Below are 115,343 nucleotides of genomic sequence, written 5' to 3'. Positions count from 1 at the left end.
CCGCAGCTAGTTTCATGGCCGGTCCATCCTGGACCGGCGTGTCACACGAAGGCTGTAGCGTGATGTGGCACAGCCACCCTTGAATCACCCTCTGAATCACCCTCTGAGACACACGACACACCGCAGGACCACGCGCATCGCGCGCGGGGGGCTCCGAGCGGACAGAAACGACGGCGAGGACTGATGGCACCCGAACCCGAAGCAGGCGGCGGCGTGCCGGATGCCGCGGACTCCTGGGGCGACGGCGGGCTCGTCGGCGGGCTGGTCGGTGACGGCCGCTACCGGATGACCCATCGCCTGGGCCGCGGCGGCATGGCCGAGGTATTCGCGGCGGAGGACGTACGGCTCGGCCGCACCGTGGCCGTCAAGCTCCTGCGGGCCGACCTCGCCGAAGACCCGGTCTCCAAGGCGCGGTTCACGCGTGAGGCGCAGTCGGTCGCGGGCCTCAACCACCACGCGGTGGTGGCCGTGTACGACTCGGGCGAGGACACGGTGGGCGGGCAGACCGTCCCGTACATCGTCATGGAGCTGGTCGAGGGCCGGACGATCCGGGACCTGCTCGTCAACGCCGAAGCCCCGCCGCCGGAGCAGGCGTTGATCATCGTCTCGGGGGTGCTGGAGGCGCTCGCGTACTCGCACCAGCACGGGATCGTGCACCGGGACATCAAGCCCGCGAACGTGATCATCACCGACGCCGGCGCGGTGAAGGTGATGGACTTCGGCATCGCCCGTGCCCTGCACGGCGCGCAGTCGACGATGACCCAGACCGGCATGGTCATGGGCACGCCGCAGTACCTCTCGCCGGAGCAGGCGCTGGGCAAGGCCGTCGACCACCGCAGCGACCTGTACGCCACGGGCTGTCTGCTCTACGAACTCCTGGCGCTGAGACCCCCGTTCACCGGTGAGACCCCGCTCTCGGTCGTCTACCAGCACGTCCAGGACATCCCGGTCCCGCCCTCCGAGGTCTCGGACGTGGCGCCGCCGGAGCTGGACGGCCTGGTGATGCGCTCGCTCGCGAAGGAGCCCGACGACCGGTTCCAGAGCGCGGAGGAGATGCGCGGGCTGGTCCAGTACGGCCTCCAGATGCTCCAGCAGCAGGGCGGCCATACGGGCACCTGGAACACCGGCGCCGTCGAGCCGCACATGGGCGGCGCCGCCCCGATGGGCATGGCCGCGACGACGGCGATGCCGGCCCATCCGGCGCCGGGTGCGCACGGCGCGCACGGCGAGACGCCCCAGGGCTCGATCCTGCCCCCGATGAACCCCGACGACGGCGGCTACGACGGGAGTTACCGGCGCGGCGGGGGAGGCGGCCGGAACAGGATGCTGCTCTTCGTCGCCCTCGCGGTGATCGCGGTCGTCGCCGGTGTGGCGTACGCGCTGAGCGGTACGGGCGACAAGCAGCAGAACGACAAGGACACGACTCCGAGGCCCAGCCCGAGCGCGTCGGAGACGACCGAGGAGAGCCCGTCGCCCTCGGCGTCGCAGTCCGAGGAGTCGCAGGAGCAGGACACCTCGTCGTCCGGCGGCAACCAGCAGCCCGACTACCCCGATTACCCGCCCGCGCCGGAGAACAACCAGCCGTCCGGACCGTCGCAGAACGAGCCGGAGACGCCGCCGTCCTCGCCCAGCGACACGGGCACGGGCAGCAACGCGGGTGTGACGGAAGGGACGTCGGAGGGCACCGACCCGGGCGCGACCGAGGGCACCGACGCGGGGACGAGCGAGGGTGCCGACGCGGGCGGCACGAACACCGGGACCACGACGGGGACGACCCAGGGCGGCGGCGGCGACTCCGGAACCACCACGGAGGGTGCCGGCGACCCGGCGGGCACCGTCGGCTGACGAGCTCCCGCCGAGCGCCGGGTGGAGGAGCGCGACGGGCGAAGGAGCGCGTCGGCGGACGGCGGCGCCGGCGCGGCCCTCATCCTGTGAAGGCCGCGCCGACCGCCTCGTACTCCCGCGTCCACCACACCGCCAGGGCCGACACCGCCGCGAACAGCGGGTCGGCCCGCCGGTCGCCGTGCTGGTAGCGCCAGCGCAGGATCCAGAAGTCGTTCAGCCGCTCCCACCACACCCGGTGCGCCGCCGCCGCCAGTTCGGCGGGGGCGGCGCCGGTCGCGCGGCGGTAGGCGCGCGCGTACGCCCGTACCTTCCCCAGCTCCAGCTCGCCCGTCGGCCGTACGAAGAAGATCGCCGCCGCCCGGACCGCCTCCTCCGCCCGGGGCTGGACGCCCAGCCGGTCCCAGTCGATGATCGCGGCGGGCTCCGCGCCCCGGTAGAGCAGGTTCAGCGGGTGGAAGTCACCGTGCACCCAGCCCGTGGCCGGTTCCGCGCCCGCCGGCGGCCGGCGGTGGGCGTGCCGTTCCAGCAGCACCCTGCGCTCCCGCAGCCGGTGCTCGGCCAGCGTGTCGAAGGTGTCCCGGGGGGCCCGGTCGCGGGCCAGTGCCAGCAGTTCGTCGATGAGGGCCATGGTGTCGCCGGGGTCCGGGCTGTCGTGCGCGAGCGCCGCCGGGTCCGGTTCCATCACCCGCTCCAGGCAGGTGTGGACGCGCCCGAGCAGCGCGCCGAGGCGCCGGGACGCGGCCGTGGTGAGCTGGGCGCCGTCGCGGTGGCGGCCCTCGATCCAGGGGTGCAGGGCGTAGCAGCGGTCGCCGATGACCGCGACCGTGTCGCCCGCGGTGTTCTCGACGGGCGGGGCGACGGGCACACCGAGCGCCTGGAGCCGCTGCGTGGCGCGATGTTGGCGGGAAATGGACTCGTGGTCGCCGTCCAGGTGGTGCTTCAGGAAGTACGAGCCGCGGGTCGTCGAGAGCCGGTAGCCGCGGTTGAGCAGCCCCTCGGTGACCGGTTCGCAGGACAGGGGCTCGCCCGCGTTCCGGTAGCGGCGGAGCAGCGTACGGACGGGCGGGGCGGCCGTCGTGCGGAGGGGCGGAGCGGTCACCGCGACGGGCGCGGCGAAGTCATATGAGCGCGGCACTCGCCAGATGTTAGATCACGCCACGTATTGCCCTCGTCGCTCCGAGAAGTATTCGACTGTGTGTACGGCTGCAAGCTGGGGCATAAAGTGCATATAGATCGGATCGAACGGTTGTCCGTCTATCGCGAGCGGCCTGGAATCGAACAGTTCGACCTCGGCGTCCGTCGGCTCGACGATCTCGATGGTCCCCGTGAACTGAACGGACCACTGCTCGGCCGCCGCGCTGCTGAAGTTGTCCGCGCCGTACGCGACGACACCGCCGCCGCACGCCCGGTGGTAGCCGAGGCCCGCGTGCATCCGGAGCAGGATCGTGCCCTCCGTCACCACGTGGCACGCCGGCGCCACGAACGGCATCGCGCGCATACTCGTCGCCACCCGCCCGTACGGCACACGGGTGAGCAACTGCACGGCGTGGAGTTCTTCGGAGAGCATGACGTCCACTCTCCGCTGCTCGGACGGGGTACGGCCAGAGGAGGCGGCCCCTCGATCCGGGGACGTTGGTCCCGATTGGAACGGCCTCCGACGAGGTAGGGCGGGGTCGAACGCGTGCCCCGGAAGGCCCTTGCCCCGTGCCGTCCGTGCCCTCAGCGCCGTCCGTGGCCTCAGTGCCGTCCGTGCCCTCGGTGCCGTCCGTGGCCGCTCGACCCGCCGCCGGTGAGCCCCCCTCGTCCCGGCGCCTTTAGCCCGGCGCCCGCCGTCAGCGCTTCTCCGCCTGGATCCGGGCCACGTAGGCCGCCGCCTGCGACCGTCGCTCCATCCCCAGCTTCGCCAGCAGGCTGGACACGTAGTTCTTGATCGTCTTCTCGGCGAGGTGCAGCCGCTCGCCTATCGCCCGGTTCGTCATGCCCTCGCCGATCAGGTCCAGGATCTTGCGCTCCTGTTCCGTGAGCGCCGCCAGCCTGTCGTCCTTGGCCCCGGCGCCGCCGCGCAGCCGCTCCAGCACCCGGGCGGTCGTCACCGGGTCCAGCAGCGACCGCCCGGCCGCCACGTCCCGCACGGCGGAGAGCAGTTCGTTGCCCCGGATCGCCTTGAGCACGTACCCCGAGGCCCCGGCCATGATCGCGTCGAAGAGCGCCTCGTCGTCGGCGAACGACGTGAGCATCAGGCACTTGATGTTCTCGTCCAGCGAACGGACCTCGCGGCAGACCTCGACCCCGCTGCCGTCCGGAAGGCGTACGTCCAGCACGGCCACGTCGGGGCGGGTCGCCGGAATCCTGGCGGTGGCGTCGGCGGCGGTCCCCGCCTCCCCGACGACCTCGATGTCGTCCTCACCCGAGAGGAGTTCATGGACCCCGCGCCGGACCACTTCGTGGTCGTCAACCAGGAAAACGGTGATTTTTCGTTCTTCCTGCACAGAATTCAGTCTCACACACTCACCCCTTCCCTGCCGGAGATCCAGCGGGATAACGTGCCGTTGTTCCGGCGGCCTGCGAGGCTGTGACCAGTGGTTGTTCCCGACTTTGCCGGTTTACTTGGAAATCCAATCAAAATTGCAGGTCAGGCAGGGTTTCGCGGGAAAGCGTTCCACTGGGTAACGTGCCTGTGACAGGGCGCTCGCCGGGGCACCTGTCACGCCTGTCCCGACCGGGGCGCACTCACCCCGTGCGCGCGGCCGGTACGGGCGAGCCGCACTGGTTCCCGGCGGACCCCGGGGGCCGGACAGACGGAGGAGCACGCACGTGACCGTGGAGAGCACTGCCGCTCGCAGGCCGCGCCGTAACAGCAGCATCAACAGCAGCACCAGTGGTAGCAGCAGTAGCAGCGATGGCAGCGACGGCAGCAGCACGAGCAACAACAGCGGCGGCAGCGGCGGCGGTACCAAGCGCACAGCCGCGAAGAAGACGTCCAAAGCGCAGACCGCCGCGAAGGGCTCCGGCCGCAAGAGCGTGAGCCGGCCCGGCACGGGTCGGCAGGGCGCCGGCCGGCAGGGTGCCGCTCAGGGGAAAACCGGTCAGCACGGCACCGAGACCGAGCCCCCGCTCGTCCAGCTGCTCAGCCCCGAGGGGGAACGCCTCGAGCACCCTGACTACGCCGTCGACCTGTCGGCCGAGGAACTGCGCGGGCTGTACCGGGACATGGTCCTCACCCGCCGCTTCGACGCCGAGGCCACCGCGCTCCAGCGCCAGGGCGAACTGGGACTGTGGGCCTCACTGCTGGGCCAGGAGGCGGCCCAGATCGGTTCCGGCCGCGCGCTGCACGACGACGACTACGTCTTCCCGACCTACCGCGAGCACGGCGTCGCCTGGTGCCGCGGGGTCGACCCCGTCAACCTGCTGGGCATGTTCCGCGGCGTGAACAACGGCGGCTGGGACCCCAACAGCAACAACTTCCACCTCTACACCATCGTCATCGGCTCGCAGACCCTGCACGCCACCGGCTACGCGATGGGCATCGCCAAGGACGGCGCGGACTCGGCCGTGATCGCCTACTTCGGGGACGGCGCCTCCAGCCAGGGCGACGTCGCCGAGGCGTTCACCTTCTCGGCGGTCTACAACGCGCCGGTGGTCTTCTTCTGCCAGAACAACCAGTGGGCGATCTCCGAGCCGACCGAGCGCCAGACCCGGGTGCCGCTCTACCAGCGCGCCCAGGGGTACGGCTTCCCCGGTGTCCGGGTCGACGGCAACGACGTCCTCGCCTGCCTGGCCGTGACCCGCGCCGCGCTGGAACGCGTGCGCCGGGGCGAGGGGCCGATGCTGGTGGAGGCGTTCACGTACCGGATGGGCGCGCACACCACCTCCGACGACCCGACCAAGTACCGGGCCGACGAGGAGCGGGCGGCCTGGGAGGCCAAGGACCCGATCCTGCGGCTGCGCCGGTACCTGGAGAAGGCGGGCCAGGCCGACGAGGCGTTCTTCGCGGCCCTGGAGGAGGAGAGCGAGGCACTCGGCAAGCGGGTGCGCGAGACGGTACGGGCCATGCCGGACCCGGACGGGCTGGCGATCTTCGACCACGTCTACGCGGACGGGCACGCCCTCGTGGACGAGGAGCGCGCGCAGTTCGCCGCGTATCAGGCGTCGTTCGCGGACTCCGACGACGCGGACGTCACGGCCGGTGCCGGCACGCCGGCCGGGAACACGGGGGGCAACCAGTCATGACCGTACAGAAGCTTCCGCTCGCCAAGGCGATCAACGAGTCACTGCGCACGGCGCTGGAGACCGACCCCAAGGTCCTGATCATGGGTGAGGACGTGGGCAAGCTCGGCGGCGTCTTCCGGGTGACCGATGGGCTCCAGAAGGACTTCGGCGAGGACCGGGTCATCGACACCCCGCTCGCCGAGTCGGGCATCATCGGCACGGCCATCGGCCTCGCGCTGCGCGGCTACCGGCCGGTGGCAGAGATCCAGTTCGACGGGTTCGTCTTCCCCGCGTACGACCAGATCGTCACGCAGCTCGCCAAGATGCACGCCCGCTCGCTGGGCAAGATCAAGCTGCCCGTCGTGGTCCGCATCCCCTACGGCGGCGGCATCGGCGCCGTCGAGCACCACAGCGAGTCGCCCGAGGCGCTCTTCGCGCACGTGGCGGGCCTGAAGATCGTCTCGCCGTCCACGGCGTCCGACGCGTACTGGATGATGCAGCAGGCCATCCAGAGCGACGACCCGGTGATCTTCTTCGAGCCCAAGCGGCGCTACTGGGACAAGGCCGAGGTCAATACGGAGGCCATTCCGGGCCCGCTGCACGCCGCGCGGGTGGCGCGGGAGGGCACCGACCTCACGCTCGTCGCCTACGGGCCGATGGTGAAGGTCTGTCTGGCGGCGGCCGCGGCGGCGGCCGAGGAGGGCAGGTCGCTGGAGGTCGTGGACCTGCGCTCGGTCTCCCCGATCGACTTCGACACGGTGCAGGCCTCGGTGGAGAAGACGCGCCGGCTGGTCGTGGTGCACGAGGCGCCGGTCTTCCACGGCTCGGGCGCGGAGATCGCCGCCCGGATCACGGAGCGGAGCTTCTACCACCTGGAGGCTCCGGTACTGCGGGTGGGCGGCTATCACGCGCCGTACCCGCCGGCCCGGCTGGAGGACGAGTATCTCCCGGGCCTGGACCGGGTACTCGACGCCGTCGACCGCTCGCTCGCGTACTGAGGAGTGCCGTGACCATGACTGCTGACACCTCCGCGGCCGCCGGCTCCGCCGCCCGCTTCCGTGAGTTCACGATGCCCGACGTGGGCGAGGGGCTCACCGAGGCCGAGATCCTGAAGTGGTACGTACAGCCCGGGGACCCCGTCACGGACGGCCAGGTGGTGTGCGAGGTCGAGACCGCGAAAGCGGCGGTCGAACTTCCCATCCCGTACGACGGTGTCGTGCACGAGCTGCGTTTCCCGGAAGGCACGACGGTCGACGTCGGGGTGCCGATCATCACGGTGGACGTGGCGCCGGGCAGCGGAGAGGCTTCCGTGGCCCCCGAGGCTTCCATGGCCCCCGTGGCACCTGTGGCAGGGGAAGAACCGGCTTCGGCCGAGGTGGCAGAGGCGGCCGGGACCGCCGAGTCACCGGCACGGCAGCCCGTCCTGGTGGGGTACGGAGTCGCCGCGTCGTCCACGAAGCGCCGCCCGCGCCGGGGCGTGCCGGTGCCGGGCCAGTCGGCACCGGGCGCGCCCGGCGGATCCGCCGGGTCCGAGACCTCCGGTACGGCCGCGGACACGACCGCGGGCGCGGGTGCGGTGCAGGCGGAGCTGAACGGGCACGGCGGCGCGGACCGTACGGCCCGTGCCGGCGTCGCCGCCGACACCGCCCGGGCCCGCCCGCTGGCCAAGCCCCCGGTGCGCAAGCTCGCCAAGGACCTCGGGGTCGATCTGGCCATGATCACCCCGACCGGCCCGGGCGGCATCATCACCCGCGAGGACGTCCACGCGGCCACGGCGCCCCCCGCCCCGGCCCCCGCGACTCCGGCTCCGGCGGCTGCTCCGGCTTCCGCCGCTCCGGCAGCCCCCGGGCAGCCGACGGTCGCGGAGGGCCTGGCGGGCGTGGCGGGCGCGGCCGGCCGGGAGACCCGTATCCCCGTGAAGGGGGTACGGAAGGCCACCGCCGCCGCCATGGTGACCAGCGCCTACACCGCACCGCACGTCACCGAGTTCGTCACCGTGGACGTGACGCGCACGATGAAGCTGGTCGAGCGGCTGAAGTCCGACCCGGACATGGCGGGACTGCGGGTCAACCCGCTGCTGTTCGTGGCCAAGGCGCTCCTCGTGGCGGTCAAGCGCCACCCCGAGGTCAACGCCAGCTGGGACGAGGCCAGCCAGGAGATCGTGGTCAAGCACTACGTCAACCTGGGCATCGCGGCGGCCACTCCGCGCGGCCTGATCGTCCCGAACATCAAGGACGCGCACGACAAGACGCTCCCCCAACTGGCCGAGGCGCTCGGCGAGCTGGTGTCCACGGCTCGCGAGGGCCGCACGACACCCGCCGCCATGCAGGGCGGCACGGTCACGATCACGAACGTCGGCGTCTTCGGCGTGGACACCGGTACGCCGATCCTGAACCCGGGCGAGTCCGCGATCCTGGCCGTCGGAGCGATCAAGCCGCAGCCCTGGGTCCACAAGGGCACGGTCAAGCCGCGCCAGGTCACCACGCTCGCCCTTTCCTTCGATCACCGCCTGGTCGACGGCGAGCTGGGTTCCAAGGTCCTGGCGGATGTGGCGGCGGTTCTGGAGCAGCCCCGCCGCCTGATGACCTGGGCCTGACGACCTGGGCCGGATGACCTGGGCCTGAAGGTTCCGAACGGGCCTGAGCCCCGAACGAACCCTGGGAAAGGGCGCAGAGGACGGCTCACGGAACGACTCCGGGCCCCGTCACACGGACGTGTCCGTGTGACGGGGCCCGGGATCCGCCGGCCCGGCCGGCTCAGTCGCGCTGTGCGTCCGCCGGGAGCGAGCGCAGCTTCATCGTCTTGGCCGTCGTCGAGCCGAAGCCGTGGTCGAGCAGCTTCGCCGCGTCCTTGTAGCGGTCGGAACCGTTCAGCACGACACCGACGAGCGTCTTGCTGCCGCGCGTGGCGGCGAAGACCAGGCACGGTCCGGCGGCGGTGCCGGTGCCCGTCTTGATGCCGATGGCGCCCTTGTAGGAGCCGAGCAGCTTGTTGGTGTTGTACCAGGTGTACGTGCGCGTCTTGTTGTTCGGGGCCTGCGCCGTGGTCTTGTACGAGGTGGCCTTCACGACCGCGCGGAAGTTGGCGTTCTTCATGGCGTACTGGGCGATCTTCGCCAGGTCGCGCGGGGTCGTGTAGTTGTTGCCCTTGCCGGAGATCCCGTCGAAGGAGTCGAACTTCGTGTTCTTCAGCTTCAGTTCGGAAGCCTTCGCGTTCATCTTGCCGATGAACGACTTCGTGCGGTCGGCGGTCGTCTTGCCGGTGCCGAAGGTGTCGGCGAGGGCGTAGGCCGCGTCGCAGCCGGAGGGCAGCAGCGTCCCGTACAGCAGCTGGCGCACGGTCACCTTGTCACCGGTGCGCAGATCGGCCGTGCTGGCGCCCTCCTTGGTGACGTAGTCGCGGTACGCCTGCTTGACGGTGACCTTGCGGTTGAGGTCGACGCCCTTGGTGTTGACCACCACGGCGATTGTCATGATCTTGGTCGTGCTGGCCATCTGCCGACGGGTGTCGGCCGCCTTGCCGTAGACCGTGGCGCCGGACGCGTTGTTGAGCAGGAACGCGCCCTTGCCGGTGACGCTCGGGGCGGCGGCGGCCGCCTGCGCGGGCGCGGCCAGCGCGGAGGCGGTCAGCAGCGCGCCGGCGGTGGTGAGAGCGACCGCGGCGGCTCTCCGCACGCCCTGATGAGTGAGGATCAAGGAAACACTCCGTGTTCGCGAATGCCTGGAATGCGGGGAACGAATGCGCGGGCCCGGAATCGGGCCGGTGTGAAAAATGAGTCCCGCGTACGGGACTCACGAAGGGCGCGAATGGTTGCGCGCGAGCCGTGTGGTGACGGACACAGGAGGCGTGGCCGTGAGGCGCGCGGCCGAGGCGACGGTCGCGCGGGCCTCGTGCTCGGCCAGGCCGGTCCGTACGGCCGCGTCGACCAGCGGCTCCACCAGCTCCTGGCCGAAGCCGTTCTCGTACGCGCGGCAGGCGGCCCAGAACAGCCGGGTGTTGCGCTGCCCCTCGTGCGCCGCGCGCACGAACCGCACCAGACCCTCCCCCCGGCCGTGCCCGTGCGAAGGGGCGGGCGAAGGGGCGGATGACGGAGCCTGCGAGCGTGACGGCTCCTGCGGCCGGGGCGGCGGCGGTACGAGCAGGTGCACCAGGGCGCGCGGGCAGGGCGCGGGCGGCAGCCCGGCTGTCCCCGGCGCGAGCCGGTACGCGCCCCGGGCCGTGACCGAGCCCGGCCCCACCAGATAACCGCCCGCGCCCCGGACGTCGATCCCCGGGGCGAGCCTGCTCGCCGAGTTCGGCACGACGACGTCCGGCGGTCCGGCCAGCCAGATGTGCCGGCCGCCGCTGGGAGTCAGCACGATCACCGTGTCCGGCAGCGTGAACAGGTGCTGGAGCGCCAGATGCCGCAGAGCGCCCACGGAGTCGGGCGTCGCGCGGTGGCGGCCCGGCGTCGCGGAGCCCGGTGCCGCGGTGCCCCGTGCTGCGGTGTTCGGTGCCGCGGAGCCCTGTGCCGCGCCGCCCGACACCCTGGGGTCCCGTGCCGCAAAGTCGGGCTCTCCCGCCGCTGGGACGTCCAGGTCGATGCCGATGAGCCGGTGCGGCGGGCGTCCGCACGCGATTCCGTACGCGGTCGCCCAGGGCGCGGCCGCGAACAGGGCGCGTACGCCGGTGAGGTCGGTGGTCGCGTCGTGGACGCCGTGGCCGGGCCGGCCGCACTCCCCCCGGCAGCGGACCGGCCGCCGCTCGCGCCGGTGGGGTGACGGGAGCGCCGGGAGCTTGGTGGGGGACAGCGGGAAGACGGGGAGCCCGCGTTCGGCAGCGGACAGCGCATGGGCGAGGGCCGGGGTGGCGGTGTGCCGGGCGGTGGTGGCCATGAAGCCATGTTCGTACAGGCGTTCGAAGAAGGGAAGAGGGGAAGCGCGCGAGCCGGGTCGGTTCGCCGCGCGCCCCGCCGCATCACCCCTTGCGGTGACCGGGTTCTGGCGAGCCCACGCCAAGAAATGGGGTTTTGGGGGCGCATCGCGGGTTTATCGACTTGTCATCACGCTTGCGAGGGAATAGCTCCTTGCGGGGTGGTTTCCGGCGGATTCGGTGGGCAACTCTGGTCTCGCGACGTCGTCACCACGACCGAGGCGGTTGGCCAACTGCCTGGGACAGAGCCGTAGTTCCGTACTTCTGCCGCACATGGAGGAAATGACATGGCAAGCATCCGCACCGCCACCGCTTTCGCCGCCGTCGCCGCGCTGCCCCTCGCCGCAGCGCTCTTCACGGGCGTCGCCCAGGCCGACAACGGCGCGCTGTCCGACGACGGGTCGAACGCGGCGGTGGCCACGATCAGTGGCAGCGGGGTGGGCGACCACAACTTCGGCAATTCGACGACCACGCAGCAGGTCGCGACGGGCGCCGGCGCCTCGAACCAGAACAACACCGCGAACGTGGTCGGCTCGGGCCTCACGTCGATCGACCAGTCCAACGAGAACATCGCGGTGAACTTCCACAACGTCTGGTGGTAGAGCGCCCCGCCAGGTCCGTGAGGTCGGCCGGGCCGGTGGGCTCGCAGCAGCCGACGGGGTCGACACGCCGGTGGGGGCGTCGAGACCGGTGGGGCTGAGCCGGTAGGAGTGGGCCGCAGGGCTGACGAAGCCGGTGGGGGGGAACCAAGCCGGTAAGGCCCGCAAATGAATACCCAGGCTGGTCCGGGACGCCGGACCGGCCCAGGACAGGGGCCCGTACGTGCCGCGTACGGGCCCTTCGCCATGCCGCGGTGCATCTCGTGCGGCGCCCCCTCGTGCGGCGCCACTCGTGCAGTGCGCGCCTCGTACGGTGCCCCTCACGCAATGGGGGGCCTACAACCGCGTGACGTCCAGCTCTCCGGCCGCGTACTGTCCGCGGATCACCTTCTTGTCGAACTTCCCGACGCTCGTCTTCGGCACCGCCGCCACCGCCGCCCACCGCTCCGGCAGCTGCCACCTCGGGACCGATCCGGCCAGGAACTCCCGCAGCGCCGCGTAGTCGGCCGTCGCGCCCTCGTGGAGGACGACCGTCGCGAGCGGCCGCTCGCCCCACTTGTCGTCCGGTACCGCCACGACCGCCGCCTCCGCCACCTCCGGGTGCGCCATCAGGGCGTTCTCCAGCGCGACACTGGAGATCCACTCACCCCCGGACTTGATGACGTCCTTCGCCCGGTCCGTGAGCGTGAGGTAGCCGTCCGGGCTGATGACCCCGACATCTCCCGTCCGCAGCCAGCCGTCCGGGCTGAACCTGTCCTCGGGCCTGAGCGGTTCGCCGCCGACGCCGCCGTAGTACGCCGCGGCGATCCAGGGGCCCCGTACCTCCAGCTCCCCGGCCGACTCGCCGTCCCAGGGCAGGAAGTCACCGTCCGGCCCGGCCAGCCGGGCCTCGACCCCGGCCGGGAAACGGCCCTGGGTGAGGCGGTACGGCCACTCCTCCTCGGCGCCGAGCCCCGCCGGCGGATGGGCCATCGTGCCGAGCGGGGAGGTCTCGGTCATGCCCCAGGCGTGGCAGAGCCGTACGCCGAGCTTGTCGTACGCCGCCATCAGCGCCGGCGGACAGGCCGAGCCGCCGATCGAGACATTGGTCAGGGAGGTCAGGTCGCGCGGGCGGGCCGTCACCTCGGCGAGCAGGCCCTGCCAGATGGCGGGCACGGCGGCGGCGTGCGTGGGCCGCTCTCGTTCGATCATCTCGGCGAGCGGGGCGGGCTGGAGGAAGCGGTCGGGCATCAGCATGTTCACGCCGCTCATGAACGCGGCGTGCGGCAGCCCCCAGGCGTTCACATGGAACTGCGGTACGACCGCGAGGGTCGTGTCCCGGTCGGTGAGGCCCATCGAAGAGGCCATGTTGACCTGCATCGAGTGCAGGTAGACGGACCGGTGGGAGAAGAGGACGCCCTTGGGGTCGCCGGTCGTGCCGGAGGTGTAGCACATGGCCGCCGCGGACCGTTCGTCGAGTTCGGGCCAGGCGTACGTGGTGGGGCGGCCGGCGATCAGCTCCTCGTACTCGTGCACGCGCGCGGTCGCTCCGGCCAGCGGACCGCGGTCACCGGGGCCGGCGACGACGATGTGCTCGACCTTCGGCAGACGAGGGAGGAGCGGCGCCAGCAGCGGGATCAGGGTGCCGTTCACGACGATGACGCGGTCGTCGGCGTGGTTGACGATCCACGCCAACTGCTCGGCGGGCAGCCGGAGGTTGAGGGTGTGCAGGACGGCACCCATGGCGGGCACGGCGAAGTACACCTCGACGTGCTCCGCGTTGTTCCACATCAGCGTTCCCAGAACGCTCTCCTCGGTCACCCCGAGGTCGCCCAGGGCGTTGGCGAGCCGCGCGGCACGATCGCCGATCTCGGCGAAGTCGCGACGCCGCGGTTCGGCGTCACCGGTCCACGTGGTCACGGTCGACCGGCCGTGGATCGTACGGCCGTGCTCCAGGATCCGTGAGATCAGAAGCGGTACATCCTGCATGGTGCTCAGCACGGCGTCCTCCCGGAGGGCACTGGCGCGTGCGGCAGCCGCGCGGGGCGGCCGCGTGACGCGGAGCGCGGAACGGATTCGCGCCGATTGTGCGCACGTACCGAGCGGTATGTCACTACCCGGGACCGAACGACACCCTCAACGGAGGGAAGACGGCGGCCGGTGGACGGCGGACAGCGGATGGCGGACAGCGGACAGCGGACAGCGGACAGCGGACAGCCGACAGTTGACGGCAGACAGCGGCGGCAGCGGGCGTCGGCCGTCGGGTGACCGGGGTTCAGTGGACTGGGACGAGTTCCGGGTCCTCGCGGAGCTTGCCGAGCGCGCGCGAGACCGCGCTCTTGACCGTGCCGACCGAGACTCCGAGCACCTCGGCGGTCTGGGACTCGCTGAGGTCCTCGTAGTACCGCAGGACGACCATCGCCCGCTGCCGGTCGGGCAGCCGCATCACCGCGCGCCACATCGCGTCGTGCAGCGCCTGCCGCTCGGCGGGGTCGGGCTCGGGCAGACCCGCGGGTTCCGGCAGCTCCTCGCACGCGAACTCGTCGATCTTGCGCTTGCGCCACTGCGACGTACGGGTGTTGAGCAGGGCCCGGCGGACGTAGCCGTCCAGCGCCCGGTGGTCCTCGATCCGGTCCCAGGCGACGTACGTCTTGGTGAGGGCCGTCTGCAGCAGGTCCTCGGCGTCGGAGGGGTTGGAGGTGAGCGAACGCGCCGTCCGCAGCAGTACGGGTCCCCGGGCCCGTACGTACGAGGCGAAGGACGTGTACGACTGGTGCGCGCGCGGCTGGTGCGCGCGCGACGCGTACGCGGCCGGCGCGGCGGCGGTGGAGGCGTTCGTGCAGACAGGCGTGGTCATGGGCTCAACGCTAGGAGCGGGGCCCGTTCCGGGGATCGGTCCCAGGTCCCGAAGCGGTGTCCCCCTGTGGGTGTACGGGTGGCGTCGGCCGCACCTCCTGAAGGTGGAGAGGGCGAACACGTCCGTAGGGGGCGGGCGCCCGGAGCGCACGGCCGCGAGCCGGGCGGGGGCACCGGCCGGGAGCCGGGCGGGGCGGGGCCGGCGGGCGGTTCCACCGGCCCCGGCGGTCCGCTCCCGGAGCCGGGCCCGACCGTCGGCGCGCCTCCGTCGCAGGTGGGACAGCGGGAAAGGGGGCGCGGACGCGTGGGGCGCCACCGGGCCGGTACGGCGGGACCCGCCGTGACCCGTGCGGTTCGGCGGTCGCGGCGTATGCGGACCGGGTGGCCGTACGGACCGCGTGTCCGACCGGCCCGGGTGGCCGACCGATCCGGGTGTCCGACCGGCCCGGGTGTCCGACCGGCCCGGGTGATCGGTCGCGTCCGGCGGCCGGTTCGCGTGCCGGCCGCTCGGACGGTCAGTTGGTGCCGATCTTCGCGAGCAGATCGACGATCCTTGCCTGCACCTCGGCGGTCGTGGAGCGCTCCGCGAGGAACAGCACCGTCTCGCCGGACGCGAGCCGTGGCAGTTCCTCCTCGTTGATGCCGGTGGACGTGTAGATGACGAGCGGAGTGCGGTTCAACTGCCCGTTCGCCCGCAGCCAGTCGACGATCCCGGCGCGTCGGCGGCGCACCTGCATCAGGTCCATGACGACCAGGTTCGGCCGCATCTGGGCGGCCAGGCCGGCCGCCTGGTTGTCGGTGGCCGCGAGGGCGACCTGCATGCCGCGCCGCTCCAGCGTCGCCGTCAGCGCCAGCGCGATCTCCTCGTTCTCCTCGATCAGCAGGACGCGGGAGGGGTGCTGCTCGCTGTCGCGCGGGGCCAGGGCCTTCAGCAGTACCGCGGGGTCCGCGCCGTACGCCGCTTCGCGGGTCGCCTGGCCCAGACCCGCCGTCACCAGGACGGGGACCTCGGCGGCGACGGCCGCCTGGCGCAGGGAGGTGAGGGCGGTACGGGTGATGGGGCCGGTCAGCGGGTCCACGAACAGGGCCGCGGGGAACGCGGCGATCTGCGCGTCGACCTCCTCGCGGGAGTTCACGACCACCGGCCGGTAGCCGCGCTCGCTCAGCGCGTGCTGCGTGGAGACGTCAGGCGCGGGCCAGACCAGCAGGCGGCGGGGGTTGTCGAGCGGCTCGGGCGGGAGCTCGTCGTCCACGGGCTGCGGCTGGGGGCGGTTGGCGACCTCGACCGCGCCCCCGGGACCGTCCAGCGGCTCGGGGCCCTCGGCGCCCTCGTCGGGCGCCCCGATCGCGTACGAGCGTCCCTCGGAGTGCGCGGCGGGCAGCCGCGAACCGCCGTGGGAGCCGGCGCCGCCGGCCTGGCCGCCGACGTGGCCACCGGCCTGCGGCGGGACGGGCTGTCCCGGCATCCCGGGGACGCCGGTCATGCCGGGCATGCTCTGCCGGGGCTGCGGTTGTGCCTGTGGCTGCGGTTGTGCCTGTGGTTGCGGCAGCGGCCGCGGACGGGACTGAGGCTGCGGGTGGGCCGGCGGGGGCGGCGTCTGTGCGTGCGGCTGGGGCTGCGCGGGTCCCGGAGGCCCGGGGTGCGGCCTGGCGGCGGACTCGGCGCGCTCGTCCGTGTCGGGCGGGGTACCCAGCTTGCGGCGGCGGCCGGAGCCGAGGGAACCGGGGGAGGCCGACTGCCCGGAGGGACGGTTCTGCGGCGTGTTGCCGGCCTGTCCCTGCCCCGGGATCTGGCCCTGGCCCGGGATCTGGCCCTGGCCCGGGATCTGGCCCTGGCTCTGGCTCTGCTGGGGCACCGGCACCTGGCCGCCCTGGCTTCCCTGACTCCCTTGCCCGCCTTGGCTGTTCCGGCCCTGGGGCTGCCGTGGCGCCTGTTGTGCCTGTTGCCCAGAGGGCTGGACGAAGGGCACGCCCTGGCCGAGCGTCCGCACGCTGAAGGCCCTGCCCTGGGTGGAGTCCGGAGGAACGGGAGCGGCCGGGACGGCCGGTGCGGCCGGTGTCTCCGCCGGGAGCGGCTGCGCGGGAGGCAGCGGCTGGTGCGCGCCCAGCCGGGGATCCGGCAGGGCGGAGGCGGGTGCGGCAGGAGCGGGGGCGGGGGCGGCCGCCGGGGCGTCCGGAGCGTCGTACGCGGGCTCCGGGTCGTCGGGCCAGCCGGGCGGTTCGGGCATCACGCCGAAGCCGGAAGTGGTCGGGAAGCCGTGGCCGTCGTCGGCGCCGCTCTCGCCCGGAGCGACGCCCGCCGCACCAGCCACACCGGCGGCTCCAGCCACATCGGGTGCGCCTGCCGCGCCTGCCGCGCCTGCCGCGCCGGTTGCTCCGGCCGTTCCGGCCGTTCCGGCCGCGCCGCCGGTGCCCGCTGCGGGGCTCGCGTTCCGGCCGGTACCCGCGGCTCGGCCGGGGGCGGCCTGGACGGGGCCCGCCCAGCCGTTCGGATCGACGGCCATGGTGCCGGTGTCGAACCCCTCGGGCTCGGACCGGTCGCCGAAGTCCTCCGCCTCCTCGGCACCCCAGACGAGCCCCTGGCCGGGTGCGCCGCTGTCGGGCCATTCCTGCGGGGCCGGGACGTCCGGCCGTGCCCTGCGGCGCCCGGCGGCCGGCAGGGGGTGCGCCTGCGGCGGGGTGTAGTCGGTGTCGGCTTCCGGCCCTACGGTGTCGTGCCTGCCCGGGACGGTGCCACCGGGCGCGGTCGGCCGCACGGGCCCGGCGGTCGGCCCCGCCGACGGGGCGGGGGCGGGCGTACGGTCCGCGGCCGCGGGCGGCAGCGCGAACGCGCTGCGCGGGCCCTCGGCCGGAGCCCGGTCGTCGCCCGCCTGGGCGGACCGTTCGACACGCCGCTCAAGCTCCTGCGCCGGCGCCAGGGCGCGCCGCGCCCGGCGCCCGCCGGGCTGTGACTGAACGGCGGCGGCGGACGCGGGAACGGGCTGTGGCGGCGCGGGGACCGGCGCATGGCCGTGCGGCTGAGCCTGCCCTTGTCCCTGTCCCTGTCCCTGCCCTTGTCCCTGCCCCTGAGCCTGCGGCTGCGCCCCACTTTGGACGGGCGCCGGCAGCGGGATCGGGCTCGGGCTCGGGGCCTGTGCCTGGACCCGCCGCGGGTCCAGACGCTGCCGCGGGTCGAAGCGCTGGGGGTCCTGGGACTGCCGGGGGTCGAGGGGCTGCCGTGGTGCCTGGGGTTGTCCGGCTGCCGGGGCGATCCGTACCGCACCCCCCGCACCTCCCGCTCCACCGGCCGGCAGCAGCTGGGGAGCGCCGGGCGCGGGCGCGTCGGGGCCCCCGGCGGCCCCGGGTACCCCGCTCATACGGACCGGTTCGGCCGGCCCCGCCGCGCCCTCCGGGGCCACGGCCCCCACCGGCGGTGCCTCGGCGAAGGGTGCCACCGGCCCGGCGGGCAGCGCGGGCAGCGCGTTCTGCCCCATGCGCCGGGCCCGGCGTCCCGTCCCGCCGGATGCCGCCTCCGGGGGAACGCCCTGCGGAGGTACGGCTCGGCCGAGCGCCGGCCGCCCGGCCGCCGCCGCGCCTTCGGCGGCGGTGACGACCGCTCCCTCGGACGCCGACGAGGACGGGGCGGGGGGCAGTGCGAAGGGGGAGACGGCGTTGGTGCCGGGCGGCACGGACTCCTCGGCCGGGCTGGGCCGGCCGCGCCGGCGACCGGTGCCGCCCCCGGCGCCCGGTCCCGCGCCGAGGGTGGAGTCCGTACCGCCGACAGGGCCCGTAGCCGTGCCTGTACCACCCGTATCCACGCCCGGTCCGACACCCTGCGCGGGAATCAGCCCCTGGGAGCCACCTTCGGAAGACGCGCCGACGCCGGCGACGGGCTCGCCGTCCGGGGCGGCGGCCCTGGCCCGGCGCCGGCCCGTCGGCTGCTGATCGGCGGTGTCCTCTCCCGGTCCTCCCGGTCCTCCCGGCCCGACCTGTCCTCCCGGTCCTTCCAGGAACGCGTCCGTGGACGCCCGCCGCGCGCGCCGCCGCCCGCCGCCCGTCCGGGGGCCGTGCTGCCCCGCGGGTCCGCCGGGTGCCTGGCCGGGCGATGCCGGGACCTCGGCCGCACCCGGGTCCGCGGGTGCCGCGGCGGGCGCCGGGACCGTACCGGCCCCCTCGCCCAGCGGCAGTTCCAGTACGTACGCGCTGCCGCCCGTGCCCGGCACCTCGTGCGTCTGGAGCACCCCGCCGTGCGCCCGTACGATCCCGCGCACGATCGGCTCGTGCACCGGATCGCCGCCCGCGAACGGCCCGCGCACCTCGATCCGTACGACCTGTCCGCGCTGCGCCGCCGCCACCACGATCGTCGAGTCGACGTACCCGCCGCCGGGCAGCGCGCGGGTCCGGCCCGTCGAGTCGACCCCGGCCACATCGGCCACCAGGTGCGCGAGCGCCGTCGCCAGCCGGCCCGGGTCCGCCTCGGCCTCGATCGGCGGGGCGTGCACCGCGAACTGCGCCCGGCCGGGGCCGATCAGCTCGACCGCGCCCTCCACACCGGCCGCCACCACCTGGTCGAGCAGCACGTTCGTCTTGACCAGCGCTTCCGCGCCGGCGTCCAGCCGCTGGTAGCCGAGGACGTTGTCCACGAGGGTCGTCATCCGGGAGTAACCGGCCGCCAGGTGGTGCAGGATCTGGTTGGCCTCGGGCCACAGCTGCCCGGCGGGGTCGTCGGCGAGCGTGCCCAGCTCGCCGCGCAGTTCCTCCAGCGGCCCGCGCAGCGACTCGCCGAGCACGGCGGTCAGCTGCTCGTGCCGGCCGGTCAACTCGTCGTACCGCTCGGTCAGCTCCTCGATCTCGGCCGCGTACCGGTCGCTGCGGTCCGCGAGCTCCGCCGCGTGGCGCTCGGTCGCCTCGGCGAGCTCGGCGGTGAGCCGGTCGGTCGTCCCGGTCAGCTCACCGGTGAGGCGCTCGGTGGTCTCCGCCAGCTCGGCCGCGTGCCGTTCCGTGGCCTCCGTCAGTTCCGCCGCGTGCCGCTCCCGCGCGGCCTCCAGCTCGGCATCGTGCTTCTCGACCAGCTCGTCGTACGGACGCCGGTCGGTGAAGGTCATCACGGCGCCGACGAGCTGGTCCCCGTCCCGTACCGGCGCGGTCGTCAGGTCGACGGGCACCTGCTTGCCGTTCTTGGCCCACAGCACCTGCCCGCGGACCCGGTGCTTGCGCCCGGACCTGAGCGTGTCCGCCAGCGGCGAGTCCTCGTACGGGAACGGTTCGCCGTCCGCGCGCGAGTGCAGCACCAGCGGGTGCAGCTCCCGGCCGCCGAGGTCACCGGCGCGGAAGCCGAGGATCTGGGCGGCGGCCGGATTGACGAGGACGACGCGGCCTTCGGTGTCCGTACCGACGACGCCCTCCGACGCGGCCCGCAGGATCATCTCGGTCTGCCGCTGCGAGCGCGCCAGCTCGGCCTCGGTGTCGACGGTGCCCGATAGGTCCCGGACGACCAGCATCAGCAGTTCGTCGCCGGTGAAACTGTGCCGGTCGTTGTACGCGTCCCGGCCGTCCTCCAGGCTCGCGCTGGTGACTTCGGCGGGGAACGAACCGCCGTCCGTGCGTCGCGCCATCATCCGGGTCGGCTTCGTGCGCCCCCGGGTGTCCGCGACATTGGGGCGGCGCATCGAGCCGGGGATCAGCTTGGAGTCGAACTCGGGCAGCAGATCGAGCAACCCGCGCCCGACCAGCGCGGTGCCGGGCGCCTCGAACATCTCCAGCGCGATGGTGTTGGCGTTGACGATCGTGCCGTTGGCGTTGACGAGCACCAGGCCGTCGGGCAGTGCGTCGAGTATCGCCGCGAGGCGAGCAGCGCCCCGGGATGGCCTGCTGCTCACGACGACGCTTCCTCCCTGACTACTGCACTGTGCGGACGGCCGCACCCATCTTGCCCGCCGGGCCCTGGCCTGTCACTTGAGGGAGTCTAAGGGCTGGCACGCCCGGCGCGACGGCGGACGTTTGCCGCCGGACCGCGCCGCGCCCGGGACGGCCCGGCGACCCCGCGGCGGCCGGGCCGATACGGATGGTCACGCGGCCGTACCCGCGCTCGCGGGCCCGCCGTACCGATGCTCGCCGTAGCGCCGGACCGCGCCGGGGGCCCGCCGGACCGCGCCGGGGGCGCTCGCTCCGCCGTGGCCGCGCGTTACCCCCGGGCGGCGGGCAGTACGGGCTCGACGGCCTGCCAGCGCGAGATCTCGCAGCCGTTCGTCCGGTCGAAGGAGGCGTTGACGGCCCGGCCGCGCCAGGTGCCGGTGACCTTCGCGGTGGCGGGACCGCCGTCGATCATGGTGCACATGGCGTCCTTGGCCACCGGCGCGAACGGGTCCCGCTTCTCCCCCGCCAGTTTCGCCAGCCGGTCGCACGCGGCGGCGGCCCGGGGATGCGACCCGCCGGTCGGCCCGCAGGTCAGCTCGTACGTCCCGTCGGCGGCACGGTCCCCGCTGCCCCGGACGGTGACGGTGAGCCGGTCCTTGGGCGCGCCCCCGCCGACGCCCCCGCCGACACCCTCGGTGGTCCCGGACCCGGTGGCTCCGGATCCGGCGTGCGGCGAGTCCGCGGCCACCGGCCCGGCGGCCCCCAGGACGGCGGCGGACGCGACAAGACAGGCGGCGGCGGTGAGGGAGAGACGAAGAGGCATGGAAGCTCCTGATCGATACCAATCGATACATTTCTGTACAGTCCAGGACGACCGGGCGCGCCGCCCCGCCTCCCTAACGCGACCACACCCCCGCTGGTTGCGCACCCCGAGGTGCTTTGCCCCACGGCCCACCTGCCGGGTACCGTGAGAACCGATTGGTCGCAGCGCACCCTGCTGTGTCATCATCTGCACACCGTCCGCGCGAGCGCGGGCACCCGTGGAGGCGTCGCCTAGTCCGGTCTATGGCGCCGCACTGCTAATGCGGTTTGGGTCTTAAAGCCCATCGAGGGTTCAAATCCCTCCGCCTCCGCACAGAGATCAAGGAAGCCCCGGCCCCCGGCCGGGGCTTCCTTGTGTGAGGCCCCGCTCGAAGCTTGTTTTCGCAGGTCATCCAGGGTTCGGGGAATGGATTTCGCCTGGCGGCGCAGGTCATGTAATGTTGTTCCCGCAACGCCGACCGGGCCGAAAAGCCCGGGAACGCCAAGCACTCGTAGCTTAACGGATAGAGCATCTGACTACGGATCAGAAGGTTGCAGGTTCGAATCCTGCCGAGTGCACACAGGTTAGAGGCCCCGGATCACTCCGGGGCTTCTTGCGTTTCAGGGGCGTACAGCAGCGAAGTACAGCAACGGGGTCCGAGTCAGCCGGAGTCGGCGCCGCCCATGGCCGCGGACAGCTTCCCGAGCGCCGCGCGGATCGCCTCCTCGCTCGCTTCGGCGTAGACCTCCATCGTCATGGCGATCTGTGAGTGCCGCGGGATCCGCTGGGCCACCTTCGGGTGCGCCTTCAGGGCGACCAGGAGCGAGCCGTGGCGGCATTACGGCCGCCAGCCTAACGATCAAGCCGGTTGGAGACGATCTCTGAGATTTGGCGGACGTCGACAAGCTGCGGATGTGGCCCGCAGGGACACGGCGTAACGTGGGCCATACATCCGGACTGCGCCCGCTGGGCGTGAAGTCCCGCGTGCCCCCTCACCCATTGCTCCGTGGCTGGGGTGCGCCTGGACGAGCGGAGGATCTGCGATGGGTACGGTCACGACCGACGACGGCACCACGATCTTCTACAAGGACTGGGGTCCTCGGGATGGGGAGCCGATCGTCTTCCACCACGGGTGGCCGCTGAGCGCCGACGACTGGGACAATCAGATGTTGTTCTTCCTGGCGCAGGGCTACCGAGTCATCGCCCACGACCGCCGTGGCCACGGACGCTCCACCCAGACCGCGACCGGCCACGACATGGACACCTACGCCGCGGACGTGACCGCCCTGACCGACGCACTCGACCTGCGGGGCGCCGTGCACATCGGCCACTCCACCGGCGGTGGCGAGGTCGCCCGCTACGTCGCCCGCGCTAAGCCCGGCCGTGTCTCAAAGGCGGTCCTGGTGGGCGCGGTGCCACCGCTGATGCTGAAGACGGAGGCCAACCCGGGCGGCTTGCCGATGGAGGTCTTCGACGGCTTCCGCGAGGGCGTTGCCGGCAACCGGGCTCAGTCGTTCATCGATATTCCCTCGGGGCCGTTCTACGGCTTCAACCGTCCCGGGGCGCAGGTGTCGCAGGGTTTGATCGACAACTGGTGGCGCCAGGGCATGATGGGCGCGGCGAACGCGCACTATGAGTGCGTTGCGGCGTTCTCCGAGACCGACTTCACCGAGGACTTGCAGCAGATCGAGGTGCCCGTCCTCGTCGCGCACGGAACCGACGACCAGGTCGTTCCGTACAACGACTCGGCACCCCTGACGGTCAAGCTTCTCAAGAACGGGACCCTCAAGTCCTACGAGGGCTATCCGCACGGGATGCTGTCGACGCACCCGGAGGTCCTCAACCCGGACATCCTCGCGTTCATCCGTTCCAGGTGACCGCCCCTGCACGAGGTCCGCTGGACCGCCAACAGATTTGGAAAGCGTGTTGGCGGTACAGAGCTTCAGCGGGTGTCTGGTCGTGGCGGCCCCGGTTGGGTCTGCCGGACGCCGGTGCATGCCACCAGCGTGTTGCCGTCCTCGTCGAGGAACAGCATGAAGATCCACGATCCGTCGGTAGTCCTGATCCGGCCCAGGCGAACCGGTCGGCCGTATAGGTCGAGGCATTGCACGGCCTGGGCCGAGCCGGAGGTCTCGATGCCCCTCCGAAGGGCGTGACGGAGTCGGCGCCCATAGACCGTCGAGAGCGACTTGGGTGACGTCGTTCCGTCCCAGACGACGTAAGAAGCGCCGGCGCGGAGTGCAGCCAGAGCGGCCGACGACGTGTCGTCGCCACCGCTCAGCAGCCGTTCAGTGCGTGAGGAAGGTCTTGACCTCATCCTCGTTCCAGGGCTTCCTCTCCTTCTTCTTCCTGAGGGCCTCCTTGCGGGCGGCGCGCGGGACCTTCACGTACTGGGCGACGTTCGTGGTGAGGACCTGACGCCGGATCCCGAGTTCGAGCACGGCGCGCAGGCGCCCCAGGGTCAGGTCTGCGGTCCGAACGCTCAGGCCGGTGCCGGGCTTACCTCCGATGCGCCGGGCCTCGGTGAGCATCCAGGCGGATGTGCCGAGCTCTTGCGTCCGTGTGGGGTGCACCTCGCTCTGGGCCGGGGCGCAGGGGGTGCGGCCTGTCAGGACGCGTTCTGCGGAACGATCTGCTCCACGCGGTCCCGCTTGGTGAACAGGTCGAAGTGCGCGTCGGCAAGGTCAGCAGGCGCGACGGTGGGGAGCGCTGTCAGGTCGATACCGAGCGCTTCCGCCTCGCGCTGCCCCTGGCTGCCGTCGACGACCGCGGCCACCAGGAGCAGACCGGCGTAGACGCCCGTGGCGGCGAGGTCTTGGTTCAGGGCATGCACCCAGTGTCGGGTGGCGGCAGCGACGCTTGGGGCGCCGCTCATGCCGGGGGCGGCTGAAGCGTCCAGGGCGGAGGCGCCCAAGGCGACCAAGAAGCCGCCATCCCCCCGCTCGGCCATCTGCGGAGCGACGGCGCGTGCGAGCTCGACCGGGGTGTTGAGCAGCAAGTTGATGTGCTTGTGCAGGAACTCGGCACTCATCCGTGACGCCGGCAGCATGAACTCGGTCATCGAGCCGACCGGAGCGTATTCCACGACGTCGATGCGGTCGAAGCGGGTGGTGATCCGTTCGAGGAGACCGGGCACCACCGACGGATCGGAGAGGTCGGCGGTGAAGGATTCGGCGTCGATCCCCTCGGTTCCGAGCTGCGCCACCAGCTCATCGAGCGGTTCCCGACGGCGGGCGACGAGCGCCACTTCGTACCCCTCGCGGCCGAACCGTCGAGCGGTCGCCGCGCCCAGTCCCGAACCGGCTCCGAAAATCGCGATCGTCTTGGGCATGATCCGCACCACCTAGATTGAGGGTTGCGTCAAGTTAGTTCCGGTCGAGACCGTAAGTTATCTTGATGGCATCGTCAAATTATGCAGGTGATGCAGGACCCGAGGAGGACGGGACGTGACGACGCCTTTGCGCAGCGACGCCCGACGCAGCATTGAGAAGATCACCGCCGCGGCCATCGAGCTGTTCGCCGAACGAGGACTGGACTGCCCGCTGGAGGAGATCGCCCGCCGCGCCGCCGTCAGTCCGGGCACCATCTACCACCGCTTCGGCAGCCGTGCCGGGCTCATCGAGGCCGTCGCCCCTCAGGTGGCGGCCAACAAGGTCAACGCGGTGATCGACGCCGCGGAAGACAAGGCCACCGCCTGGGAGCGTTTCGCCGCATACGTCGAGGGCCTGGGCGCCCTGGGCGGCAGCGACGCGGTCCTGCGCGACGCGCTCACCGCGCGCTCCGAGCTCACCCCGCCCCTGCACGAGGTCTGCCGGCAGGGGCTGGAACGCGGGTTTGTCCTGATAGAGAAGGCGCACCGGGACGGGACCCTGCGAGCGGACTTCGGCCCCGACGACCTGCACCCGCTGCTGCTCTCCGTCATCGGCGTCGCACACGCGGCCCCTGAGGCCCGGCGGAGGATGCTGAAGTTCATCCTCGACGGACTGCGAGCCCAACACCGCAGGCCATGAAGCGACGAGCGTTCTGATCCACTCTTGAACTCACCTCTGCCCGTCCTCGTCCAGCTCGGGGGCGTCGGGGCGTCCGGGGCGCGCAGCGGGCGCAGGGCGCCGGCGGCCGGGGTGCTGGCGGTGAAGCCATAGCGGCCGAGCAGGTTCAGGTTGCGGTGCTTGAACGGGGAGAGCCGGGCGATGTCCTCGTCCCGGGTCTCGTGGCCCCGGCAGGTTTGTTTCTGGTGCCCGACGTCCGGTCAGCCGTCCCACTTGAGCGAGTGGCCGAGGACCGTCCATGCCATGGCCTCAACGGATGGAACCAGCCAGCCCCTCCCGTACTCGGGAGCGCTGACGCGGTCGAGAACGAGTTTCTCGAAAGTCGGGTTCAGCGCGAACGCAACGTTCGTCGTACTGCACTGATGAGGTTCTGCGCATCAACGCCGTACACGGCGGACACCCGGAGCGTCTTCCAGGTCCGGAGATACGTGTCCACACTGGCTCCATCGTCGATCCACAACTCCGCGTGCCAGTTCTCGACGATCACCTGGCGGTCGTCGTAGATCCAGAAGGCAGTGGCTGGGGAGATCTTGAGCGAGGCGGACAGCGGGATGATCCCCAGCTCTACCGTGCCCAGGCCGACGGCTCCTGCGAGTCGGTCGAGCTGGGCCGCGAGAACCGAGGGCGGACAGATCAGGGCGTGAAGGGCGGCCTCCCACAGGATGAGGTGGAAACGCTTCGAGGAGTCGTACAGCGCCTCTTGCCGTTTCATGCGGGACCGGACTGCTTCCTCGGTGTCGCGTGGCGATCGCTGCAGCTCCGCGTACCTCGTGAAGATCGACCGGGCGTAGTCCGGCGTCTGGAGAATCCCGAAGATCACGGAGGACTCCCAGCCACGGAACAGGGAGGCGTCGGCGTGACCGCTCAGGTGGGTGTCCTGGACTGGCTTGTGACCGGCGGCCAGCTGTCGCCGCCACGATCGGATGTGGGACTCGAAGCCACGGAGGCGGGCCAGCAGCTCGTCGTACGCCTCGGGCTGGCCCGTTGCCTCCGCCCACTTGCGAAGGTCATCGGGTGTTGGAGTCTGCCTGCCGTTCTCCAGCCTGCTGACCTTCGACTTGTTCCACCCGTACTGCTCAGCGAGTTCCGTGCCGGTGAGCCGGCGTCCAGGGGCGGAGAGCCGGAGTTCGCGTAGCCGTACCCCGAGCGCTTCTCGTGCCTGCTGATAGTCCGTGCTCACCGGTGCGCACCTGCTCTCAGTCCTCCTTCGCGGCCAGCTGCGCCGCGAACCGCTCGTACGGGACGGCGTGATGCATCGCCGCGTCACGCGCCATGGCGTACCGCAGGACCGCCGCAGGTTCCGTGATCAGTTCGACGTCGACCAGGTTGTCGGCGTCATCGAAATTGAGCAGGGCGACCAGCCGGGAGTCGAAGATCCAGAGGTCTTCGTCTGGCAGGCTGAGCCGGTCGGCATCCTCTCGCCACAGGTTGTGGATCTCCTCGCCGACGGCGCTGTTGCGGCGCGCGTTGTCGAGCAGATAGAGCTGGCCGGCCGTCGGCGGGTGGTCGACGATGCGGACACGCTCGAACCGTTTGCCGAGCCCGGTCTGCTCGCGGCGCTCGGCACACCACTCGGTGTCGACGCCTTCCCAGTTGACGGGCTCGCCACGGGTGAACTGCGCGTACGTGTCTGTGAGCTCGTCGGACGCGTACCGGCGGCGGGTTTCCAGGCGCCACGCCGTGTGCTCGAACTGGGTGAAGAGCCGGTCGAACTCATCCAGCCCGATGATGTTCGGCAGCGAGTGACCTCCTTGGGGGCGAAGTCGACGAGCAGTTCCCGTGGCACCACGATCGGCACCTCCCCCTCGTTCAGGTGCCGAAGCCGAGCGACGTCGTCAGAGTCGGTGAGGGCCGGGCCGTGCACGATGACCTCGCCCGTGTCGAGGTCTTCATGAATGGACGGGCACCCGTTGACACCGCTGCCCGTGCCGTTGAAGCGCAGTCGTCGGGCCATGATCACGTCCTTCCACTGGGGGACTGATCTCCCAAGCTTCCCGGAGGTCGGCGTCTTCTGTCGGGGGTCCCGTCGACCCACATCAGCAACCTTGCGCAACCTCACCGGGTAGTCAAGCAACTTCACGCAACTTCCATGGTGGTCATCAACTCCGTGTCTCTAGCGTCCTGTTCATGCCTACGACGGAACTGCGGGATGTCGACCCGCACGCGGCGGTGGAGTCTCTGAGGGCGGCGCTCGCTGAGGTCGGGATCGTCTTCCCCTCCCTCGGCGTCGACTTCGCGAACCCCGATCTGAAACTCGTCGAGCTGGGGCGCGTCCGCGCCGACGTAGCCGAACGACTGGCAGAAGCACTTCGGCGAGGGGGCCGTGATCAATGGCAACGCGGGAAGAGCGGCACCCTGGTCATCGACACGAAGACGGACAAGATCGGCTACGTGATGGGGCATGCCGGCCCCTACGTCCAGCTCCGACCCCCCGGCGGCGGACGCGAGTGGGACGCGGACCCCGACGTCATCCGGCAGACCACGGACACCGAAGTGCTGCGCGCCCGTGTGACCGAGATGAACCGGGCGGAGCGCCTCGGATGACCGCGCCCGCCACCGAGATCTTGCCTCTGTCGGCCGAGTGCGCGCTTGCCGCCCAGTCCGACTACACGGACCTTCACCGCGAGTGCCGCCAGACCGAGGACATTCCGCTGCCCCACGCCCACGGCATCTGGCTCGTCCGCCGCTGCGGTTGCCCACACCACGCCTATGACCGCAAGACCTCCCAGAAAGGGAACGTCCATGACCGTCATGCTCGACAGCCCTTCCAGCACCCGCACCAGGGATCCGAAGGAGCTGCTCAACGGCGTTGAGCCGCACATCAGGCACCTGACCGTCAACATCCTGGACAGCGGCATGACCCTCTGGGACCGCGAGGTCGCCCTGCTGCTGCGTGATCACACGATGGTCCGCGACATGGCAGAACGCCTCCTTGGCAACGCCGTCATGTACACCATCGGCTGCATGGAGCACCCGGAGGTCCACCTGGGCGTCGGCAAGCTCGTCGACATCGGCGTCCACCAGCTCATCCTCGACACGCCCGTGTGGTGGGCGCTGTGCGATGCGTACAACGAGGGCCGCTACAAGCACCACGCCCCGTTCATCGAGCGCCGCCGCGACGGCCTGTGCCTGCGCACGGCGGACTTCCTGAAGTCCATCGGCTTCGACGTCGACGAGGAGCTGTGGGCGATCGACGGCACGGACTGCTCGCCGTGCGACAACAAGGTCCCCGACAGCCACTGAACGGTCCTACCCTGGCCCCTGTCCTCGGTCCCCCGAAGGACAGGGGCCAGCCCTTTCGAAGAGGAATCGCCTTGCCCGCACAACACGACATCGCCGCCGAGACCGAGCTGTGGGACACCTTCGCCGAGTCCGCCTTCAAGGACGACGCGGAGCCGAGCTTCTGCTGGACCCAGTACGCCGGTCACGGACCCGGCCCAGAACTACTCGGCAACCCACGCTCCGTCCTGGAGATCGGCTGCGGCACCGGCCGCGCCCTCGCCCACCTCGCTCAGCACGGCATCACGGCTCGGGGCGTGGACCTGTCTCCCGTCATGGTCAAGAAGATCACCACGAAGTGGGCCAGCACCGGCGCGGAGTTCGTGTGCTCCGAGGTCCTGGAACACCTGTGTGAGCACGAGGACGCGTATGACGCCGTCTACTCGATCTTCGGAGCCGCCTGGTTCACCGACCCGAGCCGCCTCTTTCCCCTTGTCCGTCAGCGGCTCAACTCCGGCGGCGTCTTCGTCTTCTCCCAGCCCCCGGCCATCCCCGGCGCTTACGGGCCCCAGGGCATGTACAAGGGCGGCTTCGCGGGCAAGGCGATGTTCACCTACCGCTACAGCTACCGTCCGGCGGTGTGGGAGCGCCTGCTGACCCGGGCCGGGTTCCTCACGGCCGACGCCCAGGTACTCAATGCCCCGCGCCCTGGTCACATCGGAACGCTCCTCGTTCGCGCAGTCGCACCGTGACCCAGCCGAGAACGATTACGGTCGGTCCAGACGACAGCACGTTAAGTGGTACCGGTTTCGGGCAACCTTGGCGGGTGAAGCTGAGGAACGATCAATGCCCGCGATGCTGATTGACCGGTCATCGGACACGAGCCGGCAGGTGTGGTCTGCCCGCCCGCGCCACTGGTGTGTCGCGGGCGGGCAGACCATCCGTCTGTCAGTGCTGTCTCAGTGCTGCCTGGCGTCGCTTCCGGGTCACGAACGCGAACGCCGCGCCCGTGCCGAGCAGCAGGGCGCTGAGGGAGATGATCTTCAGCAGCCCGGACGTACCCGTGTTGGCCAGCGAGCCTGAGCCTCCGCCGGTCTGGGGGGCCGGCTTGTTGGGCGGCACGGAGGCGGGCGGCTCATGGGTCGGCGGCACCGGGGACGGCGGCGGAGTGGGCGTGGGGGTCGGCGTGGGCGTCGGCGTGGGAGCCGGCGTCTCCTTGGGGATGTACACGCCGGCGTCGATCGTATGATCAACCTCGCCCGGCTTGTCCGGTGCCGTGACAGGCGCCTGTCCGTCGCACAACTCCCCGGTTGTCGGCGGGGTCACATTGGAGTCATGTGCCCGGTTGTCACCGGCCCGCGGGAGCGTGAACCGCAGCTCGGTGGCCGGCGGCTGGGTCGGCACCTCGCTGGTGTCCGCGGTACACACGTCGAACTGCACCGTGTATTTGGCGCCGGGCCTGAGCTCGTAGGCGGCGCCGACGCCACCGAAGTAGTACTCGCCGGCGGCATCGGTCGTGGTCGTGGCGACCTGCTTGCCGTCGGCGTCCAGCAGGTTGATCGTCGCGTCCGGCAGCGGTACTTCGTCGGGGCCCTCGGGGTCCTGGATCCCATTGTGGTCGCCGTCGAACCACACCCGGTTGCCGATCTGGATCGGCGCGTTCGCCGCCGCGTACGCGACGTCACCGAGCCCGCCGGCCTTGCCGAACCCGCTCTGTGCCTGACTGACGAACTGGTACGCGTTGGTGGCCGGAGCGTTGCCCGGGCCCTGACCGGTCGTGACGTCGTAGTAACCGGTCCCGGAGGTCGCGACGTTGACGGTCGGGTCGAATTCCGTGCTGATGACCCACTGCTGCTGCGGGATGTAGGCCACCGACCCCAGCGCGGTCTCCGCGTGAACTCCGCCGCCGAAGAAGTCGCCCGGGAAGTACTCGACGACGCCCGCGTCCTGGCCGCCATCGGTGGCGGGGGTGGCGTGGTTCGGGCAACTCCCGGTGCCTTCCCACTCGTACGCACCGGTGGGAGAGGCACAGACCATGGTGATGTCACCGCCGGCCATGCCGTTCTCCGGTGTGTCGTCGCCCGGCCTCGGGTCCAGTCCGCCCCAGCTCACGACGTCCATGAACCTGTCGCGGAAACCGAGGATCATCGAACCGTCGCGGGTGAAGGCGAGAGAGGCGAGCGCCGGCTGCGGATCGATGAAGACGTTGCCCACCTTCCGTTCGTCCCACGTGTCCAGGGAGGTGTTCCACGGGTTCCAGTGGGTGGTCCGGTCGACGTCGTTGGAACCGAAGACGGAGCCGCGCTTGGCGGTGAGCGGGTGGTCCAGCACCGTGGTGAACCGCTCGCCGTCGTAGGTGTAGACGACGGCCTTCAGGTCTTCGCGCTGCTGTGTGCTCTCCGCGCTGCACACTCCGCCGACGTACAGCGTGTTGTTGTAGGCCTGAAGGCCGAACGGCCGCCAGTCGCCGGGGCTCGCGCAGCCCGGGTCCGGGATGCGTACCGTCGCCTCGGGCGCGGACGCGGTGGTCCCGGTCGCGTCGAAGCTGACCAGGGACCGGGTCCGCAGGTTCACCGCGTACAGCGTGGAGCCGTCCTCCGACAGGGCCAGGCCGCCGACGCTCTCCTTCCCCGGCGCATCGGTGAACCCGGCGTCCTTGTTCATGTTGGTGGCGTCGTGCGGCGTCACCGCGGCGCCCGGCACCTTCGCGAACAGGGTCGGCGCGCTCCCGCCGTCGGCCGGCGTGGTGTAGATCGCGTCACCGCCGCCCGGCCCGTACGGGGTGTACCGCCGGGCGAACGCGCCCTGGAACAGCCGCTGCCGGTACTTGTCGTAGGCCAACGCGAACGTCGTGCCCACCTGGTCCTGCGTGTTGAGCGTGGTCGGGCACGCGGTCTGGTCAGGACACGTACCTCGTTTGTCCGTCCCGAACGCCACCAGTGCCCGCTTGTCCTGCGCGTCGGCGGTGTTCTGGATCGGTACGAAGTACCGTGAGTCCGGAAGTGCGTAGTCCGCCGGGTTCCAGACACCGGTAATGACCGCGTCGTCCTTGCCGTCGGACACGTCCACGAACGTCGTGAAGCTGTCGAAGTGGTTTTCCGCCGTCGAGGCCGGCGCCGCCCGCAGATACCTGTTGTACGGAGCCGGGATGGTGACGTCGACGCGGTACTGGCCACCGGTCAATGTGGTCGACTGTGATATCACCACCTTTCCGGTGGCATCCGTGGTGCCGGTGACCCGATGGCCGGCAGGGTCCGACACCTCGACCTTCATGCCCCGCTGGGGAACATCCATGGCCGCGTTGATCACGCCGGTGCCGAAGAAATCCCGCAGCACCTCAACTGTCAGGGTTCCGTCGCCGGCCGCGGCGGTGGCCGTCCCGGCCGTCGCGCCCATGGCGCTGCCCAACAGCAAGAAAACGCACAGGCCCGCTCGCGCCAGCGGACCCGTACGCTTTCCGGCTGTCCGGGATAATCTTCCACGTACTCTTCGCACAGCCATCACACTCCCCTCGTCATGTGAACCGAGCACCCGCTTCCAGCCGTACATCCGCTTCACGGCCCCGGGTGACACGTCGGTCATGAAAAGGGCCCACCGCTGTTTCGGTGAGCCCGGTCATTTTTGGTCGTCTCGGCGGATGCGGCGAATTCAGGGACTCGGGAGTGCCATTCCCAGGCCAGTTGCACTCGTCCTCGCTTCCCCACACGGAAACAGCACAAGAATCTGAATAGTCGTCCTGAATCGCTTGACCAGCGACGGTACTGTACCGGGTGGCCGCCAAGATCGGGAAAGGTCGGGGGGAGCGGGGAATGAGCGAGCGGAACAAGTTAGCCATGCGTCCCGTGTGGCGTACGGGAATCAAGCAAAGTCTCCCACGGGGCGCGGCCCGCCGGCGTCGATGGCTGCGGCCACGCTGGGTGGCAGCCGTCATCGGCGCTGTGGCTGTCGCGGTGGCCACGTTCCTGGTCGCGAGCGGCGACTCCGACCCCACCGGACCAAGGGAATTGACCCCGGATCAGGCGAACCGCCTGGCGGTCGCGCGGTTCCGCAACTACCAGGCGGGCGGCCGCGCCGTGACGATCAACGTGCCGGGCACCGCCGGTGGGCTGGTCATCACCGGATCCATCGACTACCGCGGCCACGTCGGGTACGGCGTGCTGCACGGCACCGGGCGCGATGCGTCCGGCGACGGGCTGATCGAATGGACGGCCACCACCGTGTTCGTCCATCCGATGGCGAACGCCCCGGCAAAGGCACCGGCACAGCCCCCGGGGTCGGGCTGGTACAGCCGTCCGCTGCAGAAGTACGGCAGTTCACTGGACAGTTCTCTGGCCATCGCGCTGAAACTCGGCAGCGACCGGCCGGACAATGCCCAACTGCTGCCGCAGAACGGTGCCGCCTGGGTGGGACAGGAGCGGTTGGACGGACGCCAGGTGGACATCATGACCGGGCCGAGCGCCGGTGCCACGTCCGGTACGGCGGGTGCCGTGCGCTACTGGATCGGCTCGGACGGAACCATGTACCGGGTTCGCGTCGGCGTGGCCTCCGCATCGCAGCCGGTGGTCATCGATTTCGACACCCAGAAGTACGTTCCGGTCCGGCCGGTACCCGGAGTCACCCCGACGCGGTAGCCGCCGCTCAGGACGTACGCACCCGCGCTTCCGCGACGAGCAGTGACATCGACGGCAGCGGAATGTCCGCCGTGTCCGGGAGCGCCGGAACGGCCGGAACAGCGGTGGCGCCCGTGGTCGTGGCGTTCGGGAACTGCGGCTGCCGCTTGGGCGCCGCCACCTCGGTGAACGGGATACCCCCGGGTGCCGTCGGCTTCGCCCAGGTGCCGGAAGGCGAGGGCGACCGGGCGGGACGCGGGCAGGACGCGGTTGTCGCGAGCCGGTCGGGCACCGTCGCCCGAAGATCGTTGCCGCGCAGGCAGTTGCCCCGTCCCTTCGTGGCGGTGGGGAACGTCCAGCCGACGTCGACGCCGTTGGCGGCGAAGGTGTTGTCCAGGATCTGATTGCCGTCCGGCGGAATGTCGGCGGTCGCGGTGATCACCAGCCCGGCGTTGCTGTTGTCGGCGATTCGGTTGCGGACGAACTTGTTGTCGGTGCCGCCGTCGACGCCGACGCCGATCCCCCAGCCGCCGTCGGCCTGCTCGGGGGTGGCCGCCTGCTGGTTGGCCGCGATCAGGTTGCCCGCGATGACGGCATCCCGCTGCGGGAGCAGCTTCTCCTGGTGGTCGGAGTTGGTGGTGAGTCCGACCCGGTTACCGACCAGGCGGTTGCCGACCACGTACATGTCGCCACTGGCATTGGTGCCTTCGTAACCGACCGCGTTGAGTTCGGCGATGTTGTCCCGCACCGCGATGCGACAGGGCCGGCACTGTCCGACATAGATCCCCGAGTCGGCCGAGCCCGACGCGTACGAGTGCTCGATGACACCGTTCTGCGCGGAGAACGCGTAGATGCCGTACAGCCCGTTGCGGGTCGCGGTCACGTGGGAGACCAGGAACGACTTCAGGAAGGTGACGGGCTCGTCGCCGGTGTCGTAGCCGCCGGACTGCCCCGGTAATCCGGCGGCCGCCTTCGCCGAACCGGTGACCAGGACCCCGTTCTGTGTGTTGTTCTCCACGGTCAGGTTCTCCACGGCCACACCGGGAGCGGTGACGACGATGCCGTTCGGCTGCCGCAGTCGCCCGTCGATGACGACCTTGTCGCGAGACTCGCCGCGAAGGGTGACGCGAGCCGTGGATATCTTCACCGACTCGTGGTACGTGCCCGGCGCGACCAGCACGAGATCGCCGGGGCGGGCCAGGGACACCGCGGCCGAGATCGTCGGGGCGTCGGCCGGCACCTTGATCGTCACGCGCGAACCGGACGGTCGTCGGCCGTCGTTCGATCCGTCGTCCGAGCCGTCGTCGCCGGCGCCGCAGCCGACCAGTACGGGCGCCAACGTACCGAGTAACGCGGCGATCAGGCGAAGACGGAGACGAGGCATGGGCCTCATCCTGGCACGGACGCCGACGGACTCGCAGGCGCCGGAAGGGATATGGCACAGTTCACTCTGTGCGCCAAGCCGACTCCCACCCGTCACGTCGCGCGTTCCTCGGTGCCACCGGCACAGTGACCGCCGTCGGCCTCTCCGCCGGGTGTCAATCACATTCCGCCCGGCCGGACCGGTCCGAGGGCCCCGCGCCGACCCCGCCGGTGGCACCGACGGGCCGTTACCAGGCGGGCATCACGCTTCCGCGACCGGCCCAGCGGAACCTGCTGGCCGTGGTGGCCGACCTGGCCGATCCGGGGTCCGCCCGTCCGTTGCTGGCCGAACTCGGCGAGGCCATCGGCACACTCACCACGGGGACCGACGCGCGGCTGATGGGCCTGCCGCCGGGCGATCTCACCGTGACGATCGGGGTGGGCCCCCGGCTGGTGCGCGGGGTCGATCCCGCCCTGCCCGGCGCGAAGGACCTGCCACGGTTCTCCCGCGAGGAGATAGCCCCGCGGGCACGCGGCGGCGACCTGCTGATACAGATCTGCGCCGACGACGCCTTGCTGGTACCGGTCGTGGCTGCCGCGCTTCTGGAGCAGGCCGGTGACCGGATACGCGAACGCTGGCGGCAGTCCGGATTCCGTGGTGCGAACGTGCCGGTGGACAAGGGCCTTGCCGTGCCACGAAACCTCTTCGGCTTCATCGACGGCATAGTGGGCCCCCATACCAGGGCCGAACAAGAACGCCACCTGTGGCTGTCCGGACCGGCTCCCGTCGCCGGCGGCACCCTTGCCGTTCTGCGACGCATGGAACTCGACCTGCCGGGGTTCGCCCAACTGTCCGTCGGCGAACAGGAGGCGGTCTTCGGCCGGCGCCGAGCCACTGGTGCGCCCCTCTCCGGCGGCCCCGTCGCCGCGGGGCCGGACCTCGGCGCCAAAACGCCGGACGGCCGCTACCTCGTCCCGGCGGACGCCCACGCCCGCAGAGCGCACGCCACCGCGGTCGGCGTCGGCCTCATGCTCCGTCGCTCCTACAGCACGGACGGACCCTCCCCCGGCCTGCTCTTCATCAGCTTTCAGAACGACATGCGGACCTTCACCAACACGCTCACCCGTATGGACAATTCCGACGCCCTGCTGCGGTACACGACCACCACCGCCAGTGCGTCCTTCCTGATACTTCCCGGATTCGACCGGCAACTCCCGCTTGGCTCCCGGCTCTTCCGCTGAACGGAGGGGCGGGCGGAGTCGAGGCGCGTCGCCCGGCGTCCCCGCGCGGGTCTGTTCGGGCGCCGCGGGTTCGCCTACGCTGTCGCTCGCTCGGGGTGCCGCCGGTCTGGACGGGACAGCCGGGCATGGCGGGGAACCGCTGCGGGCCACCGCCGCGTGAGACGGTGAAGGACGCGGCGTGGGTGGCGGACCAGCGAGGGGTGGCAGTCGGCATGTCCCAACCGGACCATGTTCCGCCCTCGGTTCCGCCCGCCGGAGAGGAACGGCCGGGGCGGCCGGAACCGGGGTGGCCGGGCCCGGGGTGGCCGACGACCCCTCCCTCGCATCGCCCACTCGGGCCCGTCGATCCCACCGAGGCCGGTCCGTACCGGCTGGAGGCGCTCCTGGGCGCGGGCGGGATGGGGCGCGTCTACCTGGGGCGTACGCCGGCCGGCAGCGCGGTGGCGGTCAAGGTCGTTCACCGTGAATACGCGGGTGACCGGGCTTTCCGTACGCGTTTCGAGCACGAGGTGGCCGCGGCCCGGCGGGTCCAGGGCCTCTACACCGTGCCGGTGGTCGACGCGGACCTGCGGGCCGACGAGCCCTGGCTGGCCACGGCCTATGTCCCCGGGCCGTCCTTGCAGGACGCGGTGGCCGAGTACGGGCCGTTGCCGGTCGACGCGGCGGTCGGGCTGATCGCCCGGGTGGCCGAAGCGCTGCAGTCCATCCACGCCGCCGACGTGATCCACCGTGACCTGAAACCCTCCAACATCATCCTCACCGCCGAGGGGCCGAAGGTCATCGACTTCGGCATCGCCCGGGCCGCGGACGTCACGTCGGTGACCGGCACCGGGATGCTCACGGGGACGCCCGCGTACATGGCGCCCGAATACATCAGGGGGCAGACCGTCACCGAGGCCGTCGACGTCTTCGCCCTCGGAGTCGTCGCCTGCTTCGCCGTCGCCGGAAGGCCCGCCTTCGGTGCCGGCAGCCACCACAGCATGACCTACCGCATCCTGGAGCAGGCCCCCGACCTCGACGACTGCCCCGAACCCGTGCGGACCGTCGCCGCCCGCTGCCTGGAGAAGGATCCGCGGCGGCGGCCCACCCCCGCCGAGGTCATCCAGCTCTGCCGCTCGCCCGTCACGACGGGGAACGCGGACGGCCCAGGTCACACGGTCCTCTCCCCGCCGAGGACCAGGACCGTTGTCAGCCCGGCGCCTGTCAGCCCGACGCCTGGGAACACGGCAGCCGTCAGCCCGGCACCGGGGCTTCACGACGCCGAGACCACACCGGCATCGCCTGCGACACGGCGGGAGCACGGAGAGGGCGTCGCCCCGGGGGATACGGCTCCGGTGGGCTCCGACGCGCAGCAGCCGTATCCTCCGAGTCCGGACCTCCTCGCCACACCCGTTCCGTCACTGCCCGCACTGCTGGGCGGAGTCGGGGTCCTCGCCCTCGTCGTCATGCTGGTTGTCGTCTTTCTTCCCGGGCACTCGGACGACAGTGATACGCCGTCCGTGATCGAGTCGACGGCCACTGTCGCCGACTTTCGCGGGTCAGGTAGCGACGTGGCGGTGGCGTTCAGCCCGGACGGCAAAATCACCGCCGCAGGCGGGGGCGGCAGGGTGGAACTCCGGGACGCGGCCGACCGCACGCTGCGCGCCACCCTCAGTCAGCGCGACAAATCCGGCAAGCCCGTGCTCGGGATCCCCTCTCTCGCCTTCAGCCCCGACGGCAAGTCGCTCGCCGTCGGTACGGACCGCGGCGTGGTGGGCCTGTGGAACGTGGCCGAGCGACGGCAGGTCGGCCTGGGCCATGCCGACCGCGCCAGGACCATCGACAGTGTGGCGTTCAGCCCGGACGGCAAGCTGCTCGCCGCCGGAGGCGGCGACGGGATACGGCTGTGGGACGCCGACAGCGGGAAGGAGCGGATGGAAGAAGTCGCCGTTCTCGACGGCGAGGCGTCGATCGACCATGTGGCGTTCAGCCCGGACGGCCGGACGTTGGCCTCCGCGGGGTACAACTCCTTCCCTCCCGTTCCCAGCGAGAGTTACTCGGTGCGGTTGTGGGACGTGGCCGGCCGCACAGTGCGCGACACTCTCCACAACTCCAAGAAGATCTGGGGCATGGCGTTCAGCCCGGACGGCAAGACGCTGGCCACCACGGACGAGGAGTACATGGTGACGCTGGTGAACGTGGCCCGGGGCCGTGAGGAAGACGCTCTCGTCGACGAGGCCGATACCCAGCTCCGCACGGTGGCGTTCAGCCCGGACGGCAGGACACTCGCTGTTGTCATGGGCCCGGAGGTGAGGCTGTGGGACATGGCCGACCGCGAACAACGCGCCGTCCTGATCGGTAACCAGGAGAACGTGGACAACGTGAAAGACGTTGTCTTCAGGCCGGACGGCAAGTTCTTGGCCACGATGACGTACGGCGGCACCGCACGGCTGTGGAAGATGCCGTGACCGTGGCGGGCGCTGGTGCCCGGTCGCCCGGCCCGGCAGACGTCGGCCGCCCGGCCGGCTCCGTCGTCGCGCGGCTCAGTGCAGGACCTTTTCCTTGGCCCGCGCGAACTCGGCGTCCGAGAGCACGCCCTTGGACCTGAGTTCGGACAGCGTGGTCAGTTCGTCCGCGCTCGACTTCGGCCCTCGCGCGGTGTCGCGGACGTAGGTTTCGAAGGCCTGCTGCTGCTCCTGTACGTGCTTGACCTCGCGTTCGCCCATTCCGCGGCCCCTGGCGATCACGTAGACGAGGACGCCCAGGAACGGCACGATCAGGACGAACAGCAGCCATCCGGCCTTGACCCAGCCGCTGAGCTTCCGGTCCCGGAAAATGTCGATTATCACCCGGAACAGCACCACCAGCCACAGCACCCACAGGAAGAACCAGAGGACGCTGAGGAAGACACCGAGCACCGGGTAGTCGTACGCGAGCTCTACATAACCGGCCATCATTCGCTCCCCTGCGTGTACGGGGACGGTTACCACTTTTCAGCATCAGGCCGCCGTACCGTCCTCGCCACTCGGCCCGGTGCCGCGGGGCCCGGGTCCGCGGCACCGCGGCCGCTCAGCGGCGGGAATCGCCAGTTCGCGGGCAGGGGAGTTGATCACCATGCGGGTCATGGTGGCGGCGCTGCCGAGGTAGCGGGCCGGGTCGCAGAGTTGGCCGATGCGGTCGGCGCCGAGCCGGTCCACCAGGTCCGCGTGGTCGAGGAGCTGGGTCTCCAGGCTGGTGCCGGTCTCGATGGCGGCGCGGCAGGCCTCGTAGACGACCTCGTGGGCCCGCTGCCTGCCCAGCACGGGCGCGATGTCCAGGATGCGGAGGATGTTGAAGCCCGCCAGCAGACAGACCAGCCCCAGGACGCCGAAGACGAAGACGCCGATGACCAGCCAGTACTCGAGGACGAGTTCGGTCAGGGCCAGGAGCATGTCGCTGCCGTTGGTGCCCACCGAGTAGGCGACGGCGCCGAAGGTGCCGATGGGGGCGAGCTTCATGACGACGTTGACGAAGCCGAAGAACGTCTCCGAGACGACCTCCAGGCCCGCGTTGACCTTGTCCCGCATGTACGGCTTGAGACCGAGCAGGCCGACGCCGAACAGGACGGCCAGGACGACGACCTGGAGCAGCTGCCCGGAGGAGAAGGCCCCGATGAAGTTGTCCGGGACGATGTCCTTGAGGAAGGCGGTGAAGCCGTGCTCGCCGCCCTCGGCCTTCGGCGCCTGCGCCGACGAGGCGGCGTCCGGTGCGAGCTCGACGCCCTTGCCCACCCCGAACAGGTTGGCGGCCAGCAGGCCGAGGAGCAGCGCGAGCGTGGAGACGACCTCGAAGTAGATCAGCGCCAGGAACCCGACGCGGCTCGCCTTCTTGAGGTCGCCCGCCGAGGCGATCCCCATGACGATCGTGAAGAAGACCAGAGGGGCGACTCCGGCCTTGACCAGTGCCAGGAACAGGTCCCCGACGATCTTCAGGTCGGCCGAGACGCCGGGGAAGACCAGGCCGACGACGATGCCGAGCGCCATGGCCACCACCACCTGCGCCCCGAGCCCCCGGTACCAGCGCTTGCGTGCGGCGGGCGGGGACGCGGCGTCCAGTAGCTGCTCCTGCGACCTCATGCGTAGCACATCCTTGTCTAGACATGACTTGTGTCTAGACAAGGAGAAGGTCACGGGTGCGCTTGTGTCAAGAGGTGTTCACGAAAGCGCGAAAGCGCGAAAGCGGGAAAGCGCGGACTACCTGCGGCTGAGGATCGTCTCGTGGACGAAGTGGTCGCCCGCGTGCGTGCTGACGGCGACCTCGAAGAGGACTCCCCGGGCGTCGTAGTACCGGCGGACGAACTCCAGCCCAGGGCTGCCCTGTTCCACACCCAAGTGCGCCGCCGCCTCCGCCGGCACCCGCACGGCCCGCACCTGTTGGACGACGCGCTCCACGGCCCGGTCCGTACGTGCCTCGACCAGGTCCGAGATCAACCGGGTGTTCTCGCCCAGATCCGCGGCGATGGCCTTGGCGTCCTCGGGCCGCAGATAGACCTTCGCCCAGGAGACGGCTCCCTCCGGGCGCTCCGGATCCCGGCGGACGGACGTCACGCACACCTGCCGGGAGCCCTCCGCCAGCCCGGTGACCGCGGCCAGTGCGGCGTCCACCGTCACCGGCTCCACGGTGAGCACGTCCCGTACGGCGGCCTCGCCGTACTGGGTCAGCTCGTCGATGCTGCTCAGCTCCGTCGTGAACTGGGTGAACGGCGTCGTACGTTCCACACGGGTGCCGATGCCCTTGTGCCGTGAGATCAGCCCGGCCAGCTCCAGCCGGCGCAGCGCCCGCCGCAACGTCTCGCGCGAGACACCGTAATCGGCAGCCAGTTCGGGCTCGGTGGGCAGCAACTCGCCTACGGCCCACCGCCCCCCGGCGATCCTCCCCGTGAGGTCGTCGGCGATCACCACGTACCGCGGCTCGCCCACGGGGAACTCCTTGCCTGCTCAATGACGCCAACAGTGAAATCAGTGAAATCGTAGAACAGGGCCGGCCGACCCGGGCCGGCCCTAACCGCCGGGCCTGATCACCTACCTCTCCCGCGCGACGGCTGCTGACCCGAAGTCCCCCGGCAGGAGCCAGGGTTGGGCGCGGGCGGCGGTGTGCGTGAGTATGGGGACGTGGCTGATACTTCGGAGCTTGTCGAGTCTCTTGGACTTCGAGCGCATGTTGAGGGCGGGTGGTTCCGCGAAACGTGGAGAAGCCCGATCGAAGCGGTTCCCGAGGGGTACCCCGGTGCGAGGGCGTTCGCCACGGGGATCTACTACCTGCTGCACCCCGGTGAGGCATCGCGGTGGCATCGGGTGCGGTCGGACGAGCTGTGGTTGTGGCACCGCGGCGGACCGCTGCGGATGCGGATGGGCGGGGACGGCCCCGCACCGAGCGACGCGGAGGCCGTCGAGGTGGTCATCGGAGGCGGGGTCGAGCATGGGGAACAGCCGCAGTTCCTGGTACCCGGCGGACACTGGCAGTCGGCCGAGCCGGCGGGAGACGAGCCCGTGCTGGTGACGTGTGTGGTCGCTCCGGGCTTCGCCTACGAAGATTACGAGGACCAGGGGCAGGAGCAGGGGTAGGAGCAGGAGGGGAAACCGCGGACGTCCCGCGCGAGGGAGGCCGTTCGGAGCGGTGCGAGGCCGTTCGTGGCGCCACGGGTCTTATGGGTCTTGCGGGTCTTGCGGGGTCGGGACTGCCACCACCTGGTACTCGTCCTCGTAGACGATCCACACTGGGCCGGTGAAGGGCCTGGCGGGTGAGGGGAAAGGCGGGCCGCATGGGCTGGCGGTGTGGCGGGCTGCGGTGGGCGGGGGGAGCGCCCGTGCTGGTGTGGCGGCGGGCCGGGGAGGACCGGGCCGAGCGGCGGGAGAGCGCGCTGTCGTACGGGCGGGCGCTCGGCTTCCGGGTCCTCGGCGCACGTCACTGCGTCGGTGCCCGTGGCCATTCCTGTCCCCTCGGTGCCACGGTCCCCGCACGCGGCACCGGCGGTCTGTGCCCCGAGTGCGCGCGGCTGGACCGGGCGCACTCCGTGGCCGCCGACACCGTCGCCGACGACCCGCGGACGTTCCGGGTCTACCTCGCCTGGTTCGGGCCCGGCCTGGTGAAGGTGGGGATCACCGCCGAGGATCGCGGGGCCGCGCGGCTGCTGGAGCAGGGGGCGGTGGCCTTTAGCTGGCTCGGCCGTGGGCCGCTGATGTCCGCCCGACGGGCGGAGGAACTGCTGCATACGGCGCTCGGGGTGCCGGACCGTATCCCGTACGCGCGGAAGCGGGCCGTACGTTCCGAGCTGCCGGTACGTGCCGAACGCGCCGCCGAGACCGCCCGCGCGCACGCCCGCGCCGTCGCACTGGCGGACTGGCCGACGGCGCTGGAACGGCTGGAGTGCGCGGTGGTCGACCACGCGGAGGTGTTCGGTCTGGCGGGCCCACCCGCGCCGCCGCCCGTGACCGGTGTGGTGACCGAGCTGGTCGACGGCGGTGTCGTCGCCGGGCGGCTGGTCGCCGCCGCCGGGCCGGACCTGCACCTGGCCACGGACGAGGGCGGGAGCGTCGTGCTGGACACCCGGCTCATGACCGGCTGGGAACTGGCCGCCGTACGGCCGGCCGACGTCCCGGCCACGGCCCCGCCACCCGGCGGGCCGGCCATGGGCACGTCGGCCACCGGCGCATCGGCCACAGGCATGTCGGTCACGGGAACTCCGGCCGTCGGCCCCTCCGCCACGGTCGTCACGGCCATGACGGTGCCCGTACGGGACGTCAGGCCGGGGGACGTCCAGGAAGGCCTCTTCTGAGCCGTCCGGTCCGAGCCGTCCGGCAGGTCGGGCCGCCCGGGCCGTTCGTCCCGTACGTGCGTGCCCCGACGGTCGGGCGTGGCCCGACGATGGGCTCCCACCGCTTTCTCAGGCGATTCACAGGAAGCGGAAAGAGCCCTCTCAGAGCCCCTCAGCAAGGTGAGCGGCATGACCATCACCTCGCCCCGCGGGCGTACCGAGATGCACAGGCCGGACGGGAGCCCTGTCCGCGTGCTCGTCGTCGACGACGAGTCCTCGCTCACCGAGCTGCTGTCCATGGCCCTGCGGTACGAGGGCTGGGAGGTGGGCAGCGCCGGGGACGGCACGGGCGCGGTGCGGGGGGCCAGGGAGTTCCGGCCCGACGCGGTCGTGCTGGACATGATGCTGCCCGACATGGACGGCCTGGCCGTGCTGGGGCTGCTCCGCCGCGAACTGCCGCACGTGCCCGTCCTCTTCCTGACGGCGAAGGACGCCGTGGAGGACCGGATCGCCGGTCTGACGGCGGGCGGGGACGACTACGTCACCAAGCCGTTCAGCCTGGAGGAGGTCGTGGCCCGGCTGCGCGGACTGATCCGGCGCTCGGGCGCGGCGGCCGTACGCAGCGAGTCGCTGCTGGTCGTCGGGGACCTGACGCTGGACGAGGACAGCCATGACGTCACCCGCGCGGGCCAGTCCATCCACCTGACCGCGACCGAGTTCGAACTGCTGCGTTACCTGATGCGCAACCCGCGCCGTGTGCTGAGCAAGGCCCAGATACTGGACCGGGTGTGGTCGTACGACTTCGGCGGCCAGGCCAACGTCGTCGAGCTCTACATCTCCTACCTGCGCCGGAAGATCGACGCGGGCCGGGCCCCGATGATCCACACCCGGCGTGGTGCCGGTTACCTGATCAAGCCCGCCGACCCGGCGGCGGACGCGCGTCGGTGACGCGGACGTCGCCCCGTGGGCCCGGTGGCGTACGGCGGCGCTGGTCGTTGCGGACCCGCCTCGTCGTGTCGGCCGTCGCGCTGATCGCGGTGGTGGGCACGGTGATCGGGGCCGTCACGGCCATCGCCTTCCGCTCCTACCTCTACGACCAGCTCGACGCGCAGGTGACGGACATCGGGAAGCGCGCGGCAGGCCCCCCGCCGGAAAGACTGGCGGCTCTGCCGGACGCCATGCGCGACGGCCTGATTCCCAAGGATCCGCTGAAGATCGTGACGGGCGGGGGCACGCCCGTGGGCACGGTCGGCGCCGAGGTCGCGGAGGACGGCGAAGTTGTCCGGGGCCTGGTCGGCGACCGGTCCGAGACCGGCGACTTCGCGCCGGACCTCACCGAGAAACGGCTCACCGACGCACAGGCCGCCGCCCTCGGCAGCGTCACCCGCGACAAGCGGCCCCGTACGGTCACGCTGCCCGGCCTCGGCGACTACCGGGCCCAGTACGTCACCGGCGGCAACGGCACCTTCGTCGTCGGCCTCCCGCTCACCGAGGTGCGGAACAACCTCAGCACGCTGGTGATCGTGGAAGTCTGCGTCACCGTGGCCGGACTGGTCGCCGCCGGGATCGCGGGCGGGGCGCTCGTGGGTGTGGCACTGCGACCGCTACGGCGCGTCGCGACGACCGCCACCCGCGTCTCCGAACTGCCCTTGCACAGCGGCGAGGTGGCCCCGCTGGAGCGTGTCCCGGACGCCGAGGCCGACCCCCGGACCGAGGTCGGGCAGGTCGGCGCCGCCCTCAACCGGATGCTCGGACACGTCGGCTCCGCACTCGCCGCCCGGCAGGAGAGCGAGACGCGCGTACGCCAGTTCGTCGCCGACGCCGGCCATGAACTCCGTACGCCCCTGGCGTCCATCCGCGGGTACGCCGAACTGACCCGCCGCGGCCGCGAGGAGACCGGGCCCGACACCCGGCGCGCGCTCGGCCGCATCGAGGCCGAGGCGGAGCGCATGACGGGCCTGGTCGAGGACCTGTTGCTGCTGGCACGGCTGGACGCCGGGCGTCCGCTCGCATACGGGACCACCGACCTCTCCCCGCTGGTCGTGGACGCGGTGAGCGACGCGCACGCCGCGGGACAGACCCACCACTGGCGCCTCGAACTCCCGGGACCCGACCGGCCGGCCGCCCTGGTGCACGGTGACGCCTCACGGCTGCACCAGGTGCTCGTCAACCTCCTCGCCAACGCCCGTACGCACACCCCACCCGGTACGACGGTCATCGCCCGGGTCCGCACCCGCGGGACCGACGACCGGCCCGCCCCGCATGCCCGGCCGGCGTCCGGTGCCCGGTCGGCGTCCGGTGCCCGGTCGGCGCCGTACGTCCTGCCTTGCGTCGTGCTGGAGGTGCAGGACGACGGTCCCGGTATTCCTCCCGCGCTCCTTCCTCATGTCTTCGAGCGCTTCGCCCGCGGCGACGCGTCCCGCTCCCGCGCCGCCGGTTCCACCGGACTCGGGCTGGCCATCGTCCAGGCCGTCGTGACCGCGCACGGAGGGACCGTCGACGTCCGCAGCGTGCCCGGCCGTACCGTCTTCTCCGTACGCCTCCCGCTCGTGCCCGCGGTGGTACGTCCGCCACGGTCCGTTCCGCCCACGGAAGCTGATCAGGACTCACAGGCGGGGCACAGGCTCACCACACGGCCGTGACAGCGCGCCTGGCGAACGTCGAGGCATGCGAACCGACACCCCATGGGGCACTCTCCCGGCCCGGGAGCATCTCCCGGTCGAGGTGACCGACGCCCCCGTCCTCGACGTGACCATTCCCGTCTACAACGAGGAGCAGGACCTCGAACCCTGTGTGCGGCGCCTGCACGATCACCTCGCCCGCACATTCCCCTACAGCTTTCGCATCACCATCGCTGACAACGCCAGCACCGACCGGACCCCCGAGGTCGCGGCCTGGCTCGACGCGTCGATCGCCGAGGTCCGGTCGTACCGCCTGGAGGAGAAGGGCCGGGGCCGGGCGCTCCGTACCGTCTGGACGCGTTCCGACGCACCGGTCCTCGCCTATATGGACGTGGACCTGTCCACCGACCTCAACGCGCTGCTGCCGCTGGTCGCCCCCCTGATCTCCGGGCACTCCGATCTGGCCATCGGCTCCCGGCTGGCCCGCTCGTCGCGGGTCGTGCGCGGTCCCAAGCGCGAGTTCATCTCGCGGGCGTACAACCTGATCCTCAAGTCCTCCCTCTCCGCTCGCTTCAGCGATGCCCAGTGCGGTTTCAAGGCGATACGGCGCGATGTCGCCCAGCGCCTGCTGCCGATGGTCGAGGACACCGGCTGGTTCTTCGACACAGAGATGCTCGTGCTCGCCGAGCGCGCCGGACTGCGGATCCACGAAGTGCCTGTCGACTGGGTCGATGACCCCAACAGCACGGTGCACATCATCAAGACGGCGACCGAGGATCTCAAGGGCGTCTGGCGGGTGGGTCGGGCACTGGCAGTGGGCGCGCTGCCTCTGGACCGGCTCGCGAGGCCCTTCGGTGATGACCCAAGGGACCGCCGGATCAATGGGGTGCCGGGCGGTCTCGCCAGGCAACTGGTCGGCTTCTGCGTCGTGGGTGCCTTGTCCACGCTCTTCTATCTTCTGCTCTACTCCGTCTTCCGTGCAATGGCGGGTCCACAACTCGCCAACGCGTTTGCGCTGCTGCTCTCCGCGGTAGCCAATACCGCCGCCAACCGGCGGCTGACCTTCGGGGTGCGGGGCCGGGACCGTGCCGTGCGCCACCAGGCCCAGGGGCTGGTCGTCTTCGCGATCGGCCTGACGCTGACCAGCGGGTCGCTGGCGGCGCTGGACGCCGCCTCCGGAACGCCCTCGCACTCCGCCGAACTGGCGGTCCTGATCGCGGCCAACCTCGCCGCGACCGTGCTGCGCTTCCTGCTGCTGCGCGCCTGGGTGTTCCCGGAGCGCCGCACGGACGACCCGATCGTCCCGGCCGCCTCAGCTGCTCCGGCCGTTCCGGTTGAGCCCGGAACGGCCGGCCCCGACACCGCAGTCCTCCCCACCCACCCGCACTCGACCCACCCGAGGAACGCTCGATGACGACGACCCTTCAGCCCGACGGCCCACCGCCGACCGGCGCCGCCTCCGGGGCGGACGCGGACGCGGACGCCGGAGCGGACGCCGCTTCCGGCTCCGGCGCGGGCGCCGGCCGCGCCGCCCGCTTCTGGCGGGGCCGGCCCGAGGACGCGCCCTGGGTGCGCCCGGTCCTCCTCGGCCTCCTCCTCGCCACCGCGCTGCTCCAGCTCTGGAACCTGAGCGCGTCCGGCTACGCCAACTCCTTCTACTCCGCGGCCGTCCAGGCCGGCAGCGAGAGCTGGAAGGCGTTCTTCTTCGGCTCCTCCGACGCCGCGAACTCCATCACCGTCGACAAGCCCCCCGCCGCCCTCTGGCCGATGGCTCTGTCCGTCCGGCTCTTCGGGCTCGGCTCCTGGCAGATCCTCGTCCCCGAGGTCCTGATGGGCGTCGGCACGGTCGCCGTGCTCTACGCGGCCGTACGCCGCCGCTTCAGCGCCTCCGCGGGCCTGATCGCGGCCGTGGTGCTGGCGCTGACCCCGGTCGCCGCGCTGATGTTCCGGTTCAACAACCCGGACGCGCTGCTCGCGCTGCTGATGACCACCACCGTCTACTGCGTACTGCGCGCGCTGGAGGACGGGCGTGCCAAGTGGCTGGTGTGGGCCGGGGCCGCGGTGGGCCTCGCGTTCCTGACGAAGACGCTCCAGGCGTTCCTGATCCTGCCGCCGCTCGCGCTCGTGTACGCGGTCCGCGCCCCCGCCCCTCTGCGGCGCCGGCTCGGCGGACTCGCCCTGGCGGCGGGCGCGGCCGTCGTCTCCGGTGGCTGGTGGGTCGCGATCGTGGAGCTGTGGCCCGCGTCCTCCCGCCCGTACATCGGTGGCTCGCAGAACAACTCCTTCCTGGAACTGACCTTCGGCTACAACGGCCTCGGCCGTATCAACGGCGACGAGACCGGCAGCGTCGGCGGAGGCGGTGGCCCCGGCGGCCCCGGCGGCGGTGGCGTCTGGGGCGAGACCGGTATCGGACGGATGTTCGGAGAGAATATCGGCGGCCAGATCTCCTGGCTGCTGCCCGCCGCGCTGCTGCTGCTCGTCGCCGGGCTCGTGGTGACCCGCAGGAGCCCCCGTACGGACACGGCCCGCTCGGCGTTCCTCGTGTGGGGCGGCGCGCTGCTGATGACCACGGGCGTCTTCAGCTTCATGGCCGGCATCTTCCACGAGTACTACACCGTCGCCCTCGCTCCGTACATCGCCGCCGTCATCGGCATGGGCGTCACGGTCCTGTGGGAGGAACGGTCCTCCTTCCCGGCCTCGGCGACGCTCGGACTGGTGACGGCCGGGACGGCCGTGTGGGGGTACGTGCTGCTCGGCCGCACCCCGGACTACCTGCCGTGGCTGCGCTGGGCGGTGCTGATCGGCGGTCTGGTGGCCGCGGCCGGGATCCTCTGCGCCGGACGGCTGGGCCGACGGCTCGCGCTGTCGGCGGCGGGACTCGGGCTGGCGGCGTCGCTGGCCGGGCCGTTCGCGTACACGCTGTCCACGGTCAACAGCGCCCACACGGGTTCGATCGTCACCGCGGGCCCGGCCGGCCTGCGAGGGCCCGGCGGCGGTCCCGGCGGGTTCGGTGGGTTCGGTGGCCCCGACGGCCCGGGCGGGGGGCGCGGCGACGGCCGTGGCGGCATGATGCAGCCGCCCGGCGGACAGGGCACCGGTACGGGCCAGCCGCCCCAGCAGAACGGCCAGGGCGGACAGCACAGCCAGAACGGCGGCCTGCCCGGTCAGTTCCCCGGCCTGCCCACGGGCGCGATGCCCGAAGGCGGCATCCCCGGCGGAGCCGGTGGCATCGGGGGCCTCCTCAACGGCCCGAACGTCAGCTCCGAGGTCGAGGCCGCCCTCGAGGAGAACGCCTCCGACTACACCTGGGCCGCCGCCGCCATCGGTTCCCAGAACGCCGCCGGCTACCAACTCGCCACGGAGAAGCCCGTCATGGCGATCGGCGGCTTCAACGGCAGTGACCCGTCCCCGACCCTCGCGCAGTTCAAGAAGTACGTGGCCGAAGGGAAGATCCACTACTTCCTCTCGGGCGGCGGCTTCGGCGGCTTCGGTGACCTGGGCGACCTCGGAGGCCTGGGCGGCCCTGGCGGGGAGAACGGCGGGGGCTTCGGCGGTGGCTTCGGCGGTGGTCCGGGCGGCGGCGACGGCACCAGTTCCCAGATCAGCAGCTGGGTCGAGGCCACCTACAAGAAGGTCACCGTGGACGGCACCACCCTCTACGACCTCACCGAGAAGAAATAGCCATACACCGTAAGAGAAACCATTGTACGGTGTATGGGAAGCGTCCCGTACACCGTACAAGGAGTTGTCCTCATGACGGCGACCTCCGCGGGACACCCCGCGGCCACCCGTACCCGCCACCCCCAGCGGTGGCTGATCCTCGCGGTCATCTGTCTCGCGCAGCTCACCGTGCTGCTCGACAACACCGTCCTCAGCGTCGCGATCCCCTCCCTCACCCGGGAGCTGAACGCCTCCACCGCCGACATCCAGTGGATGATCAACGCGTACTCGCTCGTGCAGTCGGGCCTGCTGCTCACCGCGGGCAATGCCGCCGACCGGTACGGGCGGAAGAAACTGCTGGTCGCAGGACTCGCGCTGTTCGGCATCGGCTCGCTCGTCGCCGCCTTCTCGCAGTCCAGTGGGCAGCTCGTCGCCGCCCGCGCCGGTATGGGCGTCGGCGGCGCGCTGCTGATGACCACGACCCTGGCCGTGGTCGTCCAGATCTTCGACGACACCGAGCGCGTCAAGGCCATCGGCATCTGGTCGACCGTCAGCTCCCTCGGCTTCGCCGCCGGCCCCCTGATCGGCGGGGTCATGCTCGACCACTTCTGGTGGGGCGCCATCTTCCTGATCAACCTGCCGGTCGCGGTGATCGGCCTGGTCGCGGTCGTCGCCCTCGTACCGGAGTCGAGGGCCGGGCAGGGGGACCGGCCGGACCTGCTCGGCGCGCTGCTCTCCACGATCGGCATGACGGCCGTCGTGTACGCGATCATCGCCGGGCCCGAGCAGGGCTGGTCGTCGGGCCGGGTGCTGCTCTCCGCCGCCGTGGGACTGGCCGTCCTCGGCGCCTTCGCGGCCTGGGAGCTGCGCGTCCCGTACCCGATGCTGGACCTGCACTTCTTCCGTGACCAGCGGTTCGTCGGCGCGGTCGCGGGCGTCGTGCTCGTCGCCTTCGGCATGGCCGGTTCCCTCTTCCTGCTGACGCAGCACCTCCAGTTCGTGCTCGGGTACGGGCCGTTGGACGCGGGCCTGCGTACGGCTCCGCTGGCGGTCACCGTCATCGTCCTCAACCTGAGCGGGGTGGCGGCACGGCTGGTGTCGAGGACCGGCACGCCCGGGACGATCGCCCTCGGTATGACCCTGATCGCCGCGGGACTCGCGATGATCGCGGTACTCGGGGCGCACGGGTACGGCGGCATGCTGCTCGGCCTGGTCGTGATGGGCGCCGGGGTGGCGCTGTCGATGCCCGCGATGGCCAACGCGATCATGAGCGCGATCCCGCCGGAGAAGGCGGGCGTGGGCGCGGGGATCAACGGCACGCTGGCCGAGTTCGGCAACGGGCTCGGGGTGGCCGTCCTGGGCGCCGTGCTCGGTTCACGCTTCGCCGCGCTGGTGCCGGCCGCCGTGGGCGCCGCGTCGCTGCCCGCGGCGCTGGCGGCGGCGGACGGGGAGGCGGAACGGCTGCGGATCTCCGCCGCGTTCGCCGACAGCCTGGAGACGAGCCAACTGGCCGGGGCCGCGGCCGTACTGGCGGGCGGGCTGCTCGCGGCGCTGCTGCTGCGCAGGGCGGAGCGGCCGGACCCGCTCCGTGCGTGAGGCATAGCATCGGAAGCGGTCCGGCTCGCGTCGCCCGGCGTTCGGCGTCCGGCGCCGGCTGTCCGCCGCGCGGGGGAGCGTGTGCCACGCGGGGGCTACGGTGCGCGGCCGGCCGCGAGGAACCGAGGAGGGCTCACCCATGGCGTCGCAAGCCGACAGCGCGGAAACCGACAGCGCGGAAACCGGCAGTGCCGAAGCCGACGGCGCGAGGCGTCCGGTCCGTACGAGCGTATGGCTGGAGGGCAAGCCGGCGGCGCGCGGCCGCAGAGGCGCCGCCGACGAGGGCCGGGCGTCCGAGCGGCCGCAGGCGCACACGACGACCGGGCTCGACCGGGAGCGCATCACCGCCACGACGGTACGGATGCTGGACGCGGACGGCCCGGAGAAGTTCTCCATGCGCCGGCTGGCCGCCGAACTGAGCGTCACCGCGATGTCCCTCTACTGGTACGTGGACACCAAGGACGACCTGCTGGAACTCGCCCTGGACGAGGTCTTCGGCGAGGTCCGGTCACCCGACCTGACGGACGACGAGGCCGACTGGCGCGACCAGTTGCGCGAACTGGCCACCAGCTACCGGGCGGTGCTGGTCCGCCACCCGTGGGTCTCCCCGCTCATCGGCAAATACCTGAACATCGGACCGCACTCGATGGCCTTCTCCGCCGCCGTCCAGGCGGTCATGAACAGGACGGGGCTCGCGCCGGGCAACCGGATGAGCGGGCTCGCGGCGGTCTTCCAGTTCGTGTACGGCTTCGGCACGATCGAGGGCCACTTCGTGCAGCGCTGCTCCGACGCGGGGCTGAGCCAGGACGAGTACTTCCGGCTGGCCATGGGAACCGTCCGCGAGCAGCCGGAGTACCACGGGACCTTCGAGAACGCCGACAAGCTGATGGCGGCGCGTGGCGGGGACACGGTGGAGGAGATGCGCGACCGCGACTTCACGTTCGCGCTGGAGCTCATCATCACGGGCATCGAGACCATGCGCGACCGGGACGCCTCCCGCGACTGACGGCCGGCGTGCCCGCTCCTCGCACCGCGCGTGTGGTGCCTCGTGCTTCCTGGCCTTTCGGGGCCCGGGCCGCCGGACCTCAGTCCCGGGCCGCCGGACCTCAGTCCTGGGGCGCCAGGTGGGCCGGGAAGCCGCCGGTGGCGAGGGGGCCCCAGCGGGTGGGGGTGACGCGGATGATCGACTTGCCCTGGCGCACCATCGCCTGCCGGTACTCGTCCCAGTCCGGGTGTTCGCCGGCGATGTTGCGGTAGTACTCGACCAGCGGTTCGACCGACTCGGGAGAGTCGATCACCTCGGCCGTGCCGTCGATCTGCACCCACGGCCCGTTCCAGTCGTCCGACAGGACGATCACACTCACGCGCTCGTCCCGCTTCGCGTTCCGGGTCTTGGCGCGCTCGGGGTACGTGGAGACGACGATCCGGCCCGAGTCGTCGACCCCGCAGGAGAGCGGGGAGCCCTGGGGGCGGCCGTCGGAGCGGGTGGTCAGCAGGATCGCCCGGTGACGGGGACGTACGAACTCCAGCAGCCCGTCGAGGTCGACGACCGTGTTCGTCGCGATGTTCGGTGCCATGGCCGCAGCCTAACGCCAGGGCCTGACATCGCGGCCCGCACACCACAGCCGGAACCAGAACCGGAGCTCAGGCCTCCGGCAGGCTCTCGCCCCGCACCGCCTGGATGTCCAGCTCCACCCGCAGCGTCGTCCCGATCGCCGCGATCCCCGCCCGGACGACCTGGTTGTAGTTGATGGCGAAGTCCTCGCGGTGCAGCTCCGCCGTCGCGTGGAAGGCGGCGCGCACGCCGCCCCACGGGTCGGGGCCCGTGCCGAGGTAGTTCAGGTCCAGGTCCACGTCGCGGACGACGCCGTGCAGCGACAGCCGCCCGTGCACCGTCCAGCGGTCCGGGCCCGCCGGGGTCAGTCCCGTACCGCTGTACGTGATCTCCGGGTACCGCTCGACGTCCAGGAAGTCCGGCGACCGCAGGTGCTTGTCGCGCAGTCCGTTGCCGGTGTCGATGGACGCCGCGCTGATGACCGCCTCGACCGACGCCCGCTCGTGGCCGCTGCCCGTGTCGAGGATGTCGATACGGCCACCGAACTCGGTGAACCGCCCGCGCACGCTGGAAATGCCCAGGTGCTGCGCCACCGCGCCCACCGACGAGTGCGCGGGGTCGATGCTCCACGCGCCCGCCGCCGGCAGTTCGGCGCCGCCCTGCCGGGTCAGCACCACGGTGCCCAGGTCCGCACGACCGGTCCTGGTGACCAGCGCGGTGGAGGCGGCGGGGGCGTAGCCGACGGCCGTGACGACCACGGTGTACGGGCCCGGCGCGAGCGCCGAGCTGTCGCGCACCGCCCCCTCCTCGTCGGCCGTGGCGCGCAGCACCTGGGCGCCGCTCATATCAGTCATGGTCACGATCGCGTGCTGGATCGCCCAGCCGTCGCGTGTCCGTACGTGTCCCTGAAGTCCCATCCCGGTCATCTCCCTGCTCTCCCCAGATCGCATTGATAGCACCGATCCGCCGAAGCATCGATGCTCCTGTCACATTCACCACGCTGATCACGCTCGGCCCACCGGCCACATCCACCGTTAACGGGCCATAGGGCACGGTCGGCCCGGCCGTCAACAGCGAGGCCGTCAAACAGCGAGGCCGTCAAACGGCGAGCCCCGGCCGGCGGGGCGGCAGGCTGTCCCCTGCCCGCCGTCCCCGCCACCGGGGCTCTTCCGTACTGGGCCGGCACGCCGTCTCCGCTACAGAACGCCGTGCCGCCCAGCGGTCTTTCTCGCGACGGCCGCCGCGGCCGCGAGCACCGCGGGCCGCGAGCACCGCTCCCCGGACGCCGCCTACTCGCCCGGGTGGGCGAGCTCGATGTCGTGGCCGTCGACCCCGCTGCCCGTGACCGACACCGAGCCCGCCACCGGCGGGTACCCGGTCGCGATGACCGTGTACTCGCCCGCGTCCAGGTCGGCGAAGCCGTACGCCCCGTCGTCCCCGGTCGTCGCGGTGGCGACCACGTTCCCGGCCGCGTCGATCAGCGTGACCCGCGCGTCGGCGGCGGGCCGGCGCCCGGCGCCCGCCCTGATGGTGCCGTGGATCTGCGCACCGGAGCGGAGGGCCGCCTCGACGCGCGTGACGCCCTGGCCGCCGATGTCCACCGGCAGGGCCAGCGGACGGTAGCCCGCGGCGTTGACCGCGACGGTCACCGAACCGGGTATCAGCTCGCCGAACGCGAACTCGCCCTGTGCCGAAGCGGTCCCGGTCGCCAGCACATCGCCGCGCACATCGGTGACGATCACCATCGCGCCCTCGATCGGCTGCCCGCTGTCGGCGGACCGGACCGTACCGGCGAGTCCGCTCGTACCGGCGAGCAGGATGTCGAACGAGAGCGGCTCGTCCCCGACGACCACCGTGGACGCCTGCGGCTGGAAGCCGTCGGCCGAGGCGATCAGGACGTACGAGCCGGCGCCCGGCGCGTCCAGGACGTAACCGCCGTCGTGCTGCGCGACCGCGCGGGCCAGCTGGCGGCCGGCCAGGGAGATCAGGGTGACGGCCGCGCGCGGCACGGCCTCGCCCTCGGAGCCGCGCACCAGGCCGTGCACGGCGGAGGTGCCCGGCGCCGGCGCCGGCGGCGTCGACCGGGTCATCTGCTGCGGGGCCTGTTGCGTCGTCCGTTGCGTTGTGGCGTCGTTCACACGCAGGTGTTCCGGCGCGAGGGTCGCCTCGGCGCCGATTCCGGCGGCTCCGGCGGTCGCGGCGACAGCGGCCGGTACGGACACCACCGCCTCCGCGCCGCCGGACGCCGCCGGGGACTCCTGTGCGGGGGCCGCCTGTGCCGGGGCCCCGGCCTCGGACTCGCCGCCCGCTCGCGTCTTGAGCGCGACCTCCTTGATGAACAGCGTCAGCAGGAAGGCCAGGAAAGCCGCCGGGGCCGAGAAGAGGAAGACGTCGGCGACACCGTGTCCGTACGCCACCTCCATGACGTGGCGCATCGGGGCCGGCAACGCGTCCAGGTCGGGGATGCCCCCGCCGCCGGTGCCACCGTGGCCCAGGGCCGCGCCCTGCGGGCCGAGCTCGGCCAGGCCGTCCTTCACGTAGTGGGTGACCCGGTTGCCGAGCACCGCGCCCAGCGCCGAGACGCCGACCGCGCCGCCCAGGGAGCGGAAGAAGGTGACGACGGAGCTGGCCGCGCCGAGGTCCTGCGGGGAGACCTGGTTCTGCGTGCACAGGACCAGGTTCTGCATCATCATGCCGATGCCGAGGCCCATCAGCGCCATGTAGACGGCCAGGTGCCAGTACGGGGTGTCGTACCGGATGGTGCCGAGCAGGCCGAGGCCCGCCGTCACCAGCACACCACCGCTGACGAGCCAGGCCTTCCAGCGGCCCGTCTTGGTGATGATCTGGCCTGAGACGGTGGACGAGACGAACAGGCCACCGATCATCGGGATCGTCATCACGCCGGACATCGTCGGCGACTTGTCGCGCGCCAGCTGGAAGTACTGGCTGAAGAAGACGGTGCCCGCGAACATCGCGACACCGACGAAGAGCGAGGCCAGCGAGGCCAGCGTGATCGTACGGTTGCGGAACAGCCGCAGCGGGACGATCGGCTCGCTCGCCCTGGTCTCGACGAAGACGAAGATCGCGCCCAGCAGGATCGACCCGCCGACCATGGCGTAGGTCTGCCACGACACCCAGTCGTACTTGTCACCGGCGAAGGTGACCCAGAGCAGCAGCAGCGAGACCGCCGCGCTGATGAAGAAGGCGCCCGTCCAGTCGACCTTCACGTCGCGCTTGACGACCGGCAGTTTGAGGGTCTTCTGGAGCACGATCAGCGCGATGACGGCGAACGGCACGCCGACGTAGAAGCACCAGCGCCAGCCCAGCCACGAGGTGTCGGTGATGACGCCGCCGAGCAGCGGGCCGCCGACGGTGGCGACGGCGAAGGTCGCGCCGAGGTAGCCGCTGTACCGCCCGCGCTCGCGCGGGGAGATCATCGCGGCCATCACGATCTGGGCGAGGGCGGAGAGCCCGCCGACGCCGATGCCCTGGAACACGCGGCAGGCGATCAGCATCCCGGCGTTCTGCGAGAGGCCGGCCACCACGGAGCCCGCGACATAGATGACCAGGGATATCTGGACCAGGAGCTTCTTGCTGAAGAGGTCGGAGAGCTTGCCCCACAGCGGGGTGGTCGCCGTCATCGCCAGCAGCGACGCCGTCACCACCCAGGTGTAGGCGCTCTGGCCGCCGCCGAGGTCGGAAATGATCTCCGGGAGGGCGTTGGAGACGATCGTCGAGGAGAGGATCGCGACGAACATGCCCAGAAGCAGCCCGGAGAGCGCTTCCATGATCTGTCGGTGTGTCATCGGCGCGCCGGGCGCGGCCGGGGCGTGGCCGCCGCCTCCGTGCTTGGCGTGGCCGCCCCGCACACCGGCTGGTGTGGTCGTAGCCATGTAGTTCCTTGTCTTACGTCGATTACCGCGTTGGTGTACGGGTGTACGAGACGTCTGCGTGCCCGCGGCCCCCGTGCGGCGGCCGCGGTCCCTGCGTTTCCTGCTCTTCTTGCCGCGACTGGTTCTCGTAGTGCCAGTCGCGGCAGTCGCCGAAGTCGGTGCGGAGCCGGCCCAGCAGGCTGTTGAGCTGCCCGACCTCCTCGTCCGTCCAGTCCGCGAGCCTGGCCGCGAACATGTCGGTCGTCCGCCGGGCCAGCTCGCCGAGCAGGTCCCGCCCCGCCGGGGTGATCCGGAGGATGCGCGAGCGCTTGTCGGAGGGGTCGGACAGCCGCTCGATCCAGCCGCGGTCCGCCGTGTGCGCGACATGTCTGCTGGTCACCGACATGTCCACGGCGAGCAGCTCGGCGAGCCGGCTCATCCGCATCTCGCCGTGCTGTTCCAGCAGGCTCAGCACGGCGGCCGAGCCCCCCGGGCACTCGGCGGGAAGGATGCGGGCCAGCCCTCGCTTGACGACACCGACGGCGCTGAGCTGCCGGGAGAGTTCCGCGTACTGGCTCTGTGCGGCCATGGCCCCTCCGGTCCAGAGAATCTTGTTGCTTAGGGCAACCACAAAACCATAGAAGCTGTTGGTTGCCACAGGCAAACTAAATCGGGCTCTCCGCAGTAAAGGAACGCAAAAGCCTTCGCATGTGTGTGGTCAATACCCGGCGCGGGGGCCTGCGCGGGGGTCCGGGCGAGGCCGTACGAGGCTCTGCGCGCGCGTGAGGGGGTGGGGGGAGCCGTGAGTACCGGACCACCATGGGCCGACGTTGGGCGAGGGCGCCGCATTCGCTAGGGTCCTGGCGTATGGCACACAACTCCCATGCCCCACAGGGCCCCGAGGGTACTCCGGACCCCGCGGGCAGCACTCAGATGTTCCGCGCGTTCGTCGACGACGGCGAGCCGCAGCGCGCCCAGCCCGCGCAGCAGAGCGGCGGACCCAAGGTCGGCTTGATCGTCGGTGTGGTCGCGGTCATCGCGATCCTGGCCGTGGTGGGCTGGCTGGCTCTCGGCTGACCGGTGCCCGGACCCCGGCCCCGGGCCGTCGGGCCCTGGCCGCCGGGCCCCGTACGCCGGAACCCGCTCGCCACGCGGAACGGGTCGTCACGCGGAACGGGTCGTCACGCGGAACCCGCTCGCACGCGGACCCCGGCCATACGCGGACCGCTTGCCGCGCGGAACGGCTCGTACGCGAACCCGCGCATACGCGAAACCCCGCCCGAGAGCTGCCGCCCACGTGAGGGCGGCGGGCGGGGTCCGTGGTCAAGCTCAGTCCGAGATCAGCCCTTCCCGCAGCTGCGCGAGCGTGCGGGTCAGCAGCCGGGAGACATGCATCTGCGAGATGCCGACCTCCTCGCCGATCTGCGACTGCGTCATGTTCGCGAAGAAGCGCAGCATGATGATCTGCCGTTCACGGGGCGGCAGTTTGGCGAGGAGCGGCTTCAACGACTCGCGGTACTCGACGCCCTCCAGCGCCATGTCCTCGTACCCCAGCCGGTCCGCGAGCGAGCCCTCCCCGCCGTCGTCCTCGGGCGAGGGCGAGTCCAGCGAGGAGGCCGTGTACGCGTTGCCGACCGCGAGGCCGTCGACCACGTCCTCCTCCGACACGCCGAGCACGGCGGCGAGTTCCGGAACGGTCGGCGAACGGTCCAGCTTCTGCGCCAGGTCGTCACTGGCCTTGGTGAGCGCGAGGCGCAGCTCCTGGAGCCGGCGCGGCACCCGCACCGACCACGAGGTGTCGCGGAAGAAGCGCTTGATCTCACCCACGACCGTCGGCATCGCGAACGTCGGGAACTCGACGCCCCGTTCGCAGTCGAACCGGTCGATCGCCTTGATCAGACCGATCGTGCCGACCTGGACGATGTCCTCCATCGGCTCGTTGCGGCTGCGGAAGCGGGCGGCGGCGTAGCGCACCAGCGGCAGGTTCAGCTCGATGAGCGTGTCGCGTACGTACGTACGCTCCGGGCTGTCCTGGTCGAGCACGGCGAGCCGCAGGAACAGGGAGCGGGACAGCGTGCGCGTGTCGATGGCTTCCGGCTGGGGCTCGCGTGGCTGCACAACATGGGCGAGAGAGTCGAGAGCATCGAGAGCATGGGGCTCTGGAGAGCTCTTCGCGAGCGTGAGCACCTTCGAGCTGCCCTGTTCTTCGGACATGCCACCCCCTTGAGGTCGCGGACGGTCGCGTCGGCCGCTCCCGTCGGAGGAACGCAGCCTCCACCTGAATACCGGCTGTGGGCCTGCGGCAAACACGGTTCCAGCAGAATGTCACATGTCGGCAACACGCTGTAGTGACTTGTCGACAAGTAAGAGCGGGAAGCGCCCGATTATGGGGTGTTATCTACCTTTTGGTAGAGGGGAGGAAAGGGGGGTGGATATACCCGAGAGGGTTATGCCTCGATCCGGTTTGCGGATCGCAATCGCGCAAAGCTTCGGGCGAGCAGTCGTGACACGTGCATCTGGGAGACGCCCAGCTCCTGGCTGATTTGCGACTGCGTCAGATTGTTGTAGTAACGGAGCATCAGGATCCGCTGCTCCCTCTCCGGCAGCTGTACGAGCAGATGGCGGACCAGGTCGCGGTGCTCGACCCCGGCCAGCGCCGGGTCCTCGTAGCCCAGCCGGTCCAGCAGGCCGGGCAGCCCGTCGCCCTCCTGGGCGGCCTCCAGGGAGGTCGCGTGGTACGACCGGCCCGCCTCGATGCAGGCCAGCACCTCCTCCTCGGAGATCTTCAGCCGCTCGGCGATCTCCGCCGTCGTCGGGGAGCGGCCGTGCGCGGTGGTCAGGTCCTCCGTCGCGCCCGTGACCTGGACCCACAGTTCGTGCAGCCGGCGCGGTACGTGGACGGTCCGTACGTTGTCCCGGAAGTACCGCTTGATCTCGCCGACGACGGTCGGCATCGCGAAGGTGGGGAACTGCACCCCCCGGTCCGGGTCGAACCGGTCGATGGCGTTGATCAGGCCGATCGTGCCGACCTGGATGACGTCCTCCATCGGCTCGTTGCGGCTGCGGAAGCGGGCGGCGGCGTAGCGCACCAGCGGCAGGTTCGCCTCGATGAGCGCCCCGCGTACCCGGGCGTGCTCGTCGCTGCCCGGTTCGAGGTGCTTGAGCCGGCCGAAGAGCACCTGGGTCAGGGCCCTGGTGTCGGCGCCCCGGGCCTGTCCGGTGGGGGGTGTGGCGGCAGGAGCCGTGGCGGCGGGGGCGGGGGAGTCCGCGGGAGGGCCTGGGGGGGTGGTCGCGGGTGAGCTCCCCGAGGGGCTCGTAGAGGGGTCGGGTGCCGAGGAGGGGGCGGTCTCGGTCCGGGGCGACAGGTGGGGCGTAGTACTGGCCGGCACGGTCACGCCACCCCTTTGTGGTCGACTAGGTCAACTCGTCCGTCTCATCGGTCAAAAGCGGTCATAGCATCACAAGACATGTCCAGTGTGTGCAAGCACCCGTTAAAACCGTGTTGGCGACGCTGTGGTGGCAATTTTCGGGATTAAACCCGAAAGCCCCACACGGAAGGGTGTGGGGCTTGGAGAGGGGTCGGTGCGGGGCGCGGTCAGAACTCGTAGTCGGCGATCACCCAGGTGGCGAATTCACGCCACTGTCCGACGCCCGCCTGGTGGGCGGGGTGGTCCAGATAGCGCTGGAGCGCGGCGCGGTCGGCGACCGCGCTGTTGATGGCGAAGTCGTAGGCGATCGGCCGGTCGCTGACGTTCCAGCCGCACTCCCAGAACTCCACCTCCGGGACCTGCGCGCCGAGCTCCTCAAACGCCTTCGCGCCGGCGGCCACGCGCGGCTCGTCGCGCGAGACGCCGTCATTGAGCTTGAAAAGGACCAGGTGACGGATCAAGGGGGCTCCTCGGGCCTTGCCGGGGGCGGGGCGGACAGGCCTAGTTGACCAGCGCGGTCATGAACTCGCCGACACCCTGCGCGGCGCTCGAAATGCCTTCGAACCCTACCCCGACGAGGTCGGCTGCCCGGTCCGGGGATGTGATGATCGTGTACAGGACGAACACGACGACCGCGTAGAGCGCGATCTTCCTCGCTTGCGCCATCCGTCCGCTTCCTCCCCCTGGCACCCGTGTGCGGTTGCGAGAGTCTAACCATATGAACGTGCGGGACCGGAGGGCCGCCCGCGCAGGCCCCTCGGCCCCCTCCCTCGGGGACGGGCCGGGCGCCCCTTCTCAGCTCCCTCGGAGCCGCCCCTTCTCGTTTTGGGGACGAAAGTCCTGCCGCCCGAGGTCCTTCGCCGGGTGGCGCACGACGCCGGGGAGCGCACGCTGGAAGGGAGCCGGCGGATCCGGCAGGGATCCGCCGGCGAGGAACCGGCCTCCACTGCGGGGCCCGCGCCCCGGTTTCTTCCCCTGGCCGCGGCGCGGGCTTACAGGCCCGGTTCTCATCAGGGGGAGCGGTCTGTCTTCCCCCCGACGCCGCTCCCCCTGACCCATTCCCGGCGCGGGAACGGCATTCCGCTTCCCGGCGCGAGAACGGCATTCCGCGACGTCGCGGCAACCGCCGTCCGGCGGGTTTTGCCCGCCGGACGGCGCTGCCCGCGGGCTTCGGCCGGGAGGCAGCATGGCCGCATCGGCCACGAGGGTGTGGCCGCGAGCCGGGGAGAGCCGATGAACGCTGTTCCGTCCGCCGACGTGTCCGGAGCATCCGGGACAAGCCGGGTAGGGGAGCCCGCCGACGTGGAGGACCAGCCCGTCGGGCCGCCGCCACCGTTCGATTCCGAACTGGCGGCCGGGCTGGAGGTGATCGTCAAGCAGCTGCCGACCGCGTTCCGGCTCGAGGACCTTCCCGCGCTGCGAGAGGGCGCCGGGGTGTCGCGTCCGTCGGACGAGGACCTGCGGCAGGACGGCGCCTTCGACATCGAGGAGCGTACGGTGCCGGGCCCGGCCGGTGAAGCGGACATATCCCTGCTCATCTGCAGGCCCGCCGAGGTGTCCGCCGACACGCCGCTGCCCGCCCTCTACAACATCCACGGGGGCGGAATGATCCTCGGGGACAACAGGACCGGCCTGGAGACCATGCTCTACCGGGCGCGGGAACTGCGCCTGGTCGTGGTGTCGGTGGAGTACCGCCTGGCCCCCGAGCACCCCCATCCGGCGCCGGTCGAGGACGCGTACGCCGGGCTGGTCTGGACCGCCGGACACGCCGCGGAACTGGGGATCGACCCCGACCGGATCGTGGTGGCCGGCGGCAGCGCCGGGGGCGGTCTCGCCGCGGCCGTCGCGCTGCTGGCACGTGACCGGGGCGGGCCGGCCCTGGCCGGTCAGATGCTGCTGTGTCCGATGCTCGACGACCGCAACGACACCCCGTCCAGCCGGCAGATGGCCGGTCTCGGCGTGTGGGACCGTGCGGCGAACCACATGGGGTGGACGGCTCTGCTGGGCGAGCGGCGTGGCGGCCCCGATGTGTCCCCGTACGCCGCTCCGGCCCGCGCCACGGACCTGTCCGGGCTGCCTCCCGCGTTCATCGACGTCGGCTCCGCGGAGACCTTCCGGGACGAGGACGTCGCGTACGCCGTGCGGCTGTGGCAGGCGGGCGGCCAGGCCGAGTTGCATGTGTGGCCGGGCGGGTTCCACGGATTCGAGGGCCTGGTCCCGCAGGCCGCGATATCCCAGGACGCCCGCAACGCACAGGGGCTCTGGCTGCGGAGGCTGCTCGGGGTCTGACGGGTCCGGCCGGTGAGGGGCCGTGCCGCGGAGGGTGTCCCGGCCGGTGGGCCGGCCCTGCCGCGGAGCGGTTCCCGGCCGACGGGCCGGCCCGGACGGGGGTTCGTCACGGACGCTCGGAGAGCGCTTGGCATCCCCCGGCCGAAGACGCAGGATGACCCTTGTGAAGGAGCTCGCGGGCAAGCTGGCGGCGCTCGACCCGGACGCCGGCGCCGCGCTCCGGGTGATCGCGTACTTCGACCGACTGGTCGAGGGGCGCGCGAGCCTGGAAGCACTGGTGCGGGGCGCCGCGGTGCTGTCCGGCTGCCCCGCCCGGCTGGTGGACGAGGAGCGTGGCGTACGCGTCCGTGTCACCGCCGACGGCGTGCGCACCGACCGCCGGGACGGCGCCGGGCCGGTCGACCCCGCGTGGATGGCCGCCCCGCTGGCGCCGGGCGGCGCCCCGGCGCTGTGGCTGGAGCGGCCGGGACCGCCCGGCGGGGTGCACGCGATGGTGCTGGAGCGGGCTTCGGCCGCCGCCCGCGAGGTCCTCGACCGGACGCGGGGCCGGGCTCCGGCGGGCGAACGGGGCGCTGATCCGGCCTCGGTCGAGGTGCTGCTGGACCGTTCCGCCCCGGAACCGGCCCGCCGGCGAGCCGCCCGTCTGCTGGGCCTGCGGACCACGGGGACGGCCCGCGCCGTGGCCCCGGCCGGAGCCGCGCTCCTGGTCGAGGCGGTGCCCGTCCCGGGCGGGCGTGCCGCCGCGGCCGAGGGCCCGCGCGCGGGGATCGGCCCGGCGGTGCCCGTGCTCGACCTGCCCGAATCGGCGGTCGCGGCCAGGACCGCCCTCCGCTTCACCGCGGAGGGCACGGACCGGGACCCGGGCCCCCGCACGGTGTACGCGGACGAGCTGGGCGGCCTCGCCCCGCTGGCGGAGACCGTCGGCCCCGGGACCGAACCGATTCCGGACGTACGGGCACTGGAGCGTGCCGTCGCGTCCGCTCCGTGGGCCGCCCGTACGCTCCACTCCTTCGCGTTCGCCATGAGCCTGCGCACCGCGGCGGCCGAACTGACCCTGCACCACTCCACGCTGCAGGGGAGGCTGACGCAGGCGGAACGCTGGCTCGGCTGGCCCGTGCACGACCCGCGGGGGCGGCTGCGTCTCCAGCTCGCCCTCACCCTGTGGCGACTGCACCGCACCCACGGCCTCTGATCCGGCCGGTGGCGTGCCGGGCCGGGGGCGTCGTCGGGGTTCCACTCGGAGCAACTGAGACGGGAACTGAGACGGAAGCCGAAGAGGCGCCCGGTTCAATGAACCGGGCGCCTCTTCTACCTGCGGTAGCGGAGGGATTTGAACCCTCGGTGACTTGCGCCACACTCGCTTTCGAGGCGAGCTCCTTCGGCCGCTCGGACACGCTACCGGGAGAGATCCTAGCCCAAGGTGGGCCGTGGTTCGAAATCGGTATCCGGGGCCGCCCGCGCGGGTGTCTCAGCGGTCGCGGAAGAACGCCGTCAGCAGCGCCGCGCACTCCTCGGCCAGTACGCCGTGGATCACCTCGGGCCGGTGGTTGAGCCGGCGGTCCCGTACGACGTCCCAGAGTGAGCCGGCCGCGCCCGCCTTCTCGTCGAGCGCGCCGAAGACGAGGCGGTCCACCCGGGACTGGACGATCGCCCCCGCGCACATCGTGCACGGTTCCAGCGTCACCACGAGCGTGCAGCCGGTCAGCCGCCAGGCGCCGAGGCGGCCGGCCGCCCGGCGGAGCGCGAGGACCTCCGCGTGGGCCGTCGGGTCGCCGGTCGCCTCGCGTTCGTTGCGGCCCGTGGCGATCAGCTGCCCGGCCGGGTCGAGCACGACCGCCCCGACCGGTACGTCACCGGACCCGGCCGCCCGCGCCGCCTCGTCCAGGGCACGGCGCATGGACGCCCGCCAGGGTTCCCGTACCGGATCGGGCGCCGGGGTGTGCGGGGGGAGCACTAGCGGACGGTCTCCAGTACGTCGGCGGCCCCCAGTGCTTCCGCGATCTCGGCCATCGCGTCGGACTCCAGCGCCAGCAGTTCGGCCCCGGACAGCCCGAGGTCCGCCAGGATCTCCCGGTCGCCGATGGCGCCCGTGGGCACGGTCTCCCCGTCCGCCACGAGGGCGTCGCCGGTGTCCGCGTACTCGTCGTCGGCCCCGCCCGGCTCGCCGTCCTCCGTACCGTCGAGGTCGAGCGTGTCCAGGTCGTCGGCCGGGTCGTTGTCCTTGTCGATCAGTTCGTCGATGAGGATCTCCCCGTACGAGGAGCGGGCGGCCGCGGCCGCGTCGGAGACGTAGATACGAGGGTCTTCCTCGCCTTCCACACGGACGATGCCGAACCAGGCGTCCTCCTGCTCGATGAAGACGAGGACCGTGTCCTCGTCCACCGAGGCCTCGCGGGCCAGGTCGGCCAGATCGGCCAGGGTCTCCACATCGTCGAGCTCTGTATCGCTCGCTTCCCACCCGTCTTCGGTGCGCGCGAGCAGTGCGGCGAAGTACACCGTGACTCTCCCACTGGTCAGAGGTGTGACGATCCGGCGGTGCGCTGTCCCGCCCCGCCCACTCGGCATCGTGGCAGAAACGAGCGCTTCGCGAGAGGTCTTCAGGCGTTGCGTCGGGGAGCCACCTTAATTTGGCTCCCTGTTCGGACCTGGCGCCGGACGGCCTCACTGCGGCCCCGGGATCGGGCGAGGGCCGTGAGCTGACCGTACACGCGCCTCGCACATCGTCCACACATGGCCCGCGCGTCCCGGCGTGGCTCGCGCGTGTGGCCGACAGCCGGAACGGGCGGCGAGGGTGTTGAGCGGGGCGGCCTTTTGGCGCGGAGTGGCCGGTGGCACCTGGCGGCGACACAGGGGCGGCCGGTGGTGGCCCGGTGGTGGCGCGGCCGGTGCCGGGGCCGGATCACCAGCGGAAGGTGCGCATCCGCATCTGCTGGCGCAGGCGCGCGGTGCGGGCCTTGCGGGGCTTCACGCGCTCGCGCAGCGCCTTCGCCTCGTGCAGCTCCCGCAGGAACTGCGCACGCCTGCGGCGGCGCTCGGCCTCGGTCTCGGCCTCCGTGGGCTCCGTCTCCGTCTCCGGCTCGGTCCGGCCGCCGGCGTCGGCAGGTGCCGGGATTTCCGCAGGCACCGGGGTTTCCGTCGCGCTCCCGCTCGACGCCCCGTCCCCGGTGTCGTGCCCGGCCCGCCCCGCGGCCCCGGCCCCGCTGTCCCCGGGCCCTGCCCCGTCGAGGGCGGTGCGCCCGCCCTCGACGCCTCGCTCGTTGTCCGGCATCGGCATCTCCCCACCCCCGGCCGCGTCCGTAGGCTTTCTCACCTTCCCTCCCGGCGGGCGGTTGATGCCCATTTCGGGTCTTGGTCGCAGCGCGTACGGTCTTGGCCCCCGGTTACTGTGGTCGGCATGCGGATTCACGTCGTCGACCACCCGCTGGTGGCGCACAAACTCACCACGCTGCGCGATCGGCGCACCGACTCCCCCACCTTCCGGCGGCTCGCCGACGAGCTGGTGACCCTGCTCGCGTACGAGGCCACCCGGGACGTCAGGACCGAACAGGTCGACATCGACACCCCGGTGACGGCCACGACCGGCGTGAAGCTCTCGCACCCCCGGCCCCTGGTGGTCCCGATCCTGCGGGCCGGGCTCGGCATGCTGGACGGCATGGTCCGGCTGCTGCCGACGGCCGAGGTGGGCTTCCTCGGCATGATCCGCAACGAGGAGACGCTCCAGGCGTCCACGTACGCGAGCCGTATGCCCGAGGACCTCTCGGGCCGTCAGGTGTACGTCCTCGACCCCATGCTGGCGACCGGCGGAACGCTCGTCGCGGCCATACAGGAGCTGATCAAGCGCGGCGCGGACGATGTGACGGCCGTGGTCCTGCTGGCGGCGCCGGAGGGCGTCGAGGTGATGGAGCGGGAGCTGGCGGGGACGCCGGTGACGGTCGTGACGGCGGCGGTGGACGAGCGGCTGAACGAGAACGGGTACATCGTGCCCGGGCTGGGCGACGCGGGGGACCGGATGTACGGGACCGCGGGGTTCTGACGGGAAGCTGAACGGCGCACCGCCCCCGGCCTCCGTGCCGGAGGCCGTGCCCCGTACGGGGCTGCCGGGGGTCACTCGCGCGGTGGCGGTCCGGGGGACACCCCGTGCGGGCCGTGGTCGGGTGGAGACGTGCTGCTGCCCGAGAGCGTTCGCCGTCTCGCCGCCTGGTGCGGCGTCGTACTGCTCGTCGCCGGGGTCGGGGCCGTGGCGATCTGGTTGTGCGTGACCTTCAAGACCGCCGTCACCCCCGTCCTGCTCGCTCTCCTCGGCACCGCCCTGCTCCGGCCGTTCCACCGCCGGCTCGTGGCCGTCAAGGTGAACCGCTCGGTCGCCGCCGCGCTCACCTGCGTCGCGGTGGTGGCCGTCGTCGGGGGCGCCGGATACATCGTCGTCAGCGCGCTGTTCGACACCGGAGACCAGATCGTCGCGTCCCTGCGGCAGATCGCCACGAGCGTGACCTCGCACTTCGGCGCCGCCGGGACCTCGCTCGACGATCTGCTGAAGAACGCCAAGAGCCTGCTCGGCAAGTTCGGTGCCACCGCCGCCTCCGGCGTGCTCACCGGCATCAGCGTCGTCGGCGAGCTGATCGCCACCGCCGTTCTCGCGCTCCTGCTCATGTTCTTCTTCCTGCGCGACTCCGACCGCACGCTGCGCGCCCTCAAGTCGCTCGCCCCGCACCACACGGCCGCCACCGTCGAGGCCATGGCCCGCCGCGCCTTCGAGGCCGTCGAGGGGTTCATGCGCGGCACCACCGTCATCGCGCTCATCGACGCCGTCCTCATCACCGTGGGGCTGCTCGTCCTGCGCGTGCCGGGAGCCGTCGGGCTGGGCGCGCTGGTGTTCGTCGGCGCGTACATCCCCTACCTCGGCGCGTTCCTCTCGGGCGCCGTCGCCGTGCTGGTCGCGCTCGCCGACCGGGGCTGGGTGATCGGGCTCTGGACGCTCGGGGTGGTGCTCGCCGTGCAGGTGCTGGAGGGGCACGTGCTCCAGCCGGCCGTCCAGAGCCGTACGGTCCAGATGCACCCCGCCGTGGTGATGCTCGCGATCACGGCGGGCGCGACCGTCGCCGGGATCCTCGGGATGCTGCTCGCCGTACCGCTGACGGCCGCCGCGTTCGGTGTCCTCTCGGAGCTGCGACGGCGGTACGGGGACGGCGGTGGCGACGACGGGCACGAACGTCATGACGGGCCGGGCGGTCCCGGCGCCGACCCCGGCCGCCCCGGGACGGGGTCCGGTGGTGGTCCCGGCCACCCCGGTACGGGGTCCGGTGGGCCGGGCCGCCCCGGTACGGGCTCCGGTGGTCCCGGCCACCCCGGTACGGGGACCGACGCCGGCTTCGGCCGCCCGGGGACGGGGTCCGGTGGTCCCGGCTATCCCGGTCCCGGCGGTCCCGCCGCCGGCCCGGGCGGCTCCGGCGGCGCTCCGGGCCGGACCGGCCGGGATTCCGGGGCCCCCGCCCCCTCCTCGCCCTTCTCCCTCTCCTCGTCCTCCTCGCGCTCGCGGAGTTCGAACCAGATCGACTTGCCCTCCCCGCGCGGATCCACCCCCCACGCGTCCGCCAGCATCCCCAGCAGCACCAGTCCCCGCCCGCCGGACGCCAGCTCGCCCGGGGTGCGTACGTGCGGCAGTTCGTCGCTGGTGTCGGCGACCTCGACCCGTAGCCGCCGCTCCCCCCGCGCGCCTCTCACCTCCGCGTACAGCAGCGCGTCCCCGTCGGTGTGCACCAGGACGTTCGTCGCCATCTCGGAGACCATCAGCTCGGCCGCGTCGAGCTGCTCCGCGTTCTCCCAGTCGTGCAGCAGCATGCACAGCTGCCGGCGGGCGTCCGCGATCCGCTCCGGCTCGGCCTGGGCGACGGTCAGCGCGATACGGCGCGGCGGTGCCGGCGCCCGCCCGGCCCCCGTACCCGCCGTGCCCGCGTCCCCGCCCGTACCCGCGCCGAGGGCCGTGCCGTCGAAAGCCGCCCCCGCGCCCGTACGGCCCTCCGGCAGGTCCCTGCCGAGCAGCAGCAGGGCGACGTCGTCCTCGCGGCGGTCCGGCAGCGGCCCGGTCGTGTAGTGCGAGGCCGGGCCGTGCACCGCCTGGACCAGGTCGTCGGCGAGCTTCTCCAGCGCCGCCTCGCCGGTCCCGCCGGCCGCCTCCAGGACCGGCCGCAGCCGGGCCCAGCCGGTCGCCAGGTCGTGCCCGCCCGTCTCGATCAGGCCGTCCGTGCACAGCATGAGCGTCTCGCCCGGGTCCAGCACGAGCCTGGTCGTCGGGTAGTCGGAGTCCTCCTCGATGCCGAGCGGCAGTCCGCCCGCAGTCTCCCGTACGACCGCCATCCCGTCCGCCGTACGGATCACCGGGTCGGGATGACCGGCGCGGGCGATCTCGATGATCCCGGTCTCCGGGTCCACCTCCAGGTAGAGGCAGGTCGCGAAGCGCGGGCCGGAGACGATGTACTCCTCGTCGGTCAGGTCGGTCACGCCGCCGGCCCCGCTCCCGGCCCCGGCCCCGCTCCCGCCTCCGCCGACGGCTCCCGTACGAGCGGTGCCCGCGCCGGCGTCCCGGCCGCCCGGAACCGCCTGTGCCGGGTACTCCTGGAGCCCGACCAGGAAACGCGAGGCGCGTGCGAGGACGGCGTCCGGCCGGTGGCCCTCCGAGGCGTACGCCCGCAGCGCGGTCCGCAACTGCCCCATCAGGCCCGCCGCCCGTACGTCATGCCCCTGTACGTCCCCGATGACCAGCGCGAACCGGCCCGGGCGACCCTCCGCCCCGGACCGCCCGCCCGCCCCGGACCGCCCGCCCGGCAGCGGGATCATGTCGTACCAGTCGCCGCCGACCTGGAGGCCGCCGCCGGTCGGCACGTACCGCGCCACCACCGTCATCCCCGGCACCTGGAGCCCGAGCGTGGGCATCATCGAGCGCTGGAGGCCCAGGGACAGCTCGCGCTCGGACTCGACGGTCCCGGCGCGGTCCAGCGCCTGCGCCAGCATCCGTGCCACCGTCGTCAGGACGGACCGCTCGTCGGGGGAGAAGGCGACCCGGTGCTTGAAGGCGGCCATCCAGGTGCCGAGCGTGCGGCCCGCCACGACGAGCGGGAGGAAGGCCCAGGAGCGGCGTTCGAAGCGCTGGACGTAATGCCAGGTGGAGGGATAGCGGGCGCGGTACGACTCCGGCGTGGGCAGATAGACGGCCCGCCCGGTCCGTACCACCTCGGCCGCCGGATAGTCGGTGTCGAGCGTCATCTCCTGGAACGGCACCACGTCGTCGGCCGTGTGCCCGTGGTGCCCGATGATGGTGAGCCGTCCGGCGGACGCGGTGGTCGCTGCCGGGCCCGGCGTTCTCGTGGCGCCCGGGCCGTCCGGGTCGCTCGGTCCGTCCGGTCCGTCCGGGCCGCCCGAGCCTTCGGCCGCACCTGCCGTGCCGGCCGCGCCCGCCGCACTCGTCGCACCCGTCGCACCCGTCGTACCCGGCGCCCCCGGGAGGGCCGTGACGCTGAAGACCGCCAGCCCGTCCGGCGAGAAGCCCGGCATCGACAGCGACGCGGCGACCCGCAGCACCTCCTCCGTGGACCGCGCCTCGGCCAGCGCCCGCCCCGCGTCCAGCAGGAACGCCTCGCGCGAGCGGCGCCAGTCGCCGGTGACCGGCCCGCCCTCCACCGTCCTCCCCGGCTGGGGCTCGGCGACCTCCTGGACCGTGCCGTACATGACGAAGTCGCGCCGCCCGTCCTCGTGGGAGGTGACGACCGGCTTGGCCCGGGACCGCACCGTCCGCAGCACCCGGCCGTTCCCGTCCATGATCCGCAGCCGGGCCTCGGCGAGGGTCTCCTCGGCGATGGCGAGGTGCACGATGCCGTCGACCTCGTTCCAGTCGACGGGGTGGAAGCGGGCGCGGGCCTCGCTCTCGGACAGGACGGCGGGCTCCGCGGGCAGCCCGAGCAGGCGGGCCGCCTCCGCGTCGAGGGTGACCGTCCTGGACACGGTGTCCCACCGCCACAGTCCCGTTGCGATGGCGGCCAGGAGATCCTCGGTGCGCATTGCCCCACTTTATGAAGATGTGTGCATGCATTGCCACCGAGGGTGCCCCGTCACCCGGGCGGTAGCCTTGTATCTTCCGGCCCCTCCCGACTTGCTAAGACTGGATGAACGACGATGCATCGGTACAGGTCCCACACCTGCGGCGAGCTCCGCGCCTCTGACGTCGGCACCGACGTCCGACTGAGCGGCTGGCTGCACAATCGCCGAGACCTGGGCGGCATCCTCTTCATCGATCTGCGGGACCACTACGGTCTGGTCCAGCTGGTCGCCCGCCCCGGCACCCCCGCGAACGAGGAGCTGTCCAAGCTCACCAAGGAGACCGTCGTCCGCGTCGACGGCACGGTCTCCGCGCGCGGTGCGGAGAACGTCAACCCGGAGCTGCCCACCGGCGAGATCGAGATCGAGGTCTCGGAGGTCGAGATCCTCGGCTCGGCGGGCCCGCTGCCGTTCACGATCAACACCGAGGACGGCGTCAACGAGGAGCGCCGCCTGGAGTACCGCTTCCTCGACCTGCGCCGAGAGCGCATGCACCGCAACATCATGCTGCGCACGGCCGTCATCTCCGCCATCCGGCACAAGATGACCGCGCTCGGCTTCAACGAGATGGCGACCCCGATCCTCACCGCGACCTCTCCCGAGGGCGCTCGTGACTTCGTGGTGCCCTCGCGGCTGAACCCCGGCAAGTTCTACGCGCTGCCGCAGGCCCCGCAGCAGTTCAAGCAGCTGCTGATGATCTCGGGCTTCGACCGCTACTTCCAGATCGCCCCGTGCTTCCGTGACGAGGACGCCCGCGCCGACCGCTCGCCCGGCGAGTTCTACCAGCTCGACGTCGAGATGAGCTTCGTCGAGCAGGAGGACGTCTTCCGGCCGATCGAGAAGCTGATGACGGAGCTGTTCGAGGAGTTCGGCGGCGGCCGCCATGTCACCTCGCCGTTCCCGCGGATCCCGTACCGGGAGTCCATGCTCAAGTACGGCAACGACAAGCCGGACCTGCGCGCCCGGCTGGAGCTGGTGGACATCTCGGACGTCTTCGAGGGCTCCGAGTTCAAGGCGTTCGCCGGCAAGCACGTGCGCGCGCTGCCGGTGCCGGACACGGCGGGCCAGTCGCGCAAGTTCTTCGACGGGCTCGGTGAGTACGCCGTCGAGCAGGGCGCGAAGGGGCTGGCCTGGGTCCGGGTCGGCGACGACGGCGCGCTGAGCGGCCCGATCGCCAAGTTCCTCACCGAGGAGAACGTCAAGGTCCTCACCGAGCGGCTGTCCCTGGTCCCCGGCCACGCGGTCTTCTTCGGCGCGGGCGAGTTCGACGAGGTCTCGAAGATCATGAGCGCGGTGCGGGTCGAGGCCGCGAAGCGCGCCGGGCACTTCGAGGAGGGCGTCTTCCGGTTCTGCTGGATCGTCGACTTCCCGATGTACGAGAAGGACGAGGACACCGGGAAGATCGACTTCTCGCACAACCCGTTCTCGATGCCGCAGGGCGGCCTGGAGGCCCTGGAGACCCAGGACCCGCTGGACGTCCTGGCGTGGCAGTACGACATCGTCTGCAACGGGATCGAGCTGTCGTCGGGCGCGATCCGTAACCACAAGCCGGAGCTGATGCTCAAGGCGTTCGAGATCGCGGGCTACGACCGGGAGACCGTGGAACACGAGTTCGCGGGCATGCTCCGCGCCTTCCGCCTCGGCGCCCCGCCGCACGGCGGCATCGCACCGGGCGTGGACCGTATCGTCATGCTGCTGGCGGACGAGCCGAACATCCGGGAGACGATCGCCTTCCCGCTGAACGGCAACGCGCAGGACCTGATGATGGGCGCGCCCACGGAGCTGGAGGAGAGCCGGCTGCGGGAGCTGAACATCGCGCTGCGCAAGCCGGTGGCGAAGCCGGGGGACTGACGCGGGATGAGCCGCGCGGTGTGCGCGGGATGAGCCGCGCGGTGCGTGCCGGCTCGGAGCGAGTGTGAGGGGCTGGGGGCCGTACGGGGTACGGCCCCCAGCCTCTTGCGCCGAGAGCGCCCGCGGCTGCGTGCGTGTCCGGTGGTGAGAGCCGGGAGGTCGGCCGCGGTGCCGCGACCGCGCCCGTCAACGGGCGACCGTCGGGCGGCCGGTGGGCGCGCTCCGTGTGTCTCGTGGGGGCCCGGCCCGGGCTGGGGCCGCCTCATCGAGGTGTCTCACGGCACGTTGAACGCTGCCCGACTCGGCAAGACGGTCGTACAGGGGATGGTGATGACGCGCCGGGGGCCGTCGGGGATGTCCGTACGATGACCGGCGGCGCAGACTTCGGCACGTGGGCGGAACCTGTCCCGGCGTCAGGGACAGGCGATCCGACGACGAGACACGAAAGGGGCCGCGCACATGCCCGACCGCTCCCCTCGTCCCGTACACCGGCTCCGGCCGGTCGGGAGCCTGTTGCCCGCCGCCTGGCTGCTGGCCGTCGGACTGCTCGTCACCGGCTGTGCGGGCCCGGCCGGTTCCGCCGACGCCCCCGGCCGGGCCGACGCCTCCGCCCAGGTGGACAACGCGGGGCCCGCCGCGAGCGGGGGCCCCAGTCAGCTCGTGATGGCACCGCGCGCACTCGAACCCGAGGAGATCCCCGGCCTCGGCGCGGCGACCCGCGCCGCGATCCCGTCGAAGACCTCCCAGGCCGTGGTGGTGACCGGCGCCGACCGGGACTCCGACCGGTCCGCCGTCCGGGTCTACGAGCGCGATCCGGACACCGGCTGGCAGCCCGCCTCCGACGAGTGGCCCGCCCACAACGCCGTGCGCGGCTGGACCGACGACCACCGGGTGGGCGACCTGCGCAGCCCCATCGGGGTGTTCGGGCTCACGGACGCGGGCGGCAGGCTCGCCGATCCCGGCACGAAGCTTCCGTACGACCGGGGGCCCGCCTTCACGGCGACCGGCAACGGGGCCCAGGGGGAGCCGCTGGCGGGGTCCTTCGACTACGTCGTCGCCATCAACTACAACAGGAAGCCCGGCACCACCCCGCTCGACTGGACCCGGCCGCTCGGCGCGGAGAAGGGCGGGGGCATCTGGCTCCATGTGGACCACGGAGGCGCGACCCAGGGCTGTGTCTCGCTGCCGCGCGAGCGGATGAGGGAACTGCTGCGGCTGCTCGACCCGGCGAAGCGGCCGGTGGTGGTGATGGGGGACTGGAACGCGCTCGGCCGGTGAGCGGGCGAGCGCGCCCCGATGTTCGGACCACGTGACGGTCGGACCATCTGATGGTCGCCGATCCGGTGATCGGACTGATGGGACTGATCAGACGGTCCGGTGAGCGTTTGGCCCGTTGGTCCGCCGATCGGTTGGTCCGCTGAACCGTTGAACAGCTTGTTCGCTGGTCCGGAAAACCTGTTCTCCGACGGAGTGCACATATGGCGATGTGCTGATCAGGGCGTCCGAGTATCCGAGCATCCGGATACCTCACTGGCGGGCGCTCGGGCGGCGGCGTGGTGCGGCCCGAGCACCCTGGGGTGTGCGGGTCAGTCGGCACCGCCCTACGCGGCCGGCTCCTCGCCCTCGCCGCCGAAGCGCTCGCGGTACGCGGCCAGTTCCTCGTCCGTGATCTTCGCGAACAGCACCGGGGGCACCGTGAACGCCGTACCCGCCGGGACCGACGCCAGCGCCTTCGCCTCCTCCGCCGACACCCAGGCCGCCGTGTCGTCGGCCAGCGCGAACGCCGAGCGCATCGCCCTCGCGGACGCCGGGATGAACGGTTCGGAGACCACCGCGTAGAGATGGATCAGGTTCATCGCCGTACGGAGGGTCAGCGCCGCGCCCTCCTCGTCGGTCTTGATCTCCAGCCAGGGGGCCTTCTCCTCCAGGTAGGAGTTGCCCGCCGACCACAGCGCGCGCAGCGCCGCCGCCGCCTTGCGGAACTGGAGCGCCTCCATGTGGCCCTCGTACTCCGCGAGCAGCCGCGCGATCTCCTCGCCCAGCCGCGCCTCCGCCGGGCCGGCCGCACTGCCCGCCGGTACGGCGTCGCCGAAGCGCTTGCGCGAGAAGGACAGCACGCGGTTGACGAAGTTGCCGAGGGTGTCGGCGAGGTCCTTGTTGACCGTCGCCGTGAAGTGCTCCCAGGAGAAGGAGGTGTCGTCCGACTCCGGCGCGTTCGCCATCAGGAAGTAGCGCCAGTAGTCGGCCGGCAGCAGCTCCAGCGCGGCGTCCGTGAAGATGCCCCGCTTCTGGGACGTGGAGAACTTCCCGCCGTAGTAGTTCAGCCAGTTGAACGCCTTGACGTAGTCGACCTTCTTCCACGGCTCGCGGGTGCCCAGCTGGGTGGCGGGGAACATCACCGTGTGGAACGGGACGTTGTCCTTGGCCATGAACTCGGTGTAGCGGACCGTGTCGTCGGCGTCGTACCACCACGACTTCCAGTCACGGTCCTCCGTGCCGGTGTCCGGCGCGGCGTCCGCCCACTCCTTCGTCGCGCCGATGTACTCGACCGGCGCGTCGAACCAGACGTAGAAGACCTTGCCCTCGGCCGCCAGGTCCGGCCAGGTGTCCGCCGGGACCGGCACGCCCCAGTCCAGGTCACGGGTGATCGCCCGGTCGTGCAGTCCCTCGGTCAGCCACTTGCGGGCGATGGAGGAGGCGAGCTGCGGCCACTCCTCGCTCGTCGCGTCGATCCAGCGCTCGACCTCGCCCGCCAGCTTCGACTGGAGGAGGAAGAGGTGCTTGGTCTCGCGGACCTCCAGATCGCTGCTGCCGCTGATCGCGGAGCGCGGCTCGATCAGGTCCGTCGGGTCCAGCACGCGCGTGCAGTTCTCGCACTGGTCGCCGCGGGCCTTGTCGTAACCGCAGTGCGGGCACGTGCCGACGATGTAGCGGTCCGGCAGGAAGCGGTCGTCGGCGATCGAGAAGACCTGGCGGATCGCCCGCTCCTCGATGAAGCCGTTCTCCTTGAGCCGGCGCGCGAAGTGCTGGGTGATGTCGCGGTTCTCGGCGGAGGAGCTGCGCCCGAAATAGTCGAACGCGAGCTCGAATCCGTCGTAGATGGCCTTCTGCGCGTCGTGCTGCTCGGCGCAGAACGCGTCCACCGGCACGCCCGCCTCCTTGGCGGCCAGCTCGGCGGGGGTGCCGTGCTCGTCGGTGGCACAGATGTACAGGACCTCGTGGCCGCGCTGGCGCAGATACCGCGCGTACACGTCCGCCGGGAGCATGGACCCCACCATGTTGCCCAGGTGCTTGATCCCGTTGATGTACGGAAGGGCGCTGGTGATGAGGTGTCGAGCCATTGCAGGCTGCTCCCAATTCGCTACACGGGGTGACCGATCGGTCTACGGAATGTCAATATCGTATCCGAGCCTCTTGCGGCGAGTCGCCCACGTTTACGGGGGGAGAGCTTTGCGAAACCCCCATTGCGGTAGACAGGCCGATCCCAGGCCCATCCTGGGAGGGAAAGGGCATCATGTACGAGGCGGACGGGGCCGGGACGGACAGGGCCGGGGCGGAACGAGTCGGGGCGGGCAACGGGACAGGGGACGGGAGCATGCGGGTACTGGTCGCCGAGGACGAGGAGGTCCTGGCGGAGTTGGTGGCCACCGGGCTGCGGCGCGCGGGGTTCGCCGTCGACACCGTGTACAGCGGGGACGCGGCGCTCGCCTACCTGGGCCTGCACGACTACGACGTCGTCGTGCTCGACCGCGACCTCCCGCGCGTGCACGGCGACGACGTCGCGCGCAAGCTCGTCGCCGACGCCTCCCGCACGCGCATCCTCATGCTCACCGCGTCCGTGTCCATGGAGGACCGCGTCGAAGGGCTCGACCTGGGCGCCGACGACTACCTGGGCAAGCCGTTCGACTTCCCCGAGCTGGTCTCGCGGGTGCGCGCCCTGCGGCGGCGCAGCGCCCGGCCCGTACCGCCGCAGCTGGAGCGGCACGGGGTACGGCTGGACTCCGTACGGCGGACGGCGACGCGGGACGGCCGTGAGCTGGACCTGTCGCCCAAGGAGTTCTCCGTGCTCCAGATCCTGCTGGAGGCGGACGGGGCGCCGGTCTCGGCCGAGGAACTGCTGGAGCGCGCCTGGGACGCGCACGCCGATCCCTTCACGGGCGCGGTACGGGTCTGCCTGAGCAAGCTGCGGTCCAAGCTGGGGGACCCGCCGCTGATCCGTACCGTGCAGGGGGTGGGATACACGCTGTGAGCAGCGGCAGCGGTACGAAGACCTCGCGCGGGCGCCGTCCCCGCCCCCGGATACGGGCCCTCCGGCTGCGCGGGGCCGTCTCCCTCGGCGCCCGTGCCACCACCATCCGCACCCGGGTCGCGCTGATCTACGGCTGGGTCTTCCTGGTCCTCGGCGGCTGTCTGCTCACGATCGTCAACCTGCTCTCCAGCGCCAGTACGCAGACCGAGGCCGACGAGATCGCCGGCCGGGTGACGCCGGTGCAGGTGGCTCCCACGCCGCCGTCCGCGTCCGTACCCGGCCTGATCAGCGAACAGCAGATCGCGCCGGTCACCGCCTACCAGCTCACGGACACCGTCACGGACGTCGCCTCCGACGAGATGCTGTTCTGGTCCGTCGCCGCGCTCGTGGTGATGGCGGCCTGCGCGGTGGGGGTCGGCTGGTGGACGGCCGGCCGCGTGCTGCGCCCGGTGCACGCCATGACCGCGCAGGCCCGGCGGCTCTCGGAGCGCAACCTCCACGAGCGGATCGGGGCGAACGGCCCGGACGACGAGCTGAAGGAACTCGGGGACACGCTGGACGCGCTGCTGGCGCGGCTCCAGAAGGCGTTCGACAGCCAGCGCCGGTTCATCGCGAACGCCTCGCACGAGCTGCGCACCCCCTTGGCGACCCAGCGCACCGCGATCCAGGTCGGACTGGACGAGGGCTGTACGGCGGAGGAGCTGGCCCGTACGAAGAAGACCCTCCTCGACAACAACCGGCGCAGCGAGCAGCTGATCGAGGGGCTGCTGGTCCTGGCGCGCAGCGAGCGCGAGGTGCAGGACAAGGAGCTGATCGACCTCGGCGAGGCGGTCGCGGAGGAGGCGGCCAGGCACCGGCTGGACCGGTCGGTGGTGGTGACGGACGCGGAGCGCGTACGGGGTAACCGGCTGCTGCTCGGCCAGATGGTGGGGAACCTGCTGGTCAACGCGGTGACGTACAACGTGCCCGGCGGCAGCGTGGACATCCGGGTCAGGGGCGCGGAGCTGGTGGTCCGCAACACCGGTCCGGTGGTGGCGGAGGAGGACGTGCCCGCGCTGTTCGAGCCGTTCCGGCGGGGCGAGGGCCGGGACCGCATGGGCCGGGGCGCCGGCCTCGGGCTCTCCATCGTCCGCTCGATCGCCAAGGCGCACGGGGGGACGGTCGAGGCGGAGCCCGGGGGCGAGGGCGGCGGGCTGGTGGTGACCGTACGGCTGCCGGTCGCGGAAGCGGATCCGGCCACCGATGTGGATGTGGACGCGGATGCGGACGTCGTTGATGTTGACGACGCGGGTACGGGGGCGGGTACGGGTGCGGGTGGGCAGGATCCCGCTGAGCGGGGGTAGCCGGGTAGCTGCCGGGTAGCCGGGTAGCCGTTCCGGGGCCGCGCTTCGTTGACGGGACGCGCGTGGCGTGACGCACGTGACGTGACGCGTCTGACGTGACGAACGGGGCCCGCGTGACACGGCGGCGGGCGGACGCCTGATCGGCATCCGCCCGCCGCTTCGATCGGTTGTGGGTCAACGGCCGGCGCGTTGCGACCGGCGACCGACGCCAGGATTCACTCGGCGCTCGTGGGCGCCGTCCCGTCCGGCTGCCAGGCGGCGAGCAGATCGCGGTAGAACTCGGCGTCGCCGAGCGCACGCGGGGCGGGGCCCGCGTGGCTGAAGCCGACGTGCGGGGCGTTCGGGTCGGCGCCGAGCCTGCGTACGAAGTTGAAGTCCTTCGCGTCCGGGTCGCCGAACGCCACGAACTGCCAGAACAGTGGCGCCCCGGCGGCCCGGGCGAGGGCCTGTTCCGTGACCCGTACGGCGCTCGGGGCCCCGTCCGTCTGGAAGATCACCAGCGCGGGCCCCGGGCGGCCGGCCTTCTCGTGGAGGGCGACGACCTCGTCGACGGCGAGGTGGTAGTTCGTACGGCCCATGCGGCCGAGGGAGTCGTGCAGCTCGTTGATCTTCCCTGCGTACTCGGTGAGCTCGAGTTCGCCGGTCCCGTCGATCTCGGTGGAGAAGAAGACGAGGTGGACGGTGGCCCCGGCGTCCAGGTGCGCGGCGAGCGCGAGTGCCCGCTCGCCGAGGTGCTGGACGCTGCCGTCCTTGTAGAACGGCCGCATGGACGCGGACCGGTCGAGCACCAGGTACACCGTGGCCCGCGCGCCGCCGAGTCCTCGCTTGCGCAGCGCGGCCCCTGCGGCCTTGTAGTGCTCGGCGAGTTCGGGGGCGCGGGTCTTGAGCCGGGCGAGGGAGAAGGCGGGCTTACCGGCGTCGCCGGCGCTGCCGACGTTGACGGTGCCGGGGGTGTCTGTGGGCTCCGTGGTGGCTGCGGTGGTCGTGGGCTCGGGTTCGGGAGCGGCTTCCGGTTCCGGGGCGGCTGCCACGGTGGCGGTTTCGGCCCGGGTTTCGGCCGTGGTGTCGGCCTTCGGCTCGGGTACGTCGGCCGGCGCGGGCTCCGCCACGCTCCGGGCCACCTGCCTGGTCTCGGCCTCGGGAACGGGTCCGGGCACGCGGCGCGGCTCCTGCTCCGGCTGCTCTTCCGGCTTCGGTCCCGGCTTCGGCTTCTGCTCCGGCTTCTGCTCCGGCACGGTCGTGCTCTCCGCCCGCTGTTCCGGCACGGTCGCGGCCGTGCCGCTCGCGGCAGCCGGTTCGACGGGCTCGGCGGGCTCGGCGGGTTCGGTGGGCTTGGCAGGCTCGGCGGGTTCGGTGGGCTTGGCAGGCTCCGCCGGCTCGGCGGTCGCTCCCGTCACCGCTTCCGGGCCGGCCTGTGCTTCGGGCTCGGTCCGGGGCTCGACTTCGGTCCCCGTTCCGGTCCCGGCTTTTGCGTCTCCCGTTGCGTTCAACGCATCGGCGCCGGGTCCCTGGCCCCCGTCCGCCGTTCCCTCCGCCGGTACCACCGGATCCGCCTCCGCCTGCGGATCGTTGCGCGGCGTCGACGTGAGCTCGTCCTCAACGGGATTCTCCGCCGCCGACGTTGACCTCGAACGGGCCGATGCCTGCGCCGGCACCGTCGCCTTGGCGGCCGGGGGCCGCGGTTCGTCGGCCGTACGGTCCTCGGGGGTGGCCTGGGACGGGACCGTACGGCCGGAGTCTCCGGACGGCCGGGCCCGGTCGAACGCCGCCGCGACCAGATCCGCCGCCCCGGCCGGCTCCGGCGACCTCCGGGCCGGCGGCGGCACCGACGCCCTCGTGGACTCCGGCTTGCCCTCGGTCTTTTCCGATGTTCCGGACGCTTCGGACGCCGTAGATCCGGTAGATGCCGTAGATCCCGTGGAAGTGGTGGCCGACGTGGCCGCGTCCGCTTCGGAAGGACCGGTCGTCCCGGCCGTCGTCCCGGTCACCGTCCCGGCCGTCGACTCGGTCGTACCGGTCTTCGTCTCGGTCTTCGTCTCCGTCTTCCCGGCGGTTGCCGCCGGTTCCGGGGCCGGGGCCTTGCCCTCGCCGTCGCCTCCGTCCTGGGCCGGTACGGACGCCGCGGTCGATGCCCCGCCCGGCGTTCCGGCCGACTGCCCGGCCGGCGTTCCGGCCGAAGCCCCGGCCGACGACGCCCCCGACTCTCTGTGCTCCTCCGCACGGTCGCGTCCGAACACCTTGCGCAGCAAGCTCCGAATGCCCATGGGCGAGCCTTTCAGATGAGGTGGGTGCGGTGCCCCGCCACCGGGAAGCGCATCCCTGGCCACGGCGGATACGTAAGGTTAGCGGCCGTCCGGAAGTGTTCCGGGCAGGGGAGCCCTGTGCGAACGCGATCCGGCACTTCCCGTGCACGATCTGTCAAGCCCCCGCGCCCACCTGCGCCAGCCGATCTCCCGGCCGCCCGGCATTCATCGGCCGTTCACCTTCGCGCCGCCGCCCTGCTGGCCTCCGCGCCTAGCGTCGCCGCCGACGAGACATCCCGACAGCCTGTCGGCGCGGTTGCGCGCCGAATTTTCGCAACACCGGAGGCGTACGTGCGCAACCTGCTGCCGCTGCTCAACACCCACCCGGGCGGTCGTTCCGCCCTCACCTGTCGTTACCGCTGTGGTGACGCCTGCTTCCACGAGGTCCCGAACAAGAGCGACAACGAGTACGTCGGCGATGTCATCGCCGGTGCGCTCTCCCGCCGTTCGATGATGCGCGCCGCCGCCGTCGTGACGGTCGCCACCGCCGCGGGCGGCGCGGTCGCCCTCGGCCCCGGCGGCACCCCGGCCGAGGCGGCCCCCGCCGCCGGCGCGGGCTTCGGCAAGGGCCCCGGGGCCGGTCCCAAGGCCGACGGCGCCCGCGGACTCCGCTTCACGCCCGTCGCCCCCAACACGGCCGACACCGTGACGATCCCCGCCGGTTACGCCCAGAACGTGGTCATCCGCTGGGGCGACCCCATCCTGCGCGGCGCCCCCGCCTTCGACCCGGACAAGCAGTCCGCCAAGGCGCAGGCGGGCCAGTTCGGTTACAACAACGACTTCCTGAGCCTGCTGCCCCTCAAGGGCGAGCGCGGCCGCCAGGTGCTCGTGGCCAACCACGAGTACACGGACGAGGTCCTCATGTTCAAGGGGTACGACCCCGAGAAGCCGACCCGCGAGCAGGTGGAGATCGCCTGGGCCGCCCACGGCCTCTCCGTCGTCGTGGTCGAGGAGGACCGCGGGAGCGGCAAGCTCACCGCCGTCACCCGCCACCAGCTCAACCGGCGCCTCACCGTCACCAGCGAGTTCCGGCTCACCGGCCCGGCCGCCGGCGGCCCGCTGCTGCGCACCTCCGCCGACCGTACGGGCACCAAGGTCTACGGCACGCTCAACAACTGCGCCGGCGGCACCACCCCCTGGGGCACCACGCTGCACGGCGAGGAGAACTTCAACCAGTACTTCGCGAACGGCTCCAGTGCCACGGACCGCCGCTACGGCATCGGTACGGGCGCCAGCGAGCGCAAGTGGGAACGGTTCGACAAGCGCTTCGACCTGAAGCAGGAGCCCAACGAGGCGCACCGGTTCGGCTGGGTCGTCGAACTCGACCCGTACGACCCGGACTCCACGCCCCGCAAGCGCACCGCCCTCGGCCGCTTCAAGCACGAGGCCGCGCAGCCGCGCCTGACCGCCGACGGCCGGCCCGTCGTCTACATGGGCGACGACGAGCGCTTCGACTACCTGTACAAGTTCGTCTCGTCCAAGCGCATGAAGAAGGGCAACGACCGCGCCGCCCGCGAGCACAACCTGACGCTGCTGGACGAGGGCACGCTGTACGTCGCCAAGCTCACCGGCGACAGCCCGGCCGGCGAGATCGACGGCACCGGAAAGCTCCCGAGCGACGGCGAGTTCGACGGCTCCGGCGTGTGGATCCCGCTCGCCACGGGCGATGTCTCGCACGTTCCCGGGATGACCGCGGAGGAGGTGTACGTCTTCACGCGGCTGGCGGGCGACAAGGTCGGCGCCACCAAGATGGACCGTCCCGAGGACGTCGAGCCGTCGCCGCGCACGGGCCGGGTGTACGTGGCGCTGACGAACAACACCGACCGCGGCAAGTCCGGCAAGGCGGGCCCCGACGAGGCCAACCCCCGTAACGCCAACAAGCACGGCCACATCCTGGAGCTGGCCGAGAACCGGGACAACCCGGCGAGCGACCGCTTCGCGTGGCGGCTCTTCCTCGTCGCGGGCGACCCGAAGGACGCGGGCACGTACTTCGCCGGCTTCCCGAAGGACAAGGTCAGCCCGATCTCCTGCCCGGACAACGTCGCCTTCGACCCGCACGGCAACCTGTGGATCTCGACGGACGGCAACGCGCTGGGCAACCACGACGGTCTGTTCGGCGTCGCGACGCAGGGCGAGCGGCGCGGTGAGCTGAAGCAGTTCCTGACCATGCCGAACGGCGCGGAGACCTGTGGCCCGGTGATCCAGGACCGCCGGGTCCTGGTGGCCGTGCAGCACCCGGGCGAGATCGACGGCGCGTCGGTCGAGAAGCCGGCCAGCACCTGGCCCGACGGACCGGGCCGGATCGTCCGTCCGTCGGTGGTCTCCGTCTGGCGCAAGGACGGCGGCGACATCGGCGTCTGATCCGTCGATTACCGACCCGTCGATTGCTGACCGCTGACCGCTGACCGCCGACCGCCGCTCGTCCCCCGTCCTCCGTCCCCCGGCCCCGCTGTCGCCTGCGGCCGGTCCGGGCCGGGCGACGGGCGCCGCGTCGGTCGCGGTGACTCGGGGTGGCGCCGTCTCGGACCGGCGCCACCCCGCTCCGTCATCTGAGGCGCGTAGAGCGCTGCGAGAGCGCTGCCAACGCGTCTAGCGCGTCATCCCGCCGCCTCCGCGATCACCCCGAACGGTGGTTTATTCAGGCAGGGCTCGGGGGCGGGCCCGTCTACCCTCGGGGTATGGCTTCTGAGGTATCGGACGCGGGGACGACCGTACGGGTCGACAGCTGGATCTGGTCCGTACGGCTCACCAAGACACGCTCCCAGGCGGCCGCCGCCTGCCGTGCGGGACACGTCCGCGTCAACGGCGACCGCGTCAAGCCCGCGCACGCGCTCAAGCAGGGCGACGAGGTGCGCCTGCGGCACGCGGGCCGGGACCGGGTCGTGGTGGTCTCGCGCCTGCTGCGCAAGCGGGTCGGCCCACCGGTCGCGGTGCAGGCGTACGTGGACAACAGCCCGCCGCCACCGCCGCGCGAGCTGACCGCGCCGGTCATCGTCCGTGACCGGGGCGCGGGCCGCCCGACGAAGCGGGACCGCAGGGAACTCGACCGGCTGCAGGCGCTGATGCAGTCCCAGGCACAGCAACGGGCGGCGGCGCCGGACGAGTCGGGGACGAACGGCGGTCAGGGGAGCTGACGGGCCGACGGCTCGACGGCCCGGAGGAGGAAGGCGGCCGGGGCGGCCGGGGCGGCCGGGATGAGTGGGGCGGTCGGGGCGTTCCGTACGTACGCCGTCGGGGCGTCTGTCCAGAACTGGCCAACAATCAACCATAGCTGCACACAGTCATCCCTGGTGCACGGAAAGTAAAACGGGTGTCCGCAGGGAAGGTCATTTCCATGACCTTCGACGGTGAACAGCGCGACCGGTATGACCAGCTCGTCCAGTTCCGGTTGCCCAGCCATCCCCGCAGTGTGGGGCGGGCCCGGGACGTCCTTCGCACGAACATCGATCTGCCCGGCGATCCGGGGGAGACCGCCGCGCTCCTCCTCTCCGAGCTCGTCACCAACGCGCTGCGCCACGGCAGTCCCCCTGGGCGCGACATCGCCGTCACCCTGCACCGTGTCGACGGTCTGATCCGGCTGGAGGTCGAGGACGCCGGGGACTTCCTGCCCCGGCCGCGTACGCCGGGCCTGGAGGACGAGTGCGGCCGGGGGCTCGCGCTGATCGAGGCGCTCGCGGACGACTGGGGGGTGGCGCCCCGGCGGGGGCCGGGCAAGCGCGTCTGGGTGACGCTCAAGGTCTCGGGGGGCAGATGAGGCGAGCGAGGTGGGTTGGGGGCTGGGTGTGTGACGACGCGTTACGGGCGCGGCAGCCGTGGCGCCGCGCCCGTAACGCGTGGACCAGGAAAAGGGGATGAGGGGTGAGGGGCCTTGAGGAGCCGGGATGGATCAGGTTCTGCCTCCGTATCCGGTCTCGGTGCGTCCCTCCGTACCTCGTCCTCCCATGTGGTCGTACGCCAGTGCCCAGATGATGAACGCCGACAGTGCGATGTTCACGATCGCCCACAACGGCTGGTGGGGCAGGTACATGAACTGGGACACGAGGACCAGTGACGTGAGGGCTATACCCACGTACCGGGCCGCCGGGACCCGCATCAGGAGTGCGATGCCCGTGAGGGCGACGAGGATGCCCAGGGCGATGTGCAGCCAGCCCCACGCGTCCAGGTTGAAGGTGTAGGCGTAGTTCGTCGCCCGGCCCAGGAAAGCATCCCCGCGGACGGCGGTGGCGCCTTGGAGTATGTCCGTAGCCCCTATGACCACCATGAGGACACCGGCGAAGAAGCTGCCGCCGATAGCCCAGGCGGCCTTTCGCTCCGTGTGGGCCCCGGTGCCGTATCCGGTGCCGGCGCCCGTACTCATGCCCATTCCGGTGCCGGCGCCGGCTCCTGTGCCGGTGCCCGTACCTGTGCCCATGCCGGTGGTGGGGGGTCGCTGTGCTGTGTTGTGGCTCATAACCCCATGGTGCGTCGATTGGGGCAAAAGGGATATTTGGCAGGGTGGGATCGGCATAAATATTTAGTAAAGACGCGGGGGATCAGCGGGCTGGGCGGGCCGGGTTCTCTCGGTCGTCTCCGTCGTCTCGGTCGTCTCGGTCGTTCCAGCGGCACCGTTGGTGTCCGGCGCACTTGACGTACGCGGCGTGCCCGGCGGACCCGGTGCGCCCGCTGCCCGCGCCGTGGCCGGAGCGTCCGATGCCCGCGCCGTGCCCGGGGCACTCGAGGCGTCCGGAGGCTCCGGCGTACGCCTGGCCTGCGCGCCGCCCGGCCTTCTCGGCCTTCTCAGCCGTCCCACCAGCCAGGCGGTCAGAGCGAGCAGCAGCCCGCCGACGAGCACGGACCAGGCCGTCGTGCGCAACGAAGCGGTCAGCGCGTCGTAGATGGCGCGGGCGGCGCCCCGGTCACCGTTGTCCGGCAGGTCCTGGAGCAGCGTCCCGCGCGCGACCGCGACGACGACGGCCAGAACCATGGCCCCTCCCGCGTACCCGAGCCCGACCCCGATCAGCGCCCGGCGCCGCCGCACGGCGACCAGCACGGTCACGCCCGACAGCACTACGGTCGCCAGGGCCGGCCAGACGCCCGCCGCCCTGAGCGCCTGCGCCACATCCCGCCAGACGCCGAGCCCGTCGGCCTCGACGGCGGTGATCTGGGTGTGCCGGACGGGGATGCGGTCGGCGTAGGGCACGTGGTCGTGCACCAGCTGTCCCTTCACCCGCTCGGTGATCTGGGCGAGGTCGATGGTCACGACGTTGCCGCCGCCGCTGGTGAGGACGTGGACGGCGGCGTGATGGGCGGCGCGGGCCGCCGTCCGCCAGGCGTTGGCGAAGGCTTCCGTGGTGGCGAAGGACAGCACGGCCTCGTGCAGCAGGCTCCGCACGCCGTCCTGGAGGGGGCCCATGTCGAGCTGCGCCATCACGCCGTCGGTGATCCGGTCGGCGACGGCCTCGTGTACGGCGGGGTCGGAGGCGAGCGGCGCCATCGCGGAGACGAAGCGGTCGGAGTTCCCGATCTCGAGATCGGCCCAGGCGGCTACGGCGCCGACAGGGACGAGGACGGTCAGGAGGACGGTGAGGACGGTGGCGAGGCAGGCCCGCACCGATCGCAGCTCCCGGCTCTCCCGTCCTGTCCGCACACTTCCAGAGAACGGGGCGCGGACGGCGGGCGCGAGCGGTGGACGGCCGACCCGGTGACGAACGTCGGGGCGGGGCCCGGTTTGACGGGTGGCGGGCCCAGGTGTGCGCTGGAAGCAACCGGAGACACAGGAGACCGAGACACAGGAGACCGAGACACAAGAGACGGAGACACGGGAGAGAGGAGCCGGCCGTCATGACCACACACGCAGCGCCCCCAGGAAGCCACAGGCCCTCCGGCGTTCACCTCCGACGCCCCCGGCCCCCGGACCTCGACGCCGGCACCCTCGCCACCCTGCGCACCGCGGGCATCTCCCTGCTCCTGGGCGTCGGCTACGGCGCGTACGCGCAGTTCATCGCCCGGAGCGGCGGCTCCGCCTCCTACGGGCAGCTCGCCCTGGCCCTGATCTCCGGCGCCGTCCTGGCCGTCCTGGTCTTCACCCTGGTCCGCACCGGACACGCTCTGCCCCGTGAACTGCGCGCGGCGGCCTGGGGCGTCCTCGTCGGATGCGCCATGGGGTTCCTCTACAGCCTCACCGGGCACAGCGTGCTGCTGTCCTCCGGGATCGGCCTGGCACTCGGCGCGGCCACGGTCCTCGGAACGTTCTACGCCTTCTACACGAGAGAGCCCTGACCCCGGCCCGGCCGGGTTCCGGCCGGATGCCGAAGGGATCAGGCCGGAACCCGAAGGGATCAGGCCGTGTCGCCGCCCCCGGCCTCCTCGCCGCGCACCACGACCACCGGGCACGTCGCGTGCTGGGTGACGTGCAGGCTCACCGATCCCAGCAGCGCCGCCTTGAAGCCGCTGTACCCGCGGTCGCCCACCACCAGCAGGGACGCGGAGACGTCCGCCGCGCTCTCCAGCAGGGCCTGGGACGCCGGGGCGGCGACCACCCGGCGCTCGACGCTCGCCGCGACCTTTGGCGGCAGGTTCTTCTCCACCGCCTCGTCCAGGATCTGGCGGGCCATGGCCTCCGGGTCGAAGTCGGCCGGCATGGCCGGCATCATCCCGGCCCAGCCGGTCGCCGGATACTCCCAGCCGATCACGGCCGTCAGCCGGTCGCCCGTCAGCTCCGCCTGCCGTACGGCCCAGAACAGGGCCTTCAGCGAAGGCTCTGAGCCGTCGACGCCGATCACGATCGTGCCGCTCATGGGGGTTTCTCCTGTCACTGCCGAGTGTCGTGGGGTCGTCCAGCGGTTTGCTGTCGTTTCCGCCTGCTCTCGTCTGCTACTCGCTCCCGCCTCCGGACAAACCTGCTCAATCCGCCGTTCGCCGAGCGAGAAGCTGCTCAAAGGGCACGACCGTGTCCGGGTCGTACTCGTCCCGTACACCAGTGCTCGCCTCATTCGCGCCCGGCCCATCGCCTCGGCCGCCGCCCCGCCCCCGCAGCAGCCGCGCGAACTCCTCGCCCGCCCGAGCGATCCTGGCCGGCAGCCCGCCCGCGTACGCGTCGGCGCCCCCGCCCCAGTCGTCCGTCGCCGCGAAGACCGCGGTCGGCAGGGTCGGCGCGCGCAGGTACGAGAAGAGCGGGCGCATCGCGTGCTCCACCGCGAGGGAGTGACGCGGGGTACCGCCGGTCGCGGCGAGCAGGACGGGCGTGCCGGTGAGCGCGTCCGGATCGACCAGGTCGAAGAACGACTTGAACAGCCCGCTGTACGACGCGGCGAACACCGGCGTGACCGCGATGAGCCCGTCCGCCCCGGTCACGGTGTCCAGCGCCGCCCGCAGCGCGGGCGAGGGGAAGCCGGTGACGAGGTGGTGGGCGATGTCCACCGCCAGGCCGCGCAGCTCGACCACGGTGACCTCGGCCTTCCGGTCTTCGGCTGCCAGCTCGCGCGTCGTGGCCTCGGCCAGCCGGTCCGCCAGCAGCCGGGTCGAGGACGGCTCACCCAGCCCGGCGGAGACGGCGACGACACGTACCGGGGCCGCGGCTCCCGCGGCTCCCGCTGTGCCTGGGGCCACCGCGGCCTCCGTACGGCCCGGGCCTCCTGCCGTCCCCCGGGCCACCGGCGTTTCCGGTGTCTGCTCCGCCATGGTCAGGCCTCCTTCGCAGCGGACGGTACGGACTCGCCGGACAGTACGGCCGCGCCGGCCGAGTCAGCCGCGCCGGCCGCGTCAGCCTTGCCGACCGTGCCGGCCGCCGCGGCCGGGTGCACCGGCCCGTCCGGCACCCCCGCCGGGCGCAGCGCGGCGAACTCCTTGCGCAGGACGGGGACGACTTCCTCGCCCAGCAGGTCCAGCTGCTCCAGCACGGTCTTCAGCGGCAGCCCCGCGTGGTCCACCAGGAACAGCTGCCGCTGATAGTCGCCGAAGGACTCCCGGAAGGTCAGCGTCTTGTCGATGACCTCCTGCGGGCTGCCCACGGTCAGCGGGGTCTGCTCGGTGAACTCCTCCAGGGAGGGCCCGTGCCCGTAAACCGGCGCGTTGTCGAAGTACGGCCGGAACTCCCGCACCGCGTCCTGCGAGTTCCGCCGCATGAACACCTGGCCGCCGAGGCCGACGATCGCCTGCTCGGGGGTGCCGTGTCCGTAGTGCGCGTACCGCGCGCGGTAGAGGCGGATCAGCTTCTGGAAGTGCTCCTTGGGCCAGAAGATGTTGTTCGCGAAGAATCCGTCCCCGTAGTAGGCGGCCTGCTCGGCGATCTCGGGCGAGCGGATGGAACCGTGCCAGACGAACGGAGGTACGCCGTCCAGCGGCCGGGGCGTGGACGTGAAGCCCTGCAACGGCGTACGGAATTTCCCCTCCCAGTCGACGACGTCCTCGCGCCACAGCCTGTGCAGCAGCGCGTAGTTCTCGACGGCGAGCGGGATGCCCTGGCGGATGTCCTGGCCGAACCACGGATAGACCGGTCCCGTGTTGCCGCGCCCCATCATCAGGTCGACGCGCCCGCCGGCCAGGTGCTGGAGCATCGCGAAGTCCTCGGCGATCTTCACCGGGTCGTTGGTGGTGATCAGAGTGGTGGAGGTGGAAAGGATCAGCCGCTCCGTGGTGGCGGCGATGTAGCCGAGCATGGTGGTCGGCGAGGAGGGCACGAACGGCGGATTGTGGTGCTCCCCGGTGGCGAAGACGTCGAGTCCGACCTCCTCGGCCTTCCGCGCGATGGCGACCATCGACGTGATCCGCTCGTGCTCGGTCGGCGTACGCCCGGTGGTCGGGTCGGCCGTGACATCACCGACGGTGAAAATCCCGAACTGCATCGCGGCCACTCGCCTCTCTTGTAGTTTAATCTTAAACTGAGTCGTACCTTATAACGGCGGGGTGTGATCGGGTATTCCGGGAGGTGCTCCGGAGGTGCTCCGCCGGCGGCGGGCCTCCGGCGGCGGGCCTCCGGCGGCGGGGACTCGGATGGCCGGGGCTCCGGCGGTGGGGCTCCGATGGTGATCCTCCGGTCCACGGTGACCGGTCAGGGCGCGGGCGGCCTCCGGTGACCGCGTGTGTCCGATCGAAAGCCGTGCGAACGCGCCCGTCGTACGGACCGGGCGGGCGCGGCTGTGACACCCGCCATATTCACCACACTCGCACATTGCGACGAACGAGTTGCGGGCGGGCCGGGAAGCTTCACGCTGAAGCCACATGGAGTTGAGCCGGAAATGCTCCGTGGCGGTCCCGCCGAGGGCCGTCGTAATAGTTACGGCGCGTCAAGTCCCGCCGTATCGCCGCCCATTCGTGGCCGTATTCAGGCTCGTACGGAGGCGACAGACCCGTACGTCACGTGAACGTGTCCGGGCCGGGCGGACGATGACGGGTAATAGATTTCCGCGTTGCCGGGTCCGCAGGCCGCGCAAACGGTGTTCACATGCCCGAAGTTGAAGGCCGGATCACTGGTCTACGATCGCAAGGAAAAGCCCGTTCCGGGGCTGATCACCGGCCGGCGGACCTGCCGGCCGGCGGGCTGTCGGCCGACGGTCGAGGGCCGAGGGCCGACGGGTTTCCGGTCGGCCGCCGGCTCCAGGCCGGTCCGCCCCGCGCGCCACGCGGACCGACGGCTCCACCCCGGTGAACGAACCACCCGTCACGCGAAGAAGGCAGTCATCGTGGGCCTTGCATTCCTCAAGCGCCGTCCGAGGTCGAACAGCAGCGGCAGAGGATCGGCGCTCCTGTCCCGGATTCCCCTGACCGCGGGAGTGCTCGCCCTCGAAGTCGGCGAGCCCAACGGCCACCCTCTGGACGGCGCGGACATCCAGGTGACGGCGAACCACACCGGCCATGTCGTGATGGCCGGCCGCACCGACCCCTTCGGCACCTTCACCGCCGGACTCCCCACCGGTCGCTACTCCGTCCTGGTCACCTCGGAGGGTCTGCTTCCCGCGCAAGTGACGGTGGACATCTACGCGGGCAAGCAGGTGCTGTCCCCGATCACCCTGGAGCGCTCCCGCCCCCTCGACCCCCCGCAGCCGGGCATCTGGCTCTTCGACCCGCCGCACACCGCGATACGTTTCATCGCGCGGCACGTCGGCATGGCCAATGTGCACGGCCGCTTCACCCGGTTCGACGGCGGCGTACAGGTCGCGGAACGCCCGGAGGACTCGTACGCCGAGTGCACCATCGACGCGTCCAGCATCACCACCGGCAACAAGACCCGGGACAACCATCTGCGTTCGGCGGACTTCCTCGACGTGGAGAATTACCCGGAAATCCATTTCGCCAGCCAGCGCTTCCAGCGGCATCCCGGAAACAAATGGACCGTGCACGGCTCGCTCTCGCTGCACGGCATGAGCCGGACGGTGAAACTGGAAACGGACTACCTGGGCTCCGTCAACGGCGGTTACGGTGAGGAACTCCGCTGCGCCGCCAAGGCGCGGACGGAGCTCCACCGCGAGGAGTACACCCTGAACTGGCGCAACATGCTGGCGCGGGGAATCGCGATCGTGGGCCCGACGATCCAGCTGGAACTGGACATCCAGGTGATGTTCCGCTGCGACGAGACGCCGACGCCCCCGGACTAGGTCGTGTTTCGAAGGTGCTCTCCGGGATCGTGCAGCGGATGCCGCGCGTGCGCAGGTAGGCGCGGTTCGCGCGGGAGCCGTACGCCTTGTCGGCGCGAACCTTGTCCGGCCGGGTACGCGGACGGCCCGGCCCGAGCCGAGGCACCCGGATACGGCCCAGGACCACCTGGAACTGCGGGGAGTCACCGCGCCGTCCGGCCGTGATCACCAGCGACATCGGCTTCTGGGCCTGCTCGACCGCCAGGTGCAACTTGGTGGTCAGCCCACCCCGGGAGTGTCCGAGACCGTGGTCGTCCGGCTCGGTGAACAGACCACCGGGCGGCTCGATCTGCAGATCCCCTTTTTGCGGGGACCGGCCGCATGCTGGTGGGCGCGGGCGATGGTGGAGTCCACCGAGACGTCCCCGGTGGTCAGTCCCTCGGCATCGGCCCGGGCCCGCAGTTGCTCGAAGACGCGGTGCCAGGTGCCGTCCCGCTGCCTACGGCGGAACAGGCCGTACACCGTCCCCCATGGGCCGTACCGCTCGGGCACGTCCCGCCACGGAGCACCGGCGCGGGTGCGCCGGCGTATGCCGTCTATCAGCTGCCGCTTGGTGTGTACCGGCGGTCGTCCGGGCGCCCTAAGCCGTACAACCAGCCGCGTCCGCGGCTTGGCAATCGCATAGGGAGGTTCCTGAAACACGAGATCCACCAGAGCCAAAGGGCTCTATGTCTTCTGAGGGGTCAGTTGTCGCACCTCAGTGATGAGTCTATGACCGTCATGGTATCTCCTCTTCCGACGGGCAGATGGCTGCCTTCGAAGCTGTACTTGGCCTCACTCAGGGGAGTCAGCACCCCTACCAAGCGGGGGTTACCCCCATTACCTGCCGCGCCTCCGCTGCGTAGCGTGATCGTCGTTCCCAGTTCTGTTCGATTCGATGGAGGAATAGCGACAATGAGGTACAGGATTCGTCGGCGGGGTGGTCGGCAAGGGAAGCGCCTCGTGGCCCTGGCGACGGTCACCGCGGCGATTGTTTCGGGGATGACGGTGTCGGGAAGTGGGCCGGCCGTCGCGCACGCAGTGGTGGAGCCATCCGTTCGCAGTGCCACCGCGTCACTGCGAAGTGACCTCGAGAAATATCTGGACGCTCAGGGCGCTAAGGATCATTTCTCAGCGGTCTCCCTTCGGGTGACCTATGCCGATCAGCGACCTGATATCTCGGTCGATGCGGGGACGTCCCGCTACGGCGGTGGTCGACCGGTGAACAGCAAGGCGCTGTGGCAGATAGGCAGCAACACCAAGGCGTTCACGTCCGTGCTGCTGCTTCAACTGGAGGCCGAAGGAAAGCTGTCCATACGGGACAAGCTGGGAAAGTGGCTTCCCCAGTATCCGGCGTGGCGCGATGTCACCATCAAGCAACTGCTGTCGATGACCAGCGGCATCCCCAGCTACACCGAGCAGAGTGCGTTCCTGAGGGATTTCGACGCCAATCCGTCCACGCGCTTCACGCTGGAGCGCCTGATGTCCTATGTGGAGGGCCTGCCGCTGGGTCCCGCGAAGTACGAGTACTCGAATACGAACTACCTCCTCGCGCAGATGATTGTCGAACGAGCGTCGCACGATACATACGATGAGCAGCTCGCTGAGCGCATCATCGAACCTCTCGGAATGAACGACACCTGCCTCCCCCCGGACTGCCCTCCGGGTACGGCCTCGCGCATGCCGACGCCGTACTCCACCCATTCCGACCTGCCGAAGCATCTCAACAAGTCGGTTCCTCCGCTCGCCCTGTCCTGGGCGCAGGGGGCGGGTGGCCTGGTGAGTTCACTGAGAGACATGACGGCTTGGGACAGGGCGCTGTACAGCGGTCGACTGCTGCCCCCAGCGCAGCAGCGCGAGCTGGAGTCCCTGGTCTCGATGAAGACGAGTAAGCCCATCAAGAACGTCACGGCCGACGATCCCTTCGGTTTCGGGCTCGGTCTCGTGAAGATCGTCCATCCTGTGGCCGGGACGGTCTGGTTCTATGAGGGGGCCACCTATGGAAACCGGGTGCTGCACATGTACTTCCCGGAGACTGGCATGATCATCGCCATTGCTGTCAACAGCGCCGTCGGCGAAGGGGACACGCTGCCCGACCTCGCCGGTACCGTCTACAAGACTCTTTCGGCGCAGAAGGCACAGGCTCTCCCACGGCACCAGTAGCCCCGGAGCCGGCTGCGTGACTTCCAGGTAGCTGCACTGCGAATCCCCCATGTCTACCCGACCACGCCCCCGGAGGCGGCGGAAGCCGCCCACCGGGCGTGCTCGTGAGCCTGCCCTCACCGAGGGACTGACCTGACCGCTCCGTGATCATCGTTGCCGGGCCGGCGGGGGCCCGCCTGCTTCGGGAAAACGGGGTAGCCGGTCGCTACTCAGCGCGGGGCGCGCGGTGGCGTGAGTGGTGAATGAGTAGCAGCACTCAGGCATGCGCGTTCGACTTCTTCCACCCTGGAAGGGACACAGCGACTCCAGGGGAGAACATCATGAAATCGGAACGACTGACCGGTCTCGCGCGGCTGACCTTCGGTAACCGTGCCTCGCAGGTCTATCTGGGCCTGGTCGTGGCCGTGGCCGTATGGGTCGGCATCGACACGCTCTTCGTCGCGCACGAGGACGCCTCGCTCGCGGGGGTGTGGCTCGGTTTCCTCGCCGCTCCGACGTTCTTCGCGTTCTTCCTCGGCGGCGATCTGCTCGGTGAGGCGGTCGCGGAGTCCTCGCCCTTCTTCTACTCCGCTCTCGTGCTGTCGGTGCTGATCCAGGCGGCGGCCATCGGGGCCTTCGTACGCCTGCTCCGCCACCGGCCGCGCACCGCGCACCCGCGTCAGGCGTGATCGTCGGGACTTTTCCTCCTGTCCTTCCGCGTACGAGCGGTACGGAAGAGCCGGGTCCGTCACGTTGGCTGACGGGCCCGGCTCTTCCGGTCGCGGCAGGCGGTCGGACGCGGTCGGACGCGGCCAGACGTGGTCAGAGGCGTTCAGACGCGGTCGGCCGCGATCAGGACGTACTGGAAGGAGCCGTCCTTGTAGGAATTGATGAACGCGTCCTCGATGCCTGTGACGAGTGAGGACGTGGCCCGCAGCTCCCAGTACGGCAGGGTGGCGGGGGTGAGGTCGATGACGGCCTGGGGCACGAGGCGGTTGTCGGCCATGGCGCGCAGGTACTCCCGGCGGGAGTGGATGTTGCATTCGAAGTGCGCGTTGATCTGGGAGACCCACTTCGAGGGCTGCCCGTAGCGCGGGTTCCAGCAACCGGTGATGGTCACGTAACGGCCGCCGACCGCGAGGACGCGGGAGTGCTCGGCGAAGAGGTCCTGCAGGTCGACGTACATGCTCGACTCGTTGTTCCACGAGGCCGCGGCCTGCCCGGTCTCGAAGGGCGTGCCCAGCATGTTGCAGACGCGGGCGCGGACGTGGTCCTCGATGCCGAGGTCGCGGGCACGCCGGTTGGCGAAGTCGGCCTGCTTGGCCGACAGCGTGACGCCCTCGACCCGGCACCCGAAGCGCTGGTGGGCCATGACCATCGAGCCGCCGCGCCCGCAGCCGGCGTCCACGAGCGTGTCGTCGCGCCCGATGGGGCCGAGGTGGTCCAGCAGGAGTTCGGCCTGCGCCGACTCCAGGCGGTGGAGCTCGGCGATCAGCTTCTTTTCGTACGTGCTGTCCTCGGCGTCGCCCAGAGCGGAGTGGTCCACCTCGCCGATGCCGTAGTGGTGGTGGTAGAGGCCGTCGACATCGCCGAGGCGCAGGTTCACGGGCCTGGCCTCGCCGTCCCAGTAGCGGGCGATGTCCCCCTGGTAGGGAGTCGCCGGGGCGGGGATGAACACGGAGGCGTCGGCCGATGCGTCGGCGGAGGCACCGGTGGTGCCGGTGGCGGTTCCGGCGGAGGCGTCGGTGGCGAGTTCTTCGGTGCTGGTCACGGTCAGATCCATTCTTCTTACCAGAAGTCGGGCAGGCTGTAGCGATAGGTGTTGGTCTGGTGCCAGTAGTGGTTGCCGTCGACCCACGCGGCCACGCCCCGCAGAAAGCGCTGCACGCTCGGGACGGGACAGGCGGCGGCCAAGGACGCGGCTTCGGCCTCGAAGGTGTGCATGAGGTCGTTGTGGACCTCGACCGCCTTCAGGTAGGCCTCGCGTACGGAGACACCCTCGCGTTCGGTGAGCACCACGGGCAGGTTCAGGTGCCGCCCGGGGCCGGCGAGTTCCTTGGTGTACGAGTACAGGTCGTTCACGATGGTGGTGGCGTTCCCGGCGAGCGCGATGACCCGCTGCATGGCGGGCTGGGCGTGCAGGTCCGCGGGCAGTTCGTACCCGCCGACGGCGTCGGTGATGGTGGGGCAGGGGCGGAAGTTGTTGAACTGGCGCATCGCCAGGTACTCCCACACCTCGGGTACGTGGTCCGTCTCGGCCCAGGCCGCTTCGGCGAGGTACCCCATGTGCAGCCGGGCCATGTCGTGCCGGAACCGGTCGGCCTGGGAGGGGCTGGCCATGTGGACGAAGTGCTCCATGGCGGAGCGGTACGCGCGTCGGGGCGCGTCCGAGTGGAGCGACTCGGCCCACCGTGGCGCGTACTCCTCCGTCGTGTGCAGCGGGTCGAGGGCGGTGTGCGCCAGCAGCAGGCGTCCGCCGAGGCCGATGGGCGAGCCTCCGTGGTCCTCGCAGTAGCAGTCGTCCACCGCGTTCTCGGCGACCATCAGACGCGTGGCGAGCATCAGGTGGTCGACGGTGGGGGCGTCCGGGTGGCAGGCGACCATGTAGCGGCCCACGGAGAAGCCGTCGAACTGGTCCTCCCAGTCCTCGGGGTACAGGTCGACCTCGTCCAGGGCCCAGGCCTTGATCCTTTGGCTGACCTCCGCCACCCGCACGGGGTCGGGCTCCGGCACCGGGTGGTAGTACAGGCCCGGGATCGGAATGCCTTCAGCCGGAGCTGCCGGAGCTGCCGAGGCGGCCGGATCCGTTGGGGCTACGGGAGTCGCCAGGGCTACCGGGGCTGCCAGGGGTACGGGAGCCGCCGGGGGGCCCGGGGCCGCCGACGGCAGCAGCGACTCCAGCGACTCCAGCGACTCCCTCGTTTCCGGCGCCGACGGCTCCCCGCGCCGGGCCAGGTGCAGGCTCGCCGTGCCCAGGCCGCTGGGACCACGCAGGATCCGTTCCAGGGCGGCGCTCCGTTCCGGGGCGGCGCTGGGTGTCCGTACCTCGGCGGCCGGGATGTCGGCGGCGTGGGTGTCGAGGGCCCCGCTGCCGACGGTGAGTGGTGCGGGCGGCGAAGGTACGACGGGCCGGCCGCCGGTGGCGGCCTCGATGTCGCGGGCGCGCGCGGCCGCGACGGCGAGGACGTCCGCCCCGAAGCGGGCGGCGGCCGCGGGCAGGCTCGGCTGTGGAGGGGAAAGCTCAGGGGCGGGCATCCAAGACTCCGTGGTGGGTGGGGGCTGTCCCCGGTGCCCCGGCGCGCTCGGCAGGACCGGACGGGCCGGGCGGGCGCGGCTGCCGGACACGACCTGGTGCCGGAAGGGGCACCGGTGCCGGGAGGGGCACTGGTGCGGGGCGCCGGCGGCTGAGGGGAACTAGTCGCGCCTGCGGGCGATCTGCACGTTCTCCAGGACACCGAGCGCGTCCGGCACGAGGATCGCGGCGGAGTAGTAGGTGGTGACGAGGTAGGAGATGATCGACCTCTCGTCGATGCCCATGAAGCGCACCGACAGCCCCGGTTCGTACTCCTCCGGCAGCCCCGTCTGGCGCAGACCGACGACGCCCTGGTTCTCCTCGCCGGTGCGCATGACGAGGATCGAGCTGGTGTTCTCCTTGCTGATGGGGATCTTGTTGCAGGGCAGGATCGGGACCCCGCGCCACGCCGGGACCTGCTGCCCGCCGAGGTCGACGTGGTTCGGGTAGAGCCCGCGGGAGTTGAACTCGCGCCCGATCGCCGCGATCGCCCTGGGATGGGCGAGGAAGAACTTGGAGCCGCGGCGACGGCTGAGCAGTTCGTCCAGGTCGTCGGGGGTCGGCGGGCCGGAGTGGGTCTGGATGCGCTGCTTGAAGTCGGCGTTGTGGAGCAGGCCGAACTCCCGGTTGTTGATCAGCTCGTGCTCCTGGCGCTCGCGCAGCGCCTCGATGGTGAGCCTGAGCTGCTCCTCGGTCTGGTTCATCGGCCCGTTGTAGAGGTCGGCGACCCTGGTGTGGACCCGCAGGACGGTCTGCGCGACGGAGAGTTCGTACTCGCGCGGCTTCAGTTCGTAGTCGACGAACGCGCCGGGCAGCGCGGGCTCCCCGGTGTGGCCGGCCGACATCGCGATCTCGGCCTCGCCGTGACGGTTCTGCCGCTGGTGGGGGAGCGAGCTGAACCGCTGGATGTGGGCCTGGAGGCTCGGCGCCGAGGACAGTACGGCGGCGAAGTCGGCGCGGGAGAGGGTGAGCAGGGTGCCGGCGGTCTCGGCGGTCGCGGTGGACTCCCACCGGGCGTCCTCGTCCAGCAGGACGTCCTCGCCGAAATGGTCGCCGTCGGCGAGTACGGCCACGGCAACCTCGTCGCCGTACTTGCCGACGGTGGTCCGGCTGACGCGGCCATGGGCGATCAGGTGTAGTCGCTCGGCGGACGTACCGCGCTCGACCAGCGTTTCACCGGCCCGGAAGTCGCGCTGGACGCACCGGTCGGCGATCGCGGACAGCACCTCCACGTCCTCGAAGCCGCGCAGCAGGGCCAGTTCGCCGAGTTCGCGCGGGATCACCCGGACGTCGGCACCGTCCTGGATGAACTCGACGCGCCCGTCACCGACGGTGTAGCTCAGCCGACGGTTCACCCGGTAGGCGCCGCCCTTGGTCTCCACCCAGGGGAGCGTCCGCAGCAGCCAGCGGGAGGTGATCTCCTGCATCTGCGGGGCGGACTTCGTCGTGGTGGCGAGGTTGCGGGCAGCCGCCGTACTCAGGCTGGACTGCCGAGGCGACTCCGGCTGGGCTTCCGGGCTGGTGTCAACAGTCATCGGGCGAGCTCTCCTTCGTAAGGGCGGCGGACGGCATGCGTACGCGTCACCGAGAAAACCGAGAAAGAGGAAAAAGAGGGATGAACATCCGGGAATCCGTCCGGATTCCTGGGAACACTAGCGACCGGCCCGCCCGGTCGGCCCAGAGAAGCCGTTGACATTAACTCGATATGATGATCTTGCTCGTTCGGTAGTTTGCCCGGGTGGCAAGCGGTGTTCGGGCATGGCCACCGTGCGTTCGAGGCGCGGAGCCGCCCTCCGGCCCGCCGGTCGCGTCGTACGGACCCGCCGGTCGCCTCGTACGGGCGCGGCGGACCCCGTCGTACGGGGAGCGGCCGGCGGTGTACGCGGCCTCCGTCCGGCGTCCGGCCGCCCTCGCGCTGCCCCTGTATCGCATGTATCGCGCAATCAAGCGCACGCGAGATTCTTCGCGCACCCTGTTGCCCGTCGGCGCCACGCTGTGACAGTGTTATGTGTCTTCGCATTACGCTGTTATGCGGAGCGTGTCCGACAGCGATATCGATCAGCACGGGGGAACGAATGAAGCGACAGATCGTACAGGCGGCGGTTGGCACCGGCATCGCGACCGCCCTGGGCGTGGGGCTCGCCGTGAGCCCGGCGCAGGCCGCGCCGGTGCTCGGGAAGACCAAGTTCTGCAGCTACGGCTTCGCGCAGGCCGGCACCACCTGCTTCTACTCCGACGGGGACAAGCTGGCCGTCCACGACAACTGGAAGGACGGCTACCGGTCGGTGTCGAAGTGGCACGTCTACGACCGCAAGAACAACAACAAGATCGTCCGCAAGGGGCAGTGCGTCAACAAGAGCGGCGCCAACACGACGAAGTGGTGCAACTACAACCTGCCCGACGGGCGGTACGGGGGCACCAGCCGTTACATCATCATCTTCAACACCTTCGGTACCACGGCGAGCGGGAAGGTGATCTACAACGACAGCAACGCCGTGATCGGTTACACCTCCGGGAAGTGATCCCCCGGCCTCCGGTCCACCGGCCCCCGGTCCACTTCCCTGACCGGCGGCCGGTGTTGATTGAACCGGAACCGCAGACAGGCCGTACAGATGGTGGCGGCCCCGACTTCCCGAGCCTGGTCCGCGTGTCACCACCGGGCTTCGCACGGAAGGATCTGCGGGTTGTCGCGCTCCACGGACTCTCGTCAGCTGCCTGAGAAGGACGAGAACGACCAGAACGATGAGAGGGCCGCGAAGGCCGAGAGCAAGGCCGAGAACAAGGGCGGGGGAGGGGACGGGGTGCTGCCCGTCCCGCGCGCCGAGCGGGACGAGCAGCCCGTCGCCGCGCCGGACGCGCACCCCGTCGCCGAGCGGGATGAGCATCCCGTCGCCGCGCCGGACGAGCAGCCCGTCCCCGCACGGGCCACCACCCGCTCCCGGGTGGCCACCGGCCTCGCCGCCCTCCTCGTCTTCGTCGCCCTCGTCCTGCCCAACCAGACCTCCGCCCTCACCCCCGGCTTCTTCGTCCAGATACCGGAGGAGGGCATCCTCGGCGCCGCGCTCCTGCTCCTCCTGCCGCCGAGGCCCAGAAAGGCGGTCGCGGTCGCGGCGGGGACGGTACTCGGCCTGCTGACCCTCCTGAAGCTCACCGACATGGGCTTCTACCAGGTGCTCGACCGGCCGTTCGACCCGGTCCTGGACTGGATCCTGTTCGACGACGCGGAGTCGTTCCTGCGGGACACGCTCGGCGCGGCCGGCGCGACCGGCGTGGCGATCGGGGTCGTGGCCCTCGCGGTCGGCCTGCTCGCCCTCATCGCGCTGTCGGTCGTACGGCTGAGCGACCTCATGGCCCGGCACAGCCCCGTGACCGCCCCGGGCACCTTCCTCGTCGGTACGGTCTGGGTCGCCTGCGCCGCGCTCGGGCTGCAGATCGCGGGCGTACCGGTCGCCTCGAAGCGGACCACCGAGTGGGTGCAGTACCGGGCGGACCAGGTGAGCGCGGGGATCAAGGACGAGAAGGCCTTCGCCAAGGAGGCCGCGCAGGACGACTTCGAGAACACCCCGCCCGACGAGCTGCTGACCGCCCTGCGCGGCAAGGACGTCATCTTCGCCTTCGTCGAGAGCTACGGCCGCAGTGCCGTCGAGGACCCGGGGATCGCGCCACGGATCGACAAGGTGCTGGACGACGGGAACGAGAAGCTGCGCGCGGCCGGGTTCTCCTCCCGCAGCGCCTTCCTCACCTCACCCGTCTCGGGCGCCGGCAGCTGGATGGCCCACACCACCTTCATGTCCGGTCTGTGGGTCGACAACCAGCAGCGCTACCGCAGCGTGACGTCGAATCACCGCCTGACGCTCACCAGCGCCTTCAAGCGCGCGGGCGACTGGCGGACGGTCGGCATCGTGCCCGGCGTCACCCGGGCCTGGCCGGAGGGCAAGTTCTTCGGCCTCGACAACATCTACGACTCCCGCGACCTCGGCTACAAGGGCCCGAAGTTCAGCTGGGCGCCCGTCCCCGACCAGTTCAACCTGATGGCCTTCGAGCGCCTCGAACACGGCAAGAAGGACCGCCCGCCCCTGATGACGGAGATGATCCTCGTCTCCACGCACAACCCCTGGGCGCCGCTGCCCGAGACGGTCGGCTGGGACGAGCTCGGCGACGGCTCGGTCTACCACGACATCCGCAAGGCGGCCAAGGACCCGAAAGAGGTCTGGACGGACCCCGAGAAGGTGCGCACCGAGTACCGCCGTTCCATCGAGTACACGATGAGCAACCTCATCGACTACGTACAGCGGTACGGCGACGAGGACACCGTGCTCGTCGTTCTGGGCGACCACCAGCCCAACAAGACGGTCACCGGCGAGAACGCGGGCCGCGACGTACCCGTCTCGATCATCGCCCACGACCCGGCCGTGCTGGAGCGGATCTCCGGCTGGAACTGGCAGGACGGCCTGAACCCGGCCCCGGACGCCCCGGTCTGGCGCATGGACCGCTTCCGCGACCGTTTCATGACGGCGTACGGCTCGAAGCCCTACCCGGCGTCGCCGCGCGCCGCGACGCAGGCGGCCCGCTGACGGGCGGGGGGCGCGGGTTGCCGGGTGCCTGTCGCCGGTCGCGGGTTACGCCCTGGCCGCTGCGGCGTGCCTGACGAAGTGGGCCCAAGCGTGGGGGGAGAGGGTGAGGGCGGGCCCGTCGGGGGCCTTGCTGTCCCGGATGGGCACGAGGCCCGAGGTGACGATGTAGGCGGGCGCCCATTCGACGCAGCCGCCGCCGTTGCCGTTGCTGTGAGAGGACTTGACCCAGTCGTCGGGCGAGAGGTCGATGTGCCTGCTCATGCGGGAAGCGCCTCCGTTCGGAGTGACGTGCGGCTAGACCTGGTCGGCGGCGTGGGCGACGAAGTCCGCCCAGGCATGCGGGTCGAGCACGAGGGCGGGCCCGTCCGGGTTCTTGCTGTCCCGTACGGGTACGACGCCGGAGGCGGTGACATGGGCAGGGGCCCATTCCACGCAGTTGTTGCCCCCGGTACCGCTGTACGACGACCTGACCCATCGGGCGGACACAAGGTCGCGGCTCGAACTCATGAGTAAAGCTCCTCCATTTTACGGCGGATCAGGCTCGCCGTATCCATCGGCGACAGAGCGCACGCCCTGAGCAGATCGTAGGTCCGGTGCCGGTCGTCGACGACGGTCTTCTCCTCGAACAGCGTCCCACTCACGCTGTTCTCTTCCCAGACGGCCTGTGTGCGGTCTTCGAAGGTCATCAACTTCGATGAGCCCCCTGCAAGAGCATGTCCCCATGTGAGAACGGGAGAACTTGAACGATGCTGGTGGGCGTGAGCGCTTCCTCCACCAAGCGGGATAGTTGCTCACGCATGGTTTCCGCCGTGCCGAACGGGCGGAGCAGCACCGCCTCGTCAAGGATCAGCGAGAAGTGAGGCGCCGGATCCGCGTGCAGGAGCGCCTGACGGCTGATGCGGGCCGTGACGAGTTCCTCGATACCCTCCGATGTGGCCTTCGGATAGTGGAACCGGAAGAGCGCGCGTGCGTACGCCTTGGTCTGGAGCAGCCCAGGCACCAACTGGCCTGTGTACTCCTGGATGACGCGCGCCTGGGCTTCGAGTTTCATCAGGCGCCGGAACTGGTCCGGATGGACTTCGTGCTTCGCCAGCCCGTACAGCTTCCCGAACAGCCCGTCCGACCCGAACGCCGCGTCCAGCCGCGCCGGCAGGTCCGGCGGGATCATCGCCTCCGCCGTCTCGTACCGGGCCAGTGAGCTCTTCCCGTACCGCAGGACGTCCGCCAGGCTTTCCAGGCTCATGCCCGCCCGTTCCCGGAAGCGACGCATTTCCGCGCCGAACAAATCGCGCGCCGAGCGGTCGGGTGTCAGTTCACGCGGTCGAGGGGCCATCGCTCCAACTCCTTTTCCCTGGGAAGGGATTGGGACATAAGCGACTTCTGATCCTACGCGGGAACACCCATCCTTGTATGCGGAACGTGACAACTAGATGACAGAAGGTGTGGCCTCCGTATGCGCGAGCAATCCCCCGGAACCACGGTCGCCAGGGCCGAACTGGAGGCGACCGTCCACGCCGGCGGCTTCTGGCGTCTTGTGCCCGAGTCCGTTCCCCGGTGTCTACGACCCCGTGACGTATGGGCTGCTGGAGCGCGTGCTCCACGGCCTGAAGCGACTGGAGCGAGAGACGGAATGACTCCGAGCAAGGCGCGGCGACTGTTGTCCGGTTTGATGGAGAGGTTCGGCCGGGACGGAATTCTCGCCGTACCCAAACCGGGGCCGGTAGCGCCGGTATCCCCGGAACGGCACTGGCCGCCGTGCGACTGCGGGCATTCCCTGTGCCCGTCCGGCCAGAAGGAGGCCGCGCCGCCCTCTCGTGTCCAAACGCTCAGTGAACGCGTCGCCGAACGCAACAAATGGAGTCGGCGCGGAGGGCTTTGAAGAACTCTCCGGGGCGTACACGGGGTGCCGGCATGGTGTTGGTGGAACTCAGCCCGTCCGGGTGCACGCCAATCGGTTTTGTTGTCAGGAGGAGCGGTCTCGGCTGCCGGATCCGGATTCCAGGCGCTTCAACCAGGCATCGAGGTGAGGACAAGTGGTGCGCAAGGCGCCCAGGCCGAGAAGCTCGATCGCGTCCGGGCCGTCCACGACCTTGCGGTAGGCGGGGTGGGCCCTCAGGATCCGCTTCGACGGAGCCGTGTCGGGACCGTCGTTGACCAGTTCGGGGCCGCCCGCGGCAGTGACATGGGACCGCAGTACGTCGGCCAGCCTGGGCGACTCGATCAGCTCGGCAAGCTCGTTCGCGGCGGCGAGTACCCAGGCCTCCGTCTCGTGGAGGACGAGAAAGGGCAGGAATCGCTCGTCGTCGATGACCCGTGCCATCGCCTCCTCGATATGGCCGACGCGAGCGTACGCGTCACCGGCCGGGGCGCCGGCGAGCCCGGGCGTGTCGGAGGGCAACCCGTACAGATCGAGCATCGTGGTCACCGTGTCGACAGCCGGGTTCCGTAGCAGTGCCCGGATGTCGTGCTCGATCTTGGGCCACCTGCTCACCCCGCCTTTGTCGTGCGGCCGGCCCGCGGCCCGCCGGGTCTTGAGCGCGACCGGGGTGACCCAGATGTCCCGCACGATCAGTTCCGGCTGGAGGACCTGCTGCACCAGGCGCTCCTCCGTCGCGCCCTCCACCAGTACATGAACCTGACGCATTCGCCCCGCCCTCACCGCTCCCGCTCGGGCCGGGGCCGACCACCCAGCAGGTTCTTCAGCCACAGGTCACCGAGCGAGTAGCTGTCGAGCCAGGCTGCCAGTGCCTCGGGATCGGGCCGGTGCAGCTTCGTCGAACCGTCCACGCGCTCCGCGACGACGAGTTCGTCGAGCCCGAACTGGTCGACCAGGGTGACGGACTGGGTGGCGGCGAGAATCTGGCTGTGGCCGGCGGCCGACCGGAACAGCTCCGCCAGGACGGTGATTGCGAAAGGGTGCAGTCCGAGCTCAGGTTCGTCGAGCACGAGCAGCGCCGGCGGTCGCGGCTGGAGCAGGAGGACAACAAGGCAGATGAAACGCAGCGTGCCGTCGGACAGTGCGTCGGGTGGGAACACCGTGTCGGACCCGAACTGCTTCCACCGGAGCAGCACGCGTGTCGCTGCGTCCTCGGTGAGGACGAACTCACGGAAGAAGGGCGCGACGGAACGGACCGTACGCACGATCTGCTTGTACGCCGCAGGATGCTCCTCGCCCATGCGCCGCAGGAACGCGGCGAGATTGCGTGCGTCCGGGTGCAGGACCTCCGAGTCGGAGGCGTAGCCCGGTTGCTTCACCGGGGCACCGGGCGTCGTGTCATGGAAGTGGTAGACGCGGCAGCCCCGCAGTATCTCCAGCGTGTGACGGGCCACGCCGCCGGCTCCGAACGGTCCCTCTTCCGCGGCCTCGGCGAGTTTCGACTCGCTGTGGCCCCGGCCGATCTCCTGCTTCAGCGGCTGCTCATAGCGCGTCTTGTCGTGGAACTCCACCGCCTCACGGCCGAAGACCAGTTCTCCCCGGTGCGAGGGAACCAACGTTGCCTCGTAAGCGTTCACAAGATCGCTTCCGTCGGCCTCCACACGCAGCCCGATTCCCGCGGACCCCTTGGCCACGTCGTGAAGCATGGCCACGGCCCCGCCACGCAGCCCGACCTCCATGCCCAGCTCACCGTCCGCGATGCGTCCGAGCAGCTCGACGGCCTCGATGAAGTTGGTTTTGCCCGCGCCGTTGGGGCCGACGAGCACGGTGACCGGGCTCAGGGCCAGCTCGACCTGTTCGATCGACTTGTAGCCGCTGACGGTGATGCGTCGAACCCTGCGTGACATGGTCATCAATGTATCGAGCTATCGAGCTGTCGAGCTCAGGCACGGGCGCGCGGCGCCGACGCCTGGTGTGGCGGGCTGTCCGCCGGGTCGTGGCGCACCGCGACTCGGCGGACCCGATCCGGTGGGCCCCGACCCGGTCCGGCGCGACGTAAACCGATTCAAGAAACGTGGGGAAGAACCCTTCCCCACCAGACCCCCGGTTCACTCACGCGCGTCCCTCACTCGCGCGGGTGAATCCGCCAACATCTGGTCGTAGGGGGAGGTTTGGTGCGGTTACGCTCGGCGACACGACCTCACAAAAAGTTCGGCCCCCGACGGGACTGCAATCCCGAACGAGGGCCTGACCACACAGGAAGCAAGCACCTTCCCGACGGCCTTCACCACACAGGAAGCAAGCACCTTCCCGATGGCTCTTCAGCAGCTTAACGCGCGCCCGTGCGCCGAGTCGGACGTTCCGGCCGACGTTCCCCCGTCCGGGGTCACCCACATCCGGTACCGGCATACGGAACGGTTCACCGTCGTCGGCAACCACCTCGCCCAGCACCGCGAACTGTCCCTGATGGCACGCGGTTTGGCGCTGTACATCCAGTCGCTGCCCGACGGATCGAAGATCGGCATCAAGGCCCTCGCCGCCAGGTTCCCCGAAGGCGAGATCGCCATCGCCGCCGCCCTGCGCGAACTGGAGAAGTGCGGCTATCTGGTGCGCAGGCGGGAGCGCGGGGCGGGTGGGCGGTGGGTGACCAGGACGTTCGCGTACGACAATCCGGTGGCTGCCGACCCCGACCGTACGGAAGCCCCGGCTGCCCAGGCCGCCCCGCCGACACCGCCCGTGTCGCTCATCCCGCCCGCCCCGCCGACACCGCCCGTCCTGGCCGTATCGCCCATCCCGCCCACGCCACCCGTGTCGCCCGCACCGCCGGCGCCGCCCGCCCCCGCCGCGCTCGAAGCGTCCCTGCCCGCGCTCGAAGCGTCCCTGCCCGCGCCCGAGCAGCCCGACCTCGGCCGCCATCGCGCCGCCGCCGATCTCCTCGCCGGTCTCCGGCGTCAGGACGCGCGGTTACTGCTCTCCGCGCGCGACGTGGCCCGCCTCGCCCCGGCCGTCTCCGCCTGGCTGGAGCGGGGCGTCGAGCCCGTAGCCGTACAGCGCACCCTGACCGCGATGCTGCCGCAGGAGCCGATCCGGTATCCCGCCGCGTTCCTCGGCCACCGGCTGACCACGCTGCTGCCGCCACCGCTGCCCGCCGCACCGACGGCGCCGCGCGTCGACCCGCTCGTCAACTGTGATCACTGCGACCGCGCCTACCGGGCGCCCGAGCCCGGTCTCTGCGGGCCATGCGCCCGCGAGGCGAACCCCGGGCTCGAGGGCGATTGAACCTTCCGGGTCCTTCCGGGAACCCCGCGTGGGCGGCCCGGGTGCGTGTTTCCGGATCTGCCGGAACCTTGATCACCGCTGACGCGTCCTAACGGGCGATGCCGGGCCGGTGGCCACCGGTGGTGCGGGTCGTGAGGGGGACGCGGTGGAGCAGCGGTCGTTCTGGGCCCGGGGGCGGGTGCTCGCGGCGTTCGCCGTGCTGACGGCCGGGCTGCTGGTGTTCCACCGGGCCGTGCCCAACGCCGTACTCGGCCTGGGCAGTCTGCTGGAGGCGTTCCTGCCCTGGCTCGGCCTCGCCGTTCCCGTACTGCTCGGCCTGGCGCTGCTGCGCCGCTCGGGCCTCGCGCTGGTGGCCCTGCTGCTGCCGGTGGCAGCCTGGGCGTATGCCTTCGGCGGGCTGCTGTTGCCCGCCGAACGGTCCGACGCGGACGATCTCGTCGTCGTCCAGCACAACGTCAGCGACGAGAACCCCGACCCGGAGGGCACGGCCCGCGCCCTGATCGAGGCGGATCCCGATCTCATCGCGCTGGAGGAACTGGTGCCGCCGGCGCTGTCCGTCTACGAGGAGACGCTCGCCGCGGACTACCCGCACCACGTGGTGGAGGGGACCGTCGGGCTCTGGTCGAAGTACCCGCTGTCCGACGCGCGGATGCTGGACATCGCGCCCGGCGGCATCGGGGAGGGCTGGAAGCGCGGGCTGAGGGCCGAGGTCCGCGCGCCACAGGGCGAGTTCGCGGCGTACGTGGCCCATCTGCCCTCCATCCGCGTCCGGGCGAGCGGGCTCGCCGCGGCCTGGCGCGACGAGAGCGCCGGTCTGCTGGGCAAGGCCGTCGCCGACGAGAAGCTGGACAGGATCGTGCTGATGGGGGACCTCAACAGCACGGTCGACGACCGGGGGCTGGCGCCGGTGACCTCGCGGATGAACGTGGCGGAACGGGGCTTCGCCCTCAGCTTCCCCGAGACGTTCCCGGTGGCGCGGATCGACCAGGTGATGGCCCGAGGGGCGAGGGTCACCGACATCCGCACCCTGCCCGCCACGCCCAGCGACCACCTGCCGGTCGCCGCGCGCGTCAAACTGAACTGACCGGTTGACTGACTGAATGGCTGCGGGGCGGCGACCCGCTGTGCGGTGCTGCCCCGGTGCGCCGGCCCGATGTGCGGCGACGCGCCGGCCGGCCGCATGACAGTGCGCCGGTCAGCCGTGAGGCCCGTCCCGTAGGACGCAGACCTTCCAGTCGTAGCGACGCATCCGCGCCTGCTCGATGTGGGCGGCGGTGTCGCCGTAGGTGCCGTTGAGATGGCGCCCGAGCACGACGACGGCCACACGGCCGGCTCCCGCTGCTTTGAGGGCGGCCGCCGCGGACTGGGCGTGGCCGCCGGTGGTCCAGGTGTCGTCGATGAGGAGAACCGCCTCCCCGTTCTCCAACGCCCCCGAGCTGTAGCGGGCCGGTGATGCCTCGCGCCCGAGGGCCTGCGCGTTCTGCGTGGGCGTGAGGAGGTCGCGGTAGCGGCGGCGGGTGACACCGGATATCTCGGCCACCATGTCCCGCAGGGGATGTACGGAACGACCACTCGTGCTCGGCACGATGGTGACCACGTCGAAGCCGGGCACGGTGCAGTGCTCGGCGACGCAGGCTTCGTGGAGGGCGAGGAATCGCCACAGTACGGCGGTCAGCCCGGTCTGGAAGTACTGCCGCTGGTGCCCCTGGGTGTTCTTGTACCGCCATAACTCGTTGGCGTACTGCCCGTGTTTGGGCGCGAGACTGATCGGTACGACCGCGTCGGCGGCCCCGGTTCCGAGCTGCTGGGCGGCTCGTCCACATCGCCAGCACGTGCGAAAGCCCTGATTCGCGGGGCCGTGACACACCTGGCACACCCCCTGACCGGCAGGCAGGGGAGCGACGAGGAAGTTGGCGTACTGGTCGGACCGCTCGACGACGGAGGCCACCGGCGCGGCTCCGCTATGCCCAGGTGAGCTCGCCCGCGGAGGGGACGAGCGAGTCGAGCCGGCCGAAAACGTCGTCCGGTCCGTCGATCACCTCGGTGTTGGGGCGAGCCGCGTATTCCCGTGCCCATTCGTGCGTCATCAGCGAGCGCATGAGGAAGACGCGCCGACCGTGCTCCAGCGCCAGGCGCGCCTGCATGCGGGCACCGCTGCGATAGGCCGCCTCCACGACGACGGTGGCCAGGCTGTAGCCGCTCATCACCGCGTTGCGCAGAGGGAAGGACGTCTTGGAGGGCGGGGACTCGGGCCAGAACTGGGAAAGCAGCAGCCCACGCTCGGCGATCTCCCGCTGGAGCGCCGCGTTCTGTGCGGGGTACGAGTGCCGGAGCCCGGTCCCGAGTACGGCTACGGTGCGCCCGCCGACGGCCAGGGCCGCGCCGTGCGCGGCCGTGTCGATACCGGCGGCGAGGCCGCTGACGACGGTGACTCCCCGTTCCGCCAGCCCGCCCGCGATGTCGCGTGCGTGTGCGACGCCCTCGGGCGTGGGACGGCGTGTGCCGACCACGGCTACCCGAAGATCGTTCTCCACGGGGACGCCGCGCAGGAAGAGGAACGGCGGCCGTTGGTGCACCAGCCGCAGATAGAGCGGATAGTCCTCGTCGAGAACCGTGACCAGGCGCATTCCTTCACGCTCCCAGTCGGCGATCTCCGTGACGATGCCGTCGAGATCGGCGGCGGGGCTGGTGTCGAACAGCGCCCCCTGGCCGGAGCGGTCCAGAGCGCTGTCCAATACTTCTCGCGCACTCCCGACCGATTCAACCTGGTCGGTGACCTCGGACCAGGGGCGTTCGCCGCGCCGCAGCAGTGCGACGAGTGCGGCTCGTTCCAGCTCCTGGTCCATGTGCTCAGTATAGGGAGGGGCGCATTTCCCGACCGGTCGCACCGCATTTCGGAGGCTTTTGCCCCGTCCCCCTCTTGATGGCCGCGCCGGTCGCGTGGGCGGTCCGGTCTCGTCGGCGTGGTCTCGTCGGGCGAGCCGGGCCGGGATGTGTGGTCAGGCTCCCGTGTCGGACTCCGTCGGGCCGTGGGGGATGCCGTTTCCCCTCCCGCGGCCCACGCCGTGGCCGGCGTCGTGGCTCACGTCGTGCGGGCGGCCCCGGGCGCGGGCGCGCAGGCGGTGCCAGTAGTGGCCGTGGCGCGGGTCGGTGTCGGCGTCCGTGGGGTGGGCCCTGGTGTCGTCGTCCGCTGGGGCGGGGCGCTGCCGGGGGTTCCAGGCGGTCCGGCCGTAGCCCTGCGTCGCGACGCCGCCCCGCCGGTGGCCGTTGATGAGTTGGATCACGGTCGCACCGATCACGATCATTCCGAGGATCGCGACCACGCTGAGCAGGTTGTTCATCGAGCACTCGCCTCCGGGAGGCGTCGGGCGGGTGCGGGGAAGCGCACCCAGGGGTGCCGGGAATGAGGTGGCATACACCCTTTCGTGTCAGCGTACTCCCGGGGATGTTCGGGTGCTCGCGCTGCTCACGCGATCTTTAAGTTAGGCTTACCTAAGCGCCCGATCGTGTTCGTGCAGGAGGAGGCACCGTGCGGAGAGTGGACAACGCTACGGCGATCCATCGGGGCGAACGGAGTCGGGTGGTCCGGCGCCGGTGCGTTCGGGGCCGGTGCGGCCGGAGCCGAAGCGTTCGGGACTGGAGCGTTCGGGGGCGGTCCGTTCCAGGTCGGATTGTCCGGGGCCGCTCCCTTGCCTGTGACCGTCCCATCGGTCACCGCCTGCTCACCAGTCGCAGCGCCATCGGCAACGTCGTCATATCCGCTGCCCACGCCAAAAACGAGTTCGAACCCTTGGGGCCGACGGCGTCCCGGTGTCCTCGGTGAGCGCGCGGCGGGCGGACACCCGCTGAGGAAAGCGCGGACGGGCCGCCGGGCGAACGCCGGGGAGCGTCGCCCGCCCTCCCTCGGAGGCGCATTCGCGGCGCCTTTCGCGGGCGCGCCAACTCAACGGTGGCGCAAGCTGTTTCGTATGCGCCCCCTTCGCACCGTCCCCGCCCTGACGCCGAGTCATGTCCCTCGCTGTCTCCGACCCCGCTGTCTCCGACCCCGTCGGCTCCGACTCCGCTGACCTGACTCCGACCCCGCCGCTTTTCTTTTCCTCTCCGTCCGCCCGACCGGCTTCCCCCTCACCCCTCTCCTCCGGAGCTGTGCCATGACCGTTTCCGTCTCCGCCGACGCCATCCTGGCGCGGCAGCGCGCCAGGGAGTCCTCGGCGCGTACGTACGCCCGTTCGTTCCCGATCGTCCCGGCCCGCGCGTACGGCATGACCGTCGAGGGGGTCGACGGGCGCCGTTACCTCGACTGCCTCTCCGGCGCGGGCACGCTCGCGCTCGGCCACAACCACCCCGTCGTACAGGAGGCCGTACGGCGCACCCTCGACAGTGGCGCGCCCCTGCACGCCCTCGACCTCGCGACCCCGGAGAAGGACGACTTCACCGACGCGCTGTTCGCGACGCTTCCGAAGGCGTTCGCGGACCGCGCCCGCGTCCACTTCTGCGGGCCCGCCGGTACGGACGCGGTGGAGGCGGCGCTGAAACTCATGCAGACGGCGACCGGGCGGCGCGGACTGCTGGCGTTCACCGGGGCGTACCACGGGATGACGGCGGGCGCGCTCGGCGTCACCGGCGCCGTGGCGGTCAAGGAGCCGGTCGCGGGGGGCGGGGCCGAGGTGACGCGGTTGCCGTACCCGTACGCCTACCGCTGTCCGTTCGGCGTCGGCGGCGCGCGCGGTGCCGAGCTGTCCGTCACGTACACCCAGCGGCTGCTGGACGATCCGTCGGGCGGTGTCGTACGGCCCGCGGCGATGATCGTGGAGGCCGTGCAGGGCGAGGGCGGCGCGGTGCCGGCACCGGACGACTGGCTGCGCGCGATGCGCCGGATCACCCGCGAGCGCGAGATCCCGCTGATCGTGGACGAGGTGCAGACGGGGGTCGGCCGCACGGGGGCGTTCTGGGCGGTCGAGCACAGCGGGATCGTCCCGGACGCGATGGTCATGTCGAAGGCGATCGGCGGCAGCCTGCCGCTCGCGGTGATCGTGTACGACAAGGATTACGACGGCTGGCTGCCGGGCGCGCACACGGGCACGTTCCGGGGCAACACCCTGGCGATGGCGGCGGGCGCGGCGACGCTGCGGTACGTGGCCCGGGAGGGCCTGACCGAGCGGGCGGCGGCCGTCGGCGCGCGGATGCTGGCGCGGCTGGCCGGCCTGCGGGCCGAACTGCCGGTGCCCGTGGTGGGGGACGTCCGGGGGAGAGGGCTGATGATCGGCGTGGAAATGGTCGATCCGGTCGGCCCGGTGGACTCCTGCGGCGCGCGCCCGGCCGCGCCGGAGCTGGCGCGGCGGGTGCGCGACGCGTGCCTGGCGCGGGGGCTGATCGTGGAACTGGGCGGGCGGTACGGGGCGACCGTGCGGCTGCTGCCGCCGCTGATTATCACGGACGAGGAGGTGGAGGCGGTGCTGGAACGGCTGGGCGAGGCGATCTCGGAGGTCGGCAAGGAGGCCGGCGCGGAGGCGGGCGCGGGCGTTTCAGCGGGCGGTGCGGTCGCCGCCGCGCCGGCCGCCGCCGCGCCGGTCCCGGCTCAGGCGGCGGTCCGGGCTCAGACGGCGGCCGGTGTCGCGCCGGGTCCGGAAGGGGGACGGCCCTGATGCCCACGGAGATGGAAGCGGAGGCGGAAGCGCTGGCTGCGGCGCTGGACGAGGTGTTGCGAGGGATGGCCGGGAAGGACGTGCGCGCGGGCTCGGGCGCGGGTGCTGGCGCGGACACGGGCGTGGACGGTCGCCCGGGAGCGAGAGCGGGGGCAGGAGCGGCCACGGATCAGCTGACCGATCCGTCCGCGGACCCGGGGGCGACCGCAGGGGCCGGCCTTGAGCCGGGGCCGGGGGCGGGGACGGACGCCGGCCCGGTCTCGCTCTCCGGCGGCCCGTCCGGGCCCGAGGCGCTGGAACCGCTGATCGCCACGGTGCTGGAGGCGCTGGCCGGGGGAGCCAAGCGCCGCGACGGCCCGATCGCGCCGGGCCGGCCGGAGGACATCGCGGCGGCGGTGGCCGAGGCGTTCGACAGCGAGGGCGAGGGCGAGGGCGGCAGCGGCAGCGGCAGCGACGGAGAGGGCGAGACCGGGGGCGAAGGCACCGGCGCCATCGGCGTCCCCACGGGGCACCCGAGGCGTGGAGCCAGGGCCCTCGCCCGGACCGACGCCCGAGGCGCCGCCGCGCTGCGCCGGCTCACCGAACTCCTCGCCCACGGCAGCGCCGACCCCGCCGACCCGTCCTGCGCCGCCCATCTGCACTGCCCGCCCCTCGCCATCGCCGTGGCCGCCGACCTGGCCGTTTCCGCCCTCAACCCCTCCCAGGACTCCTGGGACCAGGCGCCCGCCGCGACCGCGCTGGAGACGTTGCTGCTCAAGGAGTTGGCGCGGCTGGTGGGGTACGACGCGGAGCGCGCGGCCGGAGTGCTGACGTCGGGCGGTACGGAGTCCAACCTGATGGGCCTCATGCTCGCCCGGGACCGCGTGCTGGGCACGGCCACCGGCGAGCAGATCGAGATGACCGGGGTGCCGGGGACCTGGGCCCGGGTGCCGGGACAGCGGTCCGCGGGGATGGACGAGACGACCCCGGCCCGTCCGCGCCACTCCGGCCGCACCGTCCGTCCGGGCCGGCCCCGTATCCTCGCGTCCGCCGCCGCCCACTTCTCCGTACAGCGCGCCGCCGCGCTGCTCGGTCTCGGTGAGGACGCGGTGCTGCCCGTACCGGTCGACCACGAACTGCGCATGATCCCCGAGGCGTTGGCGTCGCTGCTCGACGGCTGTGCCGCACGGGGGGAGCTGCCCGTCGCCGTCGTCGCCACCGCCGGCACCACGGACACCGGCTCGATCGACCCGCTGCGCGCCTGCGCGGAACTCGCCGCCGAACACGGCGCCTGGCTGCACGTGGACGCGGCGTACGGCGGCGGCGCGCTGCTCTCCGACCGGCTCGCCCCGCTGCTGGACGGGCTCGAACTCGCCGACTCCGTCTCCCTCGACTGGCACAAGCTCGGCTGGCAGCCGGCCGCGGCGGGGATCTTCCTGGTGCGGCGCGCGGAGACGTACGCCTCGCTCGCGCGGCGCGCGGTCTACCTCAACCCGGCCGACGACGAGGAGGCCGGTTACCCGAGCCTGCTGGGCCTCTCCCTGCGGACGACGCGCCGCGCCGACGCGTTCAAGATCGCGGTGACGCTGCGGGCGCTGGGCCGGGAGGGCCTGGGCCGGCTGGTCGACGCCTGCCGCGCTCTCGCGGTGGCGGGGGCCCGTACCGTACGGGAACACCCACGTCTGGAGCTGCACTCCGAACCGGTGCTGACGGCCTTCCTGTTCCGGTACCTGCCGTCGGACGCGTCGCGCGGCGACGAGGTCAACGCCGCGCTGCGCCGTCGTCTCCTGCGCGAGGGCCGGGCGGTCGTCGGCCGTACGGAACTCCCGGGGGAGGGCCCGGGCCGCGTACGCCTGAAGCTCACCCTGCTCAACCCGCACACCACCCCCGCCGAGGTGGACCGCCTGCTGCACGCGGTGGTGGCGGCGGGGCGGGCGGAGGAGGAGGGCGGCGGGTAGCCCGGCCGGCCTCTTCACCCTCGTGCGTACGTAAGTGCCTGTGCAGTTGCGTACCTGTGTACGTGCGTACCTGCGTACCTGCGCACACCGAAACCCCACACCTTCACGGAGGCCCACAGGTGACGACGACCGACAACGCACAGACGGGTGAGGAACCCCGGAAGCAGTACGGACAGAGCGGACAGAGCGGCGAATCGGGCCCCTACGACCTCGTCGGCATCGGAATCGGCCCGTTCAACCTCTCCCTCGCCGCACTCGCCGACGGACTCGCGGACGGCCCCGTCGGCGGCGCCGTCGGCGCCGCCGACGGCGGTCCTGCCGGCGATTCCGCCGGCCGGGCGCGGGGCCTCCGTACCCTCTTCCTCGACGCCAAGCCCGCCTTCTCCTGGCACCCCGGCCTGCTCCTCGAAGGCACGGTTCTCCAAGTCCCCTTCCTCGCCGACCTCGTCACGATGGCCGACCCCACCAGCCGCTGGTCGTACCTCAATTACCTGCGTGAACACGACCGGATGTTCCCGTTCTTCTTCTCGGAGCGGTTCCACATACCGCGGCGCGAGTACGACCACTACTGCCGATGGGTCGCCGAGGGGCTGCCCTCCTGCCGGTTCGACGCGCGGGTGACGGAGCTGGCGTGGGACGAGGACGCCGGGGCGTTCGCCGTCACGTACCGCTCGGCGGACGACCAGGGAGCACGCGCCGTGGAGTCGCGGGTGCTCGCGCTCCAGGTCGTACTGGGAGTGGGCACGCTGCCGGTGGTGCCGGAGGCGCTGCGGCCGTTGCTCGCGAGTGACGAGGAGGAACGAGGAGGGGGCACCGGCTCCGGTGGCCACGTCCGTGTCCTGCACAGCGCCGACTACCGCGCCCGTCGCGCGCGCCTGGCGGCGCTGGACGACGTCACGGTCGTCGGCGCCGGTCAGTCCGGCGCGGAGGTGGCGCTCGACCTGCTGCGGCACCAGGACGGCACGGGCGCGGGCGGCCCGTACGTACGCTGGCTGGCGCGTACCCCGGCCTTCGCGCCCATGGAGTATTCGAAGATCGGCCTGGAGCACTTCACCCCCGACTACATCCGTTATTTCCGCGCGCTGCCCGAGCAGCGCCGCGAGCGGCTCGTACGGGAGCAGTGGCAGCTCTACAAGGGCGTCAGCGAGCAGACGCTGGCCGAGATCCACGACGAGCTGTACGAGCGGACCGTCGGCGGTGCGCCGCCGCGCGCCGCGCTGCATCCGGGCGTGGCGATCGAGGGCGCGGAGCGCACGCGCGACGGGGTCCTGCTGACGTGCCGGCACGTGGAGCAGGACACGTGTTTCGAGGTGCGTACGTCCGCGGTGGTGGCGGCCACGGGGTACGCGGCGGCGCGCCCGGCCTTCCTGGAGCCGCTGGCGAAGCTGGTGGACTGGGACGACAGGGGCCGCTACCGGGTCGACGGTTCGTACCGGGTGGCGCTCGACGCGCGGGTGTCCGGGACGCTGTACGTCCAGAACGCCGAACTGCACACGCACGGTGTCGGCGCGCCCGACCTGACGCTGGGCGCGTGGCGGGCGGCGACGATCCTGAACGCGGCGGCGGGGCGGACGGTGCTGCGGGTGCCGGAGCGGGTGGCGTGGACGACGTTCGGGGCGCCGGAGGGGCGGTAGGCCGGAGCCGTAGGGAAGGCGGGGCCGGCAGCCGGGCCCGGTCCGTATCCGTATCCGTACCCGGTCCGTATCCGGGCCCGCCCGGGTCCCGGGCCGGGCCCGGACCAGGTCCGGTCGGACCTACTGCTCGGCGGCGGACGTGTAGCTCTTCTCGATGGCGTCCAGCACCTGGCCCGCGCCGGTGTACCCGATGCCGAGCATCCACAGGTTGTCGTCCACCTTGAAGGCCATGCCGTTCTTCACCGCGTCCAGCCTCTTCCACAGGGGGCCGCCGACGATGTCGGTCTCCTGGGCCTTCTTGGCGTCGCCGTAGGTGGAGTAGTAGAGGACGTCCGCGTTGGCCTCGTCGATCTGTTCGGGGCTGACGTCGAGGGAGAAGGCTTCCGCGTCCTGGTTGTCCGGGCGGCCGACACCCAGGTCCTTGAAGAGGGAGCCGACGAAGGTCTTGTTCATGTAGATCCGGGTGTCCGCGCCTTCCACGAACCGTACGAAGCCGAACGTGGTCCGCTTCGCCTTGTCCGCCCCGCCGAGCGCTTCCGTGACGCGCTTGACGTGCGCGTCGTAGTCGGCGACGACCTTCCTGGCCTCGTTCTTCCTGCCGAGGGCGTCGGCGTGGAGTGCGAAGTTCTCGCGCCAGGTCGCCCCGGTGCTCTCGGAGAAGACGGTGGGGGCGATGGCCGAGAGGGACTTGTAGTTCTTCTCGTCGCGGACCTTGCTGCTCAGGATCAGGTCGGGCTCGAGCGCGGCGATCGCCTCCAGGTTCGGCTCGGCGATGACGCCGACGGGCTTGACGTCCTTGAGCTCGTCCTGGGGGAGGTACGTGGAGAAGGGAGCCTTGTCGGCGACGGTGGTGGCGCCGACCGGGGTGACCCCGAGGGTGACGGCGGAGTCGAGCGCGTCGGTGTCCAGGACGACGACGCGCTCGGGCGCGTCCGTCACCTTCACGTCGCCCATGACGGTCTTGACCGTGTGCGTCGCGGCACCGCCGCCGGAGGAGGCGTCCTTGCCGCCGCTCCCGCCGCTCCCGCCGCCCGCGTCGCTGTCGCCGGTGCAGGAGGTCAGGGAGAGGGCGAAGGCGGTGGCGGCGGCGGTCACGGCGATACGACGGACGAAGGTCTGTGACACGGCGGAAGCCTCCCGGTGACGGTGACAGCGACAGCCCGGGCTTCCCGGACGTAAATAAGGCAAACCTAACCTTGTGGCCGACGCGGCAACAAGTCACGGTCCGGT

The 115,343-nt window shown here is 71.4% G+C and carries 91 protein-coding genes, 3 tRNA genes and 5 pseudogenes; 46 read left to right on the top strand and 53 right to left on the bottom strand.

Features of this window, described 5'->3' with window-relative positions; translation table 11 throughout:
- Positions 1–183: 183 nt before the first annotated feature.
- Positions 184–1,845 carry a protein kinase domain-containing protein gene (locus IG02_RS0109525; RefSeq protein ID WP_030744184.1) on the top strand — a complete coding sequence of 554 codons (1,662 nt, stop codon included), beginning with the start codon at positions 184–186 and terminating at the stop codon, positions 1,843–1,845.
- A 79-nt stretch (positions 1,846–1,924) separates the two neighbouring features.
- Here IG02_RS0109525 and IG02_RS0109520 read toward each other — a convergent pair whose 3' ends face one another.
- The 3 genes from IG02_RS0109520 to IG02_RS0109510 all read right to left on the bottom strand — a co-directional run bounded on the left by IG02_RS0109520 (position 1,925) and on the right by IG02_RS0109510 (position 4,334).
- A complete protein-coding gene (locus tag IG02_RS0109520; RefSeq protein WP_078854329.1) occupies positions 1,925–2,980 on the bottom strand; it encodes a phosphotransferase in 1,056 nt (351 codons plus the stop codon).
- A 15-nt stretch (positions 2,981–2,995) separates the two neighbouring features.
- Positions 2,996–3,412 (bottom strand): pyridoxamine 5'-phosphate oxidase family protein, encoded by a 417-nt coding sequence (locus IG02_RS0109515; RefSeq protein WP_030744179.1) that lies wholly within the window; start codon positions 3,410–3,412, stop codon positions 2,996–2,998.
- Positions 3,413–3,677: 265 nt separating this feature from the next.
- Positions 3,678–4,334, bottom strand: a complete 657-nt coding sequence (locus IG02_RS0109510; RefSeq protein ID WP_030744177.1) for a response regulator — start codon at positions 4,332–4,334, stop codon at positions 3,678–3,680.
- A gap of 325 nt (positions 4,335–4,659) precedes the next feature.
- Here IG02_RS0109510 and pdhA point away from each other — a divergent pair, with 325 nt between their 5' ends.
- Genes pdhA through IG02_RS0109490 form a run of 3 tightly spaced genes read left to right on the top strand, consistent with a single transcriptional unit; the run spans position 4,660 to position 8,650 of the window.
- Positions 4,660–6,075 (top strand): pyruvate dehydrogenase (acetyl-transferring) E1 component subunit alpha, encoded by a 1,416-nt coding sequence (pdhA, locus tag IG02_RS0109500; RefSeq protein WP_199813986.1) that lies wholly within the window; start codon positions 4,660–4,662, stop codon positions 6,073–6,075.
- A complete protein-coding gene (locus IG02_RS0109495; protein ID WP_030744172.1) occupies positions 6,072–7,052 on the top strand; it encodes an alpha-ketoacid dehydrogenase subunit beta in 981 nt (326 codons plus the stop codon). Before pdhA ends, IG02_RS0109495 begins: the two co-directional genes overlap by 4 nt.
- A 14-nt stretch (positions 7,053–7,066) precedes the next feature.
- The gene (locus tag IG02_RS0109490) at positions 7,067–8,650 is read left to right on the top strand and encodes a dihydrolipoamide acetyltransferase family protein (protein ID WP_030744169.1); all 1,584 of its coding nucleotides are present in this window, start codon (positions 7,067–7,069) and stop codon (positions 8,648–8,650) included.
- Positions 8,651–8,810: 160 nt separating this feature from the next.
- Here the strand turns inward: IG02_RS0109490 and IG02_RS0109485 are convergent, their stop codons facing one another.
- Together IG02_RS0109485 and IG02_RS0109480 are read right to left on the bottom strand one after the other, a co-directional pair.
- Positions 8,811–9,728 carry a D-alanyl-D-alanine carboxypeptidase family protein gene (locus IG02_RS0109485; RefSeq protein WP_037802635.1) on the bottom strand — a complete coding sequence of 306 codons (918 nt, stop codon included), beginning with the start codon at positions 9,726–9,728 and terminating at the stop codon, positions 8,811–8,813.
- 117 nt (positions 9,729–9,845) lie between these two features.
- Positions 9,846–10,928, bottom strand: coding sequence for a bifunctional DNA primase/polymerase (locus IG02_RS0109480; protein WP_051764738.1), 1,083 nt, complete (start codon positions 10,926–10,928; stop codon positions 9,846–9,848).
- Positions 10,929–11,252: 324 nt separating this feature from the next.
- On the opposite strand from IG02_RS0109480, the gene IG02_RS0109475 reads away from it, so the two are divergent.
- Complete coding sequence (locus IG02_RS0109475) at positions 11,253–11,567, top strand: hypothetical protein (RefSeq protein WP_030744162.1); 315 nt, start codon at positions 11,253–11,255, stop codon at positions 11,565–11,567.
- Between the two features lie 333 nt (positions 11,568–11,900).
- Here IG02_RS0109475 and IG02_RS0109470 read toward each other — a convergent pair whose 3' ends face one another.
- The 4 genes from IG02_RS0109470 to IG02_RS0109455 all read right to left on the bottom strand — a co-directional run bounded on the left by IG02_RS0109470 (position 11,901) and on the right by IG02_RS0109455 (position 21,057).
- Positions 11,901–13,544: a long-chain fatty acid--CoA ligase gene (locus tag IG02_RS0109470; protein ID WP_030744159.1), complete on the bottom strand. Its 1,644-nt coding sequence runs from the start codon at positions 13,542–13,544 to the stop codon at positions 11,901–11,903.
- Between the two features lie 274 nt (positions 13,545–13,818).
- Entirely contained in the window at positions 13,819–14,400 is a 582-nt protein-coding gene (locus tag IG02_RS0109465) for a SigE family RNA polymerase sigma factor (protein WP_030744157.1), read from the bottom strand.
- A 514-nt stretch (positions 14,401–14,914) separates the two neighbouring features.
- Positions 14,915–20,257 carry a PAS domain-containing protein gene (locus IG02_RS0109460; protein WP_030744154.1) on the bottom strand — a complete coding sequence of 1,781 codons (5,343 nt, stop codon included), beginning with the start codon at positions 20,255–20,257 and terminating at the stop codon, positions 14,915–14,917.
- Positions 20,258–20,562: 305 nt separating this feature from the next.
- The gene (locus IG02_RS0109455) at positions 20,563–21,057 is read right to left on the bottom strand and encodes an SSI family serine proteinase inhibitor (RefSeq protein WP_030744152.1); all 495 of its coding nucleotides are present in this window, start codon (positions 21,055–21,057) and stop codon (positions 20,563–20,565) included.
- A gap of 219 nt (positions 21,058–21,276) precedes the next feature.
- Between IG02_RS0109455 and IG02_RS0109450 the strand changes: the two genes are divergently transcribed.
- Positions 21,277–21,367: transfer RNA gene (locus tag IG02_RS0109450), tRNA-Ser, on the top strand.
- Positions 21,368–21,541: 174 nt separating this feature from the next.
- Positions 21,542–21,614 (top strand) — tRNA-Arg (locus IG02_RS0109445).
- Between the two features lie 83 nt (positions 21,615–21,697).
- Here IG02_RS0109445 and IG02_RS40480 read toward each other — a convergent pair.
- Positions 21,698–21,862, bottom strand: a pseudogene (locus tag IG02_RS40480) (site-specific integrase); the annotation flags it as partial.
- A gap of 217 nt (positions 21,863–22,079) precedes the next feature.
- Between IG02_RS40480 and IG02_RS0109435 the strand changes: the two are divergent.
- Positions 22,080–22,913, top strand: coding sequence for an alpha/beta fold hydrolase (locus tag IG02_RS0109435; RefSeq protein ID WP_030744149.1), 834 nt, complete (start codon positions 22,080–22,082; stop codon positions 22,911–22,913).
- A 411-nt stretch (positions 22,914–23,324) separates the two neighbouring features.
- Here IG02_RS0109435 and IG02_RS0109430 read toward each other — a convergent pair whose 3' ends face one another.
- Together IG02_RS0109430 and IG02_RS0109425 are read right to left on the bottom strand one after the other, a co-directional pair.
- Positions 23,325–23,567 carry a hypothetical protein gene (locus IG02_RS0109430; RefSeq protein ID WP_030744146.1) on the bottom strand — a complete coding sequence of 81 codons (243 nt, stop codon included), beginning with the start codon at positions 23,565–23,567 and terminating at the stop codon, positions 23,325–23,327.
- A gap of 77 nt (positions 23,568–23,644) precedes the next feature.
- A complete protein-coding gene (locus IG02_RS0109425) occupies positions 23,645–24,367 on the bottom strand; it encodes an SDR family NAD(P)-dependent oxidoreductase (protein WP_030744143.1) in 723 nt (240 codons plus the stop codon).
- Between the two features lie 115 nt (positions 24,368–24,482).
- Here IG02_RS0109425 and IG02_RS0109420 point away from each other — a divergent pair, with 115 nt between their 5' ends.
- On the top strand, positions 24,483–25,046 hold the full coding sequence (locus IG02_RS0109420; RefSeq protein ID WP_063756750.1) for a TetR/AcrR family transcriptional regulator: 564 nt from the start codon (positions 24,483–24,485) through the stop codon (positions 25,044–25,046).
- 367 nt (positions 25,047–25,413) lie between these two features.
- Here IG02_RS0109420 and IG02_RS0109415 read toward each other — a convergent pair whose 3' ends face one another.
- On the bottom strand, positions 25,414–26,265 hold the full coding sequence (locus IG02_RS0109415; RefSeq protein WP_030744139.1) for a helix-turn-helix domain-containing protein: 852 nt from the start codon (positions 26,263–26,265) through the stop codon (positions 25,414–25,416).
- 16 nt (positions 26,266–26,281) lie between these two features.
- Positions 26,282–27,039, bottom strand: a pseudogene (locus IG02_RS42680) (DUF6879 family protein).
- A gap of 173 nt (positions 27,040–27,212) precedes the next feature.
- Here IG02_RS42680 and IG02_RS42675 point away from each other — a divergent pair.
- From IG02_RS42675 to IG02_RS0109390, 3 genes are all read left to right on the top strand, one after another.
- Positions 27,213–27,629, top strand: a complete 417-nt coding sequence (locus IG02_RS42675; RefSeq protein ID WP_063756749.1) for a hypothetical protein — start codon at positions 27,213–27,215, stop codon at positions 27,627–27,629.
- A gap of 198 nt (positions 27,630–27,827) precedes the next feature.
- Positions 27,828–28,328 carry a hypothetical protein gene (locus IG02_RS0109395; RefSeq protein ID WP_030744133.1) on the top strand — a complete coding sequence of 167 codons (501 nt, stop codon included), beginning with the start codon at positions 27,828–27,830 and terminating at the stop codon, positions 28,326–28,328.
- Positions 28,329–28,399: 71 nt separating this feature from the next.
- Positions 28,400–29,056, top strand: coding sequence for a class I SAM-dependent methyltransferase (locus tag IG02_RS0109390; RefSeq protein WP_030744130.1), 657 nt, complete (start codon positions 28,400–28,402; stop codon positions 29,054–29,056).
- A gap of 196 nt (positions 29,057–29,252) precedes the next feature.
- Here the strand turns inward: IG02_RS0109390 and IG02_RS0109385 are convergent, their stop codons facing one another.
- Positions 29,253–31,700, bottom strand: coding sequence for an SdrD B-like domain-containing protein (locus tag IG02_RS0109385; protein ID WP_030744127.1), 2,448 nt, complete (start codon positions 31,698–31,700; stop codon positions 29,253–29,255).
- Between the two features lie 554 nt (positions 31,701–32,254).
- Here IG02_RS0109385 and IG02_RS0109380 point away from each other — a divergent pair.
- The gene (locus tag IG02_RS0109380; RefSeq protein WP_030744126.1) at positions 32,255–32,935 is read left to right on the top strand and encodes a hypothetical protein; all 681 of its coding nucleotides are present in this window, start codon (positions 32,255–32,257) and stop codon (positions 32,933–32,935) included.
- Between the two features lie 7 nt (positions 32,936–32,942).
- Here the strand turns inward: IG02_RS0109380 and IG02_RS0109375 are convergent, their stop codons facing one another.
- A complete protein-coding gene (locus IG02_RS0109375; protein ID WP_030744124.1) occupies positions 32,943–34,298 on the bottom strand; it encodes a right-handed parallel beta-helix repeat-containing protein in 1,356 nt (451 codons plus the stop codon).
- Between the two features lie 68 nt (positions 34,299–34,366).
- On the opposite strand from IG02_RS0109375, the gene IG02_RS0109370 reads away from it, so the two are divergent.
- Both IG02_RS0109370 and IG02_RS0109365 read left to right on the top strand, forming a co-directional pair.
- Positions 34,367–35,518, top strand: a complete 1,152-nt coding sequence (locus IG02_RS0109370) for a Dyp-type peroxidase (RefSeq protein WP_030744121.1) — start codon at positions 34,367–34,369, stop codon at positions 35,516–35,518.
- Between the two features lie 212 nt (positions 35,519–35,730).
- Positions 35,731–37,965: a WD40 repeat domain-containing serine/threonine protein kinase gene (locus tag IG02_RS0109365; RefSeq protein ID WP_030744119.1), complete on the top strand. Its 2,235-nt coding sequence runs from the start codon at positions 35,731–35,733 to the stop codon at positions 37,963–37,965.
- 75 nt (positions 37,966–38,040) lie between these two features.
- Here the strand turns inward: IG02_RS0109365 and IG02_RS0109360 are convergent, their stop codons facing one another.
- From IG02_RS0109360 to IG02_RS0109350, 3 genes are all read right to left on the bottom strand, one after another.
- Positions 38,041–38,451: an SHOCT domain-containing protein gene (locus tag IG02_RS0109360; protein ID WP_030744117.1), complete on the bottom strand. Its 411-nt coding sequence runs from the start codon at positions 38,449–38,451 to the stop codon at positions 38,041–38,043.
- A 45-nt stretch (positions 38,452–38,496) separates the two neighbouring features.
- On the bottom strand, positions 38,497–39,612 hold the full coding sequence (locus IG02_RS0109355) for a cation:dicarboxylate symporter family transporter (RefSeq protein WP_078854326.1): 1,116 nt from the start codon (positions 39,610–39,612) through the stop codon (positions 38,497–38,499).
- Positions 39,613–39,729: 117 nt separating this feature from the next.
- Positions 39,730–40,455 carry a GntR family transcriptional regulator gene (locus IG02_RS0109350; protein ID WP_030744114.1) on the bottom strand — a complete coding sequence of 242 codons (726 nt, stop codon included), beginning with the start codon at positions 40,453–40,455 and terminating at the stop codon, positions 39,730–39,732.
- Positions 40,456–40,629: 174 nt separating this feature from the next.
- On the opposite strand from IG02_RS0109350, the gene IG02_RS0109345 reads away from it, so the two are divergent.
- From IG02_RS0109345 to IG02_RS0109310, 8 genes are all read left to right on the top strand, one after another.
- On the top strand, positions 40,630–41,100 hold the full coding sequence (locus IG02_RS0109345; protein ID WP_051764736.1) for a cupin domain-containing protein: 471 nt from the start codon (positions 40,630–40,632) through the stop codon (positions 41,098–41,100).
- Positions 41,101–41,297: 197 nt separating this feature from the next.
- A complete protein-coding gene (locus IG02_RS0109340) occupies positions 41,298–42,311 on the top strand; it encodes a DUF2797 domain-containing protein (protein WP_030744111.1) in 1,014 nt (337 codons plus the stop codon).
- Between the two features lie 168 nt (positions 42,312–42,479).
- Positions 42,480–43,238 (top strand): response regulator transcription factor, encoded by a 759-nt coding sequence (locus IG02_RS0109335; protein ID WP_030744109.1) that lies wholly within the window; start codon positions 42,480–42,482, stop codon positions 43,236–43,238.
- On the top strand, positions 43,235–44,932 hold the full coding sequence (locus IG02_RS0109330) for a sensor histidine kinase (protein WP_199813984.1): 1,698 nt from the start codon (positions 43,235–43,237) through the stop codon (positions 44,930–44,932). The genes IG02_RS0109335 and IG02_RS0109330 overlap by 4 nt, the downstream gene beginning before the upstream one ends.
- 25 nt (positions 44,933–44,957) lie before the next feature.
- Positions 44,958–46,325 carry a bifunctional glycosyltransferase family 2/GtrA family protein gene (locus IG02_RS0109325; protein ID WP_078854325.1) on the top strand — a complete coding sequence of 456 codons (1,368 nt, stop codon included), beginning with the start codon at positions 44,958–44,960 and terminating at the stop codon, positions 46,323–46,325.
- Positions 46,322–48,592 carry a glycosyltransferase family 39 protein gene (locus tag IG02_RS0109320; protein ID WP_078854324.1) on the top strand — a complete coding sequence of 757 codons (2,271 nt, stop codon included), beginning with the start codon at positions 46,322–46,324 and terminating at the stop codon, positions 48,590–48,592. The genes IG02_RS0109325 and IG02_RS0109320 overlap by 4 nt, the downstream gene beginning before the upstream one ends.
- A gap of 72 nt (positions 48,593–48,664) precedes the next feature.
- Positions 48,665–50,167 carry an MFS transporter gene (locus IG02_RS0109315; protein ID WP_030744101.1) on the top strand — a complete coding sequence of 501 codons (1,503 nt, stop codon included), beginning with the start codon at positions 48,665–48,667 and terminating at the stop codon, positions 50,165–50,167.
- Between the two features lie 139 nt (positions 50,168–50,306).
- Positions 50,307–51,173: a TetR/AcrR family transcriptional regulator gene (locus tag IG02_RS0109310; protein ID WP_051764734.1), complete on the top strand. Its 867-nt coding sequence runs from the start codon at positions 50,307–50,309 to the stop codon at positions 51,171–51,173.
- A gap of 100 nt (positions 51,174–51,273) precedes the next feature.
- On the opposite strand, the gene IG02_RS0109305 is transcribed toward IG02_RS0109310, so the two are convergent.
- The 4 genes from IG02_RS0109305 to IG02_RS0109290 form a co-directional block, all read right to left on the bottom strand.
- The gene (locus IG02_RS0109305; RefSeq protein ID WP_030744099.1) at positions 51,274–51,744 is read right to left on the bottom strand and encodes a PPOX class F420-dependent oxidoreductase; all 471 of its coding nucleotides are present in this window, start codon (positions 51,742–51,744) and stop codon (positions 51,274–51,276) included.
- Between the two features lie 67 nt (positions 51,745–51,811).
- Positions 51,812–52,639, bottom strand: coding sequence for a YceI family protein (locus tag IG02_RS0109300; protein ID WP_030744096.1), 828 nt, complete (start codon positions 52,637–52,639; stop codon positions 51,812–51,814).
- Between the two features lie 372 nt (positions 52,640–53,011).
- A complete protein-coding gene (locus IG02_RS0109295) occupies positions 53,012–55,615 on the bottom strand; it encodes an MFS transporter (RefSeq protein ID WP_030744094.1) in 2,604 nt (867 codons plus the stop codon).
- Between the two features lie 22 nt (positions 55,616–55,637).
- Positions 55,638–56,183 carry a MarR family winged helix-turn-helix transcriptional regulator gene (locus IG02_RS0109290; RefSeq protein ID WP_078854323.1) on the bottom strand — a complete coding sequence of 182 codons (546 nt, stop codon included), beginning with the start codon at positions 56,181–56,183 and terminating at the stop codon, positions 55,638–55,640.
- Positions 56,184–56,461: 278 nt separating this feature from the next.
- Here IG02_RS0109290 and IG02_RS0109285 point away from each other — a divergent pair, with 278 nt between their 5' ends.
- Positions 56,462–56,671, top strand: a complete 210-nt coding sequence (locus IG02_RS0109285) for a hypothetical protein (protein ID WP_030744089.1) — start codon at positions 56,462–56,464, stop codon at positions 56,669–56,671.
- 252 nt (positions 56,672–56,923) lie between these two features.
- Here the strand turns inward: IG02_RS0109285 and IG02_RS0109280 are convergent, their stop codons facing one another.
- From IG02_RS0109280 to IG02_RS42085, 4 genes are all read right to left on the bottom strand, one after another.
- A complete protein-coding gene (locus IG02_RS0109280; RefSeq protein ID WP_030744087.1) occupies positions 56,924–57,808 on the bottom strand; it encodes an RNA polymerase sigma factor SigF in 885 nt (294 codons plus the stop codon).
- A 233-nt stretch (positions 57,809–58,041) separates the two neighbouring features.
- Positions 58,042–58,983: an RNA polymerase sigma factor SigF gene (locus IG02_RS0109275; RefSeq protein WP_078854363.1), complete on the bottom strand. Its 942-nt coding sequence runs from the start codon at positions 58,981–58,983 to the stop codon at positions 58,042–58,044.
- 206 nt (positions 58,984–59,189) lie between these two features.
- Complete coding sequence (locus IG02_RS0109270) at positions 59,190–59,483, bottom strand: Dabb family protein (protein ID WP_030744083.1); 294 nt, start codon at positions 59,481–59,483, stop codon at positions 59,190–59,192.
- 40 nt (positions 59,484–59,523) lie between these two features.
- Complete coding sequence (locus tag IG02_RS42085) at positions 59,524–59,688, bottom strand: hypothetical protein (RefSeq protein ID WP_199813983.1); 165 nt, start codon at positions 59,686–59,688, stop codon at positions 59,524–59,526.
- 567 nt (positions 59,689–60,255) lie between these two features.
- On the opposite strand from IG02_RS42085, the gene IG02_RS0109260 reads away from it, so the two are divergent.
- Together IG02_RS0109260 and IG02_RS0109255 are read left to right on the top strand one after the other, a co-directional pair.
- Entirely contained in the window at positions 60,256–61,311 is a 1,056-nt protein-coding gene (locus IG02_RS0109260) for an alpha/beta hydrolase (protein ID WP_078854322.1), read from the top strand.
- 163 nt (positions 61,312–61,474) lie between these two features.
- A complete protein-coding gene (locus IG02_RS0109255; protein WP_030744079.1) occupies positions 61,475–62,503 on the top strand; it encodes a helix-turn-helix domain-containing protein in 1,029 nt (342 codons plus the stop codon).
- 123 nt (positions 62,504–62,626) lie between these two features.
- Here the strand turns inward: IG02_RS0109255 and IG02_RS0109250 are convergent.
- The 4 genes from IG02_RS0109250 to IG02_RS43850 form a co-directional block, all read right to left on the bottom strand.
- Positions 62,627–62,711 (bottom strand) — tRNA-Ser (locus IG02_RS0109250).
- 68 nt (positions 62,712–62,779) lie between these two features.
- The gene (gene tadA, locus IG02_RS0109245; protein WP_078854362.1) at positions 62,780–63,208 is read right to left on the bottom strand and encodes a tRNA adenosine(34) deaminase TadA; all 429 of its coding nucleotides are present in this window, start codon (positions 63,206–63,208) and stop codon (positions 62,780–62,782) included.
- A 56-nt stretch (positions 63,209–63,264) separates the two neighbouring features.
- Positions 63,265–63,807, bottom strand: coding sequence for a hypothetical protein (locus IG02_RS0109240; protein WP_030744075.1), 543 nt, complete (start codon positions 63,805–63,807; stop codon positions 63,265–63,267).
- Positions 63,808–64,210: 403 nt separating this feature from the next.
- Positions 64,211–64,579, bottom strand: coding sequence for a hypothetical protein (locus tag IG02_RS43850; RefSeq protein ID WP_158712266.1), 369 nt, complete (start codon positions 64,577–64,579; stop codon positions 64,211–64,213).
- Positions 64,580–64,705: 126 nt separating this feature from the next.
- On the opposite strand from IG02_RS43850, the gene upp reads away from it, so the two are divergent.
- A complete protein-coding gene (gene upp, locus IG02_RS0109230) occupies positions 64,706–65,344 on the top strand; it encodes a uracil phosphoribosyltransferase (protein ID WP_030744069.1) in 639 nt (212 codons plus the stop codon).
- Between the two features lie 129 nt (positions 65,345–65,473).
- Positions 65,474–66,559: pseudogene (locus IG02_RS38965) on the top strand (AI-2E family transporter); the annotation flags it as partial.
- A gap of 155 nt (positions 66,560–66,714) precedes the next feature.
- Here the strand turns inward: IG02_RS38965 and IG02_RS40470 are convergent.
- Complete coding sequence (locus IG02_RS40470) at positions 66,715–69,363, bottom strand: ATP-binding SpoIIE family protein phosphatase (protein ID WP_234314676.1); 2,649 nt, start codon at positions 69,361–69,363, stop codon at positions 66,715–66,717.
- Positions 69,364–69,477: 114 nt separating this feature from the next.
- Between IG02_RS40470 and aspS the strand changes: the two genes are divergently transcribed.
- Both aspS and IG02_RS0109205 read left to right on the top strand, forming a co-directional pair.
- Entirely contained in the window at positions 69,478–71,250 is a 1,773-nt protein-coding gene (gene aspS / locus IG02_RS0109210; protein ID WP_030744061.1) for an aspartate--tRNA ligase, read from the top strand.
- Between the two features lie 459 nt (positions 71,251–71,709).
- Complete coding sequence (locus tag IG02_RS0109205; RefSeq protein ID WP_051764732.1) at positions 71,710–72,528, top strand: L,D-transpeptidase family protein; 819 nt, start codon at positions 71,710–71,712, stop codon at positions 72,526–72,528.
- A gap of 323 nt (positions 72,529–72,851) precedes the next feature.
- Here the strand turns inward: IG02_RS0109205 and metG are convergent, their stop codons facing one another.
- Positions 72,852–74,591 carry a methionine--tRNA ligase gene (gene metG, locus IG02_RS0109200; protein ID WP_030744056.1) on the bottom strand — a complete coding sequence of 580 codons (1,740 nt, stop codon included), beginning with the start codon at positions 74,589–74,591 and terminating at the stop codon, positions 72,852–72,854.
- Positions 74,592–74,845: 254 nt separating this feature from the next.
- Here metG and IG02_RS0109195 point away from each other — a divergent pair, with 254 nt between their 5' ends.
- Both IG02_RS0109195 and IG02_RS0109190 read left to right on the top strand, forming a co-directional pair.
- Complete coding sequence (locus IG02_RS0109195; RefSeq protein ID WP_030744054.1) at positions 74,846–75,499, top strand: response regulator transcription factor; 654 nt, start codon at positions 74,846–74,848, stop codon at positions 75,497–75,499.
- A 50-nt stretch (positions 75,500–75,549) separates the two neighbouring features.
- The gene (locus IG02_RS0109190) at positions 75,550–76,842 is read left to right on the top strand and encodes a sensor histidine kinase (protein ID WP_199813992.1); all 1,293 of its coding nucleotides are present in this window, start codon (positions 75,550–75,552) and stop codon (positions 76,840–76,842) included.
- A 215-nt stretch (positions 76,843–77,057) separates the two neighbouring features.
- Here IG02_RS0109190 and IG02_RS43430 read toward each other — a convergent pair whose 3' ends face one another.
- Positions 77,058–79,106 carry a VWA domain-containing protein gene (locus IG02_RS43430; protein ID WP_199813982.1) on the bottom strand — a complete coding sequence of 683 codons (2,049 nt, stop codon included), beginning with the start codon at positions 79,104–79,106 and terminating at the stop codon, positions 77,058–77,060.
- A 330-nt stretch (positions 79,107–79,436) separates the two neighbouring features.
- On the opposite strand from IG02_RS43430, the gene IG02_RS0109180 reads away from it, so the two are divergent.
- The 3 genes from IG02_RS0109180 (at position 79,437) to IG02_RS0109170 (ending at position 82,899) form a co-directional block, all read left to right on the top strand.
- Positions 79,437–81,506 carry a PhoX family protein gene (locus IG02_RS0109180; RefSeq protein ID WP_030744048.1) on the top strand — a complete coding sequence of 690 codons (2,070 nt, stop codon included), beginning with the start codon at positions 79,437–79,439 and terminating at the stop codon, positions 81,504–81,506.
- Between the two features lie 317 nt (positions 81,507–81,823).
- Positions 81,824–82,279 carry an RNA-binding S4 domain-containing protein gene (locus IG02_RS0109175; protein ID WP_051764728.1) on the top strand — a complete coding sequence of 152 codons (456 nt, stop codon included), beginning with the start codon at positions 81,824–81,826 and terminating at the stop codon, positions 82,277–82,279.
- A 200-nt stretch (positions 82,280–82,479) separates the two neighbouring features.
- Positions 82,480–82,899 (top strand): ATP-binding protein, encoded by a 420-nt coding sequence (locus tag IG02_RS0109170; protein WP_051764727.1) that lies wholly within the window; start codon positions 82,480–82,482, stop codon positions 82,897–82,899.
- A 132-nt stretch (positions 82,900–83,031) separates the two neighbouring features.
- On the opposite strand, the gene IG02_RS0109165 is transcribed toward IG02_RS0109170, so the two are convergent.
- Both IG02_RS0109165 and IG02_RS0109160 read right to left on the bottom strand, forming a co-directional pair.
- Positions 83,032–83,595, bottom strand: coding sequence for a DUF7144 family membrane protein (locus IG02_RS0109165; RefSeq protein ID WP_199813981.1), 564 nt, complete (start codon positions 83,593–83,595; stop codon positions 83,032–83,034).
- A gap of 63 nt (positions 83,596–83,658) precedes the next feature.
- Positions 83,659–84,771, bottom strand: a complete 1,113-nt coding sequence (locus tag IG02_RS0109160) for a hypothetical protein (protein WP_199813980.1) — start codon at positions 84,769–84,771, stop codon at positions 83,659–83,661.
- 194 nt (positions 84,772–84,965) lie between these two features.
- Here IG02_RS0109160 and IG02_RS0109150 point away from each other — a divergent pair, with 194 nt between their 5' ends.
- Positions 84,966–85,403 (top strand): hypothetical protein, encoded by a 438-nt coding sequence (locus tag IG02_RS0109150; RefSeq protein ID WP_030744039.1) that lies wholly within the window; start codon positions 84,966–84,968, stop codon positions 85,401–85,403.
- Positions 85,404–85,462: 59 nt separating this feature from the next.
- Here the strand turns inward: IG02_RS0109150 and IG02_RS0109145 are convergent, their stop codons facing one another.
- From IG02_RS0109145 to IG02_RS0109135, 3 genes are all read right to left on the bottom strand, one after another.
- Positions 85,463–85,921 (bottom strand): universal stress protein, encoded by a 459-nt coding sequence (locus tag IG02_RS0109145; RefSeq protein ID WP_030744036.1) that lies wholly within the window; start codon positions 85,919–85,921, stop codon positions 85,463–85,465.
- 106 nt (positions 85,922–86,027) lie between these two features.
- Positions 86,028–86,810 carry an FMN reductase gene (locus IG02_RS0109140; RefSeq protein ID WP_420707733.1) on the bottom strand — a complete coding sequence of 261 codons (783 nt, stop codon included), beginning with the start codon at positions 86,808–86,810 and terminating at the stop codon, positions 86,028–86,030.
- On the bottom strand, positions 86,807–87,967 hold the full coding sequence (locus tag IG02_RS0109135; protein WP_030744031.1) for an LLM class flavin-dependent oxidoreductase: 1,161 nt from the start codon (positions 87,965–87,967) through the stop codon (positions 86,807–86,809). Before IG02_RS0109135 ends, IG02_RS0109140 begins: the two co-directional genes overlap by 4 nt.
- An 837-nt stretch (positions 87,968–88,804) precedes the next feature.
- Here IG02_RS0109135 and IG02_RS0109130 point away from each other — a divergent pair.
- Entirely contained in the window at positions 88,805–89,716 is a 912-nt protein-coding gene (locus IG02_RS0109130; RefSeq protein ID WP_030744028.1) for a YceI family protein, read from the top strand.
- A gap of 82 nt (positions 89,717–89,798) precedes the next feature.
- On the opposite strand, the pseudogene IG02_RS42660 reads toward IG02_RS0109130, so the two are convergent.
- Together IG02_RS42660 and IG02_RS42655 are read right to left on the bottom strand one after the other, a co-directional pair.
- Positions 89,799–89,966, bottom strand: a pseudogene (locus tag IG02_RS42660) (IS5/IS1182 family transposase); the annotation flags it as partial.
- Between the two features lie 8 nt (positions 89,967–89,974).
- The gene (locus tag IG02_RS42655; RefSeq protein ID WP_030744025.1) at positions 89,975–90,397 is read right to left on the bottom strand and encodes a transposase; all 423 of its coding nucleotides are present in this window, start codon (positions 90,395–90,397) and stop codon (positions 89,975–89,977) included.
- 300 nt (positions 90,398–90,697) lie between these two features.
- On the opposite strand from IG02_RS42655, the gene IG02_RS0109120 reads away from it, so the two are divergent.
- Together IG02_RS0109120 and IG02_RS0109115 are read left to right on the top strand one after the other, a co-directional pair.
- A complete protein-coding gene (locus IG02_RS0109120) occupies positions 90,698–91,897 on the top strand; it encodes a serine hydrolase domain-containing protein (protein WP_234314675.1) in 1,200 nt (399 codons plus the stop codon).
- A 320-nt stretch (positions 91,898–92,217) separates the two neighbouring features.
- Positions 92,218–92,565 (top strand): SCO4225 family membrane protein, encoded by a 348-nt coding sequence (locus IG02_RS0109115; protein ID WP_030744021.1) that lies wholly within the window; start codon positions 92,218–92,220, stop codon positions 92,563–92,565.
- A 143-nt stretch (positions 92,566–92,708) separates the two neighbouring features.
- Here IG02_RS0109115 and IG02_RS0109110 read toward each other — a convergent pair whose 3' ends face one another.
- The 3 genes from IG02_RS0109110 to IG02_RS0109100 form a co-directional block, all read right to left on the bottom strand.
- Entirely contained in the window at positions 92,709–93,659 is a 951-nt protein-coding gene (locus IG02_RS0109110) for a geranyl diphosphate 2-C-methyltransferase (RefSeq protein WP_030744019.1), read from the bottom strand.
- Positions 93,660–93,664: 5 nt separating this feature from the next.
- Positions 93,665–95,131 carry a family 2 encapsulin nanocompartment cargo protein terpene cyclase gene (locus IG02_RS0109105; RefSeq protein ID WP_030744016.1) on the bottom strand — a complete coding sequence of 489 codons (1,467 nt, stop codon included), beginning with the start codon at positions 95,129–95,131 and terminating at the stop codon, positions 93,665–93,667.
- Between the two features lie 159 nt (positions 95,132–95,290).
- On the bottom strand, positions 95,291–96,703 hold the full coding sequence (locus IG02_RS0109100) for a family 2B encapsulin nanocompartment shell protein (RefSeq protein ID WP_030744014.1): 1,413 nt from the start codon (positions 96,701–96,703) through the stop codon (positions 95,291–95,293).
- A gap of 540 nt (positions 96,704–97,243) precedes the next feature.
- On the opposite strand from IG02_RS0109100, the gene IG02_RS0109095 reads away from it, so the two are divergent.
- Both IG02_RS0109095 and IG02_RS0109090 read left to right on the top strand, forming a co-directional pair.
- Positions 97,244–97,690 (top strand): hypothetical protein, encoded by a 447-nt coding sequence (locus IG02_RS0109095; protein WP_030744011.1) that lies wholly within the window; start codon positions 97,244–97,246, stop codon positions 97,688–97,690.
- Positions 97,691–97,852: 162 nt separating this feature from the next.
- Complete coding sequence (locus tag IG02_RS0109090; protein WP_078854317.1) at positions 97,853–99,742, top strand: sulfatase; 1,890 nt, start codon at positions 97,853–97,855, stop codon at positions 99,740–99,742.
- Between the two features lie 45 nt (positions 99,743–99,787).
- Here the strand turns inward: IG02_RS0109090 and IG02_RS0109085 are convergent, their stop codons facing one another.
- The 5 genes and pseudogenes from IG02_RS0109085 to IG02_RS0109065 all read right to left on the bottom strand — a co-directional run bounded on the left by IG02_RS0109085 (position 99,788) and on the right by IG02_RS0109065 (position 103,525).
- The gene (locus IG02_RS0109085) at positions 99,788–100,003 is read right to left on the bottom strand and encodes a DUF397 domain-containing protein (protein WP_030744006.1); all 216 of its coding nucleotides are present in this window, start codon (positions 100,001–100,003) and stop codon (positions 99,788–99,790) included.
- A 33-nt stretch (positions 100,004–100,036) separates the two neighbouring features.
- Positions 100,037–100,249 (bottom strand): DUF397 domain-containing protein, encoded by a 213-nt coding sequence (locus IG02_RS0109080; RefSeq protein WP_030744003.1) that lies wholly within the window; start codon positions 100,247–100,249, stop codon positions 100,037–100,039.
- Positions 100,246–100,985, bottom strand: a pseudogene (locus tag IG02_RS36120) (DUF5753 domain-containing protein). The gene IG02_RS0109080 and the pseudogene IG02_RS36120 overlap by 4 nt, the downstream one beginning before the upstream one ends.
- 720 nt (positions 100,986–101,705) lie before the next feature.
- The gene (locus IG02_RS0109070) at positions 101,706–102,386 is read right to left on the bottom strand and encodes a DUF4276 family protein (RefSeq protein WP_030744000.1); all 681 of its coding nucleotides are present in this window, start codon (positions 102,384–102,386) and stop codon (positions 101,706–101,708) included.
- Positions 102,387–102,397: 11 nt separating this feature from the next.
- Positions 102,398–103,525 (bottom strand): AAA family ATPase, encoded by a 1,128-nt coding sequence (locus tag IG02_RS0109065; protein WP_199813979.1) that lies wholly within the window; start codon positions 103,523–103,525, stop codon positions 102,398–102,400.
- A gap of 406 nt (positions 103,526–103,931) precedes the next feature.
- Here IG02_RS0109065 and IG02_RS0109060 point away from each other — a divergent pair, with 406 nt between their 5' ends.
- Positions 103,932–104,897 carry a hypothetical protein gene (locus tag IG02_RS0109060; RefSeq protein WP_030743995.1) on the top strand — a complete coding sequence of 322 codons (966 nt, stop codon included), beginning with the start codon at positions 103,932–103,934 and terminating at the stop codon, positions 104,895–104,897.
- A gap of 145 nt (positions 104,898–105,042) precedes the next feature.
- Complete coding sequence (locus IG02_RS0109055; protein WP_234314673.1) at positions 105,043–105,981, top strand: endonuclease/exonuclease/phosphatase family protein; 939 nt, start codon at positions 105,043–105,045, stop codon at positions 105,979–105,981.
- A 111-nt stretch (positions 105,982–106,092) separates the two neighbouring features.
- Here IG02_RS0109055 and IG02_RS0109050 read toward each other — a convergent pair whose 3' ends face one another.
- From IG02_RS0109050 to IG02_RS0109040, 3 genes are all read right to left on the bottom strand, one after another.
- On the bottom strand, positions 106,093–106,845 hold the full coding sequence (locus IG02_RS0109050; RefSeq protein WP_030743992.1) for a hypothetical protein: 753 nt from the start codon (positions 106,843–106,845) through the stop codon (positions 106,093–106,095).
- 13 nt (positions 106,846–106,858) lie between these two features.
- Positions 106,859–107,743, bottom strand: a complete 885-nt coding sequence (locus tag IG02_RS0109045; protein WP_030743989.1) for a DNA-processing protein DprA — start codon at positions 107,741–107,743, stop codon at positions 106,859–106,861.
- 153 nt (positions 107,744–107,896) lie between these two features.
- Complete coding sequence (locus tag IG02_RS0109040) at positions 107,897–108,238, bottom strand: hypothetical protein (RefSeq protein WP_030743987.1); 342 nt, start codon at positions 108,236–108,238, stop codon at positions 107,897–107,899.
- Between the two features lie 810 nt (positions 108,239–109,048).
- Between IG02_RS0109040 and IG02_RS0109035 the strand changes: the two genes are divergently transcribed.
- The 3 genes from IG02_RS0109035 (at position 109,049) to IG02_RS0109025 (ending at position 114,113) form a co-directional block, all read left to right on the top strand.
- Positions 109,049–110,542: a diaminobutyrate--2-oxoglutarate transaminase family protein gene (locus tag IG02_RS0109035; protein WP_078854316.1), complete on the top strand. Its 1,494-nt coding sequence runs from the start codon at positions 109,049–109,051 to the stop codon at positions 110,540–110,542.
- The gene (locus IG02_RS0109030) at positions 110,542–112,479 is read left to right on the top strand and encodes a pyridoxal phosphate-dependent decarboxylase family protein (protein ID WP_234314672.1); all 1,938 of its coding nucleotides are present in this window, start codon (positions 110,542–110,544) and stop codon (positions 112,477–112,479) included. The genes IG02_RS0109035 and IG02_RS0109030 overlap by 1 nt, the downstream gene beginning before the upstream one ends.
- A gap of 119 nt (positions 112,480–112,598) precedes the next feature.
- Positions 112,599–114,113, top strand: a complete 1,515-nt coding sequence (locus tag IG02_RS0109025; RefSeq protein WP_078854315.1) for a lysine N(6)-hydroxylase/L-ornithine N(5)-oxygenase family protein — start codon at positions 112,599–112,601, stop codon at positions 114,111–114,113.
- A gap of 120 nt (positions 114,114–114,233) precedes the next feature.
- On the opposite strand, the gene IG02_RS0109020 is transcribed toward IG02_RS0109025, so the two are convergent.
- Positions 114,234–115,238 carry an ABC transporter substrate-binding protein gene (locus IG02_RS0109020; RefSeq protein WP_051764726.1) on the bottom strand — a complete coding sequence of 335 codons (1,005 nt, stop codon included), beginning with the start codon at positions 115,236–115,238 and terminating at the stop codon, positions 114,234–114,236.
- Positions 115,239–115,343 lie beyond the last annotated feature (105 nt).

Origin of the sequence: Streptomyces sp. NRRL F-5135, assembly GCF_000719775.1 — a bacterium.
In the GTDB taxonomy this organism is placed as follows: domain Bacteria; phylum Actinomycetota; class Actinomycetes; order Streptomycetales; family Streptomycetaceae; genus Streptomyces; species Streptomyces hebeiensis.
Note: the sequence above shows the minus strand (reverse complement) of the source record. Positions and strands in the feature narration are given on the sequence as shown.

Excerpts from the sequence above, each read along its gene's own strand:
- IG02_RS42675 (WP_063756749.1), top strand. The coding sequence starts at position 27,213 with ATGCCTACGACGGAACTGCGGGATGTCGACCCGCACGCGGCGGTGGAG.
- IG02_RS0109105 (WP_030744016.1), bottom strand. The coding sequence starts at position 95,131 with ATGCCCGCCCCTGAGCTTTCCCCTCCACAGCCGAGCCTGCCCGCGGCC.
- IG02_RS43850 (WP_158712266.1), bottom strand. The coding sequence starts at position 64,579 with ATGCCGGACAACGAGCGAGGCGTCGAGGGCGGGCGCACCGCCCTCGAC.
- IG02_RS0109060 (WP_030743995.1), top strand. The coding sequence starts at position 103,932 with ATGGCTCTTCAGCAGCTTAACGCGCGCCCGTGCGCCGAGTCGGACGTT.
- IG02_RS0109475 (WP_030744162.1), top strand. The coding sequence starts at position 11,253 with ATGGCAAGCATCCGCACCGCCACCGCTTTCGCCGCCGTCGCCGCGCTG.
- IG02_RS0109110 (WP_030744019.1), bottom strand. The coding sequence starts at position 93,659 with ATGGATCTGACCGTGACCAGCACCGAAGAACTCGCCACCGACGCCTCC.
- IG02_RS0109285 (WP_030744089.1), top strand. The coding sequence starts at position 56,462 with ATGGCACACAACTCCCATGCCCCACAGGGCCCCGAGGGTACTCCGGAC.
- IG02_RS0109305 (WP_030744099.1), bottom strand. The coding sequence starts at position 51,744 with ATGGCACCGAACATCGCGACGAACACGGTCGTCGACCTCGACGGGCTG.
- IG02_RS0109465 (WP_030744157.1), bottom strand. The coding sequence starts at position 14,400 with ATGACCACGCCTGTCTGCACGAACGCCTCCACCGCCGCCGCGCCGGCC.
- IG02_RS0109300 (WP_030744096.1), bottom strand. The coding sequence starts at position 52,639 with ATGGGACTTCAGGGACACGTACGGACACGCGACGGCTGGGCGATCCAG.
- IG02_RS0109515 (WP_030744179.1), bottom strand. The coding sequence starts at position 3,412 with ATGCTCTCCGAAGAACTCCACGCCGTGCAGTTGCTCACCCGTGTGCCG.
- IG02_RS0109080 (WP_030744003.1), bottom strand. The coding sequence starts at position 100,249 with ATGAGTTCGAGCCGCGACCTTGTGTCCGCCCGATGGGTCAGGTCGTCG.
- IG02_RS0109335 (WP_030744109.1), top strand. The coding sequence starts at position 42,480 with ATGACCATCACCTCGCCCCGCGGGCGTACCGAGATGCACAGGCCGGAC.
- IG02_RS0109340 (WP_030744111.1), top strand. The coding sequence starts at position 41,298 with ATGGGCTGGCGGTGTGGCGGGCTGCGGTGGGCGGGGGGAGCGCCCGTG.
- IG02_RS0109035 (WP_078854316.1), top strand. The coding sequence starts at position 109,049 with ATGACCGTTTCCGTCTCCGCCGACGCCATCCTGGCGCGGCAGCGCGCC.
- IG02_RS0109325 (WP_078854325.1), top strand. The coding sequence starts at position 44,958 with ATGCGAACCGACACCCCATGGGGCACTCTCCCGGCCCGGGAGCATCTC.
- upp (WP_030744069.1), top strand. The coding sequence starts at position 64,706 with ATGCGGATTCACGTCGTCGACCACCCGCTGGTGGCGCACAAACTCACC.
- IG02_RS0109040 (WP_030743987.1), bottom strand. The coding sequence starts at position 108,238 with ATGAACAACCTGCTCAGCGTGGTCGCGATCCTCGGAATGATCGTGATC.
- aspS (WP_030744061.1), top strand. The coding sequence starts at position 69,478 with ATGCATCGGTACAGGTCCCACACCTGCGGCGAGCTCCGCGCCTCTGAC.
- IG02_RS0109385 (WP_030744127.1), bottom strand. The coding sequence starts at position 31,700 with ATGGGCGCGACGGCCGGGACGGCCACCGCCGCGGCCGGCGACGGAACC.
- IG02_RS0109290 (WP_078854323.1), bottom strand. The coding sequence starts at position 56,183 with ATGGCCGCACAGAGCCAGTACGCGGAACTCTCCCGGCAGCTCAGCGCC.
- IG02_RS0109315 (WP_030744101.1), top strand. The coding sequence starts at position 48,665 with ATGACGGCGACCTCCGCGGGACACCCCGCGGCCACCCGTACCCGCCAC.
- IG02_RS0109395 (WP_030744133.1), top strand. The coding sequence starts at position 27,828 with ATGACCGTCATGCTCGACAGCCCTTCCAGCACCCGCACCAGGGATCCG.
- IG02_RS0109430 (WP_030744146.1), bottom strand. The coding sequence starts at position 23,567 with ATGCTCACCGAGGCCCGGCGCATCGGAGGTAAGCCCGGCACCGGCCTG.
- IG02_RS0109495 (WP_030744172.1), top strand. The coding sequence starts at position 6,072 with ATGACCGTACAGAAGCTTCCGCTCGCCAAGGCGATCAACGAGTCACTG.
- IG02_RS0109365 (WP_030744119.1), top strand. The coding sequence starts at position 35,731 with ATGTCCCAACCGGACCATGTTCCGCCCTCGGTTCCGCCCGCCGGAGAG.
- IG02_RS0109425 (WP_030744143.1), bottom strand. The coding sequence starts at position 24,367 with ATGCCCAAGACGATCGCGATTTTCGGAGCCGGTTCGGGACTGGGCGCG.
- IG02_RS0109455 (WP_030744152.1), bottom strand. The coding sequence starts at position 21,057 with ATGCCTCTTCGTCTCTCCCTCACCGCCGCCGCCTGTCTTGTCGCGTCC.
- IG02_RS0109150 (WP_030744039.1), top strand. The coding sequence starts at position 84,966 with ATGACCACACACGCAGCGCCCCCAGGAAGCCACAGGCCCTCCGGCGTT.
- IG02_RS40470 (WP_234314676.1), bottom strand. The coding sequence starts at position 69,363 with ATGCGCACCGAGGATCTCCTGGCCGCCATCGCAACGGGACTGTGGCGG.
- IG02_RS0109435 (WP_030744149.1), top strand. The coding sequence starts at position 22,080 with ATGGGTACGGTCACGACCGACGACGGCACCACGATCTTCTACAAGGAC.
- IG02_RS0109205 (WP_051764732.1), top strand. The coding sequence starts at position 71,710 with ATGCCCGACCGCTCCCCTCGTCCCGTACACCGGCTCCGGCCGGTCGGG.
- IG02_RS0109525 (WP_030744184.1), top strand. The coding sequence starts at position 184 with ATGGCACCCGAACCCGAAGCAGGCGGCGGCGTGCCGGATGCCGCGGAC.
- IG02_RS0109490 (WP_030744169.1), top strand. The coding sequence starts at position 7,067 with ATGACTGCTGACACCTCCGCGGCCGCCGGCTCCGCCGCCCGCTTCCGT.
- IG02_RS0109065 (WP_199813979.1), bottom strand. The coding sequence starts at position 103,525 with ATGTCACGCAGGGTTCGACGCATCACCGTCAGCGGCTACAAGTCGATC.
- IG02_RS0109360 (WP_030744117.1), bottom strand. The coding sequence starts at position 38,451 with ATGGCCGGTTATGTAGAGCTCGCGTACGACTACCCGGTGCTCGGTGTC.
- IG02_RS0109095 (WP_030744011.1), top strand. The coding sequence starts at position 97,244 with ATGAAGCGACAGATCGTACAGGCGGCGGTTGGCACCGGCATCGCGACC.
- IG02_RS0109085 (WP_030744006.1), bottom strand. The coding sequence starts at position 100,003 with ATGAGCAGGCACATCGACCTCTCGCCCGACGACTGGGTCAAGTCCTCT.
- IG02_RS0109135 (WP_030744031.1), bottom strand. The coding sequence starts at position 87,967 with ATGCAGTTCGGGATTTTCACCGTCGGTGATGTCACGGCCGACCCGACC.
- IG02_RS0109115 (WP_030744021.1), top strand. The coding sequence starts at position 92,218 with ATGAAATCGGAACGACTGACCGGTCTCGCGCGGCTGACCTTCGGTAAC.
- IG02_RS0109295 (WP_030744094.1), bottom strand. The coding sequence starts at position 55,615 with ATGGCTACGACCACACCAGCCGGTGTGCGGGGCGGCCACGCCAAGCAC.
- IG02_RS0109100 (WP_030744014.1), bottom strand. The coding sequence starts at position 96,703 with ATGACTGTTGACACCAGCCCGGAAGCCCAGCCGGAGTCGCCTCGGCAG.
- IG02_RS0109165 (WP_199813981.1), bottom strand. The coding sequence starts at position 83,595 with ATGAGCCACAACACAGCACAGCGACCCCCCACCACCGGCATGGGCACA.
- IG02_RS0109175 (WP_051764728.1), top strand. The coding sequence starts at position 81,824 with ATGGCTTCTGAGGTATCGGACGCGGGGACGACCGTACGGGTCGACAGC.
- IG02_RS0109070 (WP_030744000.1), bottom strand. The coding sequence starts at position 102,386 with ATGCGTCAGGTTCATGTACTGGTGGAGGGCGCGACGGAGGAGCGCCTG.
- IG02_RS0109030 (WP_234314672.1), top strand. The coding sequence starts at position 110,542 with ATGCCCACGGAGATGGAAGCGGAGGCGGAAGCGCTGGCTGCGGCGCTG.
- tadA (WP_078854362.1), bottom strand. The coding sequence starts at position 63,208 with ATGCGCCGTGCCCTGGACGAGGCGGCGCGGGCGGCCGGGTCCGGTGAC.
- IG02_RS0109480 (WP_051764738.1), bottom strand. The coding sequence starts at position 10,928 with ATGGCCACCACCGCCCGGCACACCGCCACCCCGGCCCTCGCCCATGCG.
- IG02_RS43430 (WP_199813982.1), bottom strand. The coding sequence starts at position 79,106 with ATGGGCATTCGGAGCTTGCTGCGCAAGGTGTTCGGACGCGACCGTGCG.
- IG02_RS0109310 (WP_051764734.1), top strand. The coding sequence starts at position 50,307 with ATGGCGTCGCAAGCCGACAGCGCGGAAACCGACAGCGCGGAAACCGGC.
- IG02_RS0109375 (WP_030744124.1), bottom strand. The coding sequence starts at position 34,298 with ATGCCTCGTCTCCGTCTTCGCCTGATCGCCGCGTTACTCGGTACGTTG.
- IG02_RS42085 (WP_199813983.1), bottom strand. The coding sequence starts at position 59,688 with ATGGCGCAAGCGAGGAAGATCGCGCTCTACGCGGTCGTCGTGTTCGTC.
- IG02_RS0109260 (WP_078854322.1), top strand. The coding sequence starts at position 60,256 with ATGAACGCTGTTCCGTCCGCCGACGTGTCCGGAGCATCCGGGACAAGC.
- metG (WP_030744056.1), bottom strand. The coding sequence starts at position 74,591 with ATGGCTCGACACCTCATCACCAGCGCCCTTCCGTACATCAACGGGATC.
- IG02_RS0109280 (WP_030744087.1), bottom strand. The coding sequence starts at position 57,808 with ATGTCCGAAGAACAGGGCAGCTCGAAGGTGCTCACGCTCGCGAAGAGC.
- IG02_RS0109045 (WP_030743989.1), bottom strand. The coding sequence starts at position 107,743 with ATGGACCAGGAGCTGGAACGAGCCGCACTCGTCGCACTGCTGCGGCGC.
- IG02_RS0109355 (WP_078854326.1), bottom strand. The coding sequence starts at position 39,612 with ATGAGGTCGCAGGAGCAGCTACTGGACGCCGCGTCCCCGCCCGCCGCA.
- IG02_RS0109320 (WP_078854324.1), top strand. The coding sequence starts at position 46,322 with ATGACGACGACCCTTCAGCCCGACGGCCCACCGCCGACCGGCGCCGCC.
- IG02_RS0109195 (WP_030744054.1), top strand. The coding sequence starts at position 74,846 with ATGCGGGTACTGGTCGCCGAGGACGAGGAGGTCCTGGCGGAGTTGGTG.
- IG02_RS0109145 (WP_030744036.1), bottom strand. The coding sequence starts at position 85,921 with ATGAGCGGCACGATCGTGATCGGCGTCGACGGCTCAGAGCCTTCGCTG.
- IG02_RS0109170 (WP_051764727.1), top strand. The coding sequence starts at position 82,480 with ATGACCTTCGACGGTGAACAGCGCGACCGGTATGACCAGCTCGTCCAG.